Annotated in this window: 104 protein-coding genes (2 of these 104 cut by a window edge); 48 read left to right on the top strand and 56 right to left on the bottom strand. The window is 71.3% G+C overall.

The genetic code is table 11. The features are described from left to right. Together KUF83_RS42855 and KUF83_RS27365 are read left to right on the top strand one after the other, a co-directional pair. A protein-coding gene (locus KUF83_RS42855) for an EamA family transporter (protein ID WP_308403145.1) crosses the window boundary here: on the top strand, positions 1-272 show its 3' portion. It extends 172 nt beyond the left edge of the window; the window shows 272 of its 444 coding nt (coding positions 173-444); its start codon lies beyond the left edge, outside the window; the stop codon is at positions 270-272. A gap of 91 nt (positions 273-363) precedes the next feature. Then, on the top strand, positions 364-990 hold the full coding sequence (locus KUF83_RS27365) for an alpha-ketoglutarate-dependent dioxygenase AlkB (RefSeq protein WP_217457591.1): 627 nt from the start codon (positions 364-366) through the stop codon (positions 988-990). 35 nt (positions 991-1025) lie between these two features. Here the strand turns inward: KUF83_RS27365 and KUF83_RS27360 are convergent, their stop codons facing one another. Then, on the bottom strand, positions 1026-1421 hold the full coding sequence (locus KUF83_RS27360; RefSeq protein WP_217457590.1) for a DUF6114 domain-containing protein: 396 nt from the start codon (positions 1419-1421) through the stop codon (positions 1026-1028). Beyond that, positions 1421-2113 carry a DUF6230 family protein gene (locus tag KUF83_RS27355; RefSeq protein ID WP_217457589.1) on the bottom strand — a complete coding sequence of 231 codons (693 nt, stop codon included), beginning with the start codon at positions 2111-2113 and terminating at the stop codon, positions 1421-1423. Before KUF83_RS27355 ends, KUF83_RS27360 begins: the two co-directional genes overlap by 1 nt. A 716-nt stretch (positions 2114-2829) precedes the next feature. Between KUF83_RS27355 and KUF83_RS27350 the strand changes: the two genes are divergently transcribed. After that, positions 2830-3495: a Tat pathway signal sequence domain protein gene (locus KUF83_RS27350; protein WP_217457588.1), complete on the top strand. Its 666-nt coding sequence runs from the start codon at positions 2830-2832 to the stop codon at positions 3493-3495. A 97-nt stretch (positions 3496-3592) separates the two neighbouring features. Here KUF83_RS27350 and chvE read toward each other — a convergent pair whose 3' ends face one another. Next, positions 3593-4690 (bottom strand): multiple monosaccharide ABC transporter substrate-binding protein, encoded by a 1098-nt coding sequence (chvE, locus tag KUF83_RS27345; RefSeq protein WP_217457587.1) that lies wholly within the window; start codon positions 4688-4690, stop codon positions 3593-3595. 1032 nt (positions 4691-5722) lie between these two features. On the opposite strand from chvE, the gene KUF83_RS27340 reads away from it, so the two are divergent. Together KUF83_RS27340 and KUF83_RS27335 are read left to right on the top strand one after the other, a co-directional pair. After that, on the top strand, positions 5723-6079 hold the full coding sequence (locus KUF83_RS27340) for a tyrosinase cofactor (protein ID WP_217457586.1): 357 nt from the start codon (positions 5723-5725) through the stop codon (positions 6077-6079). 27 nt (positions 6080-6106) lie between these two features. Further along, positions 6107-6931 carry a tyrosinase family protein gene (locus KUF83_RS27335; RefSeq protein WP_217457585.1) on the top strand — a complete coding sequence of 275 codons (825 nt, stop codon included), beginning with the start codon at positions 6107-6109 and terminating at the stop codon, positions 6929-6931. Between the two features lie 76 nt (positions 6932-7007). Here KUF83_RS27335 and KUF83_RS27330 read toward each other — a convergent pair whose 3' ends face one another. Further along, the gene (locus KUF83_RS27330) at positions 7008-10199 is read right to left on the bottom strand and encodes an amidohydrolase family protein (protein ID WP_217457584.1); all 3192 of its coding nucleotides are present in this window, start codon (positions 10197-10199) and stop codon (positions 7008-7010) included. Between the two features lie 77 nt (positions 10200-10276). Beyond that, positions 10277-11494, bottom strand: a complete 1218-nt coding sequence (locus KUF83_RS27325) for an FAD-dependent monooxygenase (protein ID WP_217457652.1) — start codon at positions 11492-11494, stop codon at positions 10277-10279. A gap of 167 nt (positions 11495-11661) precedes the next feature. Here KUF83_RS27325 and KUF83_RS27320 point away from each other — a divergent pair, with 167 nt between their 5' ends. Together KUF83_RS27320 and KUF83_RS27315 are read left to right on the top strand one after the other, a co-directional pair. Next, entirely contained in the window at positions 11662-11937 is a 276-nt protein-coding gene (locus KUF83_RS27320) for a YkvA family protein (protein ID WP_217457583.1), read from the top strand. A gap of 61 nt (positions 11938-11998) precedes the next feature. Then, positions 11999-12748, top strand: coding sequence for an MBL fold metallo-hydrolase (locus tag KUF83_RS27315; protein WP_308403144.1), 750 nt, complete (start codon positions 11999-12001; stop codon positions 12746-12748). A gap of 140 nt (positions 12749-12888) precedes the next feature. Here the strand turns inward: KUF83_RS27315 and KUF83_RS27310 are convergent, their stop codons facing one another. Further along, a complete protein-coding gene (locus tag KUF83_RS27310; RefSeq protein WP_217457582.1) occupies positions 12889-13872 on the bottom strand; it encodes an aldo/keto reductase in 984 nt (327 codons plus the stop codon). A 271-nt stretch (positions 13873-14143) separates the two neighbouring features. Between KUF83_RS27310 and KUF83_RS27305 the strand changes: the two genes are divergently transcribed. The 5 genes from KUF83_RS27305 to KUF83_RS27285 all read left to right on the top strand — a co-directional run bounded on the left by KUF83_RS27305 (position 14144) and on the right by KUF83_RS27285 (position 19152). Continuing rightward, positions 14144-15394: a serine hydrolase gene (locus KUF83_RS27305; protein WP_217457650.1), complete on the top strand. Its 1251-nt coding sequence runs from the start codon at positions 14144-14146 to the stop codon at positions 15392-15394. Positions 15395-15494: 100 nt separating this feature from the next. Then, entirely contained in the window at positions 15495-16976 is a 1482-nt protein-coding gene (locus KUF83_RS27300; RefSeq protein ID WP_217457581.1) for a CAP domain-containing protein, read from the top strand. Between the two features lie 154 nt (positions 16977-17130). Next, positions 17131-18132, top strand: coding sequence for a cation diffusion facilitator family transporter (locus KUF83_RS27295; protein ID WP_217457580.1), 1002 nt, complete (start codon positions 17131-17133; stop codon positions 18130-18132). A 109-nt stretch (positions 18133-18241) separates the two neighbouring features. Beyond that, a complete protein-coding gene (locus tag KUF83_RS27290) occupies positions 18242-18673 on the top strand; it encodes a hypothetical protein (RefSeq protein ID WP_217457579.1) in 432 nt (143 codons plus the stop codon). A gap of 71 nt (positions 18674-18744) precedes the next feature. After that, positions 18745-19152 (top strand): RodZ family helix-turn-helix domain-containing protein, encoded by a 408-nt coding sequence (locus tag KUF83_RS27285; RefSeq protein WP_217457578.1) that lies wholly within the window; start codon positions 18745-18747, stop codon positions 19150-19152. A 59-nt stretch (positions 19153-19211) separates the two neighbouring features. On the opposite strand, the gene KUF83_RS27280 is transcribed toward KUF83_RS27285, so the two are convergent. The 4 genes from KUF83_RS27280 to KUF83_RS27265 all read right to left on the bottom strand — a co-directional run bounded on the left by KUF83_RS27280 (position 19212) and on the right by KUF83_RS27265 (position 23554). Beyond that, positions 19212-19817: a ClpP family protease gene (locus KUF83_RS27280; protein WP_217457577.1), complete on the bottom strand. Its 606-nt coding sequence runs from the start codon at positions 19815-19817 to the stop codon at positions 19212-19214. A 1-nt stretch (position 19818) separates the two neighbouring features. Further along, complete coding sequence (locus tag KUF83_RS27275; protein WP_217457576.1) at positions 19819-20496, bottom strand: ATP-dependent Clp protease proteolytic subunit; 678 nt, start codon at positions 20494-20496, stop codon at positions 19819-19821. A gap of 130 nt (positions 20497-20626) precedes the next feature. Beyond that, positions 20627-21364 carry a GntR family transcriptional regulator gene (locus KUF83_RS27270; RefSeq protein WP_217457575.1) on the bottom strand — a complete coding sequence of 246 codons (738 nt, stop codon included), beginning with the start codon at positions 21362-21364 and terminating at the stop codon, positions 20627-20629. 27 nt (positions 21365-21391) lie between these two features. Beyond that, positions 21392-23554, bottom strand: a complete 2163-nt coding sequence (locus tag KUF83_RS27265) for an alpha-N-acetylglucosaminidase (protein WP_217457574.1) — start codon at positions 23552-23554, stop codon at positions 21392-21394. Between the two features lie 201 nt (positions 23555-23755). Between KUF83_RS27265 and KUF83_RS27260 the strand changes: the two genes are divergently transcribed. Genes KUF83_RS27260 through KUF83_RS27245 form a run of 4 tightly spaced genes read left to right on the top strand, consistent with a single transcriptional unit; the run spans position 23756 to position 27592 of the window. Continuing rightward, positions 23756-24490 (top strand): sugar isomerase domain-containing protein, encoded by a 735-nt coding sequence (locus KUF83_RS27260; protein WP_217457573.1) that lies wholly within the window; start codon positions 23756-23758, stop codon positions 24488-24490. Positions 24491-24532: 42 nt separating this feature from the next. Beyond that, entirely contained in the window at positions 24533-25879 is a 1347-nt protein-coding gene (locus KUF83_RS27255) for an extracellular solute-binding protein (RefSeq protein ID WP_217457572.1), read from the top strand. After that, the gene (locus KUF83_RS27250) at positions 25869-26768 is read left to right on the top strand and encodes a carbohydrate ABC transporter permease (RefSeq protein WP_217457571.1); all 900 of its coding nucleotides are present in this window, start codon (positions 25869-25871) and stop codon (positions 26766-26768) included. Before KUF83_RS27255 ends, KUF83_RS27250 begins: the two co-directional genes overlap by 11 nt. Next, positions 26765-27592 carry a carbohydrate ABC transporter permease gene (locus KUF83_RS27245; protein WP_217457570.1) on the top strand — a complete coding sequence of 276 codons (828 nt, stop codon included), beginning with the start codon at positions 26765-26767 and terminating at the stop codon, positions 27590-27592. Before KUF83_RS27250 ends, KUF83_RS27245 begins: the two co-directional genes overlap by 4 nt. A gap of 28 nt (positions 27593-27620) precedes the next feature. On the opposite strand, the gene KUF83_RS27240 is transcribed toward KUF83_RS27245, so the two are convergent. After that, entirely contained in the window at positions 27621-27851 is a 231-nt protein-coding gene (locus KUF83_RS27240; protein ID WP_217457569.1) for a hypothetical protein, read from the bottom strand. A 76-nt stretch (positions 27852-27927) separates the two neighbouring features. Next, positions 27928-29094, bottom strand: a complete 1167-nt coding sequence (locus KUF83_RS27235) for an ROK family transcriptional regulator (protein WP_217457568.1) — start codon at positions 29092-29094, stop codon at positions 27928-27930. A gap of 164 nt (positions 29095-29258) precedes the next feature. Between KUF83_RS27235 and KUF83_RS27230 the strand changes: the two genes are divergently transcribed. The 4 genes from KUF83_RS27230 to KUF83_RS27215 are packed head-to-tail and all read left to right on the top strand — an operon-like array spanning position 29259 to position 33799. After that, on the top strand, positions 29259-30230 hold the full coding sequence (locus KUF83_RS27230; protein WP_217457567.1) for a carbohydrate ABC transporter permease: 972 nt from the start codon (positions 29259-29261) through the stop codon (positions 30228-30230). 18 nt (positions 30231-30248) lie between these two features. Beyond that, positions 30249-31178, top strand: a complete 930-nt coding sequence (locus KUF83_RS27225; protein ID WP_217457566.1) for a carbohydrate ABC transporter permease — start codon at positions 30249-30251, stop codon at positions 31176-31178. Between the two features lie 10 nt (positions 31179-31188). Beyond that, positions 31189-32550 (top strand): sugar ABC transporter substrate-binding protein, encoded by a 1362-nt coding sequence (locus KUF83_RS27220; protein WP_217457565.1) that lies wholly within the window; start codon positions 31189-31191, stop codon positions 32548-32550. Positions 32551-32596: 46 nt separating this feature from the next. Then, positions 32597-33799, top strand: a complete 1203-nt coding sequence (locus KUF83_RS27215; RefSeq protein WP_217457564.1) for a Gfo/Idh/MocA family protein — start codon at positions 32597-32599, stop codon at positions 33797-33799. A 62-nt stretch (positions 33800-33861) separates the two neighbouring features. Here the strand turns inward: KUF83_RS27215 and KUF83_RS27210 are convergent, their stop codons facing one another. Continuing rightward, positions 33862-34557 carry a L,D-transpeptidase gene (locus tag KUF83_RS27210; RefSeq protein ID WP_217457563.1) on the bottom strand — a complete coding sequence of 232 codons (696 nt, stop codon included), beginning with the start codon at positions 34555-34557 and terminating at the stop codon, positions 33862-33864. 220 nt (positions 34558-34777) lie between these two features. Next, on the bottom strand, positions 34778-36061 hold the full coding sequence (locus KUF83_RS27205) for an MFS transporter (RefSeq protein ID WP_217457562.1): 1284 nt from the start codon (positions 36059-36061) through the stop codon (positions 34778-34780). Positions 36062-36267: 206 nt separating this feature from the next. Here KUF83_RS27205 and KUF83_RS27200 point away from each other — a divergent pair, with 206 nt between their 5' ends. Next, the gene (locus KUF83_RS27200; protein WP_217457561.1) at positions 36268-37233 is read left to right on the top strand and encodes an SGNH/GDSL hydrolase family protein; all 966 of its coding nucleotides are present in this window, start codon (positions 36268-36270) and stop codon (positions 37231-37233) included. A gap of 98 nt (positions 37234-37331) precedes the next feature. On the opposite strand, the gene KUF83_RS27195 is transcribed toward KUF83_RS27200, so the two are convergent. From KUF83_RS27195 to KUF83_RS27185, 3 genes are all read right to left on the bottom strand, one after another. Further along, positions 37332-37814, bottom strand: a complete 483-nt coding sequence (locus KUF83_RS27195; RefSeq protein ID WP_217457560.1) for a VOC family protein — start codon at positions 37812-37814, stop codon at positions 37332-37334. Positions 37815-37983: 169 nt separating this feature from the next. After that, entirely contained in the window at positions 37984-38505 is a 522-nt protein-coding gene (locus KUF83_RS27190; protein WP_217457649.1) for a DinB family protein, read from the bottom strand. 156 nt (positions 38506-38661) lie between these two features. After that, entirely contained in the window at positions 38662-39933 is a 1272-nt protein-coding gene (locus KUF83_RS27185) for a DUF6777 domain-containing protein (RefSeq protein WP_217457559.1), read from the bottom strand. 163 nt (positions 39934-40096) lie between these two features. On the opposite strand from KUF83_RS27185, the gene KUF83_RS27180 reads away from it, so the two are divergent. Then, the gene (locus tag KUF83_RS27180; protein WP_217457558.1) at positions 40097-41374 is read left to right on the top strand and encodes a streptophobe family protein; all 1278 of its coding nucleotides are present in this window, start codon (positions 40097-40099) and stop codon (positions 41372-41374) included. A gap of 264 nt (positions 41375-41638) precedes the next feature. Here the strand turns inward: KUF83_RS27180 and KUF83_RS27175 are convergent, their stop codons facing one another. From KUF83_RS27175 to KUF83_RS27160, 4 genes are all read right to left on the bottom strand, one after another. Then, complete coding sequence (locus tag KUF83_RS27175; RefSeq protein WP_217457557.1) at positions 41639-42640, bottom strand: serine/threonine-protein kinase; 1002 nt, start codon at positions 42638-42640, stop codon at positions 41639-41641. Continuing rightward, positions 42640-43413, bottom strand: coding sequence for a hypothetical protein (locus tag KUF83_RS27170; RefSeq protein ID WP_217457556.1), 774 nt, complete (start codon positions 43411-43413; stop codon positions 42640-42642). The genes KUF83_RS27175 and KUF83_RS27170 overlap by 1 nt, the downstream gene beginning before the upstream one ends. A gap of 12 nt (positions 43414-43425) precedes the next feature. After that, complete coding sequence (locus KUF83_RS27165; RefSeq protein WP_217457555.1) at positions 43426-45762, bottom strand: FHA domain-containing protein; 2337 nt, start codon at positions 45760-45762, stop codon at positions 43426-43428. Positions 45763-45860: 98 nt separating this feature from the next. Further along, positions 45861-46271 carry a hypothetical protein gene (locus tag KUF83_RS27160; RefSeq protein ID WP_217457554.1) on the bottom strand — a complete coding sequence of 137 codons (411 nt, stop codon included), beginning with the start codon at positions 46269-46271 and terminating at the stop codon, positions 45861-45863. A gap of 513 nt (positions 46272-46784) precedes the next feature. Between KUF83_RS27160 and KUF83_RS27155 the strand changes: the two genes are divergently transcribed. Beyond that, positions 46785-47072, top strand: a complete 288-nt coding sequence (locus KUF83_RS27155) for a DUF1905 domain-containing protein (RefSeq protein ID WP_217457553.1) — start codon at positions 46785-46787, stop codon at positions 47070-47072. 133 nt (positions 47073-47205) lie between these two features. Here the strand turns inward: KUF83_RS27155 and mgrA are convergent, their stop codons facing one another. Beyond that, positions 47206-48207 carry an L-glyceraldehyde 3-phosphate reductase gene (mgrA, locus tag KUF83_RS27150; RefSeq protein WP_217457552.1) on the bottom strand — a complete coding sequence of 334 codons (1002 nt, stop codon included), beginning with the start codon at positions 48205-48207 and terminating at the stop codon, positions 47206-47208. Positions 48208-48320: 113 nt separating this feature from the next. On the opposite strand from mgrA, the gene KUF83_RS27145 reads away from it, so the two are divergent. Together KUF83_RS27145 and KUF83_RS27140 are read left to right on the top strand one after the other, a co-directional pair. Next, positions 48321-49214, top strand: coding sequence for a LysR family transcriptional regulator (locus tag KUF83_RS27145; RefSeq protein ID WP_217457551.1), 894 nt, complete (start codon positions 48321-48323; stop codon positions 49212-49214). An 85-nt stretch (positions 49215-49299) separates the two neighbouring features. Beyond that, positions 49300-50796, top strand: a complete 1497-nt coding sequence (locus KUF83_RS27140; RefSeq protein ID WP_217457550.1) for a carotenoid oxygenase family protein — start codon at positions 49300-49302, stop codon at positions 50794-50796. A 49-nt stretch (positions 50797-50845) separates the two neighbouring features. Here KUF83_RS27140 and KUF83_RS27135 read toward each other — a convergent pair whose 3' ends face one another. Further along, positions 50846-51910 (bottom strand): adenosine deaminase, encoded by a 1065-nt coding sequence (locus KUF83_RS27135; RefSeq protein ID WP_217457549.1) that lies wholly within the window; start codon positions 51908-51910, stop codon positions 50846-50848. 56 nt (positions 51911-51966) lie between these two features. Continuing rightward, on the bottom strand, positions 51967-52377 hold the full coding sequence (locus tag KUF83_RS27130; RefSeq protein WP_217457548.1) for a VOC family protein: 411 nt from the start codon (positions 52375-52377) through the stop codon (positions 51967-51969). A gap of 222 nt (positions 52378-52599) precedes the next feature. Here KUF83_RS27130 and KUF83_RS27125 point away from each other — a divergent pair, with 222 nt between their 5' ends. Beyond that, complete coding sequence (locus tag KUF83_RS27125; RefSeq protein WP_217457547.1) at positions 52600-53310, top strand: dienelactone hydrolase family protein; 711 nt, start codon at positions 52600-52602, stop codon at positions 53308-53310. A gap of 127 nt (positions 53311-53437) precedes the next feature. Here the strand turns inward: KUF83_RS27125 and KUF83_RS27120 are convergent, their stop codons facing one another. Beyond that, the gene (locus KUF83_RS27120) at positions 53438-54802 is read right to left on the bottom strand and encodes an RICIN domain-containing protein (RefSeq protein WP_217457546.1); all 1365 of its coding nucleotides are present in this window, start codon (positions 54800-54802) and stop codon (positions 53438-53440) included. 220 nt (positions 54803-55022) lie between these two features. Between KUF83_RS27120 and KUF83_RS27115 the strand changes: the two genes are divergently transcribed. Further along, a complete protein-coding gene (locus KUF83_RS27115) occupies positions 55023-55511 on the top strand; it encodes a DUF5709 domain-containing protein (RefSeq protein ID WP_217457545.1) in 489 nt (162 codons plus the stop codon). A gap of 184 nt (positions 55512-55695) precedes the next feature. Next, the gene (locus tag KUF83_RS27110) at positions 55696-56406 is read left to right on the top strand and encodes a GAF domain-containing protein (RefSeq protein WP_217457544.1); all 711 of its coding nucleotides are present in this window, start codon (positions 55696-55698) and stop codon (positions 56404-56406) included. 84 nt (positions 56407-56490) lie between these two features. Here the strand turns inward: KUF83_RS27110 and KUF83_RS27105 are convergent, their stop codons facing one another. The 4 genes from KUF83_RS27105 to KUF83_RS27090 form a co-directional block, all read right to left on the bottom strand. Next, positions 56491-56883 (bottom strand): DUF3662 domain-containing protein, encoded by a 393-nt coding sequence (locus tag KUF83_RS27105; protein WP_217457543.1) that lies wholly within the window; start codon positions 56881-56883, stop codon positions 56491-56493. Between the two features lie 3 nt (positions 56884-56886). Continuing rightward, the gene (locus tag KUF83_RS27100) at positions 56887-57057 is read right to left on the bottom strand and encodes a hypothetical protein (RefSeq protein ID WP_217457542.1); all 171 of its coding nucleotides are present in this window, start codon (positions 57055-57057) and stop codon (positions 56887-56889) included. 154 nt (positions 57058-57211) lie between these two features. After that, positions 57212-59269 carry a CocE/NonD family hydrolase gene (locus KUF83_RS27095; RefSeq protein ID WP_217457541.1) on the bottom strand — a complete coding sequence of 686 codons (2058 nt, stop codon included), beginning with the start codon at positions 59267-59269 and terminating at the stop codon, positions 57212-57214. Between the two features lie 16 nt (positions 59270-59285). Next, positions 59286-60605 carry an acetyl-CoA carboxylase biotin carboxylase subunit family protein gene (locus KUF83_RS27090; RefSeq protein ID WP_374106169.1) on the bottom strand — a complete coding sequence of 440 codons (1320 nt, stop codon included), beginning with the start codon at positions 60603-60605 and terminating at the stop codon, positions 59286-59288. Positions 60606-60803: 198 nt separating this feature from the next. Between KUF83_RS27090 and KUF83_RS27085 the strand changes: the two genes are divergently transcribed. The 3 genes from KUF83_RS27085 to KUF83_RS27075 all read left to right on the top strand — a co-directional run bounded on the left by KUF83_RS27085 (position 60804) and on the right by KUF83_RS27075 (position 63054). Next, positions 60804-60968, top strand: a complete 165-nt coding sequence (locus tag KUF83_RS27085; protein ID WP_217457540.1) for a hypothetical protein — start codon at positions 60804-60806, stop codon at positions 60966-60968. 4 nt (positions 60969-60972) lie between these two features. Continuing rightward, positions 60973-61260 (top strand): DUF4190 domain-containing protein, encoded by a 288-nt coding sequence (locus KUF83_RS27080; RefSeq protein WP_217457539.1) that lies wholly within the window; start codon positions 60973-60975, stop codon positions 61258-61260. 135 nt (positions 61261-61395) lie between these two features. Further along, positions 61396-63054 (top strand): catalase, encoded by a 1659-nt coding sequence (locus KUF83_RS27075; protein WP_217457538.1) that lies wholly within the window; start codon positions 61396-61398, stop codon positions 63052-63054. Positions 63055-63129: 75 nt separating this feature from the next. Here the strand turns inward: KUF83_RS27075 and KUF83_RS27070 are convergent, their stop codons facing one another. The 3 genes from KUF83_RS27070 to KUF83_RS27060 all read right to left on the bottom strand — a co-directional run bounded on the left by KUF83_RS27070 (position 63130) and on the right by KUF83_RS27060 (position 66601). Then, positions 63130-64017 (bottom strand): glycoside hydrolase family 19 protein, encoded by an 888-nt coding sequence (locus KUF83_RS27070; protein ID WP_217457537.1) that lies wholly within the window; start codon positions 64015-64017, stop codon positions 63130-63132. Between the two features lie 204 nt (positions 64018-64221). Next, positions 64222-65622, bottom strand: a complete 1401-nt coding sequence (locus tag KUF83_RS27065; RefSeq protein ID WP_217457536.1) for an aldehyde dehydrogenase family protein — start codon at positions 65620-65622, stop codon at positions 64222-64224. Positions 65623-65905: 283 nt separating this feature from the next. Then, the gene (locus KUF83_RS27060) at positions 65906-66601 is read right to left on the bottom strand and encodes a DNA polymerase beta superfamily protein (protein WP_217457535.1); all 696 of its coding nucleotides are present in this window, start codon (positions 66599-66601) and stop codon (positions 65906-65908) included. Between the two features lie 326 nt (positions 66602-66927). Between KUF83_RS27060 and KUF83_RS42635 the strand changes: the two genes are divergently transcribed. Both KUF83_RS42635 and KUF83_RS27055 read left to right on the top strand, forming a co-directional pair. Next, positions 66928-67059, top strand: coding sequence for a hypothetical protein (locus KUF83_RS42635; protein ID WP_302828547.1), 132 nt, complete (start codon positions 66928-66930; stop codon positions 67057-67059). Positions 67060-67257: 198 nt separating this feature from the next. Further along, positions 67258-70692, top strand: coding sequence for an SEL1-like repeat protein (locus tag KUF83_RS27055; protein WP_217457534.1), 3435 nt, complete (start codon positions 67258-67260; stop codon positions 70690-70692). A 42-nt stretch (positions 70693-70734) separates the two neighbouring features. On the opposite strand, the gene KUF83_RS27050 is transcribed toward KUF83_RS27055, so the two are convergent. From KUF83_RS27050 to KUF83_RS27020, 8 genes are all read right to left on the bottom strand, one after another. Continuing rightward, positions 70735-71880 (bottom strand): LLM class flavin-dependent oxidoreductase, encoded by a 1146-nt coding sequence (locus KUF83_RS27050; RefSeq protein WP_217457533.1) that lies wholly within the window; start codon positions 71878-71880, stop codon positions 70735-70737. Between the two features lie 52 nt (positions 71881-71932). After that, entirely contained in the window at positions 71933-73156 is a 1224-nt protein-coding gene (locus tag KUF83_RS27045) for an SfnB family sulfur acquisition oxidoreductase (protein ID WP_217457532.1), read from the bottom strand. A 32-nt stretch (positions 73157-73188) separates the two neighbouring features. After that, positions 73189-73743, bottom strand: coding sequence for an NADPH-dependent FMN reductase (ssuE, locus tag KUF83_RS27040; RefSeq protein ID WP_217457531.1), 555 nt, complete (start codon positions 73741-73743; stop codon positions 73189-73191). Between the two features lie 155 nt (positions 73744-73898). Beyond that, on the bottom strand, positions 73899-75035 hold the full coding sequence (gene sfnG / locus KUF83_RS27035; protein ID WP_217457530.1) for a dimethylsulfone monooxygenase SfnG: 1137 nt from the start codon (positions 75033-75035) through the stop codon (positions 73899-73901). Positions 75036-75176: 141 nt separating this feature from the next. Continuing rightward, positions 75177-75281: a putative leader peptide gene (locus tag KUF83_RS43040; RefSeq protein WP_351779361.1), complete on the bottom strand. Its 105-nt coding sequence runs from the start codon at positions 75279-75281 to the stop codon at positions 75177-75179. 243 nt (positions 75282-75524) lie between these two features. Continuing rightward, a complete protein-coding gene (locus KUF83_RS27030; protein ID WP_217457529.1) occupies positions 75525-75692 on the bottom strand; it encodes a hypothetical protein in 168 nt (55 codons plus the stop codon). A 209-nt stretch (positions 75693-75901) separates the two neighbouring features. Further along, complete coding sequence (locus tag KUF83_RS27025) at positions 75902-78052, bottom strand: MMPL family transporter (protein ID WP_217457528.1); 2151 nt, start codon at positions 78050-78052, stop codon at positions 75902-75904. Between the two features lie 189 nt (positions 78053-78241). After that, positions 78242-78763, bottom strand: coding sequence for a helix-turn-helix domain-containing protein (locus KUF83_RS27020; RefSeq protein ID WP_308403143.1), 522 nt, complete (start codon positions 78761-78763; stop codon positions 78242-78244). 166 nt (positions 78764-78929) lie between these two features. On the opposite strand from KUF83_RS27020, the gene KUF83_RS27015 reads away from it, so the two are divergent. Together KUF83_RS27015 and KUF83_RS27010 are read left to right on the top strand one after the other, a co-directional pair. Further along, positions 78930-80459 carry an SDR family oxidoreductase gene (locus KUF83_RS27015; protein WP_217457527.1) on the top strand — a complete coding sequence of 510 codons (1530 nt, stop codon included), beginning with the start codon at positions 78930-78932 and terminating at the stop codon, positions 80457-80459. Between the two features lie 204 nt (positions 80460-80663). Further along, entirely contained in the window at positions 80664-82037 is a 1374-nt protein-coding gene (locus KUF83_RS27010; protein WP_217457526.1) for a deoxyribodipyrimidine photo-lyase, read from the top strand. 116 nt (positions 82038-82153) lie between these two features. Here KUF83_RS27010 and KUF83_RS27005 read toward each other — a convergent pair whose 3' ends face one another. Next, a complete protein-coding gene (locus tag KUF83_RS27005) occupies positions 82154-83359 on the bottom strand; it encodes a MerR family transcriptional regulator (RefSeq protein WP_217457525.1) in 1206 nt (401 codons plus the stop codon). A 233-nt stretch (positions 83360-83592) separates the two neighbouring features. Between KUF83_RS27005 and KUF83_RS27000 the strand changes: the two genes are divergently transcribed. Beyond that, positions 83593-84033, top strand: coding sequence for an SPW repeat protein (locus KUF83_RS27000; protein ID WP_217457524.1), 441 nt, complete (start codon positions 83593-83595; stop codon positions 84031-84033). A gap of 81 nt (positions 84034-84114) precedes the next feature. On the opposite strand, the gene KUF83_RS26995 is transcribed toward KUF83_RS27000, so the two are convergent. Beyond that, positions 84115-84945, bottom strand: a complete 831-nt coding sequence (locus KUF83_RS26995; protein ID WP_308403142.1) for a metalloregulator ArsR/SmtB family transcription factor — start codon at positions 84943-84945, stop codon at positions 84115-84117. A 179-nt stretch (positions 84946-85124) separates the two neighbouring features. On the opposite strand from KUF83_RS26995, the gene KUF83_RS26990 reads away from it, so the two are divergent. From KUF83_RS26990 to KUF83_RS26970, 5 genes are all read left to right on the top strand, one after another. After that, positions 85125-86360, top strand: coding sequence for an aminoglycoside phosphotransferase family protein (locus tag KUF83_RS26990; protein ID WP_308403141.1), 1236 nt, complete (start codon positions 85125-85127; stop codon positions 86358-86360). 52 nt (positions 86361-86412) lie between these two features. Then, positions 86413-86973, top strand: coding sequence for a GNAT family N-acetyltransferase (locus tag KUF83_RS26985; protein WP_217457522.1), 561 nt, complete (start codon positions 86413-86415; stop codon positions 86971-86973). A gap of 55 nt (positions 86974-87028) precedes the next feature. Next, positions 87029-87574 carry a hypothetical protein gene (locus KUF83_RS26980; protein WP_217457521.1) on the top strand — a complete coding sequence of 182 codons (546 nt, stop codon included), beginning with the start codon at positions 87029-87031 and terminating at the stop codon, positions 87572-87574. Positions 87575-87670: 96 nt separating this feature from the next. Continuing rightward, positions 87671-87937, top strand: coding sequence for a GlsB/YeaQ/YmgE family stress response membrane protein (locus KUF83_RS26975; RefSeq protein ID WP_217457520.1), 267 nt, complete (start codon positions 87671-87673; stop codon positions 87935-87937). Between the two features lie 232 nt (positions 87938-88169). After that, on the top strand, positions 88170-89051 hold the full coding sequence (locus tag KUF83_RS26970) for a GNAT family N-acetyltransferase (RefSeq protein WP_217457519.1): 882 nt from the start codon (positions 88170-88172) through the stop codon (positions 89049-89051). A 165-nt stretch (positions 89052-89216) separates the two neighbouring features. Here the strand turns inward: KUF83_RS26970 and KUF83_RS26965 are convergent, their stop codons facing one another. The 4 genes from KUF83_RS26965 to KUF83_RS26950 all read right to left on the bottom strand — a co-directional run bounded on the left by KUF83_RS26965 (position 89217) and on the right by KUF83_RS26950 (position 92539). Further along, on the bottom strand, positions 89217-89996 hold the full coding sequence (locus tag KUF83_RS26965) for a GNAT family N-acetyltransferase (RefSeq protein WP_217457518.1): 780 nt from the start codon (positions 89994-89996) through the stop codon (positions 89217-89219). A gap of 113 nt (positions 89997-90109) precedes the next feature. After that, positions 90110-90829 (bottom strand): 2OG-Fe(II) oxygenase, encoded by a 720-nt coding sequence (locus tag KUF83_RS26960; RefSeq protein ID WP_217457517.1) that lies wholly within the window; start codon positions 90827-90829, stop codon positions 90110-90112. A 65-nt stretch (positions 90830-90894) separates the two neighbouring features. Next, positions 90895-91398, bottom strand: coding sequence for a methylated-DNA--[protein]-cysteine S-methyltransferase (locus KUF83_RS26955; RefSeq protein WP_217457516.1), 504 nt, complete (start codon positions 91396-91398; stop codon positions 90895-90897). 103 nt (positions 91399-91501) lie between these two features. After that, complete coding sequence (locus KUF83_RS26950; RefSeq protein WP_217457515.1) at positions 91502-92539, bottom strand: LuxR family transcriptional regulator; 1038 nt, start codon at positions 92537-92539, stop codon at positions 91502-91504. A 385-nt stretch (positions 92540-92924) separates the two neighbouring features. On the opposite strand from KUF83_RS26950, the gene KUF83_RS26945 reads away from it, so the two are divergent. From KUF83_RS26945 to KUF83_RS26930, 4 genes are all read left to right on the top strand, one after another. After that, the gene (locus KUF83_RS26945; RefSeq protein ID WP_217457514.1) at positions 92925-93959 is read left to right on the top strand and encodes a sugar ABC transporter substrate-binding protein; all 1035 of its coding nucleotides are present in this window, start codon (positions 92925-92927) and stop codon (positions 93957-93959) included. Positions 93960-93966: 7 nt separating this feature from the next. Next, entirely contained in the window at positions 93967-95598 is a 1632-nt protein-coding gene (locus tag KUF83_RS26940) for a sugar ABC transporter ATP-binding protein (protein WP_217457513.1), read from the top strand. Continuing rightward, on the top strand, positions 95595-96587 hold the full coding sequence (locus KUF83_RS26935) for an ABC transporter permease (protein WP_217457512.1): 993 nt from the start codon (positions 95595-95597) through the stop codon (positions 96585-96587). Before KUF83_RS26940 ends, KUF83_RS26935 begins: the two co-directional genes overlap by 4 nt. A gap of 118 nt (positions 96588-96705) precedes the next feature. Continuing rightward, a complete protein-coding gene (locus KUF83_RS26930; RefSeq protein ID WP_217457511.1) occupies positions 96706-98403 on the top strand; it encodes an amidohydrolase in 1698 nt (565 codons plus the stop codon). A gap of 106 nt (positions 98404-98509) precedes the next feature. Here the strand turns inward: KUF83_RS26930 and KUF83_RS26925 are convergent, their stop codons facing one another. Together KUF83_RS26925 and KUF83_RS26920 are read right to left on the bottom strand one after the other, a co-directional pair. Further along, positions 98510-99451: an LLM class flavin-dependent oxidoreductase gene (locus tag KUF83_RS26925; protein ID WP_217457510.1), complete on the bottom strand. Its 942-nt coding sequence runs from the start codon at positions 99449-99451 to the stop codon at positions 98510-98512. Beyond that, on the bottom strand, positions 99448-100269 hold the full coding sequence (locus tag KUF83_RS26920) for a type 1 glutamine amidotransferase (protein ID WP_308403140.1): 822 nt from the start codon (positions 100267-100269) through the stop codon (positions 99448-99450). The genes KUF83_RS26925 and KUF83_RS26920 overlap by 4 nt, the downstream gene beginning before the upstream one ends. A gap of 57 nt (positions 100270-100326) precedes the next feature. Here KUF83_RS26920 and KUF83_RS26915 point away from each other — a divergent pair, with 57 nt between their 5' ends. Then, complete coding sequence (locus tag KUF83_RS26915) at positions 100327-101817, top strand: aldehyde dehydrogenase (protein WP_217457509.1); 1491 nt, start codon at positions 100327-100329, stop codon at positions 101815-101817. Further along, entirely contained in the window at positions 101814-102545 is a 732-nt protein-coding gene (locus tag KUF83_RS26910) for a gamma-glutamyl-gamma-aminobutyrate hydrolase family protein (RefSeq protein ID WP_308403139.1), read from the top strand. The genes KUF83_RS26915 and KUF83_RS26910 overlap by 4 nt, the downstream gene beginning before the upstream one ends. Before the next feature lie 33 nt (positions 102546-102578). Here KUF83_RS26910 and KUF83_RS26905 read toward each other — a convergent pair whose 3' ends face one another. The 8 genes from KUF83_RS26905 to KUF83_RS26870 form a co-directional block, all read right to left on the bottom strand. Next, positions 102579-103151: a MarR family transcriptional regulator gene (locus KUF83_RS26905; protein ID WP_217457508.1), complete on the bottom strand. Its 573-nt coding sequence runs from the start codon at positions 103149-103151 to the stop codon at positions 102579-102581. Between the two features lie 127 nt (positions 103152-103278). Beyond that, a complete protein-coding gene (locus tag KUF83_RS26900) occupies positions 103279-104781 on the bottom strand; it encodes an APC family permease (RefSeq protein WP_217457507.1) in 1503 nt (500 codons plus the stop codon). Positions 104782-104790: 9 nt separating this feature from the next. Then, complete coding sequence (locus KUF83_RS26895) at positions 104791-105645, bottom strand: fumarylacetoacetate hydrolase family protein (protein WP_217457506.1); 855 nt, start codon at positions 105643-105645, stop codon at positions 104791-104793. 51 nt (positions 105646-105696) lie between these two features. Beyond that, positions 105697-106596, bottom strand: a complete 900-nt coding sequence (locus KUF83_RS26890) for a 3,4-dihydroxyphenylacetate 2,3-dioxygenase (protein ID WP_217457505.1) — start codon at positions 106594-106596, stop codon at positions 105697-105699. After that, the gene (locus KUF83_RS26885; protein WP_217457504.1) at positions 106589-108049 is read right to left on the bottom strand and encodes an aldehyde dehydrogenase; all 1461 of its coding nucleotides are present in this window, start codon (positions 108047-108049) and stop codon (positions 106589-106591) included. The genes KUF83_RS26890 and KUF83_RS26885 overlap by 8 nt, the downstream gene beginning before the upstream one ends. 129 nt (positions 108050-108178) lie before the next feature. Then, a complete protein-coding gene (locus KUF83_RS26880; RefSeq protein ID WP_217457503.1) occupies positions 108179-108991 on the bottom strand; it encodes an acetoacetate decarboxylase family protein in 813 nt (270 codons plus the stop codon). A 12-nt stretch (positions 108992-109003) separates the two neighbouring features. After that, the gene (locus KUF83_RS26875) at positions 109004-110245 is read right to left on the bottom strand and encodes an NAD(P)/FAD-dependent oxidoreductase (protein ID WP_217457502.1); all 1242 of its coding nucleotides are present in this window, start codon (positions 110243-110245) and stop codon (positions 109004-109006) included. A 5-nt stretch (positions 110246-110250) separates the two neighbouring features. Further along, a complete protein-coding gene (locus KUF83_RS26870) occupies positions 110251-110439 on the bottom strand; it encodes a ferredoxin (RefSeq protein ID WP_217457501.1) in 189 nt (62 codons plus the stop codon). Between the two features lie 223 nt (positions 110440-110662). On the opposite strand from KUF83_RS26870, the gene KUF83_RS26865 reads away from it, so the two are divergent. Next, positions 110663-111770: the 5' portion of a glutamine synthetase family protein gene (locus KUF83_RS26865; RefSeq protein ID WP_217457500.1), read on the top strand. It continues 257 nt past the right edge of the window; 1108 of the gene's 1365 nt are visible here — the first part of the coding sequence; it begins with the start codon at positions 110663-110665; the stop codon falls past the right edge of the window.

Below are 111770 nucleotides of genomic sequence, written 5' to 3'. Positions count from 1 at the left end.
CCAGCGCCTGGCGGCATCTGCCCGAGTTCCGGCAGCCGACGGCCCGGCTGGTCCAGGCCCTGGTCATCGGAGCGGGCGCCGCCCTCGGTCTCGCTCTCTATCTGTGGGCGGCCCACCAGCAGATGCTCGCCCTCGCCGTCGTACTGGCATCGCTGTACCCGGCGATTCCCACCGTGCTGGGGCTTGCGCTGCTCCACGAGAAGGTGAGCCGGCAGCAGGTGGCCGGACTGCTGGCCGCCGCGGGCGCCGTCGTCCTGCTGACCCTGGGTTGACGCGTCGGCCCTACCGGTCTTGCCCTGCCCGTCTCGCCCTGCCCTCGACACCAATAGCACACGCATTCGAATCTGCGGGTAGCCTGGAGGCATGTCCACGCATCTCCAGGGTTCACTGTTCGACCAGAGCGACGCCATCCGTCTCGACCCGCTCGGCGGGCTGCGCCGGACCGCGCTCGGCGACGGGGCGTGGATCGACCTGCTGCCCGGCTGGCTCCACGGGGCGGACGCCCTCTTCGCCCGACTGGCGGACGAGGTGCCGTGGCGGGCCGAGCGACGCCAGATGTACGAACACACGGTGGACGTGCCACGGCTGCTGGCGTTCTACCGGGCGGCCGACGCCCTGCCGCATCCCGTCCTCGACGAGGCGCGGGACGCCCTGTCCGGCCACTACGCCGAGGAGTTGGGCGAACCGTTCACCACGGCCGGGCTCTGCTACTACCGGGACGGCCGCGACAGCGTCGCCTGGCACGGGGACCGGACCGGCCGCGGTGCGCACCAGGACACGATGGTCGCGATCCTGTCCGTGGGGGCTCCGCGGGATCTGCTGCTGCGGCCCCGGCGCGGCGGCGCAGTGGTGCGGCGCCCGCTCGGACACGGCGACCTGATCGTGATGGGCGGCTCCTGCCAGCGCACCTGGGAGCACGCGATCCCCAAGAGCGCGCGGGCCGCGGGCCCTCGCGTCAGTGTCCAGTTCCGGCCGCACGGAGTGCAGTGACCGCGGGGGTGCCACCCGGTGGCACCCCCGACACGTCACGGCTGACTCACGGGCTCCCTGCTGCGGCGGCGCCACGAACGGGCGGGGCGCGGCTCCTGGTTCGGCAGCCAGCCGAAGGCGAGACAACTGCCGACGACACCGAGGAGGAGACCGATGAAGAATCCGCCCAGGTTCGAGGTGAGCCAGGTGCCCAGGGAGAACAGGACGCCGAGGACCGAGTAGAAGAGGCGCTGCGCGGGGTTGAAGAGGATCAGCAGCCCGCAGATCAGCATCAGGAGGGGCAGGAGATAGCCGGCCAGGCCCTGCATGCCGATGTGCATGACGACCTTCAACGACGCCTTCTGCGTGAGCAGGATCTCCGCCCCGCCCAGAGCGAGCAGCAGCCCGCCCCAGAACGGGCGGGCCGCACGCCAGCGCCGGAAGGCGACCATCAGCAACCCTTGTCGCTGAAGCGCAGCTTCAGACCGGGAAGCTTGAACACGGCCGCCGTGGTGGCGTAGTTGGTCTGCCGCAGGTTGGAGATGTGGACGGTGTCCGCCTGCTGGCTGAAGACGCCCGCCGAGCCCCGCGTGTGGGACTTGTTGAGCGTGCTGGCGTCGTTGCCGATCTCGATGTTGTCGAAGGCCGCGTCACCCGACAGCTCGGTGGAGTCGGTCGTGAGGTTGGTCGCCGACACCGGCTGCGACCCCGCGCCGGCAGTGATGAGCAGGTTCGTGCCACCGAGGTCGACGCTCTGGCAGAGCTTGGTCAGGGTCGCCTTCTTGATCGCGGACACCACCACCAGGACCTGGCCGCCGGTGTCACCCTCGTTGGGGCTGCCCTCGGCCATCTGGTCGAGGGAACCGAACTGCGCGAAGCCCTCGCCGTCGAGGTTCGTCGCGGTGACGGTGAAGGGCATGCCGGATATCGCGAACTGCACACCCAGGGCCCCCTCGGCGGTGAGGATCATGAGTGTGGCGGCGATCGCGGTGGCGGGGACGCCCATCACCGCGGCCCGGCGCAGCCGCACCCGCCCGCGTCTCTCGGGGGTGCCAGGGGTGTGTGACATGGAACCGCTTTCCGGCACTTCGGAAGGCTCAGGGGTGGAACCGGCGGACGAGACGGCGTCCGAGGACGAGGCCATTTTCTGCTCCCAGGGGCATGGTCAACGCGGGTAGGGCTTCAAGTGGCACGTTGTCCTGGCGCGGACAGCGAATGCGGCGCACGCCTCCCCACACCTCCCGGCGGGTGCAAGGGCTTTCAGGTTACGCAGCAGTAGCCGCGACGGAAGTTACCCGCGGTAAGGGGCGAGGGTCAAGCACCTTGTGCGAAAAGGACGTTGGAGATGTGACGAAGGCGTGGAGGGCCCCTCCCGCAGCTCCGGGAAAGACACTCCCCCGCAGCCCGGAGCCCCTGCGGCACGCACCGGCCGACGATCGGGCCCGATCACTGATTCAACGTCAACTTCCTTACAGCATCTTGACGTTGAACATCACTCAGGTCTAGAACTCTCCCTGGTTACGCACGGATCCGTGGCGCCGGATCCGTCCAGCGGCGCACGTCGACTCCCGGGCACCATCCCGCCACACGGCCGACAGGCCGGTCAGGCGGTCGACCGACCACTACCAGCAGGCCGACCGCACGTGCGATCCGCATCCACCCCTCCATGGCACCGGCACGGTCGCTTCCCCTCCGGGACCGCGTCCGGTCGCCCTACCGCCGGTCCCGTGCCGGAGGCCGTCCGTCGACGCCCCCGGCCAACCACCCGGCAGCCATCGCCGGCCCGTCGCGTACGGAGAAGGCGCGACGGGCCGGCGCCGGCACTCTCTCCCCACCCCACCTCCAGAATGAGGCACCCTCATGCGTACTCGGACTTCCCTTGCCCTGGCCGCGGCGGTCACGGCCCTCGCCCTCTCCGCGGCCGGCCCGGCCTCGGCCGCCGACGGCTCGGTCCTGACCACCGGCGGCCCCGCCGGCACGGCCGTCGCCGCCGGTGACGTCCTCAGCGCCTCGCTGGCCGCCGGCACCAACGCCACGCTCTACTCCAGCGCCACCGGCACGAGCGGCCTCTCCTGCTCGTCGTCCGCCTTCGTCGCCGAGGTCGTCGACAACCCGGCCGCGCCGGGCACGGCCACCGAGTCGGTCACCAGTCACACCTTCGACAGCGCCAGTTGCACCAGCAACGTCATCGGGGTGCTCGGCGTCACCCGCATCACGGTCGACAACCTGCCCTACACCACGGCCGTGACCTCCGAGGGCGCGGTCACCATCACCCCGGCCGCCGGCTCGTCCATCCAGACGACCGTCGTGCTGCGGACGCTGCTCGGCAGCATCAACTGTGTCTACCGGGCGCCCAGCCTGTCGGGCACGTCGAGCAACGTCGACAACAGCATCGCCTTCGCGAACCAGCAGTTCACGAAGTTCTCCGGCTCGTCGCTGTGCTTCAGCAACGGCTTCTTCACCGCCAAGTACGCCCCGGTCACCGACACGACGCAGGAGGGCAGCCCGACGGTCTTCGTCAACTGACGGCGGCCGACGGCGGCCCGGACCGACGGCGCCCACCCGAACGCGTGCGGGGCGGGGAGATCTCTCTCCCCGCCCCGCACGCGTGCACCGGCTCACTTCACTTCAGGTCGCTCTTCTTGAGGTAACCCGAGTCGACGAGCACCTGCTCGTAGTTGGCCTTGTCGACGCTCACCGGCTCCAGGAGGTACGCGGGGACGACCTTCTTCCCGTTGTCGTACGTCCGGGTGTCGTTGAGCGCCGGCTTCTTGTTGTGAACCATCGAGTTGACCATGTACGCGGTGACCAGCGCCAGCTCGCGGGTGTCCTTGTAGACGGTCTGGGACTGGTCACCCTCCATGATCGACTTGATCGAGGGCACCTCGGCGTCCTGACCCGTGATGATGGGCAGCGGCTTCCCCGGCGCCCCGTAACCGTGTTCCTTCAGCGCCTTGATGATGCCGATCGACATGCCGTCGTACGGGGAGAGGATCGCGTCGACGTCCTGGTCGGTGTACTCCGAGTCGAGGAGCTTGTTCATGCGCTTCTCCGCCGTGGGGCCGTCCCAGCGCAGGGTGGTGATCTCGTCGAGCTCGGTCTCGCCGGATCTGACGATCAGGTCGCCGTTCTGGATGTACGGCTCCAGGACCTCCATCGAGGCCTCGTAGAAGTAGCGCGTGTTGTTGTCGTCGGGAGAACCGGCGAAGAGCTCGACGGTGAACGGGCCCTTCCCACTGCCGTTGACGAGCCCGAGGCTCTCCGTGATGAAGTCGGCCTGCAGCGTGCCGACCTTCACGTTGTCGAAGGTCGCGTAGTAGTCGACGTTCGGGGTCCCGAGTATCAGCCGGTCGTAGGCGATCACCGGGATGTTGGCGGATTCCGCCTTCTCCAGGACGTCGGCGAACACCTTGCCGTTGACCGAGGCGATGACCAGGGCGTCGACGCCGCTGTCGATCATGGCCTGAATCTGCGCGACCTGGTTCTTCGGGTCGTTGTCGGCGTACTTGAGGGTGGTGGTGTAGCCGAACCCCTTGAGCTCGTCGACCATGTTCTGGCCGTCGTTGATCCACCGCTGTGACGTCTTGGTGGGCATGGCGATGCCGACGGACGCCGCTTCGCCGCCGCTGCCGGTGTCGGAGTCCTCACCGCAAGCGGTGAGGGAGATGGCCAGGACCGTCGAAATGGCCGCAGCTACGGTGGTGCGGGCGCGCATGCTCATCGTTCCTCACTGGATGACAGGCAGTCGGTGGAACTCGGCGGCCGGCTGCGCACCGGAAGGGCGTCGCCCGATCCCGGCCGGACCGGCAGGTCGTGATGGAGCCGCCCGCGGCACACGGATCCTGGCGGAGTCCCTGGTGCGTTCTGTTCGGTGCCGAGGTCGAGCCGAGGCTGCCCTGACGGGGGTTCGGGGCGCCGTACCCGAAGGGCCGCACTGCGCGTACGGACCGGAGGCGGGGCGCCGAGGTTGACCGGAGCCCGGCTGCGTGAAGCCTTCCGGGATCGGCTGGGCTCACCGGGTCACGGTGAGGGTGGTGCGTCAGACCGGACGGTATGTCTCTCGCGTTGGGGCTCCGCTGAACCCGCACACGAGCAGGCCGGGGTGACCGGCCCCCACGTGCGCGGACTCGAACGTGGGGTGCGCCGGGCAGCGTATCCCGACGTAGGGCCGCTGTGGCCCTCTTTCATCACATTAGTTGCGGCAGCGCACGATCGGCCACGGCGAGGCGCGGCGACTCTCGGTGCGTTTGCGGATGATCCGGTTCCAACTGCCCTGCCCGGGAAGCCGGTTGCCCGATCGCGAGGAGGGCGCGGCGGACGCCGCCGCGAGCCAGGGGCGTCGGTCCAGGAGTGAATCCACGTCGGAAGCGGGGGTGGGCACCACGTTTCGTTCGAACGCTCACGAGGCCGTGCGCCGCAGCGGGGAAGACCGACCCATGGTGGGAATTCACGTCAGTTTTCGGACGTGAGCGACACCACGGACATGTCCGGGAACCCGCAAGATCATCGCCACGGACCCCACTGGGGAGCGAAGTTGCGCCCGAAGGCTCTCCGGAGGCCTCCGCACAGCAAGATCACCCTTGTTCAATCCTGTATGACATGTGGGCAATTGTCCTGATCGTAGCCAACCAAGCAGTCCCGACTTCCCTGCTCGGCCAAAGGGTCGATAGGCATACGAATCGCCAATCGATCCCTTCCCGGCGGCATATGCGACCGCTTCTGCCGCCGGGACCGAGTACGAGGACGTCTCCGTATGCCGCATCCCACCCGCCGCCGTGCCCTGCAGGGCGCGGCCGGACTGGCCGTCACCGCCGGCACCCTGGCCGCCGCCCCTTCGCACGAGTCCGCAGCGGACCGCCACGACGGGCCCACCGCCTTCGACGAGGTCTACAAGGGCCGTCGGATAACGGGCCGGCCGACAGGCGGCCATCACCACCACGGGGCCGGCTACACGGTGTTCGTCGACGGCGCCGAGCTGCACCTGATGCGCAACGCCGACGGCACCTGGATCAGCGTCGTGAGCCACTACGACCCGGTGGCGAGCCCGCGCGCGGCGGCCCGCGCCGCGGTGGAGGAGCTCCAGGGAGCCCCGCTCGTCCCGTTCAACTGACCTTCCCGGCACTGGAGTTCATTTCTCATGACCGTACGCAAGAACCAGGCGAACCTGACCGCGGACGAGAAGCGCCGGCTGGTCGCCGCGTTTCTCGAGCTCAAGCGGACCGGCCGGTACGACGCCTTCGTCACGACCCACAACGCGTTCATCCTCAGCGACACCGACACCTCCGAACGGGTGGGCCACCGTTCGCCCTCGTTCCTCCCCTGGCACCGCAGGTTCCTCCTCGAGTTCGAACGGGCCCTGCAGGCCGTCGACGCCTCCGTGGCGCTGCCGTACTGGGACTGGACCACCGACCGGACGGCCCGCTCCGGCCTGTGGGCGCCGGACTTCCTCGGCGGCACGGGACGCGCCGTCGACGGACGGGTGATGGAGGGGCCGTTCGCCGCGGCCGCCGGAAACTGGCCCATATCCGTGCGGGTCGACGCCCGCACGTATCTGCGCCGCTCGCTCGGCGGCAACGGACGGCCTCTGCCGACCGGCGCCGAGGTCGAGTCGGTGCTCGCCATGTCCACCTATGACATGGCGCCGTGGAACAGCGCGTCCGACGGCTTCCGCAACCATCTCGAGGGCTGGCGCGGAGTCAACCTGCACAACAGGGTCCACGTGTGGGTGGGCGGGCAGATGGCCACGGGCGTCTCCCCCAACGACCCGGTCTTCTGGCTGCACCACGCCTACATCGACAAGCTGTGGGCCGAGTGGCAGCGCAGACACCCGGACTCCGGCTACCTGCCGACCGCGGGCACACCGGACGTCATCGACCGCGACGAGCGCATGAAGCCGTGGAACGACACCGCACCCGCCGATCTGCTGGACCACACGGCCCACTACACGTTCGACACCGCCTGACCGGTCGGCGGGGCCGTCCGCGACCCGACCGGGGGCGGCCCCGCCGTTTCCGTGACGGGTCTGTGCCCGTGGCTCCTCAGTGGCCCACGTCGCAGCACCCGTCCCGCTTCATCAGCCGTCCCGCCTCCAGCCAGTCCTCCTCGTCCGTCGCCCGCCGGGTGGCGGACGAGGACGTGGGCCCGTACGCGGCCACCAGGCCGGCGGTCGTGTAAGGGACCCCGCCCCGGAGCACGGCGACCGTCCGTACGAGCGTGTCGAAGTCGGTGAAGGGGTCGCCGTCCACCACGGTCAGGTCGGCGAGCCTGCCCGGGCGGACCGTGCCGAGGTCGTCGTCCAGGCCGAAGAGCCGGGCGGGCAGCACGGTCACCGTGCGCAGGGCCTCGGCCGGGGAGAGGCCGCCCCGGTGCAGCGCGCGCAGACCGAGATGCAGGGAGAGGCCGACGGGCAGGAGCGGCTGGTCGGTGCCGAGGGCGACGAGGCCGCCCTCGGCCAGGATCCGCCGGTAGATGTCGGTCTCCGCGCGCAGGGTGGCGAGTTGGGCCTGTGTCGGGGCCACGCCCGCCCCCTGCCGGACGAGAGCGGCGTCCCAGGGCGGCATCACGGCGGTGACCCGGGGGTCGTCGGCGAGAGCCGGATCCGCACCGAGGAGGGGCGCCGAGGTGAACGGGGTGGCGATGAGCCCGAAGCCCACGCCCCGCGCGGTGTAGATCTCCAACAGATCCTGGTGGGCGCGCCCCGACGGGGTGATCGCGTGCCCCGACTCGGCCCGCTGGGTGGCCTGCAGATGGGTCGTCAGATCCTGGCCGAGCTGCACGCCGGGCGAGAGCAGATGACTGCCCGAGCGCACGCCGAGCCGCTCGTGCCCGAAGCGCGCCGCCTCCTCCATCACCCAACCCGGCGCCCGCACATAGGTCTTGACGAAGTCCCAGTCCAGCGCGGCGCCACGCTCCAGCGAACGCCGCAGCCCGTCCCGCGTCCGATGGGCGCGCCCCATGCTGTAGGCGACCCGGGAGCCGTCGAGGAGTTCGCCGGTGGTCAGCAGCCGGGGCCCGGCCAGCTGACCTGCCGTCACCGCCTCGCGGATGCGGGCCTGTTCGTGGGCGAAGCCACCGAGGGACACGGCGGTCGTGATGCCGTAGGTGAGCTGCCCGACGGTCTGCCGGCCGCCGTAGGTGACCTGCCACGGATGGGTGTGCGTGTCCCACAGGCCGGGCACGACGGTCCGCTCGGACGCGTCGATCCTCGTCACTGCGCCGCGCCGGCGATGGGGTTCGACGGCGGTGACGCGTCCACGGCGTACGACGATGTCGACGTCGTCCCGGACGGACTCGCCCGTGCCGTCCCAGAGCCGGCCGGCGTGCACCACGGTGTCGGCCGGTACGGGGCGGCGCTGGTCGAGCGGCACCCGGACGGTGCGGGCCGGTCCGCCGCCGACGCCGATCAGGCGCAGCCGGGCGCCGGAGAGGTAGAGCAGGGTCTTCGAGTCGCCGGACCAGGAGGGATGGTCGGCCGGTTCGGTGGTGAGGGTGCGCAGCGCTCCGCGCGGCGTCCCGTCGGGTGCGACGGGCAGCAGACAGAGCGCGGATTCGACGATCACCGCCATCCAGCGGCCGTCCGGGGACCAGACGGGCCCCGAGTCGTACCGGTCGGCGAGCGAGACATGAGGGGCCACCGCGTGCAGGCGGGCCGTCCCGGTCGTGGTGTCGACGACGCGGACGAGGTTGTAGCCCTCCCGGAAGCGGAGGTTGAGCCGGTTGCGGTCGCAGAACGCGAGATACCGGCCGTCGGGCGACCAGCTGGGCCGCCCGGGCAGCCCTCCCGCGCCGAGCGGGGTCGCGAGCACCCGCTCCGCGCCGCTGTCGAGGTCACGGACGACGAGCCGCCCGGTCAGGTCCAGGCAGGCGAGCCGTGTCCCGTCGGGTGAGAGCGCGGGATGGACCCGGCCGCCGGTCGCGAGCGCGGTCTCCTCACCGGTGGCCGGATCGCGCCGGTACACCCCGAGCAGTCCGTCCCGGTCGTCCGCGTACACCAGGGCACGTCCGTCGCGTGACCACGAGGGCCCGAGCAGGTACTCCGTGGCCGCCGCCCGGCGCAGCCTCCGGGGCGCTCTGCCACCGGAAGTGTCGGCCAGCCACAGCGAGTTGAGGGCGGCGAAGGCGATGTGCCGGCCGTCGGGTGAGAGTGCGGGCAGGTGGATGCCCCGTACCGGACGGGCTCGCCCCTCCCCCAGGTCGTACTCCTTGACCCGGTAGCGGGGCCGGTCCACGGGCAGCACCCCCTCGAAGGGGATCACGTCCGTCTCCGCCGGGGTCCGCGGTCGTACGAGGGTGAAGGCGCCGTCCACCGTCAGCAGGAGCCGGTCGGGCGCCGTCCAGCGGGGCGGTACCGGTGCGACGTCACCGACAACCGCGACGGGTTCGCCGTCGACGACGAGTGTGCAGGAGCCGTGGGGCGCCGCGGTGGTCCGCAGATACGCCAGGCGACGGCCGTCCGGGGCGAGTGCTGGGGTAAGAATCTGCGCGCCCGTGGTGTCGGTGTGCTCGACGGCGACCGGGCCCGCGCCGTCGGCGGGGACGGCGGCCACGGTCCGGGCGTCGAGTCCGGCGCCGTTGGCCGTGGTGACGCCCTTCGCGCGGACGAACAGGATCCGCGTGCCGTCCGGCGACCAGGTGGGGTCGAAGTCCTCCCAGGCCCCCTCCTGCAGAGGTCCCGCCTGACCGGGCAGGCCGGTCACCCGGCGGATGTCGCCGGTACGCAGATCCAGTACGTGGACCCGGTACGGGCTGCCGGTCACCGGGTCGCCGCCGCGCTCGGAGGCGAAGGCGATGCGGGTGCCGTCGGGCGACCAGGCCGGGCCGCGGTCGTCGAAGGGCCCGTCGGTGCGCCGGCGCAGGTCCGAACCGTCGGGCCGCATCGTCCAGATGTGGAACCCGCCGCCCCGGTAGGCGCAGAAGGCGACGAGCCCGCCGTCCGGCGCGTACACGGGCCGGTTCGGTTCGAGGTCCGCGGGCGTGAGGGGGACGGCGCTGCCTCCGGTGCGCGGGAGCGACCAGAGCACGTTCTGGATCTCGGCGATCAACCGGTCGCCGCCGGGCGCGAGGCTTGCCGACCCGTTGGTCGCCTCGGTGAAGGTCAGGGAGAGTTCGGCGTGCGGCGACGCGGCGGCGGGTGTGCCGCCCATGGCGGTGACGGCACCTGTGGCGCCCGCGGCCGCGAGGAGCCGGCGGCGGGTGAGGGGGAGGGCGGCGTTGCCCCGGTCTCGGTCCATGACCCAGCACGCTCGCGCATCTTCCGGCCCATGGGCAACACCGCCGTTTCCGCCAGGGGCGTCCCGTTGACGTGGCGTCAGCCCCTCTTCGCGTGCAGGGTCCGTGCCACCTTCGGGCCCAGCCAGCGCTTGAGTCTGCGCAGGGATTCGAGCCTGCCTGCCGCCCGGTCGATCCGGTAGTAGAGCTGCGGCGGCACGTACGGCAGCAGGGGCGAGTGCCGCTGGCCGAGAAGCGCGAACATCTGCGCCGGAGGGAGGGTGATGTAGCGCGGCAGGTTCTCGTACCACTGGGCGCTGTGGCGGGCCGCGCTCTGCACGGGCAGCAGCGCGGACCTGCGTTCCTCCTCGTACGCGGCGAGGGCCGGGGCGAGTTCGGCCGGTGTGGAACCGGAACGCTTGCTCAGGGCGCCGGCCAGGGCGATGGCGTCCTCCAGGGCGAGCGTGGTGCCCGCTCCGATGGAGTAGTGCGTCGTGTGGGCGGCGTCGCCGAGCAGGACGACGTTGCCGTGGGACCAGGTGCGGTTGGTGAGGGTGCGGAAGTTCAGCCACTGCGCGCTGCCGCCGGCGCCGGCGCGGCCGATCAGCCGGTGGCCGTCCAGCAGCTCGGCGAACAGCTCTTCGAGGAGGGCGAGCCCGTCCGCCTCGTCGGCCCGGTCGAGGCCGAGGCCCGTCCATGTCTCGGGCGAGCACTCGACGACGCAGGTGCTCCGGTCCGCGCCGAACCCGTAGGCGTAGCACCAGATCCAGCCGTGCGGTGTCTCCACGAAGGCGAAGGTGAACGCGTCGAAGACCTTCGTGGTGCCCAGCCAGATGTACGTGTTCCGGCCGAGTACGACCTCGGTGCCGAAGTGGGCGGCGTACCGTTCACGCACCCCGCTGCGGACGCCGTCGCAGGCGACGACCAGGTCGGCGTCGGGCAGTTCGGCTCCGTCGGCGATCTCGTCCTCGAACTCGACGCGCACGCCCAGCGAGCGGGCCCGTTCGGCAAGGATGTCCAGCAGTCGGCCGCGTCCGATGCCGAAACCCTCGTCGCCGTGATGCCTGGTCGTACGGTCGCCGACGTGCGCGACACCGTCGCTCCAGCGGACCGAGCTCTCCTTCACGGCGCGCGCCGACTCGGGGTCACCCGCTTCCAGTTCGTCGAGCAGGCTCGCCCAGTACGTCACCCCCCACCCGTACGTCGAGCCGGCCGGGTTCCGTTCGTGGACGGTGATCTCATGGGCCGGGTCCTGACGCTTCATCAGGATCGAGAAGTACAAGCCGGCGGGCCCGCCGCCGACACAGGCGATCTTCACGCGCACATCCCACTGTTCACTCAAGGTGGTCGATCGAAAGCACAGAGTAGGTGCGCGACGGGTGGCGTTCCGACGCACCGCGCCGCGTGTCGGTCCGGCCGGGCGGTGATGACGGGGCGAACCTGGGCATCCGAACAGCAGCACCGGACGGGACGGAGGAGGGGCTGATGGACAGCAACACGTGGATTCTGGTTCTCGTCGTCGCGGCCGTACTGGCGGCGGCCCTCACGGCGGCGGTCGTGCTCACGGTGAGGTTGGTCCGCACCCGGCGCGACCTCCGCCGTGCCGGACTGCCGACCGGGCCCCGCTGGGTCTTCTGGGGAGCGGTCGCCTATGTCGTGCTGCCGACGGACCTGCTGCCCGACCCGGCCTACTTCGACGACATCGCCGTACTGCTGCTGGCGCTGAAGTCGATGCGCGCCTCCTCCGACCCCCTGCGCTGAGGTCCCCGGGGGTCTGCTTGGGTGTGTCCGTCAGGCAGGGACCTCCAGATCGGGGACCATCGTGCAGGCGGCAGACATCCGCGAGGTGGCCGACGGCATCCATCTCGTGCACGGCAGCAACACCAACTGGGTGATCCTCACCGAGGGGGACGCCGTCACCCTCGTGGACACCGGCTACCCCGGTGACCGCGACAAGGTCCTCGCGTCCCTTGCCGCCGTGGGCAGTTCGCCCGACGCGGTCACGGCCGTCCTCGTGACCCACGCCCACAACGACCATCTCGGTTCGGCCGACTACTTCAGCCGTACGTACGGCACGCCGGTCCATACCCACGAGGCCGAAGTCCCGCACGCTCGCCGGGACTTCCTCCACCAGGTGTCCGTCGGGCAGGTCCTGCGGAACGCGTGGCGGCCCGGGGTGGTGCCGTGGGCCGTGCACGCGCTGCGGTCCGGCGGCACCGCCCACATTCCGGTCGCCGAACCACGGCCGTTCCCCGGTGAGGGACCGCTCGACCTGCCCGGCCGCCCCGTCCCCGTGCACACGCCCGGCCACACGGCGGGGCACTGCGCCTTCCATCTGCCGGAGGCGGGGGTGGTGATATCGGGCGACGGGCTGGTCAGCGGCCATCCCACTTCACGTGTGCCGGGACCGCAGCTGCTCCCCGTCATGTTCCACCGCGACCGGGGCGGTGCGCTGGCCTCGCTGGACACCTTCGAGGCACTGTCGGGTGACGTCCTGCTGCCGGGGCACGGCCCCGTGCACCGCGGTTCCGTACGGGAGGCGGCGCAGCGGGCGCGGGAGCGGGCGCTCTGACGCGGGGCGGGGTGCCGTTCCGGGTGGCCCGGGCCCGTTCGCACGGTCTGCCAGTCGGCGCTAGGGCGAGGGCGGGCCGGTGGCCACCGGCCCGCGGGTGATCCGTGGCTCGCCGGCCCGGGGCCACCCGCGGACGGGAGTCACCAGCGGCCCTCAACCTGCTCCTTGATCCGCCGCTCGTACAGGTCGGAGATCGCCGACAGGGTCTGCGCCGACAGCGGCGGCAGCTTCCCGGCCGCCGCGTTGGCGCGGGCCTGCTCGGGCGAGCGGGCGCCGGGGATCACCGAGGTCACGCCCGGCTGCTGGACGATCCAGGCCAGCGCCAGCTGCGCCGGGGTGATGCCCTCCGGGGCGAGCGCGGAGAACTCGGCCGCCGCCTCGACACCGGTGGCGTAGTCGACACCGGAGAAGGTCTCACCCTGGTCGAAGGCCTCGCCGTGGCGGTTGAACGTGCGGTGGTCGTTCTCCGCGAAGACCGTGTCCTTCGTGTACTTGCCCGAGAGCAGGCCGGAGGCGAGGGGTACGCGGGCGATGATGCCCACGCCGGCTTCACGCGCCGCGGGCAGGACCCGCTGAAGGGGCTTCATGCGGAACGGGTTGAGGATGATCTGGACACTGGCGACGCCCGGCCGGGCGATGGCGGTCAGCGCCTCGTCGCAGGTCTCGACGCTCACGCCGTACGCGGCGATGCGCTCCTCCTCGACGAGGGTGTCGAGGGCGTCGAACACCTCGTCCGAGGAGTACACCGGGGTCGGCGGGCAGTGCAGCTGCACCAGGTCGACGCGGTCGACGCCGAGGTTGCGACGCGAACGGTCGTTCCAGGCACGGAAGTTGTCGAGGACGTAGTTCTCCGGGATCTGGTCGACACGGCGGCCCATCTTCGTGGCGACCAGCACGTGCAGGTCCGGCCTGCCGCGCAGGAACGTGGCGATGGTCTCCTCACTGCGCCCGTCGCCGTACACGTCGGCCGTGTCGAAGAACGTCACCCCCGACTCGGCGGCCGCCTCCAGGACCGCCAGGGCGTCCTTGTCGTCCACGTCGCCCCAGTCGGCACCGAGCTGCCACGTGCCGAGTCCCACTACCGATGCCCGCTGGCCTGACCTGCTGAATTCGCGCTCGTCCATGGGGTCAGTCTGGCACCCGGGCGGCGTCGTGCCGGACGCCGCCCCCGTGCGACGGGTCCGTTCAGGCGACGGCGTGGCACGGTCAGGACGCGGATGCCGGGCCGCCGGCCCGGGCGTCACGCGGGCGACCGGAAATTCATCCCTGCCGGTGCAACCTGTCTGCACGTCCGGCGCGTAGAGATGGTGCCGACGCCGTGACCGCGGCGTGGCTCGACGTGAATCCGCTCGGCGGACGACTACGGGGAGAACGACACACATGGTCTCAGGAATGATGAGCAGAGGCGGTACGGCGGCACTGGGAGCGGTCCTGCTGTCCGTCCTCGCTGTGCCCGCCCACGATGCGGCGGCGGCACCTGCCGACGTCAACAGCGCCGCCGTACAGGCCGGTTCGGCCGCCAAGGCGCAGAAACTGCCGGCACCCGACGTCGCGGGGCTGCGCGCGGTCCTGCGTACGGCGCTGACGCAGGGAGCGCCTGGAGCCGTCGCGCGGATCGACGACCGCGGCGCGGTCCACAAGGTGACCGAGGGCGTCGCCGACAAGGGGACCGGACGCGCCATCAGCACCGCCGACCGCTTCCGGGTCGGCAGTGTCACCAAGAGCTTCTCCGCCGTCGTCCTGCTGCAGCTGGTCGACGAGGGCGCGCTCGCCCTGGACACCTCCGTCAACACGTATCTCCCGGGGCTGCTGCCCGACGACAACATCACGGTGCGCCATGTGCTGAGCCACCGCAGTGGTCTCTACGACTACACCAACGACATGTTCGAGCACACGGTCCCGGGCTTCGAGGCCGTACGCAACAAGGTCTTCAGCTACCAGGACCTGGTGGACCTGTCCCTGAAGCAGCCCCTCGGCAGCGCGCCGGGCGCCGCCTACTCGTACTCCAACACCAACTTCGTCGTCGCGGGCATGCTCATCGAGAAGCTCACGGGGAAGCCCGTGCGGTCCGCGTACCAGAGCCGCATCATCAAGCCGCTGGGCCTCAAGGACACCTTCTACGTGCACCCCGGGACGGCCGTCCCCGGCAAGCACGCCCGCGGCTACCTCACCCCCGACGAGGCCGGTGCGCCGCTCGTCGACTCGACCGAGCAGACCGTCTCCTGGGCGCAGAGCGCGGGCGCGGTCATCTCCAGCACCCGGGACCTGAACACCTTCTTCTCGGCCCTGCTCGGCGGCGACCTGACGTCGGCCGAGCAGCTCTCGCAGATGCAGAAGTGGGTGCCCGTCAACAGCACCCAGGGTTACGGGCTCGGTCTGCGCCGGCGCGATCTGTCGTGCGGCGTCTCGGTGTACGGCCACACGGGCACCGTGCAGGGCTACTACACGTACTCGTTCACGTCGAAGGGCGGCGGGCGTACCGTGACGGCGCTCGCCAACACGTCCAACAACGGGACGGTCCTCACCACCATGGCGGGCACGCTGGAGTCCACGTTCTGCGGCAAGCCGGCGAAGGCCGCCGCGACTCGGGGTGAGGCGCGCGTGGAGCGGTACGAGGACATCGCTCCCGGCGTCGCCCGCGACTGATCGCCGGCGGGTCCGAGGAACCCGTGCACACCCGTGGGGCGTTGTCGTACCGACGCCCCACGGGGCGCGCACAGTGATCCGGCACCCGACAGGCGGCGCGATGAGTGAGTTGGTCCCCGGCGGCAATGTGCCCCTGCCCGATGGCACCCTGACCCTCCGGGTGCCCGGCCCCTTCGACCTGTCGGCGCTCGTCACGGACGACGGCGGCACGGTGCGCGGGGACGGCGACTTCGTCTTCTACAACCAGCCCGCCGCACCCGGTGCCCGGCTGAGCGGACAGACCCTCACGGTGGACCCGGCCGCGCTGCGGGCCGGCGCGAGCCGCGTCACCGTCGTCGTCAGCCCCGCCGAGCCCGGCACGCCGCTGGGGCGGCTGCCCGCTCCGACCCTGCTGGTCACCGGCTCGGGCGGCCGGATCCTCGCCCGGTTCACCCCGCCGCGTCCGCAGCGGGAGACCGTGCTGCTGCTCGCCGAGATCTACCGCCGCGGCGGCACGTGGAAGCTGCGCGCCCTGGGCCAGGGGTACGCCGACGGGCTGGCGGGGATCGCCCGCGACTTCGGGGTCGAGGTGAGCGAGGACTCCGACGCGGGAGCGGGCACTCCTGCCGGATCCCCCGGCGCCGCTCCCGGGGCATCCCGTGCCACGGGGTCCGGGCCTTCCGGGCCGGCCACCGCCCGGGGCGCCGCGCGCGCCGCGCTGGGGAGGATCAGGGGCGCGGGACGCGCACCGGCACGCGGCGGCTCCGGTACGACGGCGACACCGGGCACTCGCGGCTCGTCCACCGATCCCGGACCCGGCGTACCCGGCGCCGACGGCTTCCTGCGCCTCGTGAACTCCGCCCGCGGCGCGGCCGGTTCCCCGCCGGTCGCCCTCGACGCCCGTCTGACCGCCGCCGCGCGGGCGCACGCCGCGGGGATGGCGGCGCGCGGCCGCCTGGACTCCGAGGGCGCGGACGGGCTCTCCGTCCACCAGCGCGTCACCGCGGGAGGCTACGCGTACCTCACGATCGGTGAGCATCTGGTGTCCGGTCCGCGTGACGCGGCGGAGTTCGTGGAGTACTGCCTCTCGGGCGAGCGGTCCCGGCGGACACTCCAGGACACCGCGTTCACCGAGGCGGGCGTGGCCTGCGTGCCCGACGACCGGACCGGCACCCTCTACTGGACAGCGCTGTGGGCCCGCCCCCTCACCCCCGGCGGCCTGTCCCGGACCGCCGCCGAGGTCGTCGCGCTCACCAACGCCGAGCGGGCCGCGGCCGGCCTGCCGCCACTGGCCGAGGACCTCCTGCTCACCAGGGCGGCACAGGCGCACAGCGCGGACATGGTGGCCCGGGCCTTCTACTCCCACACCTCCCCGGACGGCAGCGAGCCCTGGCACCGGGCGTCCGCCGCGGGCAGCACGCGTCGCACCATCGGCGAGAACATCGCCTGCGGCCAGCGCTCCCCCGCCGAGGTCGTCCGGGGCTGGATGGACAGCCCCGGGCACCGCGCCAACATCCTCAAGCCCGCCTTCACCCACATGGGCGTCGGCTTCGCGGGCGGCGGCTCGGCGGGCACGTACTGGACACAGCTCTTCGGCGCCTGACCCCAGCCTCCGTCGGGACCTGTCACCACGAGAGCGTCGTCGCAGGTCAAGGGCCTGTTAACGATGATGACAACGGTCACCGGTGCAGCCTTTGCCGATCTCCCCGAGGTGCGCTTCACTGCGGGGGTCGGACACCGGATCGAGGGGGACACTCATGACCAGCGCGCACCACGGCCACGACCACGGGTCGGGCGGGCACGCGGGGCACTCGCACGGTGTCGCCGCGGACGCGGACAGCCGCTGGCTCGCGATCGCGCTGACCCTCATCACCTCGTTCATGGCGATCGAGGTCGTCATCGGCATCCTCGCCCAATCGCTCGCCCTGATATCCGACGCGGCGCACATGCTCACCGACGCGGTGTCCATCGTGCTGGCGCTCATCGCGATGCGACTGGCCGCGCGCCCGGCCCGTGGCGGTTTCACGTACGGCCTCAAGCGGGCCGAGATCCTCTCCGCCCAGGCGAACGGACTCACCCTGCTGCTGCTCGGCAGCTGGCTGGCCTACGAGGCGGTGCGGCGGCTGATCGATCCGCCCGAGGTGGAGGGCGGGCTGGTGTTCGGCACGGCCCTGGCGGGGATCGTGGTGAACATCGCGGCGGCCTGGTGCATCTCGAAGGCCAACCGGTCCTCGCTCAACGTCGAGGGCGCCTACCAGCACATACTCAACGACCTGTTCGCGTTCGTCGGTACCGCGATCGCCGGTCTCGTCGTGCTGCTCACCGGGTTCGCGCGGGCCGACGCCATCGCCACCCTGGTCGTGGTGGCCCTCATGTTCAAGGCGGGCTACGGGCTCGTGCACGAATCGGGGCGGATCTTTTTGGAGGCGGCGCCCGCGCACCTCGACCCGGACGGCATCGGCGACCAGCTGGTCGCGCACCCCTCGGTCCGCGAAGTGCACGACCTCCATGTCTGGACCATCACGTCGGGGCAGCCCGCACTGTCCGCGCACGTCCTGGTCGAGCCCGTCGCGGACTGCCACACGGTGCGCCGGGACCTCGAGAAGATCCTGCAGTGCGACCACGAGATCACCCACACCACCCTTCAGGTCGACCACGCTCCCGAGGACGTCCTGGAGGTCCGCACCGGCGCCGCCGACGACGCGCACTGCGAGGCCGCGCACGGGCCGGTGCACCGGGACGAGCCGCACGCCCACTGAACGCCCGGTCCACCGACAGAAGTTCACGGAGCGGGTGTCGTCGATATCTGGTGGCGCCCGGCGGGGGCGAGCGTGCAGGATGCGCGCATGACCTCGATCAGAAAGGGCCGTGCCGCGTAGGCGGCCGAGTGCCGTCCGCGCCGAGCGGTGGCAGCCCTCCCGACATGTGACCGTCCGCCGGATCACCGGTGTCTCCGCGCTCACCCGCGCGGCGATCCGCCGCGTGGAGGCGGAGCATCTGTGGCGCGACGCCGTCGCCGACTCCCTCGCCACGTACGAACACGCCGTGCGCCGCCCCCGGCACGACCTGACCGCGTTGCTGGACGCGGACTGTCCCTGCTGCAGCCCGTGCGAGGCGCGGGACACGCTGGAGGACGCCCTGTACCGGCTGCCGTCCGGTGCCCGCACCGACCTTCTGCGCCGACTCGCCCGCGCCGACGAGCGGTTGGTACGCCGGACCCTTCCCGAACCGTGGCGGCGTGAGACTCCGTGGGGGCAGCCGCCCGGCGCCTGGTGGCGGCAGCGGGTGATGGAGCGTTGAGGGCCCGTGCTTCGCCGAGGGCAGAACGCGTTGGCCTCCCCGAACCGGGCCGCACTTCCTAGGGTGGAGGAGTGAGCAGCCACGCGTCCGACCAAGCCCGCGTCATTCCCCTGCGACCCGTGCCGGCCGAGCCGGCCGAACGGGAGGAGCCGACACCCCGGGAGCCCCTGTGGCGGGACGTCGTGGGTGACGTCCTGCGGCGCGAGAGGCTCGCGCAGGAAAGGACCCTCAAGGATGTCGCCGACGCGGCCCGCATCTCGATGCCGTACCTCTCCGAGCTGGAGCGCGGCCGCAAGGAGGCCTCGTCCGAGGTCCTCGCGGCCGCCGCGCACGCGCTCGGGCTCGGCCTCGCCGATCTGCTCGCCCTGACCCACCGCCGGCTCACCCTCCAGGCCCGGCCCAGGCCGCTCGGGTCCCGCACCGCGCCGCGGCGCACGGAGGCGAGGTCCCGGACGGGCGACATCCGTCTCGCCGCCTGAGGCCCCGTGACCCCACGGCCCCGCAGCCCCGGTGGCCGTCGCCGCCTGAGGCGGACCCCTCAGGCGGCGACGGCCAGACGCCGGCTCAGCACCTCGTCGGCGAGCCCGTACGCCACTGCCTCCTGCGCGGTGAAGACCTTGTCGCGGTCCATGTCGGCGCGCAGGCTCTCCACCGAGTGGTGGGTGTGCAGGGACAGCACCTCCTCGACCTGGGAACGGATCCGGATCATCTCCTTGGCCTGGAGGCTCAGGTCGGAGACCGTACCCCGTGCGCCGCCGCTCGCGGGCTGGCCCAGCAGCACCCGGGCGTGCTCCAGGATGAAGCGCCGACCGGGGTCTCCCCCAGCCAGGAGCACCGCCGCGGTCGAGGCGGCCTGTCCGACGCAGAACGTCGAGATGGGCGCGCTGACGAAGCTCATCGTGTCGTAGATCGCCATGAGCGAGGTGAACGAGCCGCCGGGCGAGTTGAGGTAGATCGCGATCTCCCGCTCGGGTGCCGACGACTCCAGGTGGAGCAGCTGCGCGATGACGACGTTGGCCACGCCGTCGTCGATCTCGGTGCCGAGGAAGATGATCCGCTCGGACAGCAGCCGACTGTAGATGTCGTACGAGCGCTCGCCCTGGGGGGTGCGCTCGACGACGCTCGGGATCGTGTACTGGCTCATGTCAGAGTCCCATCCGTCGCTTCGAGGACGCCGGGCGGACGTCGTCGAGGGCTTCGACGACCCGGTCGACCATGCCGTACTCCCTGGCCTGTTCGGCCGTGAACCAGCGGTCGCGGTCACCGTCGCGGGAGATCGTCTCCACGCTCTGGCCGGTGTGCTCGGCGGTGATGCGCTCGATGGTCTCCTTGGTGAACTGGAGGTTCTCCGCCTGGATGGCGATGTCGGCGGTGGTGCCGCCGATACCGGCCGACGGCTGGTGCATCATGATGCGCGCGTTCGGGAGCGAGTAGCGCTTGCCGGGAGTGCCGACGGTGAGCAGGAACTGCCCCATGCTGGCGGCGAATCCCATGGCCAGGGTCGACACGTCGTTCGGGATGAGGCGCATCGTGTCGTAGATCGCGAGGCCCGCGTGCACGGAGCCGCCCGGGCTGTTGATGTAGAGGCCGATGTCGGTGCGTGCGTCCTCCGCGGAGAGCAGGAGCAGTTGCGCGCAGACGCGGTTCGCGGACACCTCGTCGACCTGGGTGCCGAGGAGGATGATGCGCTGGTTGAGGAGTTGGGCGGCGAGGTGGTCGTCGAACCGTGACGCGGGGGTGTCGCCTTCCTCGGCCCGTGGCGTCGGGGCCCGGCCGAGGCCGGTCGGGTGCCCGAGGGCGGGTCCGGTGCTGCTGAGTGCCATGGCTCCTCCTGGTGGTGACGCGGCCCGGAGCGCCGCGTTGTCCCCACCCTCGGTCCGCCGGCGGCGGCACGGAAGGAATCTCGGCCCGCAGCAGATTCGCCGACGGCAGAGCGTGCGCCGCGCGGTGGCGCTACTTCGTCACCACCAGCGAGAACTCGTACAGGTCACCGCGGCACAGCGACTCGCCGTACTCCACGACGTGCCCCGTCTCGTCGAACGCCGTGCGTCGTACGAGCAGGGCGGCGGAGCCCTCCTTGACGCCGAGCAGTCCGGCCTGGCGGCCGGTCACGTTCACCGCTCTGATCTGCTGGGTGGCCCGCACGACGCGGACCCCCTGGGTGATCTGCAGGGCTTCCGAGAGCGATCCCTTCAACAGCGACTCGTCCAGGGCCGGGAATCGCTCGGCGGAGAGGTAGACCGTCTCCAGGCAGATGGGGAAGTCGTCGCCGAGGCGCAGCCGTTCGATGCGGTGGAGGGTGGTGCCGGGGTCGACGCCCAGGGCCGTGGAGTGGTGCAGGTCGGCGTCGACGAGCTCCGCGGACAGGAGTTCGGCGCTGGGCCGGTAGCCGCGCGAGCGCAGGTCCTCGGAGAACGAGGTGAGCGTGGACGTCTTGGTGATCTGGGGGTGCGAGACGAACGTTCCCACGCCCCGCACGCTGCGGACGAGGCCGTCCTCGCGGAGTGCCTGGAGCGCGCGCCGGGCGGTCGCCCTGCTGACGTCGTACCGCTCGGCGAGCTGCCGTTCGGTGGGCAGCGCCTCGTCGGGACGCATCCGGGCGATGTCGGCCTGGAGTTGTCGCCGCAGCGCCTCGTGCTTGTAGGACTCCGTCGCCGGGCCGTCGTCTGAGCGCCTGTCCTCGACCGTCACATTCACTCCGCGGTTCGCACGTGTCCGCTATCCCCCGGGGACGCGGTAGCGGGGCATCAGCGTACGCACCACGTCCAGGGTCGCTGCTGCGGTGTCCGGTTCCGGTGCCGCCGTCGGGCCCCGGTCGGCCACCCACCACTCCTCCTGGGCGAGCAGGGACTCCTCGAAGTCCTTTGCCGGGTACGGGGATCCGCTCTCCAGCGCCCGGGCGATGTGCTCGTACCAGCTGCGCCAGCGGGGCAGGTAGAAGGTGCGGACCAGACCGGCCCAGTGGCGGCCGGAGTAGTCGTGCAGCTTGCTGTGGGTGTGGCCCCAGAGGGTGAGGACGCGTCGTGCGTTGGCCTCGTACAGCTCGGCCTCGGCCGGGGTGGTGGCCCAGCTCCTGGCGTCGTCCAGCCAGGTGTCGAGCCGGTGTTCGGGCCGGGTGGCCAGCAGGGTGTCCAGGTCTCCGATGATGTCCAGCAGGTCACCCGCGGCCCGGTGGAAGGCTTCGGCGTCCCGGGCCAGGGCCGCGTCCGCCGCCCGCCACTGCCTCTCGCACGCGAGGTGGGTGAGGACCTGGGCGGTGACGTCGCACAGGTCCCTGCCGAGCGGGCCGGAGCTGTCCTCGCGCCTCGCCTCGCCGGCCAGGAGCGTCCATGCCTCGGCCAGGCCCGGCGGCACGGTGGGGGACGGGGGCCCGGCGAGGTGCACCGGGAGCTCGTTCCGCAGTTCGCCCTCCAGTGTGGGCCGGCAGACGACGACCGAGCCCGGCGGCCCGGGGGCGTTTGCCGCGTAGACGGTGTCGTGCAGCAGCTCCCAGGCGCGCAGCAGTGCGGGCGTCGCCCGGCCGTACCGGGCCCGGGTCCACGTTTCCAGCCATGCCCGTACGTCGTCGACGGCGCCCTGCCAGGCGACGTCCGCCAGCAGCTCGTACAGGACGGGGTCGCCGCCGAACGCCTCCATGCCGGCGCCGACACCGGCGAGGGACCTGCCGCGTTCGTCCGCGCGGGCCCGGGCGGCGCCGGTGGCGATCTCGTCGAGCTTTCCGTACAGGCCGGGGCGCCCGCCGAGGCTGTGCAGCATGCACCACACCCAGGGCTTTCCCCGGTAGCCGTCGGTGTGCGGCCAGACCGGCCGGTGTTCGGCCCACAGGTCCAGGATCAGCATCCGGTCGTCCGGGACGGCGTCGAGGAACGCCCGGGTGCGGTCCGGTGTCCAGTAGTCCGCACGGTAGGAGAAGGGCCACGCCTGGAGCACCCAGGTGGCCCGGTCGTCCACGGCGGTCATGACGCCGTGCACGGCCCGCGCCACCCCGGCGATGTCCGCGGGGTCGCTCACCGGGGGTGTCGTCTCGATGAACGGGTCGGCGGCGTAGAGGTGGTCGGTGCCGAACAGCCGGGTCTGCTCGGTCAGCAGGGTGGTGCCGAACTCCTCGAACAGCGGGTCCCGGGGGTCCAGGACACCGACTTCGAAGTCCCACCAGGGCAGGGTCGTCGCCCGGGCGCCCCGCTCCGCGATCAGCTCCCGCGGGACGTGTCCGGAGAAGCCCTGGAGTACCGGCCGCATGCCCAGGGCGCGTTCCCGGTCCAGGATGCGCAGGCCGAGTTCCGCGTGTGCGTCGATCCAGCTCTGCGGCAGGGGGCCGCCCCAGCCGTCGAGCGAGGCGAGCCAGTTCCACGGCAGGTAGGCCGGTCCGCCGAGGAAACGCCGGGCGGTCCCGTCGTCGAGGCCCGTGTCCAGCAGGGCCCGTTGCCAGGCCGCCTCCAGGCCGGTCATCGCCAGCGGGGTGGTCACGCCGTGCAGGGCCATCCAGTCGATGTGACGCTCCCAGCGCGCCCAGTCCCAGAACGCCGTGGTGTAACCGAAGGTGCAGACGTTGAAGTGGTAGCGGTGCAGGTGGGGGGAGACCGTCCGGGCGGCCGTCCCGGTGCGCGGCAGACGGTCCGGCAGGTGGGGGGCGGGGGCGTCCCAGGTGATCTGCGTGCCGCAGACGGTCCGCAGGTACCACCGCAGCGCCGAGGCGACCGCGACCGGGCTGGAGCCGCGCAGGGCGACGCCTCCCGGGCCGGCATCGACCTCGTACCAGTCGGGTCCGCCTCCGCCAAGGACCACGTCGGCGGAGAACTCCGCGGACCGGTCGCCCAGTACCCGTCGCAGCAGCTGCCGGGCGGCCGGGCTCGGGGCACCTGGTTCCTGGGGCAATCTCATCGTCCGGACCGCTCCTGACGAAAAATCGACTGTGGTACGTACCACGGATCTGTCGAAGCTAGACGCACGACGCGGCACGGTCAAGGAAGTCGACCGGAAGGAAGGCCGGTTGGCCGTGGGGCTGTGCATCGCCATACCCCTCTGGTACGGTCCACAGCCACGCAAGCGGCTCCGTTCGACACCTCGGGTGGCCTCGACACGATGAACGCCGATCTCGTCTACTTCGCCGCACTCCAGGAGAACCTCACCGCGTTGGCCACCGCCGAGCGGCCCGCGATCGAGCGTGCCGCCCGGGCCGTCGCGGACAGCGTCGCCGCCGGGGGCGTCGTCCACTACTTCGGCAGCGGACACTCCCAACTCGTCGCCATCGAACCGCTCTTGCGCGCCGGCGGTCTGGCACCCGTCAACGTCATCGCCGACCCGGCGCTCTCGCCCGTCGCCCCCCGTCACGCGGGTGCGGCCGAACGCGTCAGCGGGTACGCGGCGGCCATCCTGAGCACGGCGGACATCAGGGCGGGCGAGGTGGTGGTCGTCGTCTCCAATTCCGGGATCAACGCCGTACCGGTCGAATTCGCCCTCGGCGTACGGGAGTTGGGGGCGATCGTGGTCGCCGTCACGAGCCGGGCCCACTCGCTCGCCGCCGGGTCCCGGCATGCCGAGGGCCTGCGCCTGCTCGACGTGGCCGACATCGTCATCGACACGCACGGCCGCCCGGGCGACGCGGTGGTCCCCCTGGGCGACCTCACGGTGGGCGCCCTGTCGACCGTCGTGGGGGCCGCGATCGTCAACGCGATGACGTGCCGGGCCGCCGAACTCCTCGCCGAACACCACGGCCAGGCACCACCGTTGATCGTCAGCCAGAACACCGCCGAGGACGCCGAGCACCACAACAACGCCCTGCTGGACAAGGTCAGGGACCGCTGTCCCCGGGGCTGACGCACCGATCCGCATCCGCACGCCGACCACGCAAGGAGGCCGATGATGGAGAGGACGCACCGGGTGCGCCGCCGAGTCGCGGCGGCGGTCAGTGCCGTCGCCCTCGTGCTGCCGCTCACCGCCTGCGACGCCCTGACCCCCGGCAGCGCGGCCGCGGCGCCGGGACCCGCCAGTGTGCCGTCCTCGACCGCCGTGCCGGACGAGGACATCACCCTGAAGCTCCAGTTCGCCGACGCCCCGCTGATGGTCGACGCGCTGATCGCCGCGTTCGAGAAGAAGCATCCCCGCATCGGCGTCGAGCCGCAGTACAAGACGTTCTCGGACTACGTGCAGAACCTGAAGCTCACCATGACCTCCGACAGCGCCCCGGACATCGCGCAGTACGCGGTCGGGATGACCGACCTTGCGGCGGACGGGCACATCCTGGACCTCGCGCCCTACCGGGAGGCCTACGGCTGGGACGACGCCATCCCCCCGGTCAGCCTCGACCAGCTGACGGCGGGGCAGACCAGCGAGGCCACCGGCGGACGCGCGCTGTTCGGGGTCCCCGCCGGTCTGTCGATGACCGGCATCTACTACAACAAGGAGCTCGCGAAGAAGGCCGGGATCGACGGCCCGCCGACGACGGTGGCGCAGTTCGAGGACCAGCTCGCCGCGGCGAAGGAGGCGGACCTGACGCCGCTCGGCGTCGGCGCCCTCGACTCCGGGGGCCTGCATCTGTGGGCGGCCCTTCTGAACCAGACCATGCCCACGGACGACTACTGGGACTGGGTCAACGGCACCAAGGGCGCCACCATCGAGACACCGGCCGCCGTCACCGCGAGCGAGCTCGTCATCGACTGGGGCCGCAAGGGCTACTACAACGAGTCCGCCAACGGCACCGCACAGGTCGACTCCACCGCCCAGTTCGCGAAGGGCGACAGTGTCTTCCTCATCAACGGCAACTGGGCGGCCGGGCAGCTGGCGACCGTCATGGGCGACAACGTCGGCTTCTTCCCGATGCCCGGCGAACAGGCCTCCGACCCCACCGTGGCCTCGGGCTTCAGCGTGTCCTACGCGGTCGCCTCCCGCACCGAACACCCCGAGGCGGCAGGCCTGTTCCTCGACTTCCTGACCTCACCCGAGGCCGGGCAGATCATCAGCGACAACGGCTTCCTGCCGCCCAACCCGGACGCCGTCAAGAAGCCGGCCGGCGTGCTCGCCGACATCGCGGACGGCCACCGCCTGGCCGTCGCCGACGACGGGATCACCACGTTCCCCGACTTCGCCGCCCCCGCGATGCTCGACCGGCTGCGCTCCGGCGTCCAGAAACTCGTCGCGGACCGTATCGACCCCGCGGACTACCTCGACTCACTTCAGGACGAGTGGGAGGAACACCATGCCGAGTAGGCCGCCGAAGCAGCCTGCGGGCGGCCGCAGGCGCAGCCCGTACCGCGGCTATGTGTACGTGCTGCCCGCGTTCGCCGTCTACTTCGCCTTCGCGGTGCTGCCCGCCCTGCACACGGCGTACCTCTCGCTGTTCGAGTGGGACGGCGTGACGCTGGGCGACTGGGTGGGCCTCGGCAACTACCAGGAGATCTTCCAGGACTCCGTCCTTCGCCAGTCGGTGCTCAACGCCCTGGTGCTGGTGGTGTTCTTCTCCTTCGTCCCCATCGTGCTGGGCCTGGCGATGACCGGCCTGCTCGCCCGCTTCCGGCGCCCCGGCATGGGGGCGTACCGCTTCCTGTTCATGCTGCCGCAGGTCGTCCCGCTCGTCGCGGTCGGTGTGACGTGGCGCTGGCTGTACGGGGACGACGGGCTGGTGAACCAGACGTTCCGCGCGGTCGGCCTGGACGGTGTGACCCGTGCGTGGCTCGGCGACTTCGGCGCCGCCCTGATCGCGGTCGGACTCGTCGGCACCTGGGTGCTGAGCGGCCTGTGCATGATGCTGTTCCTCAGCGGTGTGCAGAAGGTGGACCCCAGCCTGTACGAGGCGGCCCGGCTCGACGGCGCGGGCCCGGTCCGTGAGTTCGTCTCCGTGACGCTGCCGCACCTGCGCGGTGAACTCGCCGTCGCCATGACCGTCACGACGGTGGCCGCGCTGGCCAGCTTCGACATCGTGTACGTGACGACGAACGGCGGCCCGGGCGAGCAGACGACGGTCCCCGGTCTCCTCGTGTACCGGCTGGCGTTCTCCGAGGGCAAGGTGGGACTCGCCGCGGCGCTGGCCGTCGTCCTCGGCTGTCTGATACTCGCGATCGTCTACCTCATCAACCGTCTGTCGAGGTCGGAGACATGAACACGGCCACCCGATCGGAACGCTGGTCCGGCTACGCGCTCCTGACCGTCATGGCGATCGCCGTCGTGATCCCGTTCCTGAGCGTCTTCCTCGCCTCGCTCCAGCCGGCGGGCACCCCGGTGGTGGGACTGACGTGGCCGGAGCGGTGGAGCTGGGACAACTACGAGCAGGCGTGGTCGGTGGCCGGGTTCTCCGATCTCATCCGGCACAGCCTGACCATCGCGGTGGGTGTCGTCCCCGCGTCCCTGGTCCTCGCGGCGCTGGCGGGCTACGCGCTCGGCACCATGAGGCTTCCGGGCGGCAACGCGGTCGCGGCCTTCTTCATCGCGGGCCTCACCATCCCGGTCGAACTGATCGTGGTACCCCTCTACTTCGACCTGCGCAGCCTCGGGCTGACCAACTCCTACCTGGGTGTGATCCTGGTGGAGATCGCGCTGTTCATGCCGTTCAGCGTGTTCTGGATGCGCACCCATTTCCAGTCCACGCCCGCGTCGCTGGTGGAGGCGGCCCGGATCGACGGTGCCTCGTCGGGCACGATCCTGCTGAGAATCCTGCTGCCGCTGGCGCGCCCGTCCCTGATGACGCTCGGTCTGCTGGTCTTCATGTGGTCGTGGAACCAGTTCCTGCTGGTACTGGTCCTCATCCAGGACACGACCAAGCACACGGCGCCGGCGGGGCTCGGTTTCTTCGTGGGTCAGAACAGCACGGACATCCCCACCCTCGCGGCGGGGACGATCATCGTGATGCTGCCGATCCTGATCCTCTTCGTCGTCTTCCAGCGCAGCTTCATCGCCGGACTGCTGCAGGGGGCGATGAAGGGATGAAGAGGCGCTCGGCGGGCGGACCGGCCGGTCAGGCCGCCTTCGACGATTTCAGTGGCGCGTGCGAGGCGGGCCGGGGAGCGGCCGAGGCCCACTCCAGGACGAGGCGCTGGTACTCGCGCCGCTGCTCGCCGCTCAGCGTCCCACCGGCCCGCAGCCACAGGGCCCTGATCTCGTCGTTGACCTCGTCGGACGAGCGTTGCGTGGCTCCTGGCGCACGATGGTCGGTGGTGGAGTGAGTGGTGGACATACCGTGAATCATACGGGGCTCTGCGTGAAGGCCATGTGAGTGGCCGACGTCACCCGCGCTGCCTTCCGGTGGCCGCTTGGCTGCGGCGTCAGGCGGTGACGGGCCCGGAACCCAGCACGAGCACCTGGATGGCCAGGACCGCGCCGCCCCGTGCCCAGTCGTGGAAGTCGGACACCTTGGTCTCCAGGTTCACCGGGTCGGCCTGCGGGTGGCGGTTGGCGAGGACGGCCTGCTCGACCACCGGTCCCGCCACGTCGACGAGGCCCACGCCCTCGCCCGCGAGGAGGATCTTCTCGGGCATGGCGAAGTTGGCGATCTGTGCGACGAGGGTGCCCAGGGCACGCGCCGCCTCGTCGATGACGCGGGCGGCCATGGGTTCGCCCTCGGCGGCCAGGGCGAGGACCTCGTCGTACGAGACGTCGCGGCCGGTGGCGGCCCGGACCTGGTAGCGGATGCTGGGGATGGTCAGCAGAGAGATGGCGCTGCCGCGCTCGCCCTCGGGGGTGAGCGGGCCGTTCGGGTTCACGATCCAGAAGCGGCCGACCCCTCGCCCGTCCTCGGCGGTCACGACGCGCCTGCCGCCGCTGACCAGGCCGTAGCCGAGACCCGCGCCGATGGTGAGCACCGCGAACCGGTCGAGGCCGCGGCCCGCACCGAACCAGCTCTCGGCCTCGACGAGCGCGTTCACGTCGTTCTCCACGACGACGGGCAGTCCGGTGCTTTCCTCCAGGAGCCGTGCGAGGGGGACGTCGTGCCAGCCGAGGAAGGCCGACTCGTCGACGACGGAGCGGTCCGAGGCACGGCCGCCCAGCCCGATGCCGATCCCGGCGAGGCCGGGGAAGTCGCGGGCGAACTCCTGCGTGACGGCCCGCATCACGTCCACGACGTGCTGTGGGTCGTGGCTGGACAGCGGCAGGTCGTGGCGGGCGACGATGTCGCTCCTGAGGGTCGTGACGACGCCGTAGACCATGTCCTCGGTGACCTTGAACCCGACGAAGGTGCGGGATTCGGCGACGATGTCGAGGGGCTGGGAGGGGCGTCCCTGCCGCGCCTCGGGCAAGGCGCTGCCCTCGGCGACCTCGACCAGCAGGCCCGACTCGATGAGCGGCTTCGTGAGCCGGGTCAGGCTGCCCGCGGACAGGTCGAGCCGCCGGGCGATGTCGCTGCGCGACAGGGGACCGTGCGTGAGGACCTCGATCGCCACGGACCGCTCACCGGGACTGAGCGGCAGCCAGCTGGCGGCGCGTGCTGTCATGACCCAACCCCCACAAGATTTCTTCCGGTGCAGAAGTAATGATGCCACCCCGGGCCGCGTAAGCCCAGGGTGAAAAGATATGCGCACACCCCTTGACGGCTGGATTCTTTCGCCTCAAAAGTAAGTGGGGCCCGAGGACGAGCCGCAGACGAGGGAGTCTCCCGATGACCGTCGCCTCCAGCAGCCCCCCGTCGCGTCTGCCACTGCGCGACGCCGAGGGGACAGCAAGCAAGCCGAGGACCGTGAGGAAGCGAGAACGCAACGGTGTCGGACGCGGTGACGGAGCCCTCGCAGCCCTGTTCATCGCCCCCGCCATGCTGGGCTTCCTGGTCTTCCTGCTGTGGCCGACGCTGCGCGGCATCTATCTGAGCTTCACCCGCTTCAATCTGCTGACCCCCGCGGAGTGGGTGGGCCTCGACAACTACCGGCGCATGATCGACGACCCCATCTTCTGGGACTCGCTGAAGGTCACCCTCGAGTACGTGTTCATCAACATCGGCGTGCAGACGGTCTCCGCGCTGGCCATCGCCGTTCTCCTCCAGCGGCTCACGCAGTCGGCGGTGCTGCGGGGCATCGTACTGACGCCCTACCTGATGTCGAACGTCGTCGCGGGCATCGTCTGGCTGTGGATGCTCGACACCCAGCTCGGCATCGGCAACGAGATCATCGCGGGCCTGGGCGCCGACCGCATCCCGTTCCTGGCGGACGAGACCTGGGCCATCCCGACCATCGCGCTGATCAACGTGTGGCGGCACGTCGGCTACACCGCCCTGCTGCTCTTCGCCGGACTGCAGGCCATCCCGAGCGACATGTACGAGGCCGCGAAGGTCGACGGCGCGAGCGAGTGGCGGATGTTCTGGCGCATCACCATGCCGCTGCTGCGGCCGGTGCTGGCCGTGGTTCTGATCATGACCGTGATCGGTTCGTTCCAGGTCTTCGACACCGTCGCGGTGACCACGGGCGGCGGCCCGGCGAACGCCACCAACGTCCTGCAGTTCTACATCTACGGCTCGGCGTTCGGCCGCTTCCAGTTCGGCTACGCCTCGGCGATGTCCGTGGCACTCCTGGTCGTGCTCAGCGCGATCACCATCCTCCAGTACCGGCTCACCCGCGCCGGCCAGACCGACCTCGGCTGAACGGAAGGAGACACCGTCATGGCTGCTGTGACAACGACACCACCGACCGGCGCGACCGTGCGCCGCACCAGGCCCAGGCCCTCCTTCGGGCGGGTGATGGCATGGGTGGTGATGGGGGCGATCCTGCTGGTCACCCTGTTGCCGTTCTACTGGATCCTGCGCACCGCGCTCTCCTCCAACGCCGGCATCGCGGCCGACCCGACCTCGCCCCTGCCGGTCGACGCGACGGGCGGCGGCTTCGCCCGGGCGCTCGGCATGCAGTCGACGAAGGAGGCCATCGCGCAGGGCGGGGCGGGCGGCGGGCTCGACTTCTGGCGCTATCTCCTCAACTCGGTGGTCGTCTCGACGCTGATCACCGCCTGCCAGATCTTCTTCTCCGCGATGGCCGCCTACGCCTTCGCCCGCCTGCGGTGGCGCGGCCGCGACACGGTCTTCGCCCTGTTCCTGGCCGGACTGATGGTCCCGACGATCTTCACCCTGCTGCCGAACTTCGTCCTCATCAAGCAACTCGGCCTGATCGACTCGCTGCTGGGGATCGCGCTGCCGACGATGTTCATGACGCCGTTCGCGGTGTTCTTCCTCCGCCAGTTCTTCATGAACGTCCCGCGCGAGGTCGAGGAGGCGGCGCTGCTCGACGGCGCCGGGAAGGTCGGCATCTTCTTCAAGGTGCTGCTGCCGATGGCCTCCACCCCGGTGATCACCCTGGCGGTGCTGACGTACATCACCTCCTGGAACGACTACTTCTGGCCGCTGATGGTGTCGTACAGCGACAGCTCGCGGGTGCTCACCGTCGCGCTGGCCATCTTCCGGGCGCAGACCCCGCAGACCGGCGTCGACTGGTCGGGGCTGATGGCGGCGACGCTCATCGCCGCGCTCCCGATGCTCGCGCTCTTCGCGTTCTTCGCGCGGCGGATCGTCAGTTCCATCAGCTTCACCGGAATCAAGTAGGAGGCACCTGATGCGATTCCGTACGCCCCCGAGGCACTCCCGTACGCTCGTCGCGCTGACCGGAGCGCTCGCGCTGACCCTGGCGGGATGCGCGAAGGACGACTCCGCCGGGTCCTCGTCGAACACCGTGACGTACTGGTTGTGGGACGCCAACCAGCTGCCCGCGTACGAGGCCTGCGCCAAGGACTTCGAGAAGCAGAATCCCGGCCTGGACGTGAAGATCACGCAGATGGGCTGGGACGACTACTGGACCAAGCTCACGGCGAGCTTCATCGCGGGCACCGAGCCCGACGTCTTCACCGACCACATACAGAAGTTCGGGCAGTTCGCCGACCTGAAGGTGCTCGAACCGCTGGACGACCTCCCCATCGAGGACTCCTCCTACCAGCCGGGCCTCGCGGCCAACTGGGTCGGCCAGGACGGCCACCGCTACGGCGCTCCGAAGGACTGGGACACCGTCGGGCTGTTCTACAACGAGAAGATGGCGAAGGCCGCCGGGATCTCCGCCGACCAGCTGAACGGCCTCAGTTGGAACCCGAAGGACGGCGGCACGTTCGAGAAGACGATCGCCCACCTCACCGTCGACCGCAACGGCAAGCGCGGCGACGAGCCGGGCTTCGACAAGAACAACGTCAAGGTGTACGGCCTGGCCACCAACGGCGCCGGAGACGGGGACGGGCAGACGCAGTGGAGCCCCTTCACCGGCTCGGCGGGCTGGACGTACACGGACGCGAAGCGCTGGGGCAAGAAGTACCACTACGACAGCGGGACCTTCCAGTCCGTCGTCAAGTGGTACTTCGGCCTGGCGAAGAAGGGGTACATGACGCCCTTCACCGACTGGAACTCCCAGTCCAACCAGGCCAACACACAGGTCGCGGCGGGCAAGGCCGCGACCGCGTTCGACGGCGCCTGGATGATCTCCACGTACGCCGGGTTCAAGGGCCTGGACATCGGCAGCGCCGTCAACCCGGCCGGGCCGACGGGCAAACGGGCGACCATGATGAACGGCCTCGCCGACTCCGTCACGAAGGGCGCAAGCAACAAGGCCGGCGCGAAGAAGTGGGTCACGTACCTGGCCTCGGACGCGTGCCAGCGGACGGTGGGCACCTACGGGATCGTCTTCCCGGCGACACCGGACGGCACCGAGGCCGCTGTCGCCGCCTACCGGAAGAAGGGCATCGACGTGTCGGCCTTCACACGGCCGATCGCCGACACCAAGGACTTCACGACCTTCTCCTACCCGATCACCAACTACGCGGCGGACGTCCTCGCGCTGATGAAACCGGCCATGCAGGACGTCTTCGGCAACGACGCGCCCGTCGGCGGTCTCGACGAGACCAACGACCAGATCAACCTCATTCTCGACCAGTGAGCATTCACCACCCGTGAGCATTCACCCCAGTGAGAGGCATGCCCCTATGACGTTCTCCCTCGGCATCGTCGGCGCCGGGCAGTTCTCCGGCCAGTTCGCCAAACTGTTCCTCGCCCACCCCGGCGTCGGCGATGTGTATGTCACCGACCTTCTCCCGGAGCGCGCCGAGCAACTGGCGTCCGCCGAAGGGCTGTCGGGAACCTTCCCCTCGTACCAGGCGATGCTGGAGTCGGAGGCGGTCGACGCCGTCGCGATCTTCACCCAGCGCTGGACCCACGGCCCGCTGGTGATCCAGGGGCTCAACGCCGGCAAGCACGTCTACTCGGCGGTGCCGATGGCGATCAGCCGCGACGAGATCGCCTCGATCATCGAGACGGTACGGGCCACCGGGCTCACGTACATGATGGGTGAGACCAGCCAGTACAACCCGGCGACGGTCCATGCCCGCAACCAGATCGCGGACGGCTCCTTCGGGCGGCTCTTCTACGCCGAGGGCGACTACGTCCACGACATGGACCTCGGGTTCTACGAGGCCTACCAGTACAGCGGCGGCGAGAACTGGAAGGCGACCGCAAGCTATCCCCCGCTGCTCTATCCCACGCACTCGGTGGGCGGGGTGCTCGGCGCCTGGCAGACGCACGCGGTGAGCGTGTCCGCGATCGGGGTGAAGGACGATCGCGGGGACGGCGTCTTCGACGAGGACGTCAGCCAGTTCGGCAACGACTTCTCGAACGCCACCGCGCTGTTCGAGGTCGCGGGCGGCGGCTCGTTCCGTACGAACGAGTTCCGGCGGGTGGGCTACCCCTCGCACATCCGGGAGTCGCGTTTCCGGTTCTTCGGGACGGACGCCAGCATGGAGCAGCTCGCCACGGTGGCCTTCTGGCAGGACAAGAAGGGGGTGAAGGACATCAGCGAGCTCCTTGAGCCCAAGCCCACGATGTCTCCCGACGACCCCTCCCTCCAGCACATCGCGCCGGAGCTGCGGGCCGCCTTCACCTCGGGGTCGGCTCCGGTGCACGACCGCTCACGCCTGCCGAGGGAGTTCGACAACCTGCACAACGGCCACGAGGGCAGCCACCACTTCCTGGTGGACGACTTCGTGACCGCCGTCAACACCCGCACCCTGCCGTCGGTGAACGCGTGGGTGGCGGCCCGCTACACCCTGCCGGGCATCGTGGCGCACGAGTCGGCACGGCAGGGAGGGGCGAGGCTGGAGATCCCGGACTTCGGGGACGCTCCGCAGGCGTGACGTTTCTGTACGGTCCGGTCTGTACGGTCCGGCCGTTCCCCGGAGCGGCCGGGCCGGACCGGTCAGGTGCCCGGCTTGCGGCCGTACACGTAGACGTCGTCGTTCTTCTTCAGGAGCGACCAGTACTTCTTGGCGTCCGTCTTCGTCATGTTGACGCAGCCGTGCGAGCCGGGCGGGTTCCACATGCTTACGCCGACCGAGTGGAAGGCCTGCCCGCCGTCGAAGAACTGGCTGTAGGGCATGGGCACGTCGTAGATCGACGAGACGTGGTCGATGTTCCGCCAGTAGATCTTCTTCAGGCCGGTGCGGGTCTCGTAGCCGTTGCGGCCCGTACGCACCGGCACCGGTCCGTACACGAGGGTGTCGCCGTCCTGGATCCAGCTGAGCTGGAGCGTCAGGTTCACGCAGGCGATGCGGCCCTTGTTGACCGGGCACTTGCCGTCCTTGTTGGGCTTCTTCCCGACGGCCTTCTGCTTGGTCATCAGGTCCATCACGCCCCAGGTGACGGAGCCTGCGTAGCCGATGTTCGGGGTGATGCCGTGCTTGGTCTGGAAGGCCTTGATCGCTTTGCAGTCGGCGGCGGACTGCCTGCCGTCGACGGGCCGGCCGAGGAACTTCTCCACCTGCTTCTGATACGGCCCGCTCTGCGTGGTGCAGCTCGCCGCCTGCGCGGGCGCCGCGCCCAGTGCGACGGTCAGCGGCGCCACCAGGCCGGTGAGCCCCAGTACGACGGCTGCCCGTCTACGAATGTCCCCCATGATCAGGCCTTTCCCCTTCGATCCGATCCATCTCTCCCACCTAGACCCACGTGGGGGGACTTCGGTTGTGGAGCTGGGCCTGCTGGAACAAAACGGTGACATGATCTTGAATTCGCCCATTCGGCACGCCGGCGGATTCCCCCGGACCGGCACCCTGATTCCGTGCGGCGGACGGTCGACGCCGACACCGACCGTGCGCGCGCAGCCGTGGCGCTCCCCGTCAGCTCCGTGGCGCCTTCGGAATCCTCGCAGCGGGAGACCTGACAGGTGGCGGCTGCTGGTCCGGCAGGACTCGCCGGGTACGGACCGGGGAGAGGAAGACCGGCAGGAAAGCCGTCGCGAGGAAGACCGCGCCCACCCACAACGTCGTCCGCACTCCGGCCAGTTCACCGATCAGGCCGGCCACGGCGGCGCCGACGGCGAGCGCGCCGGTGAGAACGAACCTGAACGTGGCGTTCATCCGGCCGAGGAGGGCGTCCGGGGTCATCCGCTGGCGCAGGCTCACCCCGAGCACGTTGTCCATGCCCGTCTTGAACATCGCGAGCACCCCGCCGGTGCCCGCGATCCACAGCCACGGCCCGCGGTCGATGAGCGGGACGAGCAGTCCGGCGGGGGCGAGGCACAGGCCCATGACGCCGAGGGTGCGGCCGTAGCCGAGGCGCGAAGCGAGGGGGCGGGCGCACCGGGCACCGAGCAGCAGACCGACGCCGCTCGCCGCCCAGTACAGGCCGAGCGCGCTCGCGGGCAGGTCGAGTTCGCGAACGAACAGGACCGGGAGCATGGTGTTGATGATCTGGGAGCCCAGGTTGGTGAGGGCGGCGGTGAGCGCGAGCGCGCGCAGTTCCCTGTTGCGGAAGACGTGCCGCAGGCCCTCGCCCACCTGGGTCCACAGGCGGGTCGCCTCGGTCGGCACGGGCGGCGCCCCGGCCCCGCGGACAGCGGTGAGCCGGAGCGCGGAGGCCAGATGGCTCGCCGCGGTGCACAGGACGGCCACCGGCGCGGTGAGCAGTTGGACGAGCGTCCCGCCCGCGCTCCGGCCTGCCACGTTGCTCACGGCCAGAAGGCTCATCATGGCCGCGTTGGCCGGTACGAGGGCGTCGCGGCCGACGAGTCCGGGCAGGGTGCTCTGCGAGCCGACGTCGAAGAAGACGGTGGCGCAGCCGCTCAGCAGCACGACCGCGTACAACTGTCCCAGCGTGAGCGCGTCCAGCCACCAGGCCAGCGGCACGGACGCGAACAGGACGGCCCGCGCGAGGTCCGCCGCGATCAGCACCCTGCGGTGACGCATCCGGTCCACCCAGGCTCCCGCGGGCAGGCCGATGAGCAGAAAGGCGAGCGTGCTCAGGGTGGCCAGGGCGCCGACCTGGCCGGGGCTCGCGTCGAGTTCCGCCACGGCGACCAGCGGGACGGCGACATAGCTGACGTTCGTACCGAGCTGACTGAGCGCGGTCGCACCGAAGAGAGTCCTGAAGTCGGCTGTGCGCCATGGGGAGTTGGGCTGCATGATCTACGACGGTGCCCGATCTCATCCTGCAGCACAAGTGAATTGATCTACATCAACAATTAAGCAGAGCTACGACATTTATTGCATCGGGAGGTCACCGTCGTTCACGAACCCGGAGGCTCGAACTGGCCCTCAACCCCTTCCGCCCTACGGCCCGTTGTGCTTGTCTGGGGGCCGTTTTCGGTGGCTGGGGCGGGAGTTGCCGCATGAGCAAGCCGTGGATCGTCGTGTTGCTGGCAGTGTTACTGCTGCTCACCGCGTGCGGAGACCCCTCGTCGGCCCCCGAGGCCGCGCCCACGCCCGCGTCGCCCGGATCCGGCTCGACCACCCATCAGCGCCCCGCCGTCACCCCCGGGGCCGGCACCGAACCCGGAACGCCGACAGGGCCGAAGTCAGGCTCCGCTTCCGAGGCCACCGCTGACACCGGGCGCCCCCGCCCCACCGTCCTGTACCTGGGCGACTCCATCGCCACGGAGAACCAGCAGGTCCTCGGCGGGCTCCTGCGTGAGGAGGCGAAGGCGCGCTACACCAGCGCCCCGTACTCCGGCACCACCCTGTGCGACTACCTGGAGGGCACCGGCGAGGACTCCCTCGTACCGCCGCAGGACAAGGCGGCGGCGCTGGTCCGCCGGCTGCGCCCGGACTTCGTGGTGCTGCAGTTCTGGGGCAACGCGTGGGACTACACGCCCTGCATGGACGGCGTCTCGTACACCACCTCGCGGGACAAGTACTTCGCGCGCTACACGGCCGACGCCGCGCGGCTGACCGACCAGATCGCGGGCGCGGCGGGCGGCGGCGAGGCGAAGATCGTGTGGGTGCTCCAGGGACCGGACGCGATGACGCCCGACCGGGTCCGGCGCGTCAACGCGGTGTACGAGCGGCAGGCGAAAGCCTCCGGCGACCTGCTCGCGGACGCCGGAAAGGCGGTGAGCCCGGCCACCGCCCGCTACACCTGGGCCCAGTACCTGCCGTGCACCGCGTACGAACGCGCGCACGCGTCCTACTGCACGCAACCGGGCAGCGGGCGAACGGCCCTGCACCGCGACGACGACTTCCTGCACTTCTGTCTGGCGCCGACCATCTCGAAGCCCCGGCCGTGCCCGGTCCGCTCCCCCGGAATCCTGCGCATCACCAAGGCGATCAGCCGGGCCGTGGTCTCCGCGGCCCGCTGACCGCCGTGCACGGTGGCCGGCTCGACCGGTCCCGAGGGTGGCGGACGGTTGCTGCCACCCGGGTCCGCGGAACCGGCCGTCATGCGGCGCCGGTCGCCTCACTCACCGGCGTAGGCCTTCTCCAGAGCGGCGATGTCGAGCTTGTGCATCTTGAGCATGGCCGCCATGGCGCGGTTCACCTTCTCCTGGTCCGGGTCGGTGATCATCTCGGTCAGCCTGGTCGGGACGACCTGCCAGGAGACTCCGAACCGGTCCTTCACCCAGCCGCAGGGGCCCTGCTCGCCGCCGCCCTCGGTGAGGGCGTTCGAGTAGAAGTCCACCTCCTCCTGGTCCCCGCAGTCCACCTGGAAGGAGATGGCCTCGGTGAACTTGAACTGGGGTCCGCCGTTCAGTCCGACGAACCTCTGGCCGTTGACCACGAAGTCGACCGTGATGACGGAACCGACGGGTCCGGGCCCGGCCTCCGTGTACCGGCCGACCCTGCCGAGCTCGGAGTTCTTGAAGACAGAGACGTAGAAGTTCGCGGCCTCCTCGGCCTGGCCGTCGAACCAGAGACACGTGGTGAATCCGTCGGTGGTCATGAGTACCTCCTGGGGCGGGAACGCAGTCATCTGTATCGACTGATCCTCGACGGGAAACTCATCGGTGGCACGGACAGCCGTTCCGGACGGGTGACTCCGGTCGCAACCGCGCGGAACGACGGCGGAGGCGGAGGCCATGGCGGAGGCGGAGGCGGTCGCGCGATCGGGTCTACTGGCCGACGCGTCCGTCGATGCGCTCCCGCAGGAAGTCCGCGTGACCGTTGTGCCGCGCGTACTCGGAGATCATGTGGACCAGCACCACCCGGAGGGTGACCGGCTCCTCGTCGTTGCCCCCGGCGAGGTCGAGGTCGGCGGCCTTCTCCACGAACCGCTCGGCGAAGGCGACTTCGGCGCGCCAGGTGTCCCAGGCCTCCGCCACGACCGCGGGGTCGGGCACCGCGCCGGTGAAGTCCGCGTTCGGGTCCTCCTCGGTGCGGTAGTGCGGGGGTACGTCCTCACCGGCCATGACCCGGCGGAACCAGGCCTGTTCCACCCTCGCGTGGTGCCGCAGCAGCCCCAGCAGCGAGAGGTTCGACGGCTCCACCGAACGCCGCGCCATGTCGTCGGCGTCGAGCCCGGCGCACTTCATCTCGAACGTGAGCCGGTGGTCCCGCAGATAGCCGACGAGCGTGGCCCGCTCTCCCACGAACTCGTCGTCCGACCGCGGATCCTCGTCGGGATGGACGAACATGTCCCACCACCCGAAGCTCCGCTCGGGCTGTGCCTGCTGGTTCGGCTCGGGTTCAGGGGCGTCGGCCATGCGAGAAGCATCCGGGCTCCCTCACGCATGCGCCACCCGTTTTCCCTTTCCCCGGTCGTCGGCGGGACGTCCCGTACCCGCTGCCGGTCAGGTGGCGCCCGAGTCCGGGACGCTCTGGCTGGCGGCCGACTCCGTCGTCGTGTCGCCGTCGTCGGGCGCCGGGTCGGAGGGCTCCGACGGCGGCAGTTCGGACGAGGGCGAATCGGACTCCGCGGACGGCGTGGCCGACGACGTCGAGGGGCAGGGGCTCGCCGAACCGCTCGGCGTCGCGGTCGCGCCCTCCGGCACCGACACGCACGGGGACGGGGACGCCGACGAAGGAGACAGGGAACTCGTCGACGGGGACGGCCGGCTCTCCGGAGGATCCGTCTTGCGGTCCTTGCCACCGGTGTCGCCCTTGTGCCTCTCGAACCAGTCGCCACTGTCCGGGTCGAAGATCACGAAGATGTTGATGACCTGGGGCGCGGGCGTGACGACCACGACGTTCGACGGCCGGTAGGACGGCCAGGAGTCGCCCGTCTTCTTGGGTGTGGACTTGAGCGCCACGGGCGGCAGCAGCGGGTTGCCGCAGGCGCAGCGCACCCGGGGGACGCCGCGGTCGTCGACGAGGACCGCGGTGCCGGACTGCAGGACCGCCTGGTAGCTGGTGGCCTTGCCGTCGCTGTAGCCGTGGTTGGTGACGCGGGTGTCCATCCGCAGCTGTACGGGGGTGAGCGAGCGCAGATACGCGGGCACGCCGGAGGGCTGGAGGCCCAGCACCGAGGCGAACGCCCTGTTCTTCTCCGGAGCCCCTTCGAGCGCCGAGATCTGCTTCTCGACGTCGCAGCTGGCCACCTTCTGTGTGCCGCCGTAGAGGCCCGGGGCCGAACCGTCCACGCCCCGCGTCACGTTGTCCGAATCGGGGGCGTCCGTGGGTGAGGGCGTCACGGGCGCGGTGGAACTGTCCGTTGCCGTCGACTCGGTGAACGGGTCGGGTCCCGACTTGCCCGCCGACTGGAGGAAGACCTCGCCGCCCGAGCTGGTGGTGCTGCTGTCGTCGGGCCGGGTGAGGACGACGACCAGGACCACCGCGGCGACGACCGCGGCGGCGATGACGGCGACCCGCGGCGCCGACCTCCACCAGGGCCGGTCGGGTCCTCTGCCCGCGCCCCCGCCGGATCCACCCGGTCCGCCGGACCCACCGGATCCTCCACCCGAGGGACCTGAGGGGCCGGAAGGGCCGCCGCCCGATTCACCGCTCGACGGGCTCACGCGGGTGCGCTCGTCGGGTGGCGGCGTGGGGCTCGGCCTGGTCGGTCCCGACAAGGGGCCGGAGGGTGGTCCTGTGGGGCGGCCGGAGGACGGCGGTTCGACGCTCACGAGCTCTTCTTCCCGGCGTAGGGACAATGCGGTACTTCAACCGATTAGTACCGCTTTATTCAACGACGAGCACCTTGTGTGCTCCGATCCCGTATCGCCCCCAAGCCGACGCGGTCGGCCCTCCCGGCAGGCGCGCCACCGGCAGGCTGCTTAGCGTGGCAGGGTGAGCCTCCAGACATCCCCTGACCAGGCAGTGGCCCGGCACGGCTGGGTCCAGGCCCTGGTGACGGTCCTCGCCGGACTGATCGCCATGCTCGTGGTGGCGGCGCTCGGACTGTGGGCGGCCGGGGCGTCCGACCTACCCGACGGCGCCTTCCCGCGTGTCGTGGCCGCCACGGTGGTGGTGGCGGTCGGCGGTTCGGTGGAGTTCGCCGGGGACGCCGGCGCGATCGCGGAGACCCGGGCGGGCCTGACGGTGATTCCGCTGTCGGTGACCCTCACCGGAGTCCTGGTCGTTGCTGCCGGGTTCCTGCGGCCACTGCGTCACCGGGCCGTGGCGGGCGCGTCCGAACTGGCGGGCTGGGCGGGCCGGATCGCCGTCGTGTGGCTGCTCGCCCTGGCCGGCCTCGCGCTGTCGGCCCGCCAGACCTTCGCCGTCTCCCTGGGCGAGGGCACGCTCTCCGACGTCGGCGACCTCTTCGGCACCTCGTCACCGCGGGTCGGTTTCAGGGCCGATGTGCCGGTGACGCTGGCCTTCGGTCTCCTCTGGCTGGCGGGTGTCTTCGTCCTCGCGCTGCTCGTCTCGCCCAGGGCCCCGCTCCCGCCCCGTCTGCTGCGTTTCCAGGAGTCGGTACGGCCTGCCGCGTACGCCATGGTCGTGCTGCTGCTCGCGTTCGTCGCCCTGGGTGTGGTCGTCGCGCTGGTGGTGGCGGTGACCCGCGGCCATGCCAGGGAGACGCTCGCGGTGATCCTCCTCGGGCTGCCGAACCTCGTATGGCTCGTCTTCACGATCGGTCTGGGCGTCACCTGGGAGGGCCGCGTCGAGGGGCCGTTCGGGCTGCCGATGCCCAAGGTGCTGGACACCGTGCTGCGTACGCCGGACCTCTCGACCCTCGACCTGCGCACCCTCTCCGAGCAGGACGGCAGGGTGTGGTGGCTGCTGGTCGTGAACGCCGTGCTGCTGGTCGGCGCCGCTTTCCTCATGGCCTCGCGCTCACCGGGCCGGATGCGCGCGTGGCAGCACGCCGTGCACATGGCTGTCGCGCTCATGCTCACGGTGCTCACGGTCTGCCTCCTCGGCCGGATCGACGCGCACTACGGCCTGTCGCTGCTCGGGATCGGGGACGTCGGCGGCGGGCTGTCCGGCGAGTTGTTCCTGCGGCCCGGCCTGTGGGCCGCGCTCGGTCTCGCCCTGCTCTGGGGCCTGGTCACCGGCTTCGCGGGCGCACTGCTCGCCTCCCGGATGCGCCACCACGGCGAGGTGGAGAAACCGAAGGCCTGACCTCGGCCGGGCGCGCGGGTGTGTCCGCGCACCACACGAACGGGCTACCGCATCGTGGTCCCCGGCCCGACGGCGACGCTCCACCGCCGTGCCCGGAAGGGGCACGGAGGACCGCGCGACGGGCCCGGTGCAACCCGCGCCCGTTCACCCGTCCGGGCGGCCTCCCGTCTGTTCCGGGGCTGCTCCCGTCTCTGCTCCGGGTCCGTACCTGCCCGTACCTGCCCGTACCTGCCCGTACCTGCCCGTACCTGCCTGGGCGGAGCCTCACCAGCGTGAGCGGGGAAACACGGGCAGAGCCCACTTCGGCGGCTCGGGCGGCGGCCCCGGCCGCTGGGGAGCCCCGACCGCGCGGAGGTCCACCTGGGTGGGCGCGTGCCCCGCCGCCTCCGCGCCCGTCGCCGCGGCGCGCAGCGCGGCCACGAAGGCGAGGCACGACTCGTACCGGTCGTCGGGGCTCTTGGCGAGTGCCTTCGCCAGCACACCGTCGACGGGCGCGGCGAGTCCGGGCCGCTCGCCGGTCAGCGGCGGCGGCTGGTCGTACTGGTGGGCCCACAGCAGGGCCATGTCGTCGTCCCGCTGGAAGGGCGGGCGGCCGGCCAGGGTCTCGTACACGACACAGGCGAAGCTGTAGACGTCGCACCGGCCGTCGACCGGACGCCCGGAGATCTGCTCGGGTGCCACGTAGTCGAGCGTGCCGACGAACTGGCCCACCGTCGTGAAGCCGGTGAGGGACAGCGACTTCTTCGTGAGGCCGAAGTCGGTGAGGTAGACGTGCTCGGGGTGGTCGCTGTCCGTGCCCGCCGCCACCAGGATGTTGCCGGGTTTGACGTCCCGGTGGACCAGACCGTGGTCATGGGCGGCGTCGAGGGCGGATGCCACCTGCACGGCGATGCGGGCGGCCACCGTGAGGGCCAACGGCCCCTCCCGGTCGAGCAGATGGCGCAGGTCACGGCCGGCGACGTACCGCATGGCGATGTAGAGGACACCGTCCGTCTCGCCCGCCTCGAAGACCGGCACGATGTGCGGGTGGTCGATGGCCGCGGCCACGCGCGACTCGTGCGTGAAGCGTTTGCGGAACGTGTCGTTGCGGGCGAGTTCCGGGGCGAGCAGTTTCAGGGCGACCGTGCGGTCCAGGCGCAGGTCCTTGGCCCGGTAGACGACGGCCATCCCTCCGCGGCCGACCTCGCGCTCGATGCGGTAACCCGCGATCTGTTTGCCGATCAGGTCGGAGGGCCGCCCCGAGTACAGGCTGGTGTCGTGCGGCATCACTGGTCACCGTCACCCGTGACGAGCCGGGTGGGGGCGTGACCGGTGTCCTCGCCGCCCCCTGGCCGGTCCGGTCCGGTGCCCCGCACGACCTGCGTGGGTTCCGGGCCCGGACCCGGCGCCCCTCGGCCCGGCTCGGGCCCGAGACCCGGTACGACCTGTGTGGGCTCGGGGCCCGCGTCCGGTACGGCCCGGGTGGGCGGACGGCCGGGTCCGGCGGGCGGCCTGGTCCCGGCCGGGGCGGACGGGGCGGGAGGCCGGGCGGACGGTGCGGCGCCGGCCGCGGCGGGCGGCTCCTGCGTCGCGTACGTGCTCATCCGGGTGCCGTCGCAGTACACCCACCGCTCGTGCTCGGCCTCGTACAGCCAGACGGCCTCGCCCTCGACAACGATCCCGACGCGCATGCCCTGGGTCCGGCCGTGGAACGCTTCGCCGTCCAGGTGTCCGGCGGCCAGTTCCTCGACGGTCTGCCGGTAGCGGCCCAGTGTCTCCTCGACGCGGGCGAGCAGCGGACGTGGGTCGGCGGTCCGGGCGAGCGGCTGCCCGGCGGCGGGCGGCTCCTGCGGGACGGCGACCAGCAGGCGGCCGTCGACCCACGCGGACCATCCGTTGGCGCACAGGACGTGCCCCCAGTCACCGAGGCGCTCGACGAGCCGGACCGGCAGGAGGGCGTCGAGGGGCACGGCGGGCCGGACCGGGTCCGGGGCGTCCCAGGACGGCATGCCGTCCTGCGGGACCACGTGCGTGGGACGGAAGTCGGGAGTCGTCGTCATCGCGCCTGCTTCCTACTTCCGCATGACTTCGGGCTCGTGTCGCCTGAGCAGCCGGGCCACCAGGTAGCCGAAGACCGCCGAGAGGACGACGAGCATGCCCATGTTGAGCAGCCACACGCCCACCGAGTGCCGGAACAGCGGGTCGGCCGTCAGGTCGCCGGGGACCAGCCGAGCGAGCCCGATGGTGCCCGCCATCGCACCGAGCGCCCAGCGCGACGGCACCAGCCACGACAGCTGCTCGATGCCGGGGACGCCGTCGAGCTTCAGCAGCGCACCGCAGAACACCACCTGGACGATGGCGAGGAGGACGAGCAGCGGCATCGTGACCTCCTCCTTGCGCACCAGCGCGGAGACGAGGAGGCCGAGCATCATCGCGGTGAAGGCCAGCAGCGCGACGGCGAGCGTGATCTCCACGAGTGGCGGCAGGACGACTCCCTCGCCGCCGGGCGCGTTCAGGTCGACGCCGAGCAGTGCCACCAGGGTCAGCACCACGGCCTGGAGCACGGTGATCGTGCCGAGGACGACGACCTTGGACATCAGGTACGCCGATCTGGACAGGCCGACGGCCCGCTCCCGCTGGTAGATCACCCGTTCCTTGACCAGTTCCCTCACGGCGTTGGCCGCGCCGGTCAGGACTCCGCCGACGCAGAGGATGAGCAGCGCGTTCATCGCCGTCTCCTGCGTCAGTTTGCTCCCCGACAGGGCACGGGCCATCGCCCCCATGACGAAGGGCAGGGCGATCATGATGGCGAGGAACGTCCGGTCGGCGCTGAGCGCCGCCGCGTACCGGCGCACCAGGGTGCCCAGCTGCGATCCCCAGCTCTGCGCCTTGGGCGGGCGGACGACCGTGCCGGGGGCCGGGGCGGCCTCGGGCAGGCGCGGCTGGGCGCTGGAGCTCACGATGTACTGCCTGTGGTGCGGCGACTCGCGGTAGTCGCCCGCCCAGTCCCGGTCGTGATCCCGCTCGAACGCCTCGAACGCCTCTGGCCACTGCTCGTAGCCGAAGAAGGCGAGCGTCTCGTCGGGGGGCCCGTAGTAGGCGACCTTGCCGCCGGGCGCGAGGACGAGCAGCCGGTCGCAGACGTCGAGGCTGAGCACGCTGTGCGTGACGACGATGACGGTCCGCCCGTCGTCGGCCAGTCCCCGCAGCATGTGCATCACCGAGCGGTCCATTCCGGGGTCGAGTCCGGAGGTCGGCTCGTCGAGGAAGAGCAGGGACGGCTTGGTGAGCAGTTCGAGTGCCACGCTGACCCGTTTGCGCTGGCCGCCGGAGAGGCTGTGGATGGGCTGCCGGGCGCGCTGTTCGAGGCCCAGCTCGTGTATGACCTCGTCGACCCGGGCCTTGCGCTCGGCCTTCGCGGTGTCCTGCGGGAAACGCAGCTCGGCGGCGTAGGCGAGGGCGCGTCGCACGGTCAGCTGGGAGTGGAGGATGTCGTCCTGCGGGACGAGGCCGATGCGCTGGCGCAGCTCGGCGTAGTCCCGGTACAGGTCGCGGCCGTCGTACAGGACCGTGCCCCGGTCGGCGGGGCGCTGGCCGGTGAGGGCGTTGAGCAGCGTGGACTTGCCGGCGCCGCTGGGTCCGACGACGGCCAGCAGGCACTTCTCACCGACGGGGAAGGAGACCCGGTCGAGGAGCGTCTTGCGGCCCCGGTCGACGGCGACGGACAGGTCCTGCACGTCGAGCGAGACCTCACCGGTGTCGACGTACTCCTGGAGCTGGTCGCCGACCAGGCAGAAAGCCGAGTGGCCGATGCCGACGATGTCGCCCCCGTCGATGCGGGCGCGGGTGACGGGCTGACCGTTGAGGAACGTGCCGTTGTGGCTGCCCAGGTCGACGATCTCGTACGTGCCGTCCGGCATCGCCCGCAGTTCGGCGTGCCGCCGGGAGACGCTCAGGTCGTCGACGACGAGGTCGTTGTCGTCGCCACGGCCGATACGCACGGAGCGGGCGGGCAGCGGCCGCACGGTGGTGGGCTGCCGGAAGGTTCCGGTCGCCGCGGGCATCGAAACGGCGGAGGGCCGCTCGGGGGCGGGCGGCGGGCGGTCCGCGAGGACGGCGCACGGGCCGTCGGCGGGGTTGCCGAAGCGGATGACGCTGCCGGGCCCGACGTCCCACGCGCGGACGCGGCGGCCGTCGGCGTACGTGCCGTTCGTGCTGTTCTCGTCCTCCAGCGTCCAGTGGTCGGCGCCCGGCCGCAGGACCGCGTGGTGCCAGGAGACCCTGGCGTCGTCGATGACGATGTCGCAGAGCGGATCCCGCCCCACGCGGTAGGCGTGGTTCGGGGTCATCACCGTGGATCCCGTCTCGGTTTCGAGGACGAGTTCGGGCGCCGCAGACCGCTCTGCCATGCCTGAATTCTAACTATTCGCCCGAGTATGCGCCTGCCGCGCGTAGTGGACGACGAGATCGGGGGCGACGGGATCCGGGCGGCGGGATCCCCGTCGGCTCAGGCGGCCGGGACGGACAGGAAGGGCTGGGTGCGCCGCATCCTCAGGGCGTCGACCGACTCCGCGAGCAGCTCGTACTCGGTGGTCTCGTCGTACGTGGCGATGCGCAGCAGATGCCCCGCGGCCAACTCCTCGGCGGCCAGATCCTGTTGTGCGATGTCGCCGCACCAGGTGCGCAGCATGCCGGGCACGTCCGGAGACGTGAGGGCGACGGGCGCCATCGAGTTCGGCGGGAAGTACGGGGCGTCGGGGTTCGGATCCAGGCGTTCGGCGATCCAGGACGCCCGGTCCCGTAACCACCACATGGCCAGGGCCAGGGTGGGCGCCCGGTAGGTGCCGAGCGGTATTCCGACCCACATTCCGCCGCAGACTCCGTACGCGGTGACGTGGCACAGGAATTCGTCGTGCACGATCACTCCCCCATTGCATCCGCTTGCTGCCGGGCCGGCCTCGCTTTCCTGCGGCTCGCTTTGCAGTGCACTGTGGCGCTGTTCTCATGCGGTTCACCGGAGGGATCTCCGGGCGGCTCCCAGTGCGCGCTCCGGGCGGTTCACCGGGACGCTCCCGGGGCGTTTTCTCGGGAAGTTCTCCGAGCGGCTCTCCGGGTGGTGAATGGTTCTAGCATTCAAGTATCGCCACTCCTGAAACAGTGTCACCACAACTTTCCGGCCAGTCTCCTGGCATATTCACTGCCCTGCTTGGCCGAAACCGCGCGGCCGCTGTTTCAAGGCCTGGAACGGGGTCCGGGCCGGGGCCGAGGCGAAGGCCGTGGCCGCCGCGCGACTGGAGAGGACGGGCGGATACGGAGCGTGCACGGGTTTCCCGACCGGGTGCCCGCGGCGGAGCGGCCCGGCGATCGCGATGAGTTCTGCCGCATCCGGCGGTCTTGTATGAGAGAGACCACCGGGAAAGCGGAGGACATCATGAGCACGGACACCGCACTGGACCAGCAATTCACGGCCGAACTGCGGAAGAGCCCCGAAACCGGCGGCTGGACGTATGTCGTCTGGCCCGATTCGGTCGCGTTCTTCGGCACCCGCGGCCTGGTCAAGGTCCGCGGGACGATCGACGGCCATCCCTTCAGGAGTTCGTTCATGGCGCTCGGCGACGGCACCCACAAACTCCCCGTGAAGGCCGATGTGCGCAAGGCGATCGGGAAGGAGGCCGGGGACACCGTGACGGTACGGCTGGAGGAGCGCGTCACGGACTGACCAGCGGCGTCGGCGTACGACGGGTCCGGGCCGTGCGCGTCCCGCGCGGCAGTGCCGACGGGAAACGGGTCGGGCCCGCCGGTGCGACACCGGCGGGCCCGATCCAAGGCCCCGGCAGGGGCCGCGACCCGCCCTAGGCGGCAGCCTTCCGCACGATGTCGTCGATCCGGGTGAGCTCGTCCTGCGAGAACTCCAGGTTGCCCATGGCCGCCACGCTGTCCTCCAGCTGCTGCGGGCTGCTCGCGCCGATCAGCGCGGAGGTGACCCGCTCGCCGCGCAGCACCCAGGCCAGCGCCATCTGGGCCAGGGACTGGCCGCGCGACGCGGCGATGTCGTTCAGGGCGCGCAGGTGGGCGACGAGTTCCCCGGTCACCTTGTCGGCGCTCAGGAAGGGACTGTCGCTCGCGGCCCGCGAACCCTCCGGGATCCCGTCCAGGTAGCGGCCGGTGAGCAGGCCCTGCTCCAGCGGCGAGTAGGCGATGGACCCGATCCGCAGCTCGTCGAGCGTGTCCAGGAGTCCCTCCTCCTCGGGGCGCCGGTCGAGCATCGAGTAGCGCGGCTGGTGGATGAGGAGCGGGGTGCCCAGCTCGCCGAGGATGCGGGCGGCCTCACGGGTCTGCTCCGGCGAGTAGTTCGACACACCGACGTACAGCGCCTTGCCCTGCTGGACGGCCGAGTGCAGCGCACCCATCGTCTCCTCCAGCGGAGTCTGCGGGTCGGGGCGGTGCGAGTAGAAGATGTCGACGTAGTCGAGGCCCATGCGGTTCAGGCTCTGGTCGAGCGAGGACAGCAGGTACTTGCGGGAGCCCCACTCGCCGTACGGGCCCGGCCACATCAGGTAGCCGGCCTTCGACGAGATGACCAGCTCGTCGCGGTACGGCGCGAAGTCCGCCTTCAGCGCCTCACCGAGCGCCGACTCGGCGGCGCCGGGCGGCGGCCCGTAGTTGTTCGCCAGGTCGAAGTGGGTGACGCCCAGGTCGAACGCGCGGCGCAGGATCGCACGCTGCGTGTCCACCGGCCGGTCGGGGCCGAAGTTGTGCCACAGGCCGAGGGAGAACGCGGGCAGCTTCAGGCCGCTGCGTCCGGTGCGCCGGTAGGGCATGTCCGCGTAACGATCGGTGTGTGCGGTGTACAACGCGGTCTCCAGAGGGGTCGGTACGGAGTGGACCGGTGTCCACTCTCGCCTGCCCGGCGGACAGCGGTCCAACAGGAGAATCGGATGGGATTCAGCGGATACGCTTCTCAATCATGGAACTGCGCCACCTACAGCACTTCGTCGCGGTCGCCGAGGACCAGCACTTCACCCGGGCAGCGGAACGGCTCATGGTGTCGCAGTCCGGCCTGTCCGCCTCCATCCGCGCCCTGGAGCGGGAGCTGCGCGCTCCGCTGTTCGTCCGTACCACCCGCCGCGTCACGCTCACCGAGGCCGGCAGGGCGCTGCTGACCGAGGCGGAGCGGATCCTGGCCCAGGTCCGCGCGGCCGAGGACGCGGTGGCCGCCGTGCAGGGTGTGCTGCGCGGCCTGCTGTCGGTCGGCACCGAGCAGTGCATCGCCGGGGTGCCCGTCGCCCAGCTGCTGGCCGCGTTCCGGAGGCAGCATCCCGACGTGGAGATCCGGCTGCGGCAGGCGGGTTCCGGGGCGCTCGCCGAGGACGTCGCCGCGGGCCGCCTCGACCTGGCCTTCGCCGTGACGACCCGCGCCGACACGGAACACCTCCGCTGCCTGCCCCTGACCAGCGAACCGATGACCGTGCTCTGTCATCCCTCGCACCGTCTGGCGGGCGGCGGGCCCGTGACGCCGGACGAACTCGGCGGCGAGTCCTTCGTGGACTTCCACCCCGACTGGGGCCCGCGCCGCACCACCGACGCGGCCTTCGCGGCCGCGGGTGTGCACCGCACGGTCGCGCTGGAGGTCAACGACGTGCACAGCCTCCTCGACCTCGTCGAGGAGGGCCTCGGCATCGCCGTCGTACCGCGCCACTTCGCCCACAAGCGGCAGGCACTGCCGGCCCTCGCGCTCAAGGCGGACGCCGAGACGCCGTACGAGACCGTCGCCATGCTCCCGCCGCCGGAAGCGACCAGTCCGGCCGCCCGGGCCCTCATGTCACTGCTCGAAACAGGGGGCCTGGCACCACCCCCATGAGGGGTTCCAGCACTCCTGACCGTCCCCTCGTCCGCCAGCAGACTCGTGCACATCGACACGACAACTGCGAGGCAGGGGTACGGAGATGACCGAGCACAGCCGACGGAACGTACTGCGCGGGGCGGCCGCCATCGCGGCGGCGGGCGGACTGGTGGGGTCGACCGGAGGATTCGCGGCAGGCGCTCCCGCCGGCGACAAGGGTCGCCACCATCCGTTCCTGGAAGGGGCGTTCGCTCCCGTCACCGAGGAACTGACCGCCTTCGACCTCCCGGTCACCGGCAGGATTCCCCGCGAGCTGAACGGCCGGTACCTCAGGAACGGGCCCAACGTCCTGGGCCTGGAGGACCCCCGCGCACACCACTGGATGCACGGCGCCGGCATGGTGCACGGCGTGCGGCTGCGCGACGGCCGCGCCGAGTGGTACCGCAACCGCTGGGTGCGCTCCGCCCGCGTCGCGGAGCAGCTCGGCGAGCCCTACCCGGGACCGGTGCCCCCGGACGACTTCCCCTGCAACACCCATGTCATCGGGCACCGCGGACGGGTCCTCGCCATCCAGGAGAGCGGCCCGCTCCCCTACGAACTCAGTTATGAGCTCGACACCGTGGGCACGTACGACTTCCGCGGCACCCTGGAGGGCTCGTTCACCGCGCACACCAAGCTGGACGCGGAGACCGGCGAGCTGCACGCGATCACGTACTACCCGACCTGGAACCACATACGGCATCTGGTGGTGAACGCCGCGGGGCGGGTCGTGCGGACCACGAGGATCCCGGTGTCGGACAGCCCGATGATCCACGACTTCGCGCTCACCGAGAAGTACGTCGTCATCCTCGACATGCCGGTCACCTTCGACCTGGCGGCCGCGGAGCGGGGCGACCTGGTGCCGTACGTGTGGAACGACCGGCATGCGGCGCGGGTCGGCGTCCTGCCACGGGCCGGCGGGAGGATCCGCTGGATCGAGGCCGAGCCGACGTACTACTCGCACACCCTCAACGCCTACGACGAGGGATCGTCGGTGGTCGTCGACCTCACGGCCTACCCGGCGCCCTTCTTCGTCGCGGGGCGCGGCTCCGGCGGGCCCTACGGCGCCGGGACGCCGCGGCTGCACCGCTGGACCGTCGATCTCGACCGGGGCTGTGTGCGGACCAGGGTTCTGGACGACCGGCCGCAGGAGTTCCCGCGCGTCAACGAGGCGCTGCTGACGCGGCGGCACCGGTACGGCTACTCGGCGGCCGCCGCGGAGATGATGCTGGCGTACGTGACGCCGGACGGGAATCCGCCCGACCGTGCCTTCAGCAACGAACTGATCAAGCACGATCTGCTGCGTGGTACGACGCAGGTGCACCGGCTGCCCCGGCACTCGGCGGCGGGCGAGGCGGTGTTCGTGGCCTCCGATCCGACGGACCCGAGGGCGGCGGAGGACGACGGCTACACCCTGGCGTACGTGCACAATCCCGACCGGGGCGCCGCCGATCTGCTGATCCTGTCCGCCCAGGACTTCACGGCTGAGCCGGTGGCCCGGGTGCATCTCCCGGCGCGGGTGCCGCTGGGATTCCACGGCAACTGGGTGCCGGACGCGTGAGGACGCGGTCGGCCGGACCCCGCGGCGGGGTCCGGCCGACCGCCGGCGCTCAGAGCGCGTACCCCGGCAGGACCACGTCCCGGATCAGGGCGTTGCGCTCGTCGAACGGGACGAACGCGCTCTTGAGGGCGTTGACCGTGACCGTGCGCAGGTCGTCGAGGGTCCAGCCGGCCTCGTCGACGAGCAGGGACATCTCGCGGGTCATGGTCGTGCCGGAGACCAGCCGGTTGTCGGTGTTGAGGGTGACGCGGAAACCGAGGTCGCGCAGGTGCGTGATCGGGTGCTCGGCGATCGACGTGGCCGCACCCGTCTGGAGGTTGGAGGTGGGACACATCTCCAGAGCGATGCGGTGGTCGCGCACCCAGCCCGCGACGCGGCCGAGCTTGCCGTCCACGATGTCCTCGGTGATCCGGACTCCGTGGCCGATGCGCTGGGCACCGCAGACCTGGATCGCCTGGTGGATGCTGGGCAGGCCGTGTGCCTCACCGGCGTGGATGGTGAACGGGACGTTCTCCTCGCGCAGGTGCCGGAAGGCGGCGAGGTGGTCGGCGGGCGGGAAACCGTCCTCGGCGCCCGCGATGTCGAAGCCGACGACGCCCGCGTCGCGGAACGTCACGGCCAGGTCCGCGATCTCACGGCTCCGGTCGAACATGCGCATCCCGCACAGCAGCGTGCCGACCTGGACCGGGGTCCCGGCGGCGTCCGCCTTCGCCATACCGGCGGCCAGGCCCTCCTGCACGGTCGCGACGACCTCGGGCAGCGTGAGCCCGCCGTTCAGCATCAGCTCGGGGGCGTAGCGGACCTCGCCGTAGACGACACCGTCCTCGGCGAGGTCGAGGACGTACTCCTCGGCGGTCCGCAGCAGGCCCTCCCGGGTCTGCATCACGGCGAGGGTGTGCTCGAAGGTGGCTATGTAGCGGACCAGATCGCCGGAGTTGGCCGCCTCGTAGTACCAGGCGGCGAGCGCGTCGGGGTCGGTGGTGGGGAGTGTGTGGCCGACCGTCGCGGCGAGTTCGACGAGGGTCGCGGGGCGCAGTCCGCCGTCGAGGTGGTCGTGGAGAACGGCCTTGGGGAGCCGGCGGATGGTGTCGATGTCGATGCGTGACGCGGTCATGCGGTGATTCCTCGGCAGGTTGTCTGTGGGTGTGGTCCGCGGGTGGGGACGGCTGGTCAGTGGTCGGTCGCGTCGGGAGATGCGGGCTGCAGCAGGTCCCACCTGTTCCCGTACAGATCCTGGAAGACGACGACCGAGCCGTACGCCTCGTGGCGGGGCTCCTCCAGGAAGGTCACGCCCGCCGCGGCCATCCGTGCGTGGTCGCGGGCGAAGTCGTCGGTGTGCAGGAAGAAGCCGACCCGGCCACCGGTCTGGTCGCCGACCCGGTCGCGCTGCGTCCCGCCCTTGGCACGGGCCAGCAGCAGGCCGGTGCCGGTCCCGCCGGTGTCCGGTTCCACGACGACCCAGCGGGACCCGTCGGGGCGCGGGGTGTCCTCGGCGAGCCGGAACCCGAGAGCGTCGGTGTAGAAGCGGATGGCCTCGTCGTAGTCGTCGACGACGAGGGTGACCAGGGCGACGCGTTTCATCGGGGCCTCTCGGGAGGGTGGGTTCAGCGACTGGCGTTATACGTAACACGCGAGGATACGGCATCGGCGGGGATGGTCCGCATGAGCGCCCTCGGCTCCGGGCGGGGCGGGCGGCCGGGGGCGCGCGGAGCCGGACCAGGCAGGGGCCGCTTGCCGTCGTCTTACCCGTCTCCTGCATGCTGGACGGAGGCAGGATCAAGCGACAGGCAGGAGCGACACACCATGTCCGAGACGCCCAGGTCGACCGGGGCACCCGCCCACCAGAACGTCACCTTCCCGAGCGCCGGGAGCACCGCGCACGGCTACCTGGCACTGCCTCCGGCCGGACAGGGGCCCGGCGTCATCGTGATCCAGGAGTGGTGGGGCCTGACCGACCACATCGCGGACGTCACCGAGCGCCTGGCGAAGGAGGGCTTCGTGGCGCTGGCCCCCGACCTGTACGGCGGCAACGTGGCCCACGAGAGCTCCGAGGCGCTGCGCATGATGCAGGACCTGCCCGTGTCGCGCGGCGTCGAGCTGCTGTCCGGCGCCGTCGACCATCTGCTGGCGATGCCCGAGGTCACGTCCGGAGCTGTCGGCTCGGTCGGCTTCTGCATGGGAGGCGGCTTCGTCCTCCACCAGGCGGCCACCGACGCCCGCGTCCGTGCCGCCGTTCCCTTCTACGGCGTCATCCAGGGTGAGACGCCCGACTTCTCCGGGCTCAAGGCGCAGATCCTGGGCCACTACGGCGAACGCGACACGAGCATCCCCGTCGACTCCCTCGCCCCTCTCGCCGAGACGATCCGCGAGCAGTCCGGCATCACCCCGGACCTGCGCGTCTACCCGGCCGACCACGCGTTCTTCAACGACGGCCGCCCGGCGGTGCACGACCCCGAGTCCTCCGCGCTCGCCTGGCGGAGCACGGTGGACTTCCTGCACGCCCAACTGGGCTGACCACAGGCCGCGTCGAGCGGTCCGTACGCCGCTTCCCCCGGAGCTCACCGGCGGAAGCGGCGTACGGCTAAGGGGCCCGGTGCTCTCGCGCCCGGACCCTCCTCGCCGGTACGTGGGCGTGTTCGGCTCAGTAGGTGTACGTGTTCAGCGTCGCCACCGCCGAAGCGGGTGAGCCGAGGTCGTAGTGGTCCACCGCGAGGAAGTTGGGCTTCTTGCGGGCCGCGGGCTGGCAGAAGCGCTGGGCCCGGTCGGTGAGCTTGGTGTTGTCGGTGGCGGCGGTGGAGGCTATCCCCGCGTCGCGGAAGTGGTTCATGACGAAGAGCGGCCGGAAGGGCGGCGCCGCGGCGGTGAGGGGGACGTTGGTGTTGGCGTCGTACCAGCGGCTGTAGCAGGCCCAGTTGGAGCTCCCCAGGCCCGAGCCCATGGACCAGTAGTTCTCCACGGTCCACTCACGCTGGTACATCACGCCGAAGCTGTCGCGGGTGAGCCCGGCGGCCTGGTCGGCGGAGCGGCTGTGGTCGGTGAACAGGAGCAGACGGTCGTTGGCGGCGATCAGGTCCGCCATCCGCGGCCAGCCCTTCGTGCGCACGCCGGTCTGGTCCGGTCGGTAGAGGACGTCGGACAGGCCGTTCACGCGGGCCAGTTCACTGCGCAGGACGCCCGGGTCGACGTAGTCCTCCAGGAACACGGTGACGAACTCGTCCGGGTTCCGCTTGAGGAAGTCGACCATGCGCTGGATGTCCACCCACAGGGCCACCGGCCTGCTGACGAGCGTGCAGCTGTTGTGGCACAGGATCGCGCCGTCCGACGTCTGGTGGATGTCCAGCATGAACCCGCGTACGCCGTCGGTGAGTTGCCGGTCGATGCCCCGGGTCTGGTTCGGGACGAGGTTCACGAAGGGCGGGGCGAAACCGCCGTCCACGCCGTTCGCGTAGGCGTTGTGGGAGGTGAGGAACGTGACCTGGTCCAGGGTGCGCCGGTCCTGGGAGGGCATCGGGGCGACGGGGGACGTGACCGGAGTCAGGTACCAGGCCGCGGGGCCGCCCGCCGCGCCCACGACCAGCTGGGCGGGGTAGTTGGCGCCCGAGGCCTTCGCTCCGACCGTCAGGTACTGGTCGGCGCCGGGGACCTTGAGCCGGTACTGGTCGGTGCCCGTCGGCGTGATCTCCCACAGGGCGTCGGCACCCGCGCAGGCCACTGTTCTCGCCTGGCCACCCGAGCGGCCGAGGCAACTGCCCGCCGTGTCGGTGCTTTCGAGGACGTACGACGCGCCGCTCGACCGGAGCGACCACTGCTGGCGGTCCTCGTTGCCCTTGGGGTTGCGTTGGACGACCGCTCCCCCGCTGTCGGCGGCGTTCAGGCCGGTGACCGCGCTCTGCACGTAGAACACGCCCGCCGTCGGCACCTCGGCCGCTTGGGCGGGAGCGGCCAGGGCGGTGGTCAGTGCCGCTCCGGCGGCGGTGAGAGCGAGCAGGGGGCGATGGCTCCGCATGACGGTCGGGTCCCTTCGGCAGCACGGCGACGCCGGAACGGCGGCCGGAAAAAATGGGGGGTCTGCGCGGGACACTCAATCGGCTTGGTATGTACCGGTCAATAGCTCGGACGGTGCGGACACGGTTCACCAGGTCGTCCGGTGTTTCGCGGGTTGCATGGCGGGCACCGCGGTACTCCTACGGGGAGCACCGACCGATCACCGGGCCAGGAGGGTGAACATGAACGACGACAGCATGGCGGACGACGCCTACCAGCCCACGGGAACCAACGAGGAGCAGGAGGACGCCGCGCCGCTCGATCTCCAGGACGCGGTGGACGAGCGCACGTACGACGACATTCTCGACGAGGGCTACTCCCCGCCCGAGAGGCCCCTGGGTGTCACCAAGACCGGTGTCACGGCGGCCGAGCAGCACGAGGGCGAGACCCTCGACGAGCGGCTGCGCCAGGAGGTCCCCGAGGTGGAGGCGCCGCCCGGCGACGGCATCGGCGACCTGCCCGGGGGTGAGGGCGAAGCGGTCGGCCCGGAGGTCGGCGCCGACCGTGCGGGCCGGCTGGTGGCGCCGGACGAGGGCGCGCACCCGGACACGACGAAGGAAGCCGTCGCCTCCGACATGGGCATCGACGGCGGAGCCGCGGGCGCCGAGGAGGCCGCGGTCCACGTCGTGCCCGAGGAGGAGCTGCCGACGGCATCCGAGCGCGGGGTCTGACCTCACCGGACCGGCTCACGAACGGGCTGCCCGCGGCCGCCACGTCGGCAGCCTCGGCTCGTCCCGGTCAGGTGGACCGTGGTGCCCGACGACCGAGGTCGTCGGGCACCACCACGTTCCGGACGCCGGTGAAGAGGTACCCGCAGCGATGACGGCTCGGGTGCGGACAGGGACGGAGACTCCGATGGGGGCACGGCGCTTCTCGGCGGCACAGACGGTTTCGGAGGCTGCCCGTCACGCGAGGGCCGACGACCTGCCACGTACTCTCTGCGACACGGTCTGCGAGGTCCTGGCCGTCGACGGAGTCGCCTTCTCCCTGCTCACCGACACGCCGTCCCGGCAACTGCTGTGCGCGTCCAACAACACGGCCCTGCGGCTGGAGGAGATCCAGTTCACCGTGGCGGAGGGCCCTTGCATCACCGCCGCCTCGCAAGGGGTTCCCGCCGTGGGCAGTGGTCTGCGGCAACGCGTCACGCCGTGGCCGTTCTTCGGGGCGACGGTCGCCGAGCAGCTTCCCGAAGTGGGCGCCGTCTACGCGTTTCCCCTGCGGCTCGCGGACCAGACGCTCGGTTCGATGGAGCTCTTCACGCGTGCCTCCGACGGCCTCGACGCGTCCTCGATGCGCGCCGGGGCCCAGGTCGCCGACGCCGTGGTGACGGCTCTCCTGCCTGCACATCGCGAGCTCTTCGACGACTTCGCGTATCCCCGGTGGAAGCCCCAGGACGTGGCACGGGCCCACTGGTCGTCGACCCATCAGGCCATCGGGGTCGTCGCCGCCCGCTTCGACATGAGTGTCGAGTCGGCTCTCGCCACAATGCGGGCGGAGGCATTCCGCACGGGGCAGACACTCGCGGAGATCACGTCGGCCGTCCTCAGGCGTCCGCCCCGCGGATAGCCGGCCGTCTGCCGTCTGCCGTCTGCGGACCACGCGGACGGCGCGGTCCGGATCGGCACGATGGCGACCGGTCAGAGCCGGAAGTCAGAGCCGGAAGGCGTCGGCCCGCACATGCCGCATCACCTGACTCGCCACCCGGTACCGGCCGTTAGGCACGTCGCGGGACCTGGTGACATGCACCGCGAGGGGGCCGGCCCACTCGTAGCCCCGGTCCTCGCCGTGGCGCAGCAGGCTGTCGGTGAGGATCTGGTCGACGCGGGCGCCGCGACGCTCGAGTTCCTCATAGGCGAACTCGGCCAGCTCGACGTCGTAGGCATTGGGGACGACGGTCCGGTTCTCGCTGCACACGACCGTGTTGTCGTCGCACTCCTTGCGCAGGGCCTCGACCAGTTCGACCGGTTCCTTGTGCCGCATCTGAGCGAGCAGCGAACCTCCGAAGCGCTCCAGCGCTCGTTCCAGGCCGGTGAGTGAACTCATGGCCTACCTCGCCTCCCGCTCCGCGAAGTCGCCCGGCCGGACCCGGGCCTCCTCCAGGGCCTCACGCAGCGTACGGCCGGTGCCGCCCCGCTCCTGGGGCAGTGCCCGGTCCGGCTGCGCCGGTACCTGGTGTGCGGCCTCGGTCCTACGACGGTCGTCCTCGGGAACGGTCATGCCGGGAAGCTCCTCACTCGTACGTTTCCTGTCGTGGTGTTCCGCTTTCCCCCAGCGGGTGCCCGGGCAACGGGAATCGACGCCTCCCCGGCAGGCCCCGGGCCCCGCCGTCGTCATCACGGCTGGGCCCGGGGCGAACCTTGCCCGTGCGGCACTACAGGAGGTCCCGTGGCACCGTCTCGTTCCACGTACGGGAGAACACCCGGCGCTCACCCTCGTAGCCGTCCAGCGTCGCGGCCACGAAGAAGTCCCGCTCGTCGCAGCTCAGGCGGGTGCTCGTCTCCACGCGGACGTCCCAGTCGTCGCGCCTGAAACGCATCGTCCAGCTCGACTCGCCGGTGGCCGACGTGAAGTCGTCGGCGACGGAGGTGTACCGCTCGTAGGCGCGGCGGCCGACGTCGAGATTGATCTCGTCGAAGTGGACGAGTCCCTGGTCCTTCACGATCTCCAGCTCGGCCCGGTAGTCGACCATGTCGCGTTTCACCTCCCACCGTCCCTCGGGAGCGGTCAGCCGGGTGGTGCGCACCGGAGGCGTGCCCTCGGGCTCCTCGAACGGGTTCGCCGCGATCTCGTCCGGCTCGTCCGTCGGGCGGACGGGGAGCGTGAGCGTGCTGGACCCCTCGTACACGCTCAGCAGGGCGGGCTCGGGAGGCGGCCAGGCGAGCGGCCAGTACGAGGTGGACAGCGACAGCCGGACCCGGTGCCCGGGCGGGAACGCCTGCGCCACACCGTTGAGCTGCACTGTCGCGCGGTAACGCGTGCCGGGCTCCAGGGCCTCGGGGTTCTCGGCGCTCTCCCTGCGGGTGATGTTGAGCAGGCCGTAGGTGACGCGGGTGGCTGCGCCGTCCGGGCTCACGTCGGACAGGCGAGCGGCCACCATGGCGACCGGCCGGTCGGCCGAGAGGTCGAGTTCCACGGTCGGCGAGCCGAGGATCTCCAGCCGTTCGGTCAGCGGCTCGGTCTCGAAGACGAGGGAGCCGCCGTCCTCCTCGCGCTGGTCGTACGGCAGGTCCGGCGGCGCGTTGTAGGAGGCCCACTTGCCCGCGAACTGGCCGACGGACAGCGGGGAACGCACCGTCATCGCGGCGCCCTCGCCGGCCGTCGCGTCCTCGCTGCCGGGGTCGCCGCCCGCGTCCCGCGGGTCGCCGATCCGATGGCGGGTCAGCGGATACGTCATGGGGTAGACGTGCGGGGACGGCCAGGTGGGCTCCGCGACCCAGCGGCCCGGGCGCTCCTCGTACGACGTGGACGGGGGCACGCTGTCCTGCATCCAGGTGCGCAGCATGGGGCCGTCCATGACGCCGTTGTCGACGCCCTTGAGCCAGTGGTCCCACCAGCGCACGACTTCCTGGAGGTAGCCGATGGCGGGCCCGGGCTCGCCGAGGTGGGGAAACTTGTGCGACCAGGGGCCGATGAGCCCCTTGCGGGGCACGTCCAGATGGCCGAGCAGCCGCGTCACGGCGTTGGAGTAGCCGTCCGCCCAGCCGCTGGAGGCGAGGACGGGACAGCGGACGGCCCGGTAGTCCTCGGAGACCGAGGCGTGGCGCCAGTAGTCGTCACGGCGCTGGTGGCGCAGCCAGGGCAGGACCCAGGGGCCGGTGTTCTCCAGGCGTTCGTGCCACATCTCGCGCCACCGGTCGCCGACCACCGCGGGGTCGGGGGGGCAGGTGGCGTAGGCGAACATGGTGCCGGCCTCGGCAAGGTTGTCCGACAGCATGGCGCCGCCCATGTAGTGCATGTCGTCGGCGTGCCGGTCGTCGGTGAAGGACGCGATGACGACGGCGCGCAGGCTCGGCGGCTGCCGGGCGGCCACCTGGAGGGCGGCGAAGGCACCCCAGGAGAGGCCCATCATGCCGGTGTTGCCGTCGCACCAGGGCTGGTCGGCGAGCCAGGCGAGGACCGCTTCCGCGTCGGCCTGCTCCTGTTCCAGGTACTCGTCCCTCAGTACCCCTTCCGAATCACCCGTGCCGCGCAGGTCGACGCGCACACAGGCATAGCCGTGCCCGGCGATGTAGGGGTGGTGCATGGAGTCGCGTACCGAGGTGAGGTCGCGTTTGCGGTAGGGGATGTACTCCAGCACCGCGGGCACGGGCTCGTTGTCCGAAGAGGTGGGGCGCCAGACGCGGGCCGACAGCTGGACACCGTCGGGCATCGGGATGCGGACGTCCTCCTCTTCCTTGGTCGCGTACGGCAGGTTGCTCACGTAACGCATGCGGTGGTCTTGCTCCTTAGTCGTGCGGTCGTTCCTGGGGGCTCTCGTCGAAGGTGAGTCCCAGGGCGGCAACGCAGTGGTCGTACTTCTCCCGCAGCTCCTTCTCGCTGTTCCCGCCGGTGAAGATGTGCGCCAGCTCGTAGCTGTAGCTGTCCTGCTGCGACAGGTCGGAGAGGGCCTGTCCCTCCTCGGTGGTGACGTCCACCCGCACGCCGTCGGCCTCGTTCTCGATACGGGCGAGGTCCTCGGCCGAGGGCACGTTGCGCACCACTCCGTCGGTGAACCACCGGTAGTACCACTTCGCGGCCATCGCGTAGGGGCCCTCGCGCTGGGGCATGCGCGGGTCCTCCCCGAGGGCGAGGCCGAGCATGCTGTGGTGGTTGGGCACACCGTCGACGTACTGGAACAGCTCGGCGTGGGACTGGGAGTGCCGGGGGTTGATCTCCAGCAGGTTGATCTCCTGCGTCTTGGGGTCGTAGAAGTACTCGACGCTGAAGGTGGCCTCGTCGAAGCCGATCTGGCGCATGGTGCGCTCGGTGACGTCGTGCAGCTGGGCGATCATCGGTGGCGGCAGCGTCGAGGGGTACTGGTGACGCTGGAAGCTCGACGTGCCGGGGTAGTTGATGGAGTCCAGTACGCCGTAGACGGTCACCTCGCCCTTGTGGACGTATCCCTCGACGGCGACCTGCAGGCCCGTCATCGCCTCTTCGGCGAGGCAGACCTGGGCGCCGACCCCGTCCATCTCGGGCGGCAGCTCCAGCTGGTCGAGGATGTACTCGAAGGGGCGGCCGACCCGGCTGATGCCCTCGCGTATCTGCCGGACGGCGTCACGGAACTCGTCCATGTCCTTGACGCCGAAGGCGAGTTCGGAGGAGTACGACAGCGCGGGCTTGACCCACATCGGGAAGCGCACGTTCTCGGGCGGCTTCGGGTCGTCGGTGTCCAGGTCGACCCGGCCGAACCGGGGGTGCCGGTCCGTGACCTTCTGCTGCTCCAGCCGGCTCCAGTACTTGTGCTCGCACTTGACCACCGACTCCAGGCCGGTGCTGCGGGTTCCGTACCGCTCGGCGAGGATGGGGACGAGGGTGCTGACCGGGAAGTCCCAGTAGCCGACGATCGCGTCGATGCTCCCGTCGAAAGCGTCCAGCACGGCCCGGGCCTTGTCGATGAGCTCCGGGACCGAGACCTCCCCGCCCTGCAGTTCCTCGACCGTCAACAACGGGTGGTATCGCAGCGACTTGGCTGCCGGCGCCGCTTCGAGCGTCGGCAGGTTGGCGTCGTCGAGACCGATCACGAACACGTTCTTCACGTCGTTCACGTCGTTCACGTCACTCACGTTCTTTTCTTGCACCAGTCACCTTCCAGTTCTTCCACGGCTCTTCCGGAAGATCGTCGGAGTACCCCTGAGCGGCGCGGCCAACCTCCCCCCGCCCGACGGAGGTGTGACGTCGGTCCGCCGGGACACCCGTGACCGCATGTTCATGCAGTGGCGTTCCACCGCGTTGCCCGTGTCCCCGCGCGAACGGGAGTAGACATGCTCATCCTTGTCGTGGCCTTCCTTCTGCTGACCGTGCTGATCGGGTCGGCCGCCTACCTTCCCTGGCCCGTGACCCTCGTGGCCGGCGTGGCCATCACCGTCTGGCTGGCGGTCTTCGCCGTCCGTGAGCGGCGCCGGTCCGGCCGCACCCGAAGGGCGTGACGTGATGCGACTGACAGCGCCCGGCCGGCGGGAGGCCGACACGCGGGAGACCGGCAGGCGGGACACCGAGGGGATGGCCGTGGCCTCCTTCGTCCTCGGCCTGGTCGGTCTCCTCGTCCTGAACTTCGTCCTCGGCCCCATCGCCATCGTCCTGGCCACCATGGCCCTGCGCCGGGACACGCCCCGTCGCTCCAGAGCGCTGCTCGGGCTGTGGCTCGGCATCGCCGACATCGTGGTGCTCGCCGTTCTCATGGCGGCGAACGGCACCACGTCGTGGAGCATCCTCGGCTGACCACGGTGTCACGCCGACCGGTACGGCCCGGCGAACGGCCCCACCGGCTGCGCCTCCCCCGAGCGGGGGGATATACGGTCAAATCGGCGCATACCTTGTGAGGAATTCCTGTACGACCCAGAGGAGTGGACGAACGTGACGGACGTATCGAGCACCGGCCCCACCCCGGACGACGACCGGGAGGTACTCACCAACCGGCAGGGACACCCGGTCCACGACAACCAGAATCAGCGGACCGTCGGTGCCCGCGGCCCCGCGACGCTGGAGAACTACCAGTTCCTCGAGAAGATCAGCCACTTCGACCGCGAGCGCATCCCCGAGCGCGTCGTGCACGCCCGCGGCGTGACCGCCTACGGCTACTTCGAGGCGTACGGCTCCTGGGGCGACGAGCCGATCGGCCGCTTCACCCGCGCCAAGCTCTTCGCGGAGCGCGGCAGGCGCACGGACCTGGCCGTCCGCTTCTCCACGGTGATCGGCGGCCGGGACTCCTCCGAGGCGGCCCGCGATCCGCGCGGCTTCGCGGTGAAGTTCTACACCGAGGACGGCAACTGGGACATGGTCGGCAACAACCTGGGCGTGTTCTTCATCCGGGACGCGATCAAGTTCCCGGACGTGATCCACGCCCTCAAGCCCGACCCGGTCACCTTCGAACAGCAGCCGCGCCGGATCTTCGACTTCATGTCGCAGACACCCGAGTCCATGCACATGCTGATCAACCTCTTCAGCCCGCGCGGCATCCCTGCCGACTACCGCCACATGCAGGGCTTCGGCGTCAACACCTACAAATGGGTGAACGAGGAGGGCGGCACGGTCCTGGTCAAGTACCACTGGATGCCCAAGCAGGGCGTGCGCAGCATGACCGAGGAGGACGCGGCCAACGTCCAGGCCGGCAGCCTCGGTCACGCCACCAAGGACCTCTACGAGGCGGTGGAGCGCGGCGACCACCCGGAGTGGGAACTGCTGGTCCAGATGATGGACGACCACGACCACCCCGAGCTCGACTTCGATCCGCTGGACGACACCAAGACCTGGCCGGAGCAGGACTTCCCGCCGAAGCCGGTCGGCAGGATGGTGCTCGACCGGATGCCGGACAACTACTTCGCGGAGAACGAGCAGATCTCCTTCGGTACCGGTGTCCTGGTGGACGGCCTGGACTTCTCCGACGACAAGATGCTCGTCGGCCGGACCTTCTCCTACAGCGACACACAGCGTTACCGGGTCGGGCCGAACTATCTCCAACTCCCGGTCAACCAGGCCAAGAACGCCGAGGTCCGTACGAACCAGCGTGACGGCCAGATGACGTACCACGTGGACGGCGGCGGCGAGAATCCGGTCGTGAACTACGAGCCGTCGATCACCGGTGGCCTGCGCGAGGGGCAGTACCCCACACTCGACGAGCAGGGACCGGAGATCCACGGCCGGCTCACCCGCAAGCGGATCCCCCGCACGAACGACTACATGCAGGCCGGGCAGCGCTACCTCCTGATGGAGGAGTGGGAGCGGGACGACCTGGTGAAGAACTTCGTCGCGCTGCTGTCCCAGTGCGACCGGCCGGTGCAGGAGCGGATGGTCTGGCACTTCCTGCTGGTCGAGAACGAACTCGGCCTGAAGGTGGGCGAAGGGCTCAAGATCAGTCCCCAGGACGTGGCCGGCCTTCAGCCGCTGGCTGGCCAGGACCTCACCGAGGAGGATCGCGAGCGGCTCGCCAAGCTGGGTGAGAACCCGCCCCGGGACGTCGCCGGGCTGACCATGACCCACTGCGTCCCCAACACGCGGCACACGGTCACGCGCTGAGCGCCGGGCAACGAGTGGCGTCACGGCTCCGCGGCCGGTTCACAGCCGGCCGCGGAGCCGTGTCCGCCAACAGGGTCAGCAGTACAGGTTGTTGCCCGTCGTCGTGCCGAGGATCTGCGTGAACCGCTGGTAGTTGTTCACCCTGCTCTGCACCTGGGCGGGGTTCTTGCCGTCGCACTCCAGCGAACCGTTGATGGAGCGGATCGTGTGACCGAAGCCCGCCCCGTTGACCATCGCGTTGTGGCCGGTCATGGAGCCGGGGCCGGACTGGGTGTTCCAGTACCAGAGACCCGTCTTCCAGGCCACGGCGGCGTCGTTCTGCACGAGCCAGGGGTTGTTCAGGAGGTCGATGCCGAGCGCGTCGCCCGCTGCCTTGTAGTTGAAGTTCCAGCTGAGCTGGATCGGCCCGCGCCCGTAGTAGGCGGCCTGGCCGGCCGGACAGCCGTACGGCCGGCCCCAGTCGCAGTAGTGCGGGTAGTTGGCGGTGTTCTGCTCGACGATGTGGACCAGCCCGCCGGTCTCGTGACTGACGTTGGCGAGGAAGGCCGCGGCCTCCTGCTTCTTCACCGTGTCGCTGCCGGTGTTCGCGAAGGCCGGGTAGGCGCTCATCGCGGCCTTCAGCCCGCTGTAGGTGTAGAAGGAGTTCCGGCCCGGGAACATCTGGTTGAACTGCGCTTCGCTCACCACGAACCCGGAGGGGTTGGTGGGTCCGCCGTCACAGGCGTACGGCTCCCAGAACCAGGTGCTGATGGTGGGGTCGTAGCCCGGGTTGTCGTGCTCGGCGATGTACGCCTTGCCGTCGGTGTACCGGACGATATTTCCGGTGACGTAGGCCTTGCCCGCCACCCAGTTCGGGTAGCTCGAACAGGCCGCGGCGGACGCGCCCGACGCCGGCAGGATCACCGGCGCGGCGCATCCGAGGACGACCGCGGCCACGAACGCAGAGATACGACGCCTCGACACAGGACCAACTCCTTCGCGGAGCACGGCCGCACCCGTACGAGGGCAGAGCGGAGCAGACCTTGTACGCGCGCCGGTGACACCGGCCGCGGCGCACGGAGCGGCCGTGGTGGGGGGTGTGGAGGCACACTCAACTCCCTTGGTCTGGACCAGTCAAGGGTGTAGACCAGTCAACTCGCCCCGCAGCCGCCCTCCGCCCGCTCCGCCTCAACTCAGCGGCTTCTCCAGCACGGCCTTGCGGTGGCTGAACGTCTCGATCGAGTAGCGGCCGTGGTAGTTGCCCATGCCGCTCTCCCCCACGCCCCCGAAGGGCAGGTCGGAGACCGTGAGATGGGCGAGCGGCAGACCGAAGCCCAGGCCTCCGGAGGACGTCTCCTCGGCGAGCCGCTCCCGGGTCACGTCCGACTCGGTGAAGACGTACAGGGCGAGGGGCTTGTCGCGGTCGTTGATGAACCCGATGGCGTCGTCCAGCCCGGGGACGGTCACGATCGGCAGAACCGGGCCGAAGATCTCCTCGCGCATGACCGGCGCGTCGGGCTCGACGTCGGCCAGGACGGTCGGCGCGATGTACTTCGTCGCGCGGTCGCTGTCGCCGCCCACGACGACCCGGCCGGAGCCGAGCAGCCCGCTGAGCCGGTCGAAGTGCCGCTCGTTGATGATCCGGCCGTACTCGGGGGAGCTCGCCGCGTCGGCCCCGAACAGCGCCTCCACGGCCTTGGCCAGCGCGGGCTCCAGGGCGCGGGCGGTCTCCGGGTCGGTCAGGACGTAGTCGGGGGCGACGCAGGTCTGCCCGGCGTTGAGGAACTTGCCGCGCACCAGACGGTCGGCGACGACGGCCGGGTCGGTGTCCCGGTCCACGAACGCCGGGGACTTGCCGCCGAGTTCGAGGGTGACCGGGGTGAGGTGCCGGGCGGCGGCGGTCATCACGATGCGTCCGACCGTGCCGTTGCCGGTGTAGAAGATGTGGTCGAACCGCTCGGCGAGCAGGGCCGTCGTCTCGGGGACACCGCCCTCGACGACGGCGACGGCCTCGGTGTCGAGGAACCGGGGCAGCAGCCGGGCGAGCTCGGCGGAGGTGGCCGGGGCCATTTCGCTGGGCTTGACGACGACCGCGTTGCCCGCGGCCAGGGCGCCCAGCATCGGGGCGAGCAGGAGCTGCGCCGGGTAGTTCCAGGGGGCGATGACCAGGACGACACCGAGCGGGTCGTACCGCGTCCAGGCCGTCGCGTCGGCGCCGAGGTGCGCGGGGACGGGGGCGGACTCGGGGCGCAGCCACCCGTCGAGGTGCTCCAGGGTGTGGTCGATCTCCCGCACGACGAAGTCGATCTCCGTACGGAAGGCCTCGGTGGAGCTCTTGCCCAGGTCGGTGTGGAGGGCCGCGGCCAGGTCCTCGCCGTGCGCGGTGAGCATCTCGCGCAGGCGGCTCAGCTGGCCGGTACGCCATTCGACGGGCTTGGTGCGGCCTGAGCGGAAGGTGGCGCGCAGCCGGGCCACGACGTCGGCGGGCTGCTCGGGGGTGGGCTGGTTCACGGTGCCTCGCTGGTCGGGGCGGGCCGGCGGCCCGCGCACGGTGGATCGAGCGACAAGCTCGATGTATATACCAACCATTTATACGGCATCATTCATTCCGCACAGGCCGAAACGGTCGCCCGTGAGCGACAGGTCACACCAAGGGCCCACCGGGACCCCTCGGACGGCGGATTTCCGCGCCACCCCGCCGGGCGGGTCCGTCGGCCGGAGCGGGAGCGCCGGCGGCGGCGTAGGCGGGCCGCCGCCCCGGGCAGTCAGCGGTCGGCGCGCCACTGGTGGACGCCGTCGGCACGCGCCACCTGTACGCATCGCCGCGCGGAGTGAGCGGGGCGCGGTCGGGCCGCCGTTTGCGAGCCGGGCGTCATGCTCCCGTCCGCGTGTAGTGGTGGGCCCGGACCCTGCGCAGCCACGCCTCGACGGGTGCCTCGTCGGCCTGCTCCGGCAGGACGCTGCGGGTCTCGTCGAAGGCGGACTCGTAGTGCTTGAGCAGGGGCAGCGCGGCCATGGCGTCGGCCGCCACCTGTTCGCCGAAGCGGTGGTACTCCTCGGGGTTCTCGACGCGGATGCTCAGGCGGCCGGTGGCGTACAGCTCGAAGCCCTGGTGGCACAGGCGCCGCAGGTGCCGGGCGTGCTTGGCGGTCCGCTTGCGGGTGTCCGCGGAGAACGAGTTGTCGCCCCGGTCGTAGAGCCGCTTGAACTGCTGGGTGGCGAAACCGAGATAGGCGTCACGGACCCGCTTCGCGGAGAGGAGGGTCGTGCGCAGACCGATCAGCTCGTCGCCCAGCGGCGTGCGGACCTCGTACAACTCCTCGGGCAGCCACACCAGTTCGGTCACGGTCGGGTTGCCGCCCAGGGCGAGCCTGCACCACTTGGCCGCTTCGTGGAGCGTGCTGTCGGGCTTGGTGGTGACGTGGGACTCCTTCGGCCCGTGGAGGCCGTGCAGGTCTTCGGTGGGGGCGGCGAACATGCCGAGCCGGTCCACGTCGGAGCCCTCGTGGGCCAGGCCGTAGGCGGTCGAACCGACGATGCCGGACAGCAGGATGTTCCTGGTGGTCACAGCCGTCCCCCCTTTTTCACCCTTGTCGCCTCGCCCCGTCTGCCTGGTGCGAGCCGGGGGGCTCACTCAAGGTCATCACCCGGGAGGCGCGGAGTACAGCGGTTTTCCCGGCGCCACGGCCTCGGACACAGGGCGGTGTCTCGTCGCGTTTCATCGCGTCGTGGCCCTCGCCGCGCGGACCGGGTGGCCGCTGAGCTGCGGGTCTGCGCGGGCCCCGGCCTCCTTCGTCCCTTCTCGTCGCAACTCGAAACAGAGGTTCGAACGACCGTCACAGTCGAAGGAAGCCGGCCGGCTGCCCCATCCCTTTCCGAAGTCAGGACATCACCATGCGCAGTGACAAGAGGAAGTCGGACCGCCGACGCGACCGGTCGCTCACCGAGGCCCGTTCGGCCGCCCTCAGCGGCGTCGTCAGCGGGCTGGTGCGCGCTGTCGTGGACTGGTTGCGCACGGCGATCTAGCGTGCCGGTCCTTCGGGGATCCGGGCCGTGGCAGGCGGCCCGGATCCACCCATCCACTCACCAGAACAGCCAGCAAATCCCGGACGCGGGAGGACTTACGGACCAATGAGCACGAACCCACCCTCCGGCATCGACCGGATCACGGGATCCGTTCGAACTCACATCCCACAAAGGCCTCTTCGCGACGATGATGGTGGCATGAAGCGGGGTGAGTCGGCATCGGGCACGAGTCGTCACAAGGCGATCGCCGGCACGTCACGTCTGATCGCTCGCCCTCGGGTCGCGCCAGGTCCGCTGCGTGAGCTCAAGGACCTCACGTACGAGGCCTATGTCTCGGCGGGAGCGCCCACGCTCAATGAGCTGAGCGACCGGATGATCGACGACGACGAGGTGGACGCCTGTCCGTCCAGGGACACCATCGCCCGTCTGATCGGTATGCCCGAGGCCCCCGCCAAACAGGCGGATGTGGTGGCCCTCGTCGAGCTGCTCACCGCCATGGCCGGTGGGGACGGCCCTGCAGCCGGGCGGCAGGCGGCCCGGTTGTGGACCAGGATCCAGCTCGCCGAACCGCTGGGGCGTCACATCTCGGCACTCGATCCCTACGAGTTGGACGTGCACCGAGTCGTCGCCCTGGAGGGCCACACCGGTCTCACCCCGTACCTGGACCGTGACCACGACACGAGACTGCGCGAGATCGTCACCGACGCCGTGACCGGACTGAGCCGACTCGCCATGCTGGTCGGCAACTCCTCCACCGGCAAGACCAGGGCCTGCTGGGAGGCGCTCCGTCAGCTGCCCTCAGGCTGGCGCCTGTGGAGACCCGCCGACCCCGAACGCGCGACGGACGCTCTCGCGGACCTCGATCACGTCGGCCCCCGCACCGTGGTCTGGCTCGACGAGGCCCACCACCACCTCCTGTCGCGCAGTCAGGGTGAAGCGATCGCCGACAAGGTCCGTGGCCTGCTGGCAGACGGCTCCCGGGCTCCCGTCCTGGTGCTCGGCACCATCTGGTCCGGCCTCGAGTACTTCGAACTGCTGACCCGTGCACCTGCGCTCAACGAACCGGACCCGCACAAACAGGCGCGGCGTCTGCTGGCCGGTCAGCACCTGCACGTACCGAGTTCCTTCGGCCCCGACGCGATCGAGGCCCTGCGGACGTCCTCGGACCCCCGGCTCATCACCGCCGCCCGGTTCGCGTCCGACGGCATGGTCGCCCAGTATCTCGCCGGGGCGCCGACGCTGCTCGACATCTACAACGCGGCGGTCCCCGAGACCAGGGCACTGCTGCAGGCCGCCATGGACGCACGCCGTCTGGGCCACCCACGCGGGATCCCGCTTCCGTTCCTGACCGCCGCCGCCGAGGCCTACATCAGTGACACGGACTGGGACCTCACGGACGACCACGACTGGCCCGAGAAGCCGTTGGCGATCCTCACCAAGCCCGTCATGGGGGCGCGAGGACCACTGCACCCTCTGAAACGGCCACGAGGCGCCGGGCCTCGCAGTGCGCGGGGCGTGCCGCAGGCGTATCGCCTCGCGGACTACCTGGATCAGTACGGGCGTTCGGAGCGCCTGCTCGACCACGTTCCCGAACTGTTCTGGCAGGCGGCGAGAACCCATTGCGGACCGGAAGTCGCAGGTCTCTTCGCGTTGGAAGCGGCGAACCGGGGAGTCGTCCGGCATGCCTGCTCCCTGTGGATCAGAGCGGGGCGCCACGACCGTGCCGCCGAGCTCCTGGCCGAGGCCGGCCGTCTGACGGAGGCTCTGGACTGGATCGACAAGGCGGCTTCCGCCGGCCGCACCGACTGCCTCTCGGTGGCCGGCGACTGGCTCATGCGTGCAGGTCGCGTGGATGAGGCCCAGCGCTGGTACGAACGTGCCGTCGCTGCAGGGCACTCGGGGATTCTCTGTCATGTGGCCGACCAGCTCCTCCTGGCGGATCGCGTACAGGAGGCCCTGAGCTGGTACGAGCGGGCCATCGAGGCCGATCACTTCGAGTCGCTTCCCCACGCGGCGCAACAGCTGGTGGCCGCCGGTCTCCTCGACCGGGCCGGTCCTCCCTGGTCACTGCCCCTGCGAACGGCGGCGGAGATCGACCACTGGGCGACGAAGTCGACGCAGTGGTACACGACGGCCACCGTCGCCGGCAGCTCCGAGGCCCTGCGGCAGGTGACGGACGGTCTCGTCGGCGCGGCACGGCCCGACGAGGCGCTCCGGTGGTTCGAGCTGGCCGCCGAGGCGGGCCACACCGAAGCCCTGCAGCTCGCCGCCGAACTCCTCATCGGCGAGGGCCGTTTGGACGAGGCCCTCGACTGGTGCGAGCGTGCCCTGGCCGCGGGCCATGCGGACGCCCTGCAGAAGGTCGCCGGCCGCGTGGAGGACCCCAGCGAGAACATCGACTGGTTCGAACGGGCCGCGGCGCTCGGCCAGTTGTCGGTTCTCCGCCCGGCCGCCGAGCACCTCGCCGCCGTGGGGCGCCTGGACGAGGCGCTGGACCGGTACGGCCGCATCGCCGACGCCGGTTGTACGGAGGTCCTGACGGAGGCCGCCGATCACCTCGCCGACGCCGGTCGTATGGACGAGGCACTGGGCTGGTACGAGCGCGCCGCCGCCGCGGGTCATGTGGAGGCACTGCAGCTCGTGGCCGACTGCCGCGCCAACATGGGCGATCTCGACACGGCTCTCGCCTGGTACGAACGGGCTTGGGCGGCGGGCCAGCCGGAGGCCCTGATGGCGGCTGCCACCGAGTTGTCCACGTCCGGCCGGGAAGAGGAGGCACTGCACTGGTACCGGCGAGCGGCCGAGGCCGGCTACGCGGAGGCGTGTGTCCACGCGGCGGTTGAGCTGATCCTGGCGGATCGCAGTGCCGAGGCCGTCGACTGGTGCCACAAGGTGATCGAAAGTGGCGGGTGGCCCGCGAAACGGGTCGCTCTCTACGAGCAGATCGCTCAGCAGCTCGCACACCTGGGGTACTTGGACGAGGCGTCGGAGTGGGGCGACCTCGCCGCGTCCGAAGGTCCCACGCACGTACATGCCGAGGTCGGCGGCCATCTCCTGGCCGAGGGACGGCGCGCGGACGCTCTGCTCTGCTTCGACCGCGCGGCGGCGGCGGGCGGTACCGATGTTCTGGCGTCCGTCGGAGCTGAACTGGCCAAGGCCGAAGGCCTGGACCAAGCACTCCCCTGGTACGAACGCGCGGCGGCAGCCGGCCACACCAACGCCCTCACCGAAGCCGCGAACCAGCTGGCAGACGGCAAGCGCCTCGACGAAGCACTCCCCTGGTACGAACGCGCGGCGGCAGCCGGCCACACCAACGCCCTCGCCGAGGCCGCCGACCAGCTCAGCAAGGTCAAGCGCCTCGACGAAGCACTCCCCTGGTACGAACGCGCGGCGGCAGCCGGCCACACCAACGCCCTCGCCGAAGCGGCCGGCCGACTCGTCAGAGCCGAGCGCCTCGACGAAGCACTCCCCTGGTACCGGCGCGCGGCGGTGGCCGGTGCGGCCGCGCCGGACGAAGCACAGGATGTCCTGCGCAAGCTGGGCAACGCCGACCTGGCCGCCCGATTACACGCCTACGGGTACACCCCGGAGGGGGACATAGCAGCCGAGTGGACGACCGCGGACTGCGAATGAGCGTGGCCGTGCCGCGCTGAGGCGTTCGGTGTGAGCAAGGCGCTAGCTCGCGAACGGGACCTGTGCCGCGGGGGTGGCCCTGCCGGTGAACGGGTGCTGCCACAGTCCCCGCGCGGCGAGCCGGGGCAGGACTCCCTCGCCGAACCAGTACGCCTCCTCCAGGTGCGGGTAGCCGGAGAGCACGAACTCGTCGATGCCCAGGTCGTGGTACTCGGCGATGCGCTCGGCGACCTCGTCGTGGCTGCCCACGAGGGCGGTGCCCGCGCCGCCGCGCACGAGACCGATGCCGGCCCACAGGTTGGGGTAGATCTCCAGACCGTCCCGGCTGCCGCCTCCGTGCAGGGCGAGCATCCGCTGCTGCCCCTCGGACTCGCTGCGGGCGAGCCCGGCCTGTACGGACTTCACCGTCTGCGGGTCGAAGCCGGCGAGCAGCCGCTCGGCCTCCGCCCAGGCCTGCTCGGAGGTGTCGCGTGTGATGACGTGCAACCGGATGCCGAACCGGACGTCGCGGCCCTCCTTCTCCGCCAGTGCGCGGACCCACGCGATCTTCTCGGCGACCTGCGCGGGCGGTTCGCCCCAGGTGAGGTAGACGTCCACGTGCCGGGCGGCGATCTCGCCCGCGATGGGGGACGATCCGCCGAAGTACACCTCGGGGACCGGGTCGGGCAGCCGGGCGAGGCGGGCGTCCTCGACCCGCAGGAACTCGCCGGACAGGTCGACGGTCCTGCCCTCCCACAGGCCCCGCACGATCTGCAGGAACTCGCCGGTGCGGCGGTAGCGGGCGTCCTTGTCGAGGAAGTCGCCGTACGCGCGCTGCTCGTGGCTCTCGCCGCCGGTGACGACGTTGAGGAGGAGCCGTCCGCCGGACTGCCGCTGGAACGTGGACGCCATCTGCGCGGCGAGCGTCGGCGACACGGACCCCGGCCGGAAGGCGACCAGGAACTTCAGCCGCTCGGTGTGCTGGCTGACCATCGCGGTGGTCAGCCAGGCGTCCTCGCACCAGGCGCCGGTGGGCGTGAGCGCGCCGACGAAGCCGAGGTCCTCGGCCGCCCGGGCGATCTGGCTCAGATAGGCGACCGTCGGCGGCCGGTCCCGCCCGGACACCGTGGCCGGGGTGCCGTGTCCGCCCCCGACGACATGGCGGCTGTCTCCGTTGGTGGGCAGGAACCAGTGAAAGGTGAGGGACACGGGGGCGTTCTCCGATCGAGGGTGTTCTTCGAGGTGGGGCGGGATGCCGGCCTCAGAGGAGGCCGTGGCGCGGCGGCGGGGTGCCGTTGAGCACGTACCGGCCGATGTGCTGGATCTTCCAGCGGGCCGGGTCGTGCAGTGTGTGCGTCCGGGCGTCACGCCAATGCCGGTGCAGATTGAGGGAGTTGAGGGCGGAGCGGGTGCCGGCCACCTCGAAGAGCGCGCTCGACACCTCGACGGCGGTGGCAGCGGCGTGAGCCTTCGCGGCGGCCACCGCGACGGACGCCTCGGCGGCCGTCGCGTCCGTGAGGTCGGCGCGGGCGGTGTCGACCTCACGGGCCGCCACGCCCAGGAGCGCCTCGGTGGCCCGCACCTGGACGGCCAGTTCCCCGAACCGCTGGATGAGCAGGGGGTCCTCGGCCGCGGTCTCGAAGCCGCTCTCGAACCACGGTCGGCTCTTGGTACGGACGAACTCCACGGCCTCGGAGAGCGCGCCCGCCGCGATCCCGGCGTCGATGGCGGCGTGCAGCAACTGGGCGACCGCGCCGTGCAGTTGCGGGCCTTCGAAGGTGAGGTGGTGGGGAACGACCCGGTCGGCGGGTACGGACACGGCGTCGAGGCGGACGGTCCCGCTGGCCGTGGTGCGCTGGCCCATGCCGTCCCAGTCGTCGACGACCGTGACCCCCGCGGCGCCCCGGGGCACGAACGCGACGTGCAGCCTGTCGTCCGCGGCGCGGGCTAGGACGGGAATCCAGTCGGCGAAGAGGGCGCCCGTGGCGTAGTGCTTGACCCCGGTGAGGACGTACGAGCCGTCCGGGAGCCGCTCCAGTCGGGTGCGGATGTCCTGGACGTGTTTCGTGCCGGCCTCCGACTGGGCGTTGCCGAAGCGGCGCCCGGCGAGCACCTCGCCGAAGAAGAACGCGCGCTGCTGCGGGGTCCCCTGGCGGCGGAGCACGTTGACGTAGACGAAGTGGCTCTGCGGGATCTGGGCCAGGCCGGCGTCGGCGGACGCGAGGAGCCGGAAGATCTCGGCGAGCGTCTCCTGGCGTACGTCGGCGCCGCCGTACTCGGCCGGCACGGTGACGGCGAGCAGTCCGGAGGCGGAGAGCCGGTCCACCTCCTCGTGCGGGAGGGCGCGTTCGCTGTCGCGCCGGGAAGCTCCGGCCCGGAACCCGTCGGCCAGGGCCGCCGCGACGGCCAGGGCCTCGGCGTCGTCGGCGATGACGTCGGCGGCGACGGCGGCGGTCCTCGCGGGGTCCCCCGTGGAGGCTCCCACGGCGGTCCTGGCGGACGTGTTCGCGGACACGGTCAGCCCGCCGCGGCCAGGACCGGTGTGCGGCCCAGCGCCTCGGAGAACTGGTCGAGCACCTGGGTCAGCGCCTCGGTGGCCTCGGGCGCCACGGCGAGTCCGCCGTCCTCACCCACCGAGATGTCCTTGTCGAGGGTGAACCAGCCCTGGACCACGTGGCGGGCGCCCATGGAGCTGAGCACCGGCCGCAGGGCGTAGTCGATGGCCAGCACATGTGCAGTCGTACCACCGGTCGCCAGGGGCAGCACCGTCTTCCCCGTGAGTGCGTACTGCGGGAGCAGGTCGAGCAGTGCCTTGAGGACTCCGGAGTAGGCGGCCTTGTAGACGGGGGTGCCGATGACGACGCCGTCGGCACGTGCGAAGAGGGCGGTGGCCTCGACGATCGCCGGATGCCGGAAGTCGGCGCCGAGCAGTGCCTCCGCAGGGATCGTACGGACGTCGAGCGGAATCACCTCGTGGCCCTGTGCCGTCAGCCGGGCGTCGAGGTGGCGCAGAAGACGGTTGGTGCGGGAGGAGGCGGAGGGACTGCCGGATACGGACAGAACGGTGGCCATGGGTTCTCTTTCGGAACGGGGGTGCCTCCGCGCGGGAGGCGCCCCGGGGTGAGCGGTCAGGAGTACCAGGTGGGTCCGGGCAGTTCGCCCTCGAACAGCCAGCGGCCCGCTTCTCGCCGCTTGTTGGCGACAGCGGAGTGCAAAAGGAGCCGGACTCAGGCGTGGACCGCCACGGATTCGCTTTCGGTGTCCGGGAGTCGGGCTTCCAGTTCGCGTACGAGGGGCAGCACACGGCGGCCGAAGTACTCGACCTCCTCGTGGTAGTGGAGGAAGCCGAGGAGAAGCAGGTCGACGCCGAGGCGCTTGTAGGCCACGATCCGCTCGGCGACCTGCTCCGGGGTGCCGATCAGCCCGGTACGGAAGCCGTCGTTGTACTGGACGAGGTCCTCGAAGGAGGAGTCCTGCCACATGCCCTTGCCGTCGGCGGTGGACCGGCCGGCCTGCTTGACGGCGGCGCCGAAGCCCTCGACGGCCTCGCGGTCGGCGTGTGCCACGATCTCGCGCAGGGTTTCGCGGGCCTCGGCCTCGGTGTCACGGGCGATCAGGAAGCCGTTGAGGCCGAACTTCGGTGCCGTACGGCCGACTTGGGCGGCCGACGCGCGTACGTCCGCGAGCTGTTCGACGACGCCGTCGAAGTCCTTGCCGTTGGAGAAGTACCAGTCGGAGACCCGGCCGGCCATGGCGCGCGCGGCGCTGGAGTTGCCGCCCTGGAAGATCTCCGGGTGGGGGCGTTCGGGAGTGTTGAGGGGCTTGGGCTTGAGGGAGAAGTCACGCAACCGGTAGAAGTCACCGGCGAGTTCGGTGTGGTCCTCGGTCCAGATCTGGCGCAGGGCCTGGATGAACTCCTCGGAGCGGCGGTAGCGCTCGTCGTGCTCCAGCCACGGTTCACCGAGGGCGGTGAACTCGTCCTTGAACCAGCCGCTGACGACGTTCACCGCGAAGCGGCCGTTGGACAGGTGGTCGGCCGTGGCGCCGAGTTTGGCGAGTACCCCTGGGTGCCACAGGCCCGGGTGGACCGCCGCGATGACCTTGAGACGCTGGGTGGCGAGCAGCAGGGCGAGGCTGAAGCTGGTCGACTCGTGCTGGAACTCGGCGCCGTAGCTGGCCATGTAGCGGACCTGGCTGAGGGCGTAGTCGAAGCCGTTGTTCTCAGCGAGGACGGCGAGTTCGCGGTTGTAGTCGTAGCCCCAGTCGGTGCGTTGTTCGATCGTGCTGGTGACGAGACCGCCGCTGACGTTGGGGACCCAGTAAGCGAAGCGGACGGGATCTGCGGAAAGGTTCTCTGCAGGCATGCGGAACTCCTGTTGCGGGAATTCGGGCAGCCGAATTCGGCAGGGCGTGGGGAATTGCCGAATCAGGGCAGCGCAAGGCGACTCACGGCTGTCGGCAGCCGCGGAAGAAAAGGTGGGGTGAGGCGCAGCGGATCCGGAGGATCAGGCCGCGAGGCAACAGGCGGCGCTGGAGACACGCGCGAGGTCGACATGGCGTCGCCGCGTGAGGTCCAGTCGCATCATCATGTTCTCGATCGTGGCAGGCATCGGTCCGGACCGTCAAGGAATACCCGGTCGGTCTCGTATCCCGGACCGGTCAATTGCACGACGGTGCGCCGGACGTCCTTCGAACAGGGTGGCGCGGGTACGGAATTCCGCGGGAGTGCGAACAGCGCAGCTGGAACCGGGACGGGCGGGGCGATGTGAGCGTGTCGCCGTCCGGCCGTCGTGATCGGCGGCCCGTCGGAGGAACGGTCCGCGGTGGAGCGGCACGCGCCGACGGGACGACGTTCAGTCCTCGTCGCCCGCCCGGATCACCACGAGGAAGGCGTCCGACTCCAGGTCCATCACGACCGCCGCGGCCTCTCCCTCGTCCCGGCGTCGCGCCGCGTACTCCTCGGCGGGCCAGGAGCCTCGCGGGGCTCCTGCGGGAAAGCGCTTCAGCACCTTCGCACTCATGACGGCGGACTCCTCCCGGACCGGTCGGCGACCCTGTCGCCTTCATCTTCTGCGTTGTCGACTCTTCTGCCCCCGATCTGCGCGCACATGTGCCGGTACCCGCGGCACGATGCCGCGGGTACACGACGGACACGACAGACACGACAGACACGACAGACACGACAGACACGACAGACGCGGTGAGCCGCGGGCCCGGCCGTCACCGGCCGTCAGCCGGCAGGGCGCGCACCGCCTCCCGCCGTGGCCTGCTCGCGCTGCCCGGCGGCCCCGCCGTCGGGCCCCTCGTCCCGCTTCCGGCTCAGCCGGCCCGGCCACCAGGCGGCCCTCCCTATGTCCAGCGTCAGCGCCGGCACGAGCAGGGACCGCACCACAAGGGTGTCGAGCAGGACACCGAAGGCGACGATGAACGCGATCTGCACGAGGAAGGCCAGCGGGATCACTCCGAGGGCGGCGAAGGTGGCGGCCAGTACGACACCGGCCGAGGTGATCACGCCACCCGTGGCGACCAGACCGCGCAGGACGCCCTCACGCACGCCGTGCCGCAGCGACTCCTCCCGCACCCGGGACATGAGGAAGATGTTGTAGTCGACTCCCAGGGCCACCAGGAACACGAAGCCGTACAGCGGCACGGACGAGTCGGTGCCGGAGAAGCCGAGGACGTGCTGGAAGACGAGAGACGAAATGCCCAGGGTGGCAAGGAAGTTGAGAGCCACCGTCGCCACCAGGACGGCGGGCAGGAGCAGCGAGCGCAGCAGCAGGGCGAGGATGGCGAAGATGATGGCGAGCACCACGGGGACGATGAGCGTGCGGTCCCGCTCGGCCGTGCGCTGGGTGTCGTACTGCTGAGCCGTGTAGCCCCCGACGAGGGCGTCGGCGCCGGGCACGGCGTGGACCGCGGTACGCAGACGCACCACGGTGTCCTTGGCCTCGTCGCTGTCGGCGGCGGAGCGGAGGGTGACGTCGATGCGTACCCGGCCGTCGACGATCCGGGGTTCACCACCGGGGCGGCCCGACCCGGTGACGCCGGCGGCGTCCGCGACACCCTGGGTCCGCCGGGCCGCGGCGACGACCTGATCGAGCCGGTCGGCGTCGGCGACGACCACGGCGGGGTTTCCGGAGCCGCCCGGGAAGTGCTCGCCGAGGGTGCGCTGTGCGGCGACGGAGGGCGCGTCGTTCACGAAGATCTCGTCGAGGGGTACGCCCTTGGAGGTGAGGGTCGGCGCGAAGGCCGCGCAGGCGAGCAGACCGGCCAGGGAGAACGCCCAGACCTTGCGTGGAGCCCTGTCCACCAGGTGTGCGACCCGGGTCCACAGGCCCGACACGCTGCCACCGCCGTCGGTGGAGCGGGGCTTGGCCGGCCAGTAGGCGGCCCGCCCGAGGAGGACGAGGACCGCGGGCAGGAACGTCAGTGAGCTGACGACGGCGCAGACGATGCCGATCGCGCCCACCGGTCCGAGGGCGCGATTGTTCGTCAGGTCGCTGAGGAACAGGGCCAGCAGACCGAGGGCAACGGTCGCGCCGCTGGCGACGACGGCGCCCCAGGACTCGCGCAGCGCGGCTCGTACGGCGCCGAACCGGTCGGCCCCGGTGGTCAGTTCCTCGCGGTACCGGGCGGTGAGCAGGAGGGCGTAGTCGGTGGCCGCGCCGATCACCAGGATGGAGAGGATGCCCTGGACCTGTCCGTCGACCCGGAGTATGTCGCGTGCGGCGAGTGCGTAGACGATCGCGCAGGCCAGGCCGAGCGCGAGGACCGAGCCGACGATGATCACCAGGGGCAGCAGCACACTGCGGTGGACGAGCAGCAGGATGACGAGGACGGTGACCAGCGCGACGACCAGCAGCAGTCCGTCGATGCCGGCGAAGGCGTCGGAGAGGTCCGCCTGGCTGGCGGCGGGCCCGGCCAGCTGGACCGTCGCGCCGTCGACGCGCTCGGCCGCTTTCCGGATCCTTTCGAGGGCGACCGGGAGGTTCTCTTCGAGGTCGGGCCGCAGCTGGACGACGCCCTGGAGCGCCTTGGCGTCGTCGGAGACGATCGCGGGCGACGGGGTGCCGACGACGCCCGGTGCGCCGGCGAGCGAGGCGAGTTCCCGGGTGGCGGCGCTTCGCAGAGCGTCGGCCGTCGCGGAGTCGTCGGGGGTCCAGACGACGATCGCGGGCAGCGTCTCGTCCTGCTGGAAGGCGCGCTGTTCGTCGATGACCGCGGTGGATTCGGCGCTGCGGGGCAGGAAGGCGGCCTGGTCGTTGGTCGCCACCTCGCCGAGCCGGCCGGCGAAGGGGCCCAGCGCGCCGCCGATGCCCAGCCAGGCGATGAGCAGGACGACGGGGACGAGCAGACGGGCCCGCCGGGGCGAGATGGTCATCGTTCTCCAGAGGGATCGATCCGGTAACTCAACAATGAACAATCTTAATCATTGAGATACATGGGTGCCGCGAGCATAGACGACACGTCTTCTTCCGCCATGACCCGGCCCATGGATGCGGGCGGCCCGCGAAAACCCGGTGTCCGGCCCGGCTGGATCACCGTGGCGGGGAGCGGGGCGTCCGGCCGTTCAGCGCCCGGACGAACGCAGCGTCGACAGCTCCTCGTTCATCGCCGCGAGGAAGCGCAGCACCACGGCCAGTTCGTCGGCCGTGAACTGCGACCGGGCGGCCTCCGTGGCGTCGGCGAGGGGACGGAAGTGCGACCGCGCCGCCGACCGCGCGTCGGCGGCGTAGTACAGGTGGACCACCCGGCGGTCGGCGCTCTCCCTGACCCGGCGGATGTGTCCCGCGCGCTCCAGCCGGTCCACGCAGGCGGTCACGGCGCCGGAGGTCAGTCCGAGGTGCTCGCGCAGCCCGCCCGGTGTCATCGGCCCGTCGGAGTCCAGGATCGCCGCCAGCGCCTGGACGTCCGTGGCGTGCAGGCCCTGGTCGGCCGCGAACCCGTGCACCAGGCGGTTGATCTCGCCGTTCATCCGCCGCAGACGCACGGCGAACGCCTGCAGATCGGTCACCGCGGTGCCGTCCCCGGCCGGGCCCTCGCGGGGCTCCCGATCTCCTGCCCGGCTCTCCCGGTCGTCTGCGCTGGCCACACGCTCAGCCTATAGAAGGCTCCGCCCTCCCCGGCCCGGGCCGTCACCGGTCCCGACCGCCCGGGAACCGGTCGCACGCTGTGGCCCGCTCGGCGCATCCGCGGCGGCGCCCGCCGGGGAAGGGATCACCGGGAGAAGTGACGCCGAGACGGAGGACGGACCACCCATGAGCAGCGACCTCACCGTGCCCGCGCCGCGCTGTCTGGTGACGGGCGCGACGGGATACATCGGCGGACGTCTCGTCCCCGAGCTCCTGGACGCGGGACACCGGGTGCGCTGCATGGCCCGCTCCCCCGGCGCGCTGCGAGACCATCCGTGGGCGGGCGACGCCGAAGTGGTACACGGCGATGTCACGGACGCCGAGTCGGTCGCCGAGGCGATGCGGGGCGTCGACGTCGCGTACTACCTGGTGCACGCGCTGGGCACGGGCAAGGGCTTCGAGGAGACCGACCGCAGGGCGGCGCGGATCTTCGGGGAGCAGGCCCGCGCGGCGGGGGTACGCCGGATCGTCTACCTGGGCGGACTCACACCCGCCGGGGTGCCCGACGAGGAGCTGTCGCCGCACCTGCGGTCCCGGGCCGAGGTCGGCCGCATCCTCCTGGACTCCGGCGTCCCGACGACGGTGCTGCGGGCGGCGGTCATCATCGGTTCGGGCTCGGCCTCCTTCGAGATGCTGCGCTACCTCACCGAGCGGCTGCCCGTGATGGTCACACCCAGCTGGGTCCACACGCGGATCCAGCCGGTCGCGGTGCGGGACGTCCTGCGCACGCTCGTGGGCAGTGCGCGCATGCCGGACGACGTCAGCCGGGCCTTCGACATCGGCGGGCCGGAGATCCTGACGTACCGGCAGATGATGGTGCGGTACGCGGCCGTCGCCGGTCTTCCGCGGCGGCTGATCCTGCCCGTGCCGGTCCTCACGCCGACGCTCTCCAGCTACTGGGTCGGCCTGGTCACCCCCGTTCCGCGGTCCATCGCGCGCCCGCTGACCGAGTCGCTGCGCCACGAGGTCGTCTGCCACGAGCACGACATCGCCCGGTACGTGCCCGACCCGCCGGGCAGGCCGATCGGCTTCGAGGAGTCGGTGAGGCTGGCCCTGCAACGCGTCCGGGACGCCCGGGTCACCACCCGCTGGTCGTCCGCGTCGGTGCCCGGTGCCCCCAGCGACCCGCTGCCCACGGACCCCGACTGGGCGGGTGGCAGCCTCTACACCGACCGGCGCGAACTCGTGGTCGATGCCACGCCAGAGGCCCTGTGGCGAGTGATCGAGGGCATCGGCGGCGAGAACGGCTGGTACTCCTTCCCCCTCGCCTGGGCCGTGCGCGGCCGGCTGGACCGGCTGGTGGGCGGTGTGGGGCTGCGCCGCGGACGCCGTGACGCCGCACGACTGCGGGTCGGTGACTCGCTCGACTTCTGGCGCGTCGAGGAGATCGAACCGGGCCGGCTGCTGCGGCTGCGCGCCGAGATGCGCCTGCCGGGCCTCGCCTGGCTGGAGATGTCCACGGACACGGACGACGACGGCCGCGTCCGCTACCGCCAGCGTGCCCTGTTCCATCCGCACGGACTGCTCGGCCACGCCTACTGGTGGAGCGTGTCGCCGTTCCACGCCGTGGTGTTCGGCGGCATGGCCCGCAACATCGCACGGACCGCCGCCAAGGCGGGCCCCGCCGCGACACCGCGGGACACGCCCACCGAGTGACTTACGCAAGACGCCCGAAACACAACAAAAAAGTCGACCCGCGCATCCGCCCGCCCTGCCGACCGAGAAGTACCTCATCGCTGAGACAGCGCGGTCCGGCCCACCTCGGCGCCACCGCCGCCCCCTGCCTCCGACGCCCCCCCCCTCCCCTCGTCTGCTCGCCTCCCCGTCCCGTCGCCACCTCCTGGAGTTCCGGAGTCCCGCATGAACGTCTCGGTCGTCCTGTTCACCTCCGACCTGCGCCTGCACGATCATCCGCCGCTGCACGCCGCCCTCGACGACGCGCGCGCCGTGGTGCCTCTCTTCGTGCGCGACCGGGCCGTCGACGAGGCCGGCTTCGCCGCTCCCAACCGGCTGGCGTTCCTCGCCGACTGCCTGCGGGATCTGGACGCGGGCCTGCGCGAGCGCGGCGGCCGGCTCGTGTTCCGCTCGGGAGACCTCGTCGACGAGGTGTGCAAGGTGGTCGCCGAGACGGACGCGGACGAAGTGCACATGGCCGCCGGAGTCACCTCCTACGCCCAGCGGCGCGAGCAGCGGCTGCGCAGCGCCCTGGAGGCCGAGGGCCGCCGTCTCCACGTCCACGACGAGGTGATCACCGCCCTGGCACCGGGCGCGGTCGTCCCGGCGTCCTCGGACCACTTCGCCGTCTTCACCCCGTACTTCCGGCGCTGGGAGCGGCATCACCAGCGTCACGTACGAGGCGCGCCCCGAGCCGTGCGCGTACCGGAGAACGTCGGTTCGGAGAAGCTACCCGAGCGCGCGGGGCTGTCCGGCCTGTCGGAGGGCCTCGCCACGGGCGGCGAACGGGAGGGCAGGAAACGGCTCACGGCCTGGCTGCGGAACGGGATCGCCGAGTACGAGGAACGCCACGACGATCTGGCCGGGGACGCCACGTCGCACTTCTCGCCGCACATCCACTTCGGGACGCTGTCCGCCGTCGAGCTCGTCCACCGGGCACGGCAGGCGGGCGGGCCCGGCGCCGATGCCTTCGTACGGCAGCTCGCGTGGCGGGACTTCCACCATCAGGTACTGGCGGCGCGGCCGAGCGTCTCCACTGCGGACTACCGCACCCGGCACGACCGGTGGCGGTCGCCGGCCGAGGCGCGGCAGGAGATCGAGGACTGGAAGGAGGGGCGGACCGGCTATCCCGTCGTCGACGCGGCGATGCGCCAGCTGCGGCACGAGGGCTGGATGCACAACCGGGGCCGCCTGCTCACCGCGAGCTTCCTCACCAAGACGCTCTACGTCGACTGGCGCGTGGGCGCCCGCCACTTCCTGGACCTGCTCGTCGACGGCGACGTCGCCAACAACCAGCTCAACTGGCAGTGGGTGGCGGGAACCGGCACCGACACGCGGCCCAACCGCGTCCTCAACCCGGTCCTGCAGGGCAAGCGGTACGACCCGGACGGCGCGTACGTACGGCGCTGGGTGCCCGAACTCGCGGGGCTGGCCGGGGCCGCGGTGCACGAGCCGTGGAAACTCCAGGGCCTGGAGCGTGCCGCCTACGACTATCCCGATCCCATCGTCGAACTCTCCGAAGGACTGGCCCGCTTCAAGCAGGCCCGCGGACGCGAGTGAGGCAACGCGGGGGCGGCTTGGGCGGATCGGGCGGATCGGGCACGTCGCGTGCGGTGCCCGCGGTCCGACGGTCCGGCTGTCTGGCGCTCCGACGGTCCGGCGGTCCGGCGAGGCGATCAGTCGGCCGGCCCGTCGGTGGGCCGGCCCCGGGCGCCGTTCTCGTACCGGGCCGTGAGGACCGACAACGCCTCCGTCAGGCTCGAGGGCCGGACCATGCCCCGGGCCGAGCGGCCGGCCCACCCGGGGCCACCGAGGACGACCGTCGGGTGGCTTCGCGCGCCCCGCACTCCCCACTGCGTGGCGGCGATGTGCCGGGCCAGGGGGATGCTCGCCGTGGAACGGCCCTGGGCCCACAGGACGACGGCCGCGGGTCCCACTCGGCGCACCGCCGCGGTGAGTGCTTCCAACGGCACCGCCGCGCCGAACATCCTGGTGGGCAGGCCGCGTTCCGTCAGCCCGGCGTTGAGCGCCTCCAGCGGCAGGGTGTGCTGCTCGCCCGGCAGGCAGGCCAGGACCACGGGCCCCTGCGCGGTGTCCCACGGCGTCGCCACCCGGGAAGACGGCGTGACACGGCGCAGCGCGGTGGAGACGTGCCAGGACAGCAGGTGTTCGACCTCGACATAGCGGTCGCCCGAGGACGCCCACTTGCGCCCCACGGCGTGCAGGGTCGGCACCATCACCTCCTCCCAGGCGACGGCGAGGCCGTACCGCTCGACGGCCGAGGCCAGTTGGCCGTCCACGGCGGGAGCGTCGAGCCGCACGGCCGCGCGAGCCAGGCCGCGGCACTCCTGACGCACATCGCCGAGCGGCAGGGCGCCCGCCGCGTGCGAGCGCCGACCGCTCCCGGGCCTCGGGCCGTCGACCTCGGGCGTCAGGCTGCCCGCTGCGGGCGGCAGGCGTTCGGGCGGGGTTGCTCCTTCAACGGCCGTGGACCGGACCGCGGGGGCCGGGCCGCTCCCGTCCACCTCGGTCCGCCGCTCAGCGGCCGTTTCTCCCGCGGCCGCCGCGCCACCGCTCCTGGCTGCTGCCTCTCCGGCAGCTGCCTCCTGGGCGGCGCGCGCCGCCTCGGCGGGTGGCACACCGGCCGAGGTGAGCCGGCACATCGCCTCCAGCACCGCCACGTCCCGGGGCGTCCAGCGACGATGCCGCCCGTCGGCGCGGACCGCGGGACCCAGGCCGTACCGGCGGTCCCACGAGCGGAGCGTGGTCGGAGACACCCCGAGCCGACGGGCCAGGCCCCCGGTCGTCATCCCCGCCCCGCCCGCCACCGTCTCGTCCGTGTCGGGCGCCGGCCGACCCGGCCCGCCCGTCGACCCGTTCATGCACCCGACTGTACGACGCAGAATCGATGCGAGTCGGGGCCCCGGCCCTCGGTTCCGTGGGGGCCGCGGCAGTGGACCCGCGGACGGCCCCGCGTGGACGGCGCCACATCCGCCTCCGCCATATCACCCCAGCGCTACACATAAACAGAAAATAAGCGCAGAATGTACGTACGCGGCGTCTACCGCATACCGCACATTCGCGGTCAGGCCTGCAGAGACAAAGGAGTCGAGTCATGGCCAACGTCTCGAACACCAGAGGTGACATCAGCAGTCACCCTGATGTATCCGAAATGCGGGACCGATATGCCCGCATGCTCGGTGGTCGCGATGTGGCGCTCGTGGACGGACCGGTGTTCCTGCTCGGTCTGTACTGCGCCGCTTCCCCGTGGATTCTCCACTACACGACGAGTCAGCCCGCCCTCGTGACGCACAACCTCATCATGGGCATCGCCATCGGCGTGCTGGCTCTCGGATTCACCACCACCCCGATGCGGATGTACGGCCTGAGCTGGGCCATGTGCGCCATGGGTGCGTGGATGATCATCTCGCCGTGGATCGTCGGCGAGAGCCCCGACGCGGGCGTCGTGGTGAACAACATCATCATCGGCGTCCTCGCCGTGATGCTGGGGTTCCTGTGCGCGGCCGCCTCGGCGAAGAGTGCACCACAGACGTAGCAGGACGTCTGCACCGATGAGGACTGTCGGCCGGTCCGCGCGCCGAGCGCCGCGGACCGGCCGGCCCACGCGACGGGGCGGTCAGTTCCCGGGCACCAGCCACGGCTCCTGCGGCAGCGGACTGCCGGTCTCCAGGAGGGACTTCAGGTTGGCCAGGACGGCCGGCCAGCCGCCGGAGACCTCCCTGGCCGCCGTCTCGTCCGCCAGGTCCTCGTGCGTGACGGTCAGCCGGACGATGTCGCCGTGCGGCCGGATGTCGTAGGTGACCCTGGAATGCCGGTCCTCCTGCTTCTCGTCCTCGGGCGAGGCCCAGGTGGTCACCAGGCGGGTGGGCCGCTCACTCTCCACGACGCTGCCGACCACGTCGGCGACGCCGGAACCGTCCGTGCGCCGATGCTCCCACCGCGAGCCGGGGCGCCAGTCCTCCGAGACGTTGCTGTGGCCCCAGTACGTGGCCGTGACGTCGGCGTCGGTGAGGGCGTCCCACACCTTCTCCGGAGTGCTGGCGATGTAGGTGACGTACACGAAAGTCGGCTTGTCGGTCATGTCTTCCTCGGCTCGTCGTTTGAGTGCGCTCAGCGCGCGAAGGCGCGGACGCTCGAACTTGTCGATCCACCGCTCCTGGATCTCGTGGAGCGGTACGGGGTTGAGGTAGTGCAGCTTCTGCCGTCCCCGCCGCACCGTGCTGACCAGGTTGGCGGCCTCGAGGACGGCCAGGTGCTGGGTCACCGACTGGCGGGTCATGTCGATGTGCTCGCAGAGCTCACCGAGCGTCTGTCCGCTGTGTTCGTGCAGCCTGTCGAGCAGTCGCCTGCGTGTCCCGTCGGCCAGCGCCTTGAAGACCTGGTCGGTCTCCGCGTCCCCGGCCGCTCCCGGCTGTCTCTCCGTCTCTGCTTCCTCATCCGATCGCACACCCAACGTTATGCAGGCAATCACTTGCATGTCAATTGTCGTGGGACGACGGGCGGGGAAAGCCGCCGTACGCACGCGAGCTCGTCACAGAGCGCGAGCGGGATCGGCGGGAGACGCAGAGTGGCCCCGGGGGGCGATATTCGCTGGCCGCGCGGGGCGGCACCGCTCACACTGTCGCGGTGAGCCGAAACTTCAGCGCGTGGGTGACGTCGGGCGAGGACTTCCTCGGCGTCGCCGGCCCCTTCGCCGTCGACGTACCGTGGTGGTCCGAGGTCGAGCCCGTGACCCGACAACTCCAACAGGCCCTGGGCGTCCGGGTGTTAGTGCTGCGCCTCCTGGCCGTGGAGGGCGGCGGGGGTGCGCGCGACGGCCATGTGACCTACCACGTCGAGGCGTTGGACCGCCCCCGTGTGCTGCTCCGGCTTCCTTCAGAACCGGGCCTGTTGAGCACGCAGGAACCGCTGCGTGCCCCGTGGGCCGACGCCGACGGCCTCCGGCGGTTGCTCGACTGGGCGGAACACGAACTGGCCGCGGCCGGGCGCCCGGTGACCGGGCCCGTGGAACAGCGCCGCACCTGGAACCTGGCGGGGCTCTTCCGGCTGCCGACCGACCAAGGGGCGGTCTGGCTCAAGGCCACCCCGCACTTCGCCGCGGACGAGGCGCAGGTCGTCTCCGCGTTCGCCCGCGTCGATCCGCAACTGGTCCCCACCGTCCTCGGCTCCGCAGGCGGGCGCGTCCTCATGGAGCACGTTCCGGGCGAGGACTGCTGGGGGGTGTCGGCGCAGACCGCCGCCACGGGGGTGCGGCAGTTCGTCGCCGCGCAGGCGGCCCTCGCCAAGAATCCGCAGGAGCGGCCCTCCTCCCTGCCGGACCGCCGGATGTCCGGCCTCGCCGAGCGCGTGACGGAGTTGCTCGACGGCCCGGCCTGCACCGAGCTCACGGCCCAGGAACGCGACCTCGCACGGGCGTTGGCCGATCGCGTGCGACCACTGGAGGAGTGCGGTCTGCCGGACACGGTCGCGCACGGCGACTTCCATCCCGGCAACTGGCGTGCAGACGGCGGACCACCCACGATCATCGACTTCGCCGACGCACACTGGGGCAACCCGGTCCTCGACGGCCTGCGCCTGAGCTCCTTCCTCCCCGAGGATGTGCGCGCGAGCGCCGCGCGTGCCTGGGTAGACGCCTGGCGCGAGCAGGTCCCCGGCAGCGATCCGGCGCGCGCCCTGACCCTCGCCGAACCACTCGCGCATCTCGCGTACGCCGTGCGCTACCAGGAGTTCCTGGACGGCATCGAACCGTCCGAGCGGATCTACCACCTGGGCGATCCCGCCTCCGAGATACGTGAGGCCGTGCGCAGCGCGAGCGCCCCCGACCCGTGCCTCGTCGACCTGGGGCGCTCGGCGGCGCTGTGAACGACGGCACGCGCCCTTGGCCACCCGCCCGTTCGCGGGGCAGGATCACCTCATGGACAGCCCGCTGACACTCGCCCTGCCTCCCCGCCTGCGCCTCGAAGGAGAGGGACTTCACCTGCGCGAATGGTCCGAGGACGACCTGGACGCGCTGATCGAGCTGTACGACGACCCTGAGATCGCCCGCTGGACACCGGTGGCCTCGCCGTTCGACGCGTCGGCGGCGCTCGTCTACCTCACCGAGGCCCAGGAGGCGCGGGCCCAGGGGCGCAAGGTGCAGCTCGCGATCACGACGGACGGCGTCGTGCCCCGGGGCGAGGTACTGCTGTTCCCGAGCAAGGCCGACGAGCGGGACGTCGAGATCGCGTACGGCGTCGGCGCCGCCCATCGTGGCCGGGGACTGGCCTCCCGGGCCGTGCGGCTCCTCTCCGCCCACGCGGTGCGGCACACGGGAGCACGCCGCGTGGTGCTGTGCATCGAGGAGGCCAACGCGGCCAGTGCCGCCGTCGCCCGGGCCGCCGGATTCACCCTCACCGACGACGAGCCCGTCCTGCGGACGTCCCGGGGTCGGGAGGTCGCCCTGCGGACATGGCGCCTCACCGACGGCGCGGGCTGACCCTTCGGCCCTCTCTCGATCGCGCCGACCGGCCCGGGACTGGCAGGCTGCTCCCATGGATCATGCGGAGGTTCTGCTCATCGGCGGACGCGCGGGCGTCGGGAAGTCGACGGTCGGCTGGGAGGTGTCAGCCCGGCTGCGCGGAGCGGGGGTCGCGCATGCCGTCATCGAGGGCGACTTCATGGGCCAGGTGCATCCGGCCCCGCCGGACGACCCGCACCGGGCCGGGATCACCGAACGCAATCTGGCGGCGGTGTGGCAGAACTTCGCCGAACTGGGCCACCGGCGTCTCGTCTACACGAACACGGTGAGCGTGCTGGCCGGCGCGGCGGGCATGTTCGAGCGGGCGATCGGCGAGGACGTACGGCTGGTGCGGGTGCTCCTCACGGCCACCGACGCCACCGCCGCCAAGCGCCTCAAGGGCCGCGAGCTCGGTTCGGAGCTGGAGCAGGAGCTGCGGGGCAGCGCCGGGAAGGCTCGGCTCCTGGAGGAGCACGCGCCCGCCGACACCGTGCGCGTGGTCACGGACGACCGCGAGGTGATCGACATCGCGCGCGAGGTGCTGGGGATCACCGGCTGGATCGCGCCCGTCACCGGGTGAGTGCAAACGATCCGGACTGCACTCGCCTTCAGGGGGCATTGAAGAAGGTTCAGGGGGCATTGAAGAAGGTAAGGAGTATGACGAAGAGGGGCTGAGATGGAGATCTCGGGCATCATCAGTGCCATCGTGATCGGAATCGTCATCGGCGTGCTGGGCCGGCTCGTGGTTCCGGGCCGTCAGCGCATCGGCATTCTGTGGACGATCGGTGTCGGCATCGTGGCCGCACTCATCGGTTCGGCGCTCGCGAACGCGTTCGACGTGGGCGACACCGACGGAGTCGACTGGGTCGAGTGGCTGATCCAGATCGGACTCGCGGCGCTCGGCGTCGCGGCCCTGGACCGATCGAAGTCGGGCCGCCGCTGACGAGGGCGGAGCCGAGGAGTACCGCACGACGGGTTCCGCGGTGCGCCGGCGCTCCGCCACGCGCATCGGCCGCACGCGTCCACCGCACGCAGGGGTGCAGCGCCACCGGCCGTTCGGCGCGGCACCTCGGACAAGCTCGCGGCACCTCACGAAAAGCTGTTGCGGGCCGTTCTCCGTCACGGCTAGCGTCTGCGGGCTTCCCGCACTTCGCGCCGACCGTGACGGAGACGTCTTGCCCCACCGCATCACCGCGCTCACCGACCCCGAACCCACCGCGTCGAGCCGCCGTCTGGCCTGGCTCGCGTCCGACGACGAAGGGGTACCGGCCGGGTCGGCGTTCCTGCGCCTGTTCACCAAGGAGGGGCAGGAGCATCTCGCCGAGCTGGAGATCGCCGTGCACCGCGCGGAGCGCAGACGGGGCATCGGCGGCCGTCTGCTGGAAGCGGCGGTCACGGCGGCACGGGGCGAGGGACGCCGGTCGCTCCTCGCGCAGGCGGAGGGCGACTCCCCCGGCGACCACTTCCTGGCCGCCCACGGATTCCGCAGGGTCCTGGCGCTGACGTACGCCCGCCTGCCGCTGGCAGACGCCGACCTCGGCCGTATCGACGCGATCGTCCAACAGCCCCGTGCGGGCTACCGGTTGGTCCAGTGGGAGGGCACAGTTCCACCCGAGCTGGCCCGGACCTTCGCCGCGTCGCGCCGGGCCATGGACGACATGCCGATGGACGGGGCCGACTACGGCACGGTCGTCTGGGACGTGGATCGGGTGCTCTCCGCCGCCGACGCCATCGCCAAGCGCGGCGAACTGCTGCACACCGTGGCCGTCGTGGACACGGCGGACGGGTCGGTCGTCGGCTTCTCCGAGCTGGTCGTGCCCGGTGACGAGCGGGGCGACGGACAGCACTACGGGACCGGTGTACTGCCCGAGCACCGCGGCCACGGCCTCGGCCTGTGGATGAAGGCGGAGTCGATCCGCCTGGCGCGCGGGCGGCACCCGGAGCTCGGCGGCCTGCTCACCGACACGGCGGACAGCAACACGCACATGCGGGGCATCAACGACACGCTCGGCTACCTGCCCACGCACAGGGCGGTGGAGTACCAGCTCGACCTGTGAGACGGGTGCCCGCACCGCTCTCGGCGAGGGAACGGCGCGAACGACACGAACGGCGCGAACAGCGCGCACGGGCTACGGGGCCCGGCGGCGGGACCGCTGTCACCTGGCCCCGCCCGTTCGCGGGTCCCGGACTCGGCGTCCGGCGTCCGGCGTCCGGCCGGGATGCTACGGCGCCGCGTGGACGTACGGCGTGGTCGTGGTGAGCGGTGCGAAACCGAGGCGCTGGAGAATGGGCCGGCTCTGGTCGGAGGCATCGACCTGGAGGTAGCGGTAGCCGCGCTCGAAGGCGATGCGGGCCCGGTGGGAGACCAGGGCCCGGTAGATGCCGCGGCCACGCCAGGCCTCGACGGTGCCGCCGCCCCACAGGCCCGCGAACCGTGTGCCGGGGACGAGTTCCATCCGGGCCGAGCTCACCGGGACGTCGGCGGCGAGGGCCACGACGGCGACCACGTTGTCCGGTTCCCCGTCGAGCTGGGCGAGCATCTGGTGGCGGAGCCGGGTACCGGACGTACCGAAGGCCTGCTCGTGGACGTCCACCACGAGGTCGACGCCGGCGGCGTCGGTGACGGGCCGCAGCTCGATGCCCGGCGGGGGCCCGGCGTGGAGATCCAGCACGTCGGCCTCGGCGATCATCAAAGTCTCTTCCGGCTCGGGTGTGAACCCGGCGGCCCGCAGGCGCTGCCCCAGGTCGTCCGGCCGGTCGTGCCCGTACAGCTTCCACTCGAACTCGCGGCCCAGCGCGGTGAAGTAGCGCGTCTGCTCGGCGATGGCGGCGTCCGCGTCGGCCTCCTTCAGATCCGACCAGAGCACTCCGTTCCAGCCCTGCTCGGGTCCGACGTGCCGGACCACCGGGCCGACGCGCTCCACTACGGAGTCGCGGTCAAAAGGTCGCGCGCCCTCACGCATGTCCCGGTCGAACACTGCCAGTACCGCTTCGTGATCCATCGCGTCACTCCATCACCCGTGGGTCGGCGGGGCAACGGGGTTTCGGTGGGGTCGGACAGCGGGGATGCCGCGCGGCCGGCAGGGCATCCGTGGCGCGGCCGTCGGCCCGCGGGTCAGGTGGCTTCGTGGAAGACCAGGCCGAGTGTGCGCCGCCGCCCGGAGCGGACCGTGCTCACCCCGTGGCGCATCGGTCCGACGGACCATCCCCGGCGGGAGGCCACGGGCCTGTCCCGGGTCGTGAAGACCAGACCGTGGCCCTGGAGGAGGGTCGTCGCGGACCCCCGGGACTGAGCGCGCGGACGCTGCTCGGTCATGACGAACTCCCCGCCCGTGAAGTCCTCCCCCGGTGCGTCGAGGCCGACGACGACCTGGAGCGGGAAGACCAGGTCGCCGAACACGTCCCGGTGCAGGGCGTTCCAGTCGCCCGGTCCGTAGCGCAGCAGGATCTGCGCCGACCTGGACTGCCCGGCGGCATGGCACATCCGTACCCACTCCCCCAGCGCGTCGGGCCAGGGAGCAGGCCGGCCGAGCCTTTCGGCCCAGTCGCGGGCGACGGGCAGCAGCCGGGGATAGAACGCCTCACGCAACTCCCTTACCACCGGCGGCAGTTCATGGGTGAGGTAGCGGTACTGTCCCGAGCCGAAGCGATGGCGGGCCATGTCGACGGTCGCACGGAAGTGCTCGTTCTCGTCGTAGAGGGCGGCCAGTTCGCGGCACTGCCCGGGGGTGAGGAGCGGGCCGGTGAGAGCGTGGCCGTGTTCGTCGAGTTCGCCGGCCAGGGCGGCCCAGTCCTGCGCCGCGACCCGGCTAGCGGGGAGCGTGGGGTCGTTCATGGTGGGTGTTCCTTCGGGTCGGCTCCGCGGCGGTTCGCCTCGTGGGGCACGTACGGCCCGGGGTGTCAGAGGAGGGTCGGCTGCAGGGCGCCCTCGTGCGTGAGCAGCCGGACCTTGCGTTCCACGCCGCCGGCGTAGCCGCGCATGGAGCCGTCCGCGCCGATCACCCGATGGCAGGGGCGCACCAGGAGCAGCGGGTTCGCGCCGATCGCGGCGCCCAGGGCCTGGATCCGCTCGCGGGGCAGACCGAGCCGTTCGGCGAGTGCCCCGTACGTGGTCGTCGTGCCGTAGGGAATCTCTTCCAGGGCGCGCCACACCCGCCGTTGGAAGTCGGTGCCGGCGGGGGTGAACTCGATGTCGAACCGCGTGAGTTCGCCGTCGAAGTAGGCGGTCAACTGCTGCTCCACCCGGGCGAAGCGGTGCGGGTCGCGCCGCCGACCCGGCTTCGGTGCGGGCGCGTTGCGCTGTCCCGGCATGGACAGGGACGTCAACACCACGCCGTGCGGAGTCTCTTCACCGGTGAGCAGCAGGTCGCCCAGTGGGCTCTCGATCGTCGTGCAGGCGGTCATCGTCGCCTCCCTTTCATACGCTTTCGTGCCACTTCCCATGGTGGGGTGGCGCGATCACGGATGCTGGCGGGATTCGGACGGCGTGCTGAGCCCGCCCGGCACGTCACCGGGCGCCGGAGTGCCTTTCGACGAAGTGCGCGAGGTCCTCGGGCGCCGGGCGGAGCAGTCCGTCCCGCACCGCCAGGGCCGTGGCCTCGGCCCGGGAGGCCGTGCCGGTCTTGCGGAGCATGTGCTCGACGTGGCTGTGCACGGTGCGCGGGGAGAGGAACAGCCCCTGCGCGATGACCTGGTTGGTCTGGCCCATGGCGGCCCGGGTGAGCACTTCCAGCTCGCGCGGGCTCAGTCCGTACGGGAGACCGGTGGGCGTCTCGTGCACGAGGACCGCCTGCCGGACGACGCCCGGGCCGTGGCCGTGCCGGTGGAGGACGACCCTGTGCCAGTCACGGCCCACCGGCCACAGCAGGCGCAGGCGTTCCCCCTGCGCGGCGTCGAAGGCGCGCAGGAGGCCGCGGAATCCCTCGTCGTCCAGGACGCGGGGCCGGGCTCGGCCGGGCAGGTCGATGACGCCGTCCGCGGTGGCGAGTGAGGCCGCCGCCGACTCGGGGAGGTCGTGCAGGTCACCCGCCCTCGCCGTGGGGTCGGCGAGAGCGGCCAGGGCGGGCATGACGTTGGCGAGCAGGTACCGCGCCTCGGTGTCGTACGCGCCGGCGCGCTCCGTGGAGAGGTGGATCAGACCGACGTAGCGGCCGTGGTGCCGCAGGGCGCCGGTCATGCCGTCACGGAAGCCGGCGGGGCGGACCCGTTGCTCGTAGAACCAGCCGTTGCGGAAGCGCTCCTCGGCGGTGTCGGAGTGCGAGTCCTCGGAGATGGAGGGTGGCAGGGGCTGCGTGACGACGTTGTGGAACCACGGGGTCCCGACGAACTCCGCTGCCAGCGCCTCGGAGACCTCCGGCGTGTAGCCGATGCCGGCCACCTGGACGTGGGCCCCGGTGAACGGGTCGAGCCCGACCAACGTCGCCGCATCCTGGGGCAGCGCACCCGCCAGGGTGTGCAGGGCTTCGGCGCAGGCCGCGGCGGTGTCGCGCTCACGGGTGAGCATCCCGATGCGGGTGGCGGCCGCGATCTGGCGGTGACTGAGCATGCGAGCCTCCGGTGGCCCGTGAGCACATGATTGTTTGGGCCCTAACGATAGTGGCCCGTGGAGGCCCCGACAAGCGTTTCACCGCGTTGCGACCGAACCGGTCACGAGCCTCCTGGCCGAGCCGCACCCGGCAGAGAACGAGCGGCAGCGGCCGACCGGTCCGGTAACAGGCACGCGAGGACACGGCCTGGGGAGGAGCGGTCCGGCCGGACCAATCAGCCTCCGAGACGGACCGGTGCCTGCCGCGCCCACCCGAAGCGGGCTGAACCATCACGCCGGTCGCGGCTCGGTATTTGTACGGATGGCGGCGCGAGGCCGCGGGGTCTTGGCTGTTCGCCACATCCCAGCGGCGATACCCGCCGAGCGTCCGTCGAGAGGTCTCCGCATGATCCAGCCACCGCACATCGGTTCCGCCTCCCGCAGACAGTTCCTCGCCTGGTCCGGCGGCGCGGCGACGGCCACCGCACTGGCCGCCGCGGGCTGCGCCGGGCCGCAGACGGCCTCCGCCGACAAGCCGGCCGGCAGTTCCCCGGCGGGCGCCAGGACCCTGACGAAGATCGGTCTCGACTATCCGTTCACCCAACTCCCCCTCTACTCCACCCTCGTCAAGCTCTCCACCGCCGCCGCGAAGAAGCACGACGTCTCGCTGGTCACGACGAGCGACGCGAGCAACGCCGACACCCAGACCACCAACCTCAACACGTGGGTGACCCAGAAGATCCCGGCGATCGTGTCGTTCCCCATGGTCTTCGAGGCGACGGAGAAGATCGCCCAGGCCGCGCTCGACGCAGGGCTGATCTGGGTGACGTACGGCGGAACGCTGGAGCACCAGAGCGCCGACATCCAGTTCAGCTTCCTGGAGGGCGGCAGGCTGCTCGGCGAGGCGGCCGCGAAGTGGGCTCAGGAGGAGCTGGGCGGAAAGGGCAAGGTCGCGTTCCTGACCGACAGCACGATCCAGCTCGGCAGGGAACGCACGAAGGGCATGGTCGACGCGTTCACGAAACTCGCCCCGGGCGTGGACGTGGTCGCCCAGGAACAGGCGATCGACCCGGACACGGGCCTGTCGAAGTCCAACGCGATCCTCGCCAAGCACCCCGATCTGAACATCATCCTCGGCGTCACCGACGCCGCCGTCTACGGCGGGTACAAGGCGCTCCAGCAGGCGGGCCGGAAGAAGGACGACGCCAGGACCTTCGTCGGCGGCCAGGACGGCTCGGCCCCCTCCCTGATGGCGATCAAGCAGGGCACCTTCTACCGGGCGTCGGCGGCGCTCGCACCCAAGGACATCGCCGCCGCGATCGTGGACGTACCGCTCGCGGTCGCCGCCGGAAAGGCGAAGCCGAGCGCGGAGGTGCCGGTCACCCTGCTGCGGGCGGGCGACGGCGCGAAGATCGACGCGCTGCTCGCGCAGAACGCGTAGGCGCGCCATGACGGCGACGACCGGCGTGACCGTGCCGCCTCCGGCGACGAACCTGCGGATCCGCGGGCTCACCAAGTCGTTCGGCGGCGTGAAGGCCCTCGACGGCGTGGACCTGACGGTGCCCGCAGGCCAGGTGCACGCCCTCCTGGGACACAACGGGGCAGGCAAGTCCACCCTCATCAAGTGCCTCGGCGGCGCCTTCCCGCCGGACTCGGGAACGATCGAGGTGGACGGTGTCACGTACACCCGGCTGAGCCCGCGCCGGTCGATCGCGGCCGGGGTGGCGATCATCTTCCAGACGCTGAGCGTGGTCGACTCGCTCACGGTGGCCGAGAACATCTTCCTCGGCCAGGAGTGGACGCGGTACGGCACGATCGACCGCCGCTCGCAGGAGACGCTCGCCGCCGGGCTCCTGGAACGGGTGGCCGCGACCTGCTCGCCACGCGACCGGGTCGGCGAACTTCCCACAGGACAGCGGCAGTTGGTGGAGATCGCGAAGGCGCTCAGCCGCAGCGCGTCGGTCCTCGTCCTGGACGAGCCGACCGCCGCCCTCTCCGGCACCGAGAGCGACGCGCTGGCGGAGCGCGTCGAGGACCTCCGCACCCAGGGACTGGCCATCGTGTACGTCACGCATCTGCTGTCGGAGGTCGAGCGGCTCGCCGACGCGGTGACCGTGCTGCGCGACGGGCGGGTCGACCACCACTCGCCCGTGGCGGGCCAGAGCCGCAAGCAGCTGGTCGACACGATCGTCGGCCAGGGGCGCGCGGCGGACGCCCGGCCCGCCGAACACAAGCGCGCCGGCCGACCGGAGCGGATGCGGCCTCCGACCGCGGGACGGGCACCTGCCCCGCTCGCTCCCGGCCACCCGCCCGCGCCACTGCTGGCCGTGGACGGCCTGACCGGGCCCGGGTTCGGACCGGTCGGCCTCGACGTGGCGGGCGGCGAGATCGTGGGCCTGTTCGGCCTCATCGGCTCCGGGCGTACGCGGATCCTGGAGACCCTCTTCGGCAGGCGCCGCAGATCGGGCGGGACCGTGCGCGTCGGTGACCGCCCCGTCACCCCCGCACACCCGCGGGACGCGCTGGCCGCCGGGATCGCCCTGGTGCCCGCCGACCGGCGCGGCCAGGGCCTGTTCGCCACCCTCGGCGCGCAGGACAACGTGCTGCTGCCGTCGGTACGCCCGCTAGCCCGGGGCGGTGTGCGGTCGCTGCGCGCGGAACGGCGGACCTTCGACGCGCTGGCGGCGGCTGTCGGGCTGCGGCCCGCCCGGCCGAACCTGCCGGCCGCCTCCTTTTCCGGCGGCAACCAGCAAAAACTCGTCCTCGGCCGCTGGATCAACGAGGTGCGCGGGACCGACGTGCTGCTGCTCGACGAACCGACCCAGGGAGTCGACGTCGGGGCGCGGCAGGAGATCTACCGGGTGGTGGAGGGGCTGGCGGCGGAGCGGCGCACCGCGGTGCTGTTCGCCTCCAGCGACCCGGAGGAGATCGTGGCGCTCGCCCACCGCTGTCTGATCGTCTCCCGCGGACGCGTCGTCGGTGAGCTGACCGGCGCGGAACTCACCGAAGAGGCTCTGCTGTCGGCGGTTCACGACACGCACTCCCCGTCCCACTCCGGCACCGCCGAAGGAGCACCATGACCACCACCACTGTCGACCGCCCGGTGCGGCCCGGCCCGCGCGCCCTGGCCACAGGCGGTCTGACGGCGGTCCGGCGCCATCCGCTGACCGTCGTACTCGCCCTGATGGTGCTGGTGTTCCAGCTGTCGGCGGGCAGCTTCCTCGACGCCGCCAACCTGCGCGGGATCGCCACCGACGCGGCGACGATCGCCATCGTCGCGGTGCCGCTCGCCCTGCTGGTCATCAGCGGCTATCTCGACCTGTCGGTCGGCTCCACCCTCGCCCTCGGCGGACTGGTGGGCGGCTGGCTGGCGGGCCAGCAGGGGCAGCCGGCCGCGGTGGCGGTGCTCGGCGCGCTGGCGGCGGGCGCGGCGGTCGGCGCCGTGAACGGCGTCCTGTGCTGCTACCTCGGCCTGTCGGCGTTCATCGTGACGCTGGGCATGCTGACCGCCGTACGCGGACTGGCGCAGCAGCTGTTCCCCCTGCCGCTGAGCGACTTCGGCACCGGGTTCGCCTGGCTGGGCGGCGCCCGCGTGGCCGGGATCGCCGCGCCGGTCGTCGTCGCGGCGCTCGTACTGGTGGCGGGCGCCCTGTTCCTGGCGCTCACCCCGGCCGGACGCCATGTCTTCGCCATCGGGGTCAACCGCGAGGCCGCCTACCTGTCCGGCATCAACGTCCGGCGTACGCCCTTCGCGCTGTTCGTCCTCACGGGCGCGGCGGCCGCGCTGGCCGGGGCCATCCGGGCGTCGGTGCTCGACAGCGCCGTGGCGGGCACCTCGGGCGCCGGTTTCGAACTGACCGTGCTGACCGCCGTGCTGCTCGGCGGGGTGGCCCTGAGCGGAGGCTCCGGATCCATCTTCGGGGTCCTGCTCGGCGTGCTGTTCCTGGGATGTCTGCAGAACGGGCTCACACTGCTGAGCGTGCCGACCTTCTGGCAGCTGATGGCCCAGGGCGTGGCACTGGTGGCGGGCGCGGCACTCGCCTACTTCGGGCCAAGGACCTCACGGTGACTCCCCGTTCCCCCACCACTTGTCCGCCTTCCCGCACGCCCTGTCCGTGCTCCCGCGCCGCCCGTCCGCCGTCCCGCACTCCCTGTTCGTTCCGTCCCACCACCAGGAAGGTCCTTCCGTGAGCGAGAGCCCGCCCACCCTCATCCTGACCGGCGGTCAGGTCCTCACCGTCGACCCCGGGTTCAGCGTCGCCGAGGCCGTGGCCGTGAGCGGCCGGGAGATCACCGCGGTCGGCACGGACGCCGAGGTGCGGGCGCTCGCCGGCCCCGCCACCCGGGTCGTCGAGCTCGACGGCCGGACGGTGCTGCCGGGGATCAACGACTCGCATCTGCACGGCGCCGCGTACGGAATGACGAAACCGCCGTTCGCCATCGACGTCGGGCATCCGGCGGTCCGGTCCATCGCCGACATCACCCGTGCCGTCGCCGGCGCCGTCCTGTTCGCCGCACCCGGAGAGTGGATCATCGGCCTGGGCTGGGACACGGGGTATCTCGCCGAGTGCCTCGCCGACGCGCGGCGGTTCCCGCACCGCCGCGACCTGGACGAGGTGGCACCGGACAACCCGGTCTGTCTGACCGACTTCTCCTCGCACATGGTGTGGGCCAACAGCGCGGCCCTGCGCGCCTGCGGGATCGACGCGGACCGCGAGGCGCCCCCGGGCGGTGTCATCGACCGCGACCACGACGGCGACCCCACCGGCATCCTCCGCGAGGCCGCCCAGGGTCTCCTCCAGGCCGCGCTGCCCTCCCCCACCGTGGCCCAGCGGCGGCAGGCCATCCGCGGTGTGGTGGACGAGCTCCACTCCCGGGGCATCACCAGCTACACCGAGCCCGGCCTCGGCCCCGGCGGCACGGGCACCCTCTTCGGCGGTCTGAGCACCGACAACTGGACGGCGTACGCCGAACTCGTCGCCGCCGGTGAACTCGACGCCCGCGTCAGCGTGTTGCTGCTGCCCGCTCCGATGGGCGGCTCGGCCGACGACGTGCGCAAGGGCCTGGCCGAGCTGCGGAGCCCCGAGTCCGCCGACCCGCGGCTGCTGCGGGCCATCGGGGTCAAGATCTTCGCCGACGGGGTGCCGCCGAACCGCACGGCCTGGATGAGCGAGCCCTATCCGGAGGGCGGTCACGGAGCCCTGTGCGTGCACGGCGACACGCCCGCACTGCAGGTGGACGAACTGCGCGAGATGATCGGCGTCGCGCACGAGGCGGGCTTCCAGCTCGGTGTCCACGTCACGGGTGACCGGGCCATCGAGACCGTCGTGGACGCCTTCGTCGCGGCGAACGCGGCGAGCCCGCGCCCGGACGCCCGGCACTACGTCATCCACGGCGACTTCATCGGCGCCGAGAGCCTCGCCGCACTCGCCGCACACGGGTACGGGGTCAACATGAACCCGTCCATCAAATGGACCATCTCGGACCTGATGGACGAGGTGGTCGGACCGGAGCGCTCGGCCTACCAGTGGCCCGTACGGTCCGCGTTCGAGGCGGGTGTGAGTGTGTGCGCGAGTTCGGACGCGCCGATCACCGAGCCCGACTGGCGGCAGGGGGTCGCGGCGATGCTGCTCCGCGAGTCCAAGGCCAGCGGCCGCCGAAGCGGTGCGGACCAGTGCGTGGATCTCGCCCGGGCCCTGCGGGCGTACACCGTCAACGCGGCGCGGCAGGACTTCGCGGAGTCCTGGAAGGGGACGGTCGAGGTGGGCAAGGTGGCGGACCTGTGCGTCCTGGACCGCGACCTGCTGGCCACCGACCCGCACGACATCACGGGCGTCGAGGTCGATCTGACGGTGTTCGACGGACGGGTGGTCTTCGAACGGTGACAGGCGCAGTCCCTGCATTGCCGGCCCCCTGACCGGGGCAGGGCCCTTCCCCGGCCGGAGCGGATCCGGCCGGGGAAGGGCTTTCGCGTGCGGCGGGCACGGCCGGTCACCTGGTGAGGGCCTCCACGCGCCGCATCACCTCGCGGCAGAAGGCGCCGACTCCGTCCGGGTCGTCGATGAACTGGTTCGGCTTGACGCAGAAAGTGGTGAAGCCCTGCTCCAACTGCTCCGGGACGGAGGCGAGGGCCGCGCCGAGGTCCGCCGGCGAGTGGTCGTCGGGGAAGACGGCCTGGGTGCCGCCGATCATCTCCAGGTCGGCGAGGTCGCGCCCGGCCCCGGACATGGCCTCGCCGAGCAGGTGCATGTCCTGCGGGGTGGGCCGCCCGAGCGGGTGGAAGCCGTGTCCGTGCCGGACCAGCCTGCGCAGGACGGGGCCGTGCAGGCGCTGTCCGCCGAACCACAGCCTCGGACCGTCCGGCCGATGGGCCTTGGGCTCGAAGTAGACGTCACGGAAGGGGTAGTGCTCGCTCTCGTGGGAGATCGGCGACGGTCCCCATGCCTTCTCCCAGACCGCCAGGTGCTCGTCGAGGAGCCGTCCGCGGCGGCCGAACGGCACGCCCAGCGCGTCGTACTCGTCCCGGCTCCAGCTCACCGTGGGCTGCACCAGCAGGCGTCCCTCACTGATCAGGTCGAGGGTGCCGAGCTCCCGGGCCATCAGGAGCGGATGCCGCAGCGGGGCGAGCACGGCCGCGGCGGCCAGCCGCAGCCGCTCGGTCACGGAGGCGATGGCCGCGAGGAGCAGCAGGGAGTTGGGCCAGGGGGTGTACGGGTCCTGGTTGCCCGGCAGCGCGTAGTCCCGGGGGTTGCCCATGACGCCGTCGGCGGACGCGTCGGGGCCCAGCACGATGTGTTCGCTCACCATGACGGAGTCGAATCCCGCGTCCTCGGCCTCCCGGGCCCAGCGCACGGCCATGGGCAGGTCGGCGCGGCCGCCGGTGAGGGTCCAGTTCTCGCTGAGGACGAGCAGCATGCGCGGCGTGGGGGTCATGACCGGGCCACCTGTGCCAGGAACGCGTCCACCAGTCCGTGCGCCCGCCGCCGTGTCTCCTCGCGCGAGGCCCGCGTCTCGGCGAGCAGCCGGTCGGGGTCCACGCCGTGGTCGGTGGCCTGGCGTCGGCCGCCGAGGTCGAGCCAGCTGAGCAGTGTCGCCTCGGTGATCTCGGGGTGGAACTGCACGCCGAGCGCGGGTCCGGACCGGAACGCCTGCGGGCCGACGGTGCCGCGGGCCAGTTCCACGGCTCCCGGTGGAAGCGTGAAGCGGTCGAAGTGCCACTGGAACCACGGGCCCGCGGCAACCGGTCCCGGGCCTTCGGGGCCGACGGGATCCACGGTCGTCCAGCCGATCTCGGGTCGGGGCGAGCGCTCCACGGAGCCGCCCAGGGCGGTCGCCAGCGCCTGCGCGCCGAAGCAGATGGCGAGGGTCGGGATGCCGGCGGCGTGGGCGGTGCGCAGCAGCTCCAGTTCGCCGTCGATCCACGGGCCGACCGCGGCACGGTCGTAGACCGACCAGGGAGCGCCGAGTACCACGACCGCGTCGTGGGCGGTCGGGTCGGGGAAGGTGAAGCCCACCGCCGGCGCGTGGTGCCGCCCTTCCGGTACGACGAGCAACTCGTCGATGTCGTAACCGAGTTGGGTCAGGCGTTCGCCGACCGGCCCGGACTGTGACGCATGGTCGTGGCGTATGACGAGTGCGCGCACGGTGAGTCTCCCCTTCTCGACGGGACCGGCGGCCGCCGGCTTCCACCCGGACACGCCGGCCCTTCCCGGGCCGGGGCGGTCCTGGTGGTCCGCCCTTGTGATCGGCACCTTCCGACTATATCGTTTGACTCCAAACATATAGCATCGCGCACCCCGGAGGCACCCATGGCGGACGGCACCCACGACGACTGGCTCCGCCGCGCCGAGGCACTCACGCTGTCCGTGTCGCACCACATCGACGGCGCGGAGGAGCCAGGCGGCGGAGGGAGCTTCGCGGTGGTCTCGCCCCGGGACGGCCGGACGCTGACCCGGGTCGCCGACGGCGGCAAGGCCGAGGTGGACGCGGCCGTCGCGGCCGCCCGGCGGGCCTTCGACACCGGACCCTGGCCGCGCCTCGCGCCGGCCGAGCGGGGCCGGGTGCTGCTCCGGATCGCGGACCTCCTCCAGGAGCGGCGGGCCGACCTCGCGCTGACGGTCACCCTGGAGATGGGCAAGACGATCCGCGACGCGTACGACATCGAACTGCGCGCCGCGATCAACACCTTCCGCTGGTACGGACAGCTCGCCGACAAGCTCACCGACGAGTCGCCGCACACGGCCCCCGACGCGCTCGCGCTCGTCACCCGGGAACCGGCCGGTGTCGTGGGCGCGGTCGTCCCGTGGAACTTCCCGCTGACGCTGGCGAGCTGGAAGGTCGCACCGGCTCTCGCGGCGGGCTGCACCGTCGTCCTGAAGCCGTCGGAGAACTCACCGCTGTCCGCACTGCTGCTGGGCCGGCTGGCAACCGAGGCCGGACTGCCGGCCGGTGTCCTGAACGTGGTCGCGGGTGACGGCCCGACCGCCGGGCGGGCGATCGGACTGCACCCGGACATCGACGTCCTGGCCTTCACCGGGTCGACCGCGGTGGGCCGGCACTACCTGCGCTACGCGGCCGACTCCAACCTCAAGCGCGTCTGGCTGGAACTGGGCGGCAAATCACCCAACATCATCCTTCCCGACGCCCCCGACCTGGAGAAGGCCGCCGCCACCGCCGCCTGGGGCATCTTCTTCAACCAGGGCGAGATGTGCACCGCCCCCTCCCGGCTGCTCGTCCACTCCTCCGTCGCCGAGCGCGTCACGGAGGCCGTCGTGGCCCGGGCCCGCGCCCTGCGGGTCGGCGACCCCCTCGACCCCGCGACCGAGATGGGCGCCCTGGTCGGCGAGGACCATCTGGGTCGCGTACTGGACCACATCGACGGCGGGGCGGCGGAGGGCGCCCGGCTGCGTGCCGGCGGTTCACGCGTCCTCGCCGCGTCCGGCGGCAGCTTCCTGGAGCCGACGGTCTTCGACCGGGTCGCTCCCGGGGCGGCGCTGGCCCGCGAGGAGATCTTCGGGCCCGTCCTGTCCGTCCTCACCTTCGACGACGTCGACGAGGCGGTGGCACTCGCCAACGCCACCGAGTACGGGCTGGCGGCCGGGCTGTGGACCGGTGACCTGTCCACCGCCCACACGGTCTCGCGCGCGCTGCGGGCGGGCACCGTGTGGGTCAACTGCTACGAGGAGGGCGATCTGACGGTCCCCTTCGGCGGGATGAAGCAGTCGGGCAACGGCCGCGACAAGTCCGCCCACGCGCTGGAGAAGTACACGGAGCTCAAGACCACCTGGATCCAGCTGTGACGACGCCCGCGAGACCGCTCATCGCCGTCCCCGCCCGTTTCGCCGCCTCGACCTCGGCGCTGCGGTACGCGGCCGAGGTCAACGCCCGCGCCCTGGTCGAAGCCGTCTGGCGGGCCGGCGGCGAGCCCGCGACGATCCATCCGACCGACCCCGCCCACACCGATGTGGCGTCCCGCATCGCCCGCTTCGACGGAGTGCTGCTTCCCGGTGGCGGCGACCTCGCCCCGCATCGCTACGGCGCGGCCGCCAGCCACGACAGCGTCTACGACGTCGACGACCTCCAGGACGCCTTCGACCTCGCCGTCGCGCGCCACGTACTGGATCTGGGCATGCCCCTGCTCGCGATCTGCCGTGGTCTCCAGGTCGTCAACGTCGCGCTCGGCGGGACCCTCCACCAGGACATGGGCGGCCCCGGGAGCGAGCACCGGCATGTCGTCCATCCGGTGCCGATCCGGCCGGGCTCGCTGCTGGAGAGCTCCGTGGGGGCCGGAAAGGTGGAGGCGTCCTGCTACCACCACCAGCGCGTGGACCGTACGGGCACCGGCCTCACGGTCACCTCCCGTGCCGCCGACGGCACGGTGGAGGCACTCGAACTCCCGGGCGCCAAGGGCTGGTTCACCGCCGTCCAGTGGCACCCCGAGGACACCGCGCACCGCGACGAGGCCAACCAGAACCTCTTCGACGCGCTGGTGCGTGCCGCCGACGCGCCTCGTGGCCCCAGGCCCTGACAGCTGCGCGGCGCTTGCTCCGGGCGGCGGTCGTCAGGCCTTGGGCCGGCGGCCGCTCCGGCGGGGGGCGGGCTCGGCGCCGTCGAGCAGTTCGAGCCTGCGCTCCTCCCCGAGGGACTCCACCTGGACGACGATCCTTCGCAGCGCGTCGGCGGTCGTACGGCACTCCTCGTCGCTCAGCGGACTGGCCACGAAGGCCTCCTCCGCGTTGAAGGCGGGGAACAGCCGCCGCATCAGGGCCTCCCCCTCCGCCGTGAGACCGAGCAGGACCCGGCGCCCGTCGGAGGGATGCTCGGAACGCCGGACCAGCCCCCGTGACTCCAGCGTGCGGGCCACACCCGTGAGCGTGCCCTTGGAGATCCCGGCCTCCTCGGCGACGAGCCGGGTCTCCGTCTCGCCCGAGATCCACACCACCCACAGCACGACGAACCCGGTCCACGTCAGGTCCGAGCCGCGCAGCACGGAGTTCTCCACGTGCTGGCGGACGGCGGACGCGGCGCGGTAGATGTTCGCCACGACCGCCATCTGTTCGTGCCGGACGGGGGTTTCGCCGAGCTTGGCCTTGACGAGTTTCTCGGTCTCGGTGATGGATCGCTGCCCGACCACTGAACTCCTCCGATGCGCGCCGCTGAATCGTTCGGAGTCAAATTATACGTGTAACGTACGGCTGGTTTCCCCCAAGGCACCGGGGAAACCAGCCGTACGTCAGCCGTCAGGCCGCCGCGAGGGCCCGTCAGACGGGGCCCGCCGTGGTGTCGGACGCGGCCCCGGCCGCCGGCTCCGTCCGGGCCGCCGCCCTTCTCGCGTACGGCAGCCGGGAGAGCCCCACGCACAGGAGCAGCACGGTCGGCACGGTCACCGCGAGCCAGGTGGCGGTGGCCGAGTCGCCTCCGATGAGCGTCGTGAAGTTCTCCAGGATCAGCCAGATGGCTCCCGCGGTGCCCACCGCGCCGAGGAGCGGCGCTATCAGCGTGTTCCAGGGGCGGGTGTCGAGCCGCTCGCGCCGGAAGAACACCACGACCGACAGCGAGGTCAGGAAGTACAGCAGGGTGATGGCCAGTACGGCGATGCCGCTGAACCACGAGAAGAGCGTCAGTACCGGGTCCTTGCCCGCCACCGCGAACGGCACCACGAGCAGCACCGCCGTGGCCGTCTGCACGGCGCCCGCGACCCACGGCGACTGCCTGCGGTTGAGGGAGGACAGCCAGCGGGGAAGCAGCCCGTCACGGCTGAGCGAGAAGAAGTACCGGTTGGCGGAGTTGTGGAAGGCGAGAATGCCCGCGAAGAGCGAGGTGGCGAGCAGGAACGGCAGCACGTCGTTGGTCCAGTTGCCGAACAGGTCCGCGACCGGTGCGAAGACGAAGGCCGTCGAGTCGCCGCTCTCCAGCGCCTTGCCCGCCGCCGCGCCGCTCTCGGCCGCCCCGTACGAGGAGATGAGCATCCAGGAGGTGAAGGCGAAGAAGGCGGTGATGACGGCCACGGACAGGTAGGTGGCTCTGGGGACCGTCTTCCTGGGGTCGCGGGCTTCCTCGCCGTAGATGGCGGTGGCCTCGAAGCCGAGCATCGACGCGAGGGCGAAGACCAGCGCCACGCCCGGCGCGCCGTCCAGGGCCGCCGAGACCGAGAAGCTCTCGGCGGGCGCCAGGCCTTCGGGGCCACCGCCCTTGAAGAAGGTGACGACGCCGAAGGCCAGCAGGATGCTGAACTCCGCCAGGACGAAGACCGCGAGCACCTTCGCACCCAGCTCGATGCCCGCCGTGCCGAGCACCTGGACGACCGCCATGGTGACCAGCGCAGCCACCCACCACTGCACCGTGATCCCGGCGAACCGGTCGAACAGCCCGCTCACCACGGACCCGTAGAGCCCGTACATCGAGCCCTGGATCGTGCTGTACGCGAGCAGCGCCACGCCCGCGCTGCCGGTGCCGGCGCTCCTGCCGAGACCCTTGCCTATGTAGGTGTAGAAGGCGCCGGCGTCGACGACGTACCGGCCCATGGCGACGAAGCCCACGGAGAACAGCAGCACGATCAGCCCGGCGATCGCGTACGCGGCGGGGGTGCCGGGCCCGGTGCCGATGGCGACGGCGATGGGGACGGCGCCGGCGACGCCGGTGAGGGGTGCCTGGGCGGACAGTACGAAGAAGAGGATGCCCAGGGCTCCGAGCGCGTTGCGCTTCAGGCCCGTCCGCGAGGCCGCGGGGGCCTCGACGGTCGTGGGGACAGCGGTCGTGTCCATGTCGCTTACCTACCTTTTCGGGGACCTGATGCCGCGGAACTCCCAGTCGCCGCCGAGCGCGGTGGACAGCACTTCCTCCGACTCGGTGGGCTGGGCACCGACGTCCGTACGGATCGGAGCGGGGCCGGTGACGATGTGGTTGCTGAGCCGTCCCAGGCCCTCGACCTCGACCTCGACGACGTCGCCGGGCCGGACGGGGCGGGAGTTGGCCGGGGTGCCGGACAGCAGGACGTCGCCCGGGTGGAGGGTGATGGTGCGGGCGATGTCGGCGACGAGGTAGTGCATGTCCCACTCCATCTCGTCGGTCGAACCGTCCTGCACCACCTCGCCGTTGACGTACGTACGCAGGTACTTGCCGTGGAAGTCCCAGTCGGTGACCAGGCCGGGGCCGAGCGGGCAGAGCGTGTCGGATCCCTTGACGCGGAGCATCGAACCGGCGTCGGTGTCGCGGAAGTCGTGCAGGCCGTAGTCGTTGGCGATCGTGTAGCCCGCGATGTACGCGCCGGCCTCCGCCTGCGAGATGTTCCGCGCGGTCCGCCCGATGACGATGGCGACCTCGCCCTCGTAGTTGAGCCACTTGCAGCCCTCGGGGCGGACGACCGCGCCCTTGTGGGAGTTGAGGGCCGAGGTCGGCTTGTGGAAGTAGGTCGGCGTGGGGGTCAGCCGGATCCGGAACTCCTCGACGCGGCTGCGGTGGTTGAGGTGGACCGCGATGATCTTGGACGGGACGACGGGTGGCAGGTGCTGGGCGTCCTCGGTCTTGACGCGCCGGCCGTCGCCGGCGACCAGTTCGTCGCCCTCACGGACGGTCTCGGTGACGGCGCCGTCGAGGAGGATGCGGCGATACTCGGAGGATGCAGCCATGGGGAGGCCTTTCGGGTGTCGGCTGGGCGGGGCGGCGTAACTCGCGGGCGCTCAGGCTCCGGTCCAGCCCTCGGCCGGGCGGTCGAACCAGATGTGGGCCTGGCCGGTGCCGACGGAGTTCTCGTACTCGCCGTACTGGCGGCCCTTGGCGACGCAGGCCTGCTCGCCGAGGGCGCCGGCCATCATCAGGTAGTGGAAGAACTTCGCCTCGGGCTTGTGCTTCCAGAACTCCGGCATGGAGTCGAGGACCTTGTCGTGCCGGCCCTCCTTGAACCACGCGATGCGCTCGCGGTCGGCCTCGCGGGCCTCGGGGGTGAAGATGTGCGCCGGGTCGCTGGCCTCGTGGTCACGGATCTCGCGCAGCGGCCAGAACGTGTGGGAGAGGGCGCCGGACGCGATGAGCAGGACGCGTCGGCCGGGGGTGGCGGCAATGCCGTCGGCGAGTGCGCGCCCGAGGCGCAGATGGTCCTCCATGTCGCCGGTCTGGCAGACGCCGATGGTCACCCAGCGCTTGTCGGGCAGCCCCTCCCCCAGGAACTTCCAGAGGTTGAGGGTGGCGTAGTAGACCGGCAGGTGGTCGTCGTCGATCGGGGTGATCCAGGTGCCGTGCTTGTCGGCGAACGAGGCGATGTTGTGGGCGAGTTCGGGGTCGCCCGGGTAGTCGTAGGGCATGCGGCACATGCCGCGCGGCAGCTCCTCGGAGGTGAAGAGCCCGGCCCGGCGCTGCTGGGCGGTGACGACGAACTCGACGGTGGTCGCCCAGTGCGAGTCGAGGACCACGACGGTGTCGTAGTCGTCGGCGGCGCCGGATTCGAAGACGTCCGCGCGCAGTTGCCGCAGTCCGGTGACGAGGGTGATCTCCTTGCCCTCGTTGAGTTCGAGCCGCTCGGCCTCCGGCAGCACGATGGTGGGCACATGGGCGAGCAGGCCCGCCCCGACGATCTCACCCATGGTTGGTCCATCCGTTCGGGGCGGTGACGGTGTTCTTGAGGTCGCAGTAGAAGTCGAAGCTCCAGGTGCCGCCCTCGCGGCCCACTCCCGAGCGTCGGGAGCCGCCGAAGGGCGCCCGCAGGTCGCGTACGAAGAAGCAGTTGACCCAGACCGTGCCCGCGACGAGCTGCCCGGTGACCCGCTCGGCGCGCTCCGGGTCCCCGGTGGCGACGGTGGCGGCGAGGCCGAAGCGGGTGTCGTTGGCGAGGCGGATCGCCTCGTCCTCGGTGGCGAAGGTCTGGAGGGTCAGGACGGGTCCGAAGACCTCTTCCTGGACGATCTCGGAGTCCTGGGTGACGTCGGTGAGGAGGGTCGGACGGTAGGAGAGGTCCTGGCCCGCGCTGCCGCCGATGACGGCGCGCGCGCCGGCGGCGAGGGCCCGCTGCACGAACCCGTCGATCTTCTCCACCTGCCGGGGGTGGATGGTGGGCCCGAGGTCGGTGGTCTCGTCCCGCGGGTCGCCCTGCCGGAGCGTGGCGGCCTTCTCGGTGAAGCGGCGGGTGAACTCCTCGGCGACCGGTTCCTCGACGAGGATGCGGGTGGCGGCCAGACACACCTGCCCGGCGTTGTCGTACTGCTCCACCGCGAGGTCCACCGCGAGGTCGAGGTCCGCGTCAGCGAAGACCAGCAGCGGTGACTTGCCGCCGAGTTCGAGGCTGAGCGGGGTGAGGTTCGCGGCGGCCGACGCCGCGATCCGCCGGGCGGTGGGCACCGACCCGGTGAAGCTGATGCGGCGTACGTCGGGATGGGAGGTGAGGGAGTCACCGATCTCGGCGCCGAGGCCCTGGACGACGTTGAGCACTCCGGCCGGCAGGCCGGCCTCGGCGGCGATGTCGGCCAGCAGCGACGCGGTGAGCGGCGACCACTCGGCGGGCTTGAGGACGACGGTGTTCCCGGCGGCGAGGGCCGGGGCGACCTTCCAGGTGGCCAGCATCAGCGGCGCGTTCCACGGCGTGATCAGCACGCACGGCCCCGCCGGGTCCCAGCTCACGTGGTTGCGGTGGCCGCGCGTCTCGAAGTCCTCGTGCTCGAGCGTCAGCAGCCAGTCGGCGAAGAACCGGAAGTTGTGCGCGACCCGCGGCATCACGCCCCGCCGGTGCGAGCGCAGCAACGCTCCGTTGTCGTGCGTCTCGACGATCGCCAGGTCTTCGATCCGCTTCTCCACACCGTCGGCGACGGCGTGCAGAATGCGGGCGCGTTCGGAGCGGGTGGTGGCCGCCCAGGCGGGAAAGGCGTCGCGAGCGGCGGCAACGGCGGCTTCGGCCTCGGCCGGCCCGCCACGGGCGATCTCCCCGAGCACGCTCTGGTCGATGGGCGAGACATCGGCAAAGGTCTCGGCGGAGGCGATCCGTCGACCGCCGATCCAGTGCCGGGTGTCGACGGAGACTCCGGCGACGACGATCTTCTCAGACATGGGACTGGCTCCAGATGGGGGAACGGGGGACGTGAGCGCCCTTTTCAGGGGCGCGGGGCTGAACTTGATATGGCGGCTCCGCCGCGTGGGCGCGACAGGCCACGACGGACCGGCACACTCCCACCGGCCTCACGAGGCGGACGCCCCCGAGGTACCGGACTCCAGCAAGGTCCCCCCGTCCCAGACCACGCCGACCTGGCGGTAGTACGCGGCGATCGGCTCCCGGATCTCCAGCCGGGCCAACTCCTCGGTGGGCGCCTCGAACAGCTCCAGCTCCGCGTCACCGACCCACGCCGGGCCGCCTTCGAAGGCGGCCGCCCCGGTCTCGATCAGCTCGTCCAGAGCCAGCCCCTTGCCGTTCTCGACAGACGGCAGCCAGCGGTGGTGCGCCATCGGATGTCCGTTGACGAACCCGTTCGTCCGGGACGGCTCCCGCAGCGTCACCACGGCCTGGGCGAGCCGGCGGTCGGCGGCGGCGAGCGTCGCCCCGAACCGGGCCCCCGCCGAGATCCGCGGAGCGGGACCGTAGGGATGCGGCCGCGTCTGGTGGATGGACCCGAGCTTCTTCGGATACCCCTGGTGCAGGCCGCGGGCGATCGCGAAGTCCTTGTCGACCCAGATGTAGACGCACCGCGAGTACGTCCGCCCCTGGTAGGAGCAGCGCACGACGGCGAACGCCTCCTTGTACTGGGAGAGCACGGGATCCAGCAGCTCCTGCGCACCGGCCGAACAGGACTGCCAGTCGGCCCAGATCAGTGCGACGGCGCCGGGATCTTCCTCGGCCAACTCCAGTGGCTCCGGCAGCAGTTCACGCACCCGCGAAGGGTCCGTGCGGTACTCGACGGTGAGCAGGTCGCCCGAGTACAGCCACGGCGGTGAGGGGATCAGCGACGACGAACCGGTCGCGGTCTTGGGGTGGAAGTAGCCACGGACGCTGGTCATGGGAGGAGTTCCTTACGCGGTGAGGGCGGGCTGCCCGAGCAGGTCGGCGCGGTAGCGGGCGGTCTTGGCGACCGTCGAGGGACCCCCGAGGGCGACGACGCCGACCAGTCGGCCGCCGTGGTGGTAGCCGGCCAGGACGTCACCGGAAGGGTCGCCGTCGAGGACGCGTACGTCGTCCCTGCCGAGGGCCGGCGCACCGAACGACTGGAGCCGGAAGTCGTGCTGGTCGCTCCAGAAGGTCGGCAGCGGCGCGAACGGCTTCAACTCGCCGCCCGCGCCGGACAGATGGGCGACGAGGGTCTTCGCGGCGTGCTTGGCGGTGTCGGTGGGAATGGACCAGTGCTCGACCCGGCGGGGCACACCGTCGTAGCGCGCGTTGGGGAACCGGGCCACGTCCCCGACGGCGACGACGTACGGGAGCCCGCCGACGCGCAGGAACTCGTCGGTGAGGACGCCGTCGGACAGGTCGAGTCCGTGGCCGTCCAGCCACTCGGTGTTGGCGACCGAACCCACCGACTCCACCACCACATCGGCGGGCAACACCGTCCCGTCGCCCAGCACGACGCCCGTGACCCGGTCGGCGCCCTCGAACCGGACCACCGACGCGCCGAGCGCGAAGCGCACTCCGCGCTCCTCGTGGCGCCGGAGCAGGGCACGGCCGAGCAGTTCGCCGAGCGGACCCACCATGGGCAGCCGCAGGGGATCGACCACGGTGACGTGCTCGACACCCAGCCCGACGGCCGTGGCCGCCACTTCGCAGCCGATGAAGCCGGCGCCGATCACGACGACTCGGGCGCCCGGCAGGGTCAGTTCATCACGCAGTGCCTGCGCGTCGGCGAGGGTGCGTACGGTGTGGCGGCCGGCGAGCGGCCCCGGGCAGCGCAGCCGCCTCGGGCGCATGCCGGTGGCGACGACCAGAGCGTCGAACGGAAGGGTCGTGCCGTCGTCGAGTTCGACGACGCGTTCGGCCGGCCGGGCCGCCGTCACGGAGGTCCCGAGCCGCCACTGCACATCGGCCGCGGACGCCCTCGGCGTGAAGGCCAGCGACTCGAACGGAGCACTGCCGGCCAGCACCTCCTTGGACAGCGGAGGCCGGTTGTACGGCATGTGCGGCTCGTCGCCGATGAGGGTGACGGCCCCGGTCCAGCCGGCCGCGCGCAGCTGCTCTGCGGCTCGCAGGCCGCCCAGCGAGGCGCCCGCGATGACGACACGGCCCGCCGCCCGGCCTGTCGCGCCACCCGTCGTACCCGTCATGGTGATCAGTCCTCGATCGAGATGGCCTGCAGCGGACAGACGTCCGCCGCCTCCTCGACGTCGTCGCGCAGGGCGGCGTCGGGCTCCGCGTCGAAGGCGAGGCGCCCGCCGTCGTCCAGTCGGAAGACGTCCGGAGCTGCGAAGACGCACTGCCCGTGGTCCTTGCACTTGGTGGTGTCGACGACGACCTTCACGGCCGGACCCCTCTCAGACAGGTCGTTTGGTTCCAAACAAAGTAGGGAGCGAAGCCCGACCGGTCAATACCTGACGAGCAGGAGAAAAATTGAGGGAGTACCTCTTGTGGAGACGTGAACCGATGCTTAACGTTTGGAGCCAAACAAACTGGTGGGCCTGTTCGTCCGGCCCGCCGCCCGCACTGGCTCCACGCCTCCCGCCCGACTGTCCGAGGAGACACCGGTGAGCGCTCAGCCATCCCCCGGGGCCGAAGAGGTCCGACGCCACACCGAGCGGCTCGCCGCCGAGGGCGTCGACGTCGTCCGGGTGACCTATCCCGACCTCATCGGCACCGACCGTGCCCGTGACGTACTGCTCGACCATCTGCCCGCGGTGTGCGAGCACGGGCTCGCCTTCTGCCGGGCGGTCTACCACACCTCCCCCCAGGGCGACGTGGTCCCGGTGGCCGGAGGACTGGACGCCGGGCTGCCCGACATCACCGTGCGCCCTGACCTCACCACCTTGACCGCGGTGCCGTGGGAACCCGGCGTGGCGACCTGCCTCGGGGACGTCGTCGATCCGGCGACCGGCTCACCCGCCGCCGAGTCGCCCCGCGATCTGCTGCGCACTGTCCTCGCCCGCTGCACCGAACACGGCCTGCGCCCGGTGGTCGGGCCCGAGCTCGAGTACTACCTCTGCGACCCCGAGCCCGGACCGGCGGGCGGCTGGCGCCGGTACGGGTCGACGCCGGGCGTGGTCTACACGGCGGGGCTGCGCGGCGACCCGGACAACCACCTCCTGCGCACCCTGCGGCAGGTGCGGGACCTGGACCTCGGGGTGATCAACGGCAACCACGAGTTCGACGGAGGCCAGTTCGAGATCAACCTGACGCACTCCGAAGCCCTGTCGGCCGCCGACCGGGCCTTCCGCTTCAAGGCCGCGGTCAAGGAACTGGCCCGCAAGGAGGGCCGCCTCGCCACCTTCATGGCGAAGCCGTTCAACGACGCGGGCGGATCCGGGTTCCACCTCCACCTGTCCTGCGAGGACGTCGACCGCCGCAACGCCTTCGACGACCCGTCCGGAGCCCACGGCCTGTCCGCGACGGCCCGGCACGCGATCGCCGGAGTGCTGGCCCACGCCCCGGCACTGGCCGCGCTGCTCAACCCGACGGTCAACTCCTACAAGCGGTTCGGGCCCGACACCCTGGCGCCCTGGCTGATCGACTGGGGCCTCGACAACCGCAGCGCCATGGTCCGCATCCCGCCCGAGCGCGGCTCGGGCGCCCGGCTGGAGCTGCGACTGGGCGACGCGAGCGCCAACCCGTACCTGGCGATCGCCGCGATGACGGCCG

Source organism: Streptomyces sp. BV286, from assembly GCF_019090165.1.
GTDB lineage: Bacteria > Actinomycetota > Actinomycetes > Streptomycetales > Streptomycetaceae > Streptomyces.
Note: the sequence above shows the minus strand (reverse complement) of the source record. Positions and strands in the feature narration are given on the sequence as shown.

Bases quoted from the DNA above. Each gene is read 5' to 3' on its own strand.
- KUF83_RS27275 (WP_217457576.1), bottom strand. From the start codon at position 20,496: ATGGCACTCAGCAGCACCGGACCCGCCCTCGGGCACCCGACCGGCCTC.
- KUF83_RS26915 (WP_217457509.1), top strand. From the start codon at position 100,327: ATGGCGGACGGCACCCACGACGACTGGCTCCGCCGCGCCGAGGCACTC.
- chvE (WP_217457587.1), bottom strand. From the start codon at position 4,690: ATGAGCATGCGCGCCCGCACCACCGTAGCTGCGGCCATTTCGACGGTC.
- KUF83_RS27220 (WP_217457565.1), top strand. From the start codon at position 31,189: ATGCGATTCCGTACGCCCCCGAGGCACTCCCGTACGCTCGTCGCGCTG.
- KUF83_RS27235 (WP_217457568.1), bottom strand. From the start codon at position 29,094: ATGACAGCACGCGCCGCCAGCTGGCTGCCGCTCAGTCCCGGTGAGCGG.
- KUF83_RS26980 (WP_217457521.1), top strand. From the start codon at position 87,029: ATGGATCATGCGGAGGTTCTGCTCATCGGCGGACGCGCGGGCGTCGGG.
- KUF83_RS27335 (WP_217457585.1), top strand. From the start codon at position 6,107: ATGACCGTACGCAAGAACCAGGCGAACCTGACCGCGGACGAGAAGCGC.
- KUF83_RS26880 (WP_217457503.1), bottom strand. From the start codon at position 108,991: ATGACCAGCGTCCGTGGCTACTTCCACCCCAAGACCGCGACCGGTTCG.
- KUF83_RS27230 (WP_217457567.1), top strand. From the start codon at position 29,259: ATGACCGTCGCCTCCAGCAGCCCCCCGTCGCGTCTGCCACTGCGCGAC.
- KUF83_RS26885 (WP_217457504.1), bottom strand. From the start codon at position 108,049: ATGTCTGAGAAGATCGTCGTCGCCGGAGTCTCCGTCGACACCCGGCAC.
- KUF83_RS27360 (WP_217457590.1), bottom strand. From the start codon at position 1,421: ATGGTCGCCTTCCGGCGCTGGCGTGCGGCCCGCCCGTTCTGGGGCGGG.
- KUF83_RS27310 (WP_217457582.1), bottom strand. From the start codon at position 13,872: ATGGACGAGCGCGAATTCAGCAGGTCAGGCCAGCGGGCATCGGTAGTG.
- KUF83_RS27195 (WP_217457560.1), bottom strand. From the start codon at position 37,814: ATGACCACCGACGGATTCACCACGTGTCTCTGGTTCGACGGCCAGGCC.
- KUF83_RS27080 (WP_217457539.1), top strand. From the start codon at position 60,973: ATGCGACTGACAGCGCCCGGCCGGCGGGAGGCCGACACGCGGGAGACC.
- KUF83_RS27030 (WP_217457529.1), bottom strand. From the start codon at position 75,692: ATGAGTGCGAAGGTGCTGAAGCGCTTTCCCGCAGGAGCCCCGCGAGGC.
- KUF83_RS26890 (WP_217457505.1), bottom strand. From the start codon at position 106,596: ATGGGTGAGATCGTCGGGGCGGGCCTGCTCGCCCATGTGCCCACCATC.
- KUF83_RS26900 (WP_217457507.1), bottom strand. From the start codon at position 104,781: ATGGACACGACCGCTGTCCCCACGACCGTCGAGGCCCCCGCGGCCTCG.
- KUF83_RS27005 (WP_217457525.1), bottom strand. From the start codon at position 83,359: ATGAACGGGTCGACGGGCGGGCCGGGTCGGCCGGCGCCCGACACGGAC.
- KUF83_RS27250 (WP_217457571.1), top strand. From the start codon at position 25,869: ATGCCGAGTAGGCCGCCGAAGCAGCCTGCGGGCGGCCGCAGGCGCAGC.
- KUF83_RS26975 (WP_217457520.1), top strand. From the start codon at position 87,671: ATGGAGATCTCGGGCATCATCAGTGCCATCGTGATCGGAATCGTCATC.
- KUF83_RS27260 (WP_217457573.1), top strand. From the start codon at position 23,756: ATGAACGCCGATCTCGTCTACTTCGCCGCACTCCAGGAGAACCTCACC.
- KUF83_RS27245 (WP_217457570.1), top strand. From the start codon at position 26,765: ATGAACACGGCCACCCGATCGGAACGCTGGTCCGGCTACGCGCTCCTG.
- KUF83_RS27350 (WP_217457588.1), top strand. From the start codon at position 2,830: ATGCGTACTCGGACTTCCCTTGCCCTGGCCGCGGCGGTCACGGCCCTC.
- KUF83_RS27190 (WP_217457649.1), bottom strand. From the start codon at position 38,505: ATGTTCGTCCATCCCGACGAGGATCCGCGGTCGGACGACGAGTTCGTG.
- KUF83_RS27320 (WP_217457583.1), top strand. From the start codon at position 11,662: ATGGACAGCAACACGTGGATTCTGGTTCTCGTCGTCGCGGCCGTACTG.
- KUF83_RS27115 (WP_217457545.1), top strand. From the start codon at position 55,023: ATGAACGACGACAGCATGGCGGACGACGCCTACCAGCCCACGGGAACC.
- KUF83_RS43040 (WP_351779361.1), bottom strand. From the start codon at position 75,281: ATGCCTGCCACGATCGAGAACATGATGATGCGACTGGACCTCACGCGG.
- KUF83_RS27095 (WP_217457541.1), bottom strand. From the start codon at position 59,269: ATGCGTTACGTGAGCAACCTGCCGTACGCGACCAAGGAAGAGGAGGAC.
- KUF83_RS27205 (WP_217457562.1), bottom strand. From the start codon at position 36,061: ATGCAGCCCAACTCCCCATGGCGCACAGCCGACTTCAGGACTCTCTTC.
- KUF83_RS42635 (WP_302828547.1), top strand. From the start codon at position 66,928: ATGCGCAGTGACAAGAGGAAGTCGGACCGCCGACGCGACCGGTCGCTC.
- KUF83_RS27130 (WP_217457548.1), bottom strand. From the start codon at position 52,377: ATGAAACGCGTCGCCCTGGTCACCCTCGTCGTCGACGACTACGACGAG.
- KUF83_RS27210 (WP_217457563.1), bottom strand. From the start codon at position 34,557: ATGGGGGACATTCGTAGACGGGCAGCCGTCGTACTGGGGCTCACCGGC.
- KUF83_RS27110 (WP_217457544.1), top strand. From the start codon at position 55,696: ATGGGGGCACGGCGCTTCTCGGCGGCACAGACGGTTTCGGAGGCTGCC.
- KUF83_RS27280 (WP_217457577.1), bottom strand. From the start codon at position 19,817: ATGAGCCAGTACACGATCCCGAGCGTCGTCGAGCGCACCCCCCAGGGC.
- KUF83_RS26875 (WP_217457502.1), bottom strand. From the start codon at position 110,245: ATGACGGGTACGACGGGTGGCGCGACAGGCCGGGCGGCGGGCCGTGTC.
- KUF83_RS27010 (WP_217457526.1), top strand. From the start codon at position 80,664: ATGAACGTCTCGGTCGTCCTGTTCACCTCCGACCTGCGCCTGCACGAT.
- KUF83_RS27125 (WP_217457547.1), top strand. From the start codon at position 52,600: ATGTCCGAGACGCCCAGGTCGACCGGGGCACCCGCCCACCAGAACGTC.
- KUF83_RS27105 (WP_217457543.1), bottom strand. From the start codon at position 56,883: ATGAGTTCACTCACCGGCCTGGAACGAGCGCTGGAGCGCTTCGGAGGT.
- KUF83_RS27100 (WP_217457542.1), bottom strand. From the start codon at position 57,057: ATGACCGTTCCCGAGGACGACCGTCGTAGGACCGAGGCCGCACACCAG.
- KUF83_RS27300 (WP_217457581.1), top strand. From the start codon at position 15,495: ATGAGTGAGTTGGTCCCCGGCGGCAATGTGCCCCTGCCCGATGGCACC.
- KUF83_RS27120 (WP_217457546.1), bottom strand. From the start codon at position 54,802: ATGCGGAGCCATCGCCCCCTGCTCGCTCTCACCGCCGCCGGAGCGGCA.
- KUF83_RS27305 (WP_217457650.1), top strand. From the start codon at position 14,144: ATGAGCAGAGGCGGTACGGCGGCACTGGGAGCGGTCCTGCTGTCCGTC.
- KUF83_RS26960 (WP_217457517.1), bottom strand. From the start codon at position 90,829: ATGAACGACCCCACGCTCCCCGCTAGCCGGGTCGCGGCGCAGGACTGG.
- KUF83_RS27170 (WP_217457556.1), bottom strand. From the start codon at position 43,413: ATGACGACGACTCCCGACTTCCGTCCCACGCACGTGGTCCCGCAGGAC.
- KUF83_RS27015 (WP_217457527.1), top strand. From the start codon at position 78,930: ATGAGCAGCGACCTCACCGTGCCCGCGCCGCGCTGTCTGGTGACGGGC.
- KUF83_RS26935 (WP_217457512.1), top strand. From the start codon at position 95,595: ATGACCACCACCACTGTCGACCGCCCGGTGCGGCCCGGCCCGCGCGCC.
- KUF83_RS27255 (WP_217457572.1), top strand. From the start codon at position 24,533: ATGATGGAGAGGACGCACCGGGTGCGCCGCCGAGTCGCGGCGGCGGTC.
- KUF83_RS26925 (WP_217457510.1), bottom strand. From the start codon at position 99,451: ATGACCCCCACGCCGCGCATGCTGCTCGTCCTCAGCGAGAACTGGACC.
- KUF83_RS27025 (WP_217457528.1), bottom strand. From the start codon at position 78,052: ATGACCATCTCGCCCCGGCGGGCCCGTCTGCTCGTCCCCGTCGTCCTG.
- KUF83_RS26895 (WP_217457506.1), bottom strand. From the start codon at position 105,645: ATGGCTGCATCCTCCGAGTATCGCCGCATCCTCCTCGACGGCGCCGTC.
- KUF83_RS27140 (WP_217457550.1), top strand. From the start codon at position 49,300: ATGACCGAGCACAGCCGACGGAACGTACTGCGCGGGGCGGCCGCCATC.
- KUF83_RS27225 (WP_217457566.1), top strand. From the start codon at position 30,249: ATGGCTGCTGTGACAACGACACCACCGACCGGCGCGACCGTGCGCCGC.
- KUF83_RS27355 (WP_217457589.1), bottom strand. From the start codon at position 2,113: ATGGCCTCGTCCTCGGACGCCGTCTCGTCCGCCGGTTCCACCCCTGAG.
- KUF83_RS26950 (WP_217457515.1), bottom strand. From the start codon at position 92,539: ATGCTCAGTCACCGCCAGATCGCGGCCGCCACCCGCATCGGGATGCTC.
- KUF83_RS27055 (WP_217457534.1), top strand. From the start codon at position 67,258: ATGAAGCGGGGTGAGTCGGCATCGGGCACGAGTCGTCACAAGGCGATC.
- KUF83_RS26965 (WP_217457518.1), bottom strand. From the start codon at position 89,996: ATGGATCACGAAGCGGTACTGGCAGTGTTCGACCGGGACATGCGTGAG.
- KUF83_RS27085 (WP_217457540.1), top strand. From the start codon at position 60,804: ATGCTCATCCTTGTCGTGGCCTTCCTTCTGCTGACCGTGCTGATCGGG.
- KUF83_RS26985 (WP_217457522.1), top strand. From the start codon at position 86,413: ATGGACAGCCCGCTGACACTCGCCCTGCCTCCCCGCCTGCGCCTCGAA.
- KUF83_RS27365 (WP_217457591.1), top strand. From the start codon at position 364: ATGTCCACGCATCTCCAGGGTTCACTGTTCGACCAGAGCGACGCCATC.
- KUF83_RS27145 (WP_217457551.1), top strand. From the start codon at position 48,321: ATGGAACTGCGCCACCTACAGCACTTCGTCGCGGTCGCCGAGGACCAG.
- KUF83_RS27200 (WP_217457561.1), top strand. From the start codon at position 36,268: ATGAGCAAGCCGTGGATCGTCGTGTTGCTGGCAGTGTTACTGCTGCTC.
- KUF83_RS27265 (WP_217457574.1), bottom strand. From the start codon at position 23,554: ATGAGATTGCCCCAGGAACCAGGTGCCCCGAGCCCGGCCGCCCGGCAG.
- KUF83_RS26940 (WP_217457513.1), top strand. From the start codon at position 93,967: ATGACGGCGACGACCGGCGTGACCGTGCCGCCTCCGGCGACGAACCTG.
- KUF83_RS27175 (WP_217457557.1), bottom strand. From the start codon at position 42,640: ATGCCGCACGACACCAGCCTGTACTCGGGGCGGCCCTCCGACCTGATC.
- KUF83_RS27295 (WP_217457580.1), top strand. From the start codon at position 17,131: ATGACCAGCGCGCACCACGGCCACGACCACGGGTCGGGCGGGCACGCG.
- KUF83_RS27065 (WP_217457536.1), bottom strand. From the start codon at position 65,622: ATGGTTGGTATATACATCGAGCTTGTCGCTCGATCCACCGTGCGCGGG.
- KUF83_RS27165 (WP_217457555.1), bottom strand. From the start codon at position 45,762: ATGGCAGAGCGGTCTGCGGCGCCCGAACTCGTCCTCGAAACCGAGACG.
- sfnG (WP_217457530.1), bottom strand. From the start codon at position 75,035: ATGCCTGCAGAGAACCTTTCCGCAGATCCCGTCCGCTTCGCTTACTGG.
- KUF83_RS26945 (WP_217457514.1), top strand. From the start codon at position 92,925: ATGATCCAGCCACCGCACATCGGTTCCGCCTCCCGCAGACAGTTCCTC.
- KUF83_RS27000 (WP_217457524.1), top strand. From the start codon at position 83,593: ATGGCCAACGTCTCGAACACCAGAGGTGACATCAGCAGTCACCCTGAT.
- KUF83_RS27155 (WP_217457553.1), top strand. From the start codon at position 46,785: ATGAGCACGGACACCGCACTGGACCAGCAATTCACGGCCGAACTGCGG.
- KUF83_RS27340 (WP_217457586.1), top strand. From the start codon at position 5,723: ATGCCGCATCCCACCCGCCGCCGTGCCCTGCAGGGCGCGGCCGGACTG.
- KUF83_RS27215 (WP_217457564.1), top strand. From the start codon at position 32,597: ATGACGTTCTCCCTCGGCATCGTCGGCGCCGGGCAGTTCTCCGGCCAG.
- KUF83_RS27135 (WP_217457549.1), bottom strand. From the start codon at position 51,910: ATGACCGCGTCACGCATCGACATCGACACCATCCGCCGGCTCCCCAAG.
- KUF83_RS26955 (WP_217457516.1), bottom strand. From the start codon at position 91,398: ATGACCGCCTGCACGACGATCGAGAGCCCACTGGGCGACCTGCTGCTC.
- KUF83_RS27240 (WP_217457569.1), bottom strand. From the start codon at position 27,851: ATGATTCACGGTATGTCCACCACTCACTCCACCACCGACCATCGTGCG.
- ssuE (WP_217457531.1), bottom strand. From the start codon at position 73,743: ATGGCCACCGTTCTGTCCGTATCCGGCAGTCCCTCCGCCTCCTCCCGC.
- KUF83_RS27330 (WP_217457584.1), bottom strand. From the start codon at position 10,199: ATGGACCGAGACCGGGGCAACGCCGCCCTCCCCCTCACCCGCCGCCGG.